This is a genomic window from Compostibacillus humi (assembly GCF_014637175.1).
Classification (GTDB): Bacteria; Bacillota; Bacilli; order Bacillales; family Amphibacillaceae; genus Oceanobacillus; species Oceanobacillus humi.
Map to the genome: position 1 here is coordinate 1 of NZ_BMEV01000001.1, position 115,343 is coordinate 115,343.

Below are 115,343 nucleotides of genomic sequence, written 5' to 3' on the forward strand. Positions count from 1 at the left end.
CACTGAGACAAGAATATTTTGATAAATACTTTGTAATTCCCTAAATAAACCTTGTTCTATTTCTTTTAATGTCGGTAAATTATTGGTATCATTAATCATGAGGACTCCTCCTTTTTAGTTTTCTACACAAAAACTATTATATCAAAGGGGAGAGTCCTCCTTCTTTTTTTCATTAAATCGTTAGAAAATTGTAATTATAGACCCGTAAACATTTTACTCATACAGAATATTGTTTATGTCAAACTTTTCTCGGCAACCTTCTCACACCAGTATTTCCGGCATTCTATTTTTGTATGTTTTTTTGGCTTTTATATCTCGTACTTTATCCAAATAATCAAACGCGCGTTGATTGCCGCTCCGGTAATATACTCCGTTTTCCGCGGGCGAATGGTGAGTCTCCCATGCTGCGCACTCCAGGGTCTCACCGATGCCCCCCGCCGGGTATAGTATCATCTTTCACGCCAATGGAAGGACGTGTTGTGTGTCGGAGATTGGAAGACATTCGTATCAACATGATTCTATGGATGAATCTCACTCCACCAAAAGCGAATTAGATTTCCCTTTCATCTTTTCTTTCAACGGTCCAACCTTCAACCGTTTCTGGTTCACAATCATACGAATCAAATTTAGTGCACTTGTATGAAAAATCAAAATCTTTCCCCACGTCTCTGTGGAAAAAGTAGAAAGTGCTATAATGAATTTAAGAACTGAGGGGGAGACGGAACATGAAAGATAAGCCAGAGGTATTAGTGATCACACATCGTCATACGTCATTACAAACGATTTTGGAACAGTTGGAAGATGTCGGGTTTGTGGAGCATTGTAATGTTGGAGGTGTTTTGGTTGATGACATGTCCGATAAAAAAGATTATCGTCCGAATTTGATTTTGACGACGAGTCAAGTTGTTTATAACATGGCTAAAGATTTTATCTCAGATGATATCCCATATATCATTGCAAAACGTTCGATAAACTTTGCGAGAATTAAGCCATTACTTTCACTTCCAAAAGGTTCACGGATTTATGTTGTAAATGACATGAAAGATTCTGCCGAAGAGGCAATTGAAACGTTGCTGGAAGTTGGAATTGTTCATGATTACATTCCGTACTACGGGCAAGAAGATTTAGATCCGACCGTTTCAATTGCGATTACTCCCGGTGAAATTGATATGGTGCCTCATTTGATTAAAACAAAGATAGATATCGGCAATCGACTACTCGATATGTCGACGTTATATGAAATATATGAATTCTTCGGAATCTCAACATTTGAATCGAATAATCAACTTTCAGCGAAATATATCCAATCGATCATATCTTTGATGAAAGAATTGAATGTGGAGATTATCCAGTCCCAAGGTTTACAGAAAAGTATTGAAGGCATCGTAGACCAAATCGAGGAAGGAATCATTGTATATGACCAATGCAATCAAATCATTTCTATTAATATGCAAGCACTAAAACTGTTGAATCGTTCCTATATCGATTTGATAAGTAAGGATATTAGCCGACTTCCTAAAAATTTCTACCAAGCATTCATGAAAGTGGAAATGGAAAAAGAAAATTTCATAGATATTGAAGATGAATCGTTTTATATTCGCAAAAGGCGAATATTTGTAGGTGCGAAGGTGTTCGCAACGATCATATTGTTTGACAAAATGAATCGCATTAAAAGCATCGAAACGGAATATCGGAAAAAAGGTAGAAAAAAAGGATTCGTGTCAAAACATACGTTTTCAGACATCAAGACAAATTCACCGGAAATGTTGTCATTGATCGAAAAAGCCAAAAAACTTGCTGTGAGCGATTCGACCATTTTCATTTATGGGGAAACGGGGACAGGTAAAGAAGTGATGGCCCAGGCGATTCATAACGCTTCCGATCGAAGCGATGGTCCATTTGTAGCGGTAAATTTGGCAGCTATTCCAGAATCTTTAGTGGAAAGTGAATTGTTTGGTTATGAAAAAGGAGCATTTACGGGAGCTAGTCAAACGGGGAATATGGGACTGTTCGAACGTGGTCATAACGGGACCGTATTTTTAGATGAAATCGGTGATGCGTCTCCGATTATACAAAATCGTTTATTACGTGTCCTTCAAGAAAGAGAAGTGCAACGTGTCGGTGGTGGACAACCGATACCTGTGGAAGTGCGGATTATTGCCGCAACAAATAAGGATTTACAGGAACTGGTCAAAGAAAAAAAGTTCCGTGAAGATTTATACTACCGTTTAAATGTCCTCCCAATCACTCTGATACCCCTTCGGAAACGAAAAGAAGACATTTTACTATTGTCAGAGTTGTTTGCTAAAGAATTTGAAGAGAAGTTACAGCGGAACAGTCTTCGATTCTCACAAGAAGCGATAGAAGCCATGCTGAACTATGACTGGCCAGGGAATGTACGAGAATTAAGAAATACGATTGAATACTTGGCGCACGTTTGTGAGGGAGAAGTGACCAAGGAGGCATTGCCTGCTACGATATTGGAGCATCAAGATTCATCCGCCATATCATTAAAACAAGAGGAAATAATTTATAATACATTGGATGCGAAGGGTTTTATCCATGATTGTCATCAAATTTTAACGGTTTTACAGAAAATTGGCCATAGAGGAATAGGTCGGATGGGTTTATTGAAGTTGTTGAAAAAAAACAACCAAACACTTTCAGAACAAAAATTGCGTTATCGTCTTGAGATTCTTGCTGATATGGACCTGATTGATGTGGGGAGAGGCAGAAGAGGTACGACAATAAACGAAAAAGGAATGAACTTTTTACGTTATCTGGAAAATAAATCCGTTATTACTTAAAAAAGCGGTTGCCCGAAATTCCCTTTTTTCATGTAGGGGATGTTCCATGGGCAACCTCGATGATTATAGTTATAGATTCGCCAATCGTGATAGGGCTTCAGCATAAATGATGGCGGCTTTTCTCAGGCCATCCAGCTCAGCATATTCGTCTACTTGATGAGCGGTATTTTCTTTGCCGGGAAACACGGCTCCATAGGCAACCCCGTTCGATAGGAATCTGGCATAGGTCGCTCCACCTGTTGAAAGAAGGGTTGCATCATTTTCTGTGACTTCATGATAAGCCTCTTGTAATGCTTTTATTCCTTCGTGATCCGCTTCCACATAGTGTGGTTCCCTCGTGCGAATATCGGTGATGTTCCAACCTTTTTGACTAGCCAGCGACTCCAATTGTTCAATGATTCGTTTATAAGGTGTTTCTACAGGGCAGCGGATGTTGAGTGAGATTTTCCCACCATGCTTTTCCGTATATTGGAAAATCCCTGCATTGACGGTGAGTTTGCCAGTGATCGAGTCTGCAAAGTCAATCCCGAGATTTTCTCCATAAAAATCATTTTTTAAATAAGAATGTATGAACGTCAAATATGGGTGGAATTGTAATTCATCTATGGAAAGTAGGGAACTTGCAAGAGAAAATGCTGCATTCTCACCATTGAAAGGTTCCATCCCATGAGCGGACACCCCCTGTGTCTGAATAGAGAAAGTTCTCTCATCTAATTGGCTGGCAGACATTTTTGCATTCGATTGTTCCATCTGTTTGATTTTTTTTATTTGATCAGCTGAAAATGTTCCTTTAATAATAGCGGTCGCAGAATCAGGAACCATATTCCCTCTTTCACCTGAAGTAAATGACACTAAACGTACATCGCCACTTGAATATGGTTTACAATTCAATTGAAGGTTAATCTGACCTTTTTCCGCGTGAATTATCGGAAATTCTGCATCCGGTGCAAATCCAAATAATGCCTCCGGTTCATTTTCCACATAAGTCTTCATACAGCTCATTCCGCTTTCTTCGTTTGTTCCAATTATCAAGCGAATACGATGCTTCATCGAGATACCAGCTGTTTTCAACATTTTCAAAGCATACCAAGCAGCCATAGTAGGACCTTTATCATCGATGGCACCACGAGCATATATCCGATTATCTTTAATTTGAGGATCAAAAGGGTCATTTGTCCATTCGCCGGACGCCGGCACAACATCTACATGACATAATACTGCAATGTAGTCTTCCGCATCTTCCGGCCCGAATTCCATGTAACCATAATAACCGTTATGTTGGTAGGTTGATAGTCCTTCCATTTCTCCTAGTCGAAGCATAAACTCGAGTGCCCGTTGCACTTCTTTTCCGAACGGTTGATTGATGTCACTTGAATCAGCGTCCATGACACTTGGAATGGATAGTAAGAATGATAAATCTTTGCAAAATTCTTCCTCATTGAAGAGGTCTTCCCATTTATTCATGTATATTTTCCTCCTTTTACTATTCCGTTATCTAAAAGTTAACAAACGATAGATCCCTTTCAATAATCATTTAGCAAAAAGCATGCCAAGCCAAACGTTGGAATCGTCAACCTTCCACGAAAAATAGGTTGCTTTCTAGGTTGTTTGTTTTTGCCTTTAAACCTCACAAAATGACCTGTTTATTTGGTTATTCAAATATTCATAGTGTTTTAAAATTGGCATGAATTTTGCTTTATAATTGTTGAATATGAAAAAGGGGGAATTTTTACATGAAAAGGAATTTTTGGAAGAAGTGGGGTATACTATTCGTTTTAGTTTTACTCCTATCAGCTTGCGGCTTTTCTAAAAGCTCAGAATCGAGTTCTTCTCAGAGTGAATCGGATAGAAGTGGAAAGAAAGTACTCAATTTAAGTCTGGAAAATGATATTCCGGATTTGAACCAAGTAACAACGACGGATGGAATTTCTTTTGACATTTTAAATAACGTGATGGAAGGTCTTTATCGCTTGGATGCCGATAATAATCCACAGCCAGCAATGGCAGAAAGTGTCGATATTTCCGATGATAAATTGACGTACACTTTTCATTTAAGGGACGGTATCAAGTGGAGTAACGGAGAAGAAGTGACAGCTCATGACTTCGTATTCTCTTGGTTACGTGCTCTACATCCTGACACTGCCGGCTCTTATTCGTTCATCATTTCGGATTACATTAAAGGTGCGGAAGCATATGCGAATGGAGAGGCGACAGAGGAGGAAGTCGGTATAAAAGCATTGAACGATAAAACATTGATTGTGGAATTAAACGATCCTACACCATTTTTCCTTGGTCTTACTGCATTTGCCACTTACTTCCCGTTGAATGAAGACTTTATCAATGAAGTGGGTGATCAATTTGCTCTTGATCACGAATCCATCTTATACAACGGTCCATTTGTTCTTACGGAGTACGACCAGGCGGTGGGCGTGAAGATGGAGAAAAATGAACATTATTGGGACATTGAAAACGTGGAAGTGGATGAAATCAGTATGAGAGTCATTAAAGAAAAAAGCACTGAACTGAACCTCTATGAATCTGGCGAACTGGATCGCATTACGTTGTCTTCTAATGATGTGGATGAATTTAGAGATAGTGAAGAATATGGTACAGTAACTGAATTCACGTCATGGTACTTACAATTCAACCTTGGAAAGGAACCATTTGACAATTTTAATATCCGTAAAGCGTTCCAACTTGCTTATGATCCGAAATTATTGGCTACAAACGTGTTGAATAATGGTTCTGAACCGGCTTATTCTTTGCTTCCTCCTGGCATGCATGGTGTTGATGGCCAACCATTCCGTGATCTTGCAGGGGAGGTCATTGAACCGGATTTTGAAAAAGCGAAAGAATACTTAGAAAAAGGTTTGGAAGAAATCGGTGGGGAATTGCCGCCAATCGAACTGCTGACAGCGGATGATACGGTTGCTAAAGATACTGCGACATTTGTCCAATCTCAACTCAAAGAAAATCTTGGGGTTGATGTTTCCATTGTCACCAAACCATACAGTGGCCGTTTGGATTCCATGCGTGAAGATGATTATCAATTTGTAATCTCCAAATGGGGTGCTGATTATAACGATGCGATGACATACCTTGCTCTATGGGTTGGAGAACCGGCTATACCATTTAGAGGGAATTACCATAATCCGGAATACATGAATCTCGTATACAAAGCACAAGAAGAAAAAGACGAGCATAAACGGATTGAGATGCTCATGGAGGCAGAACGGATTTTGCTCGAGGAGGATGCCGTATTAGGTCCACTTTACTATGAAGGGTCTGCATATTTGCAAAAGAGTTATATCAAGAATCTCGTTTTACATCCGTATGGTGCACGTCTCGATCTTAAATATGTGACATTTGACGAATGATGATGGATAAGACTCTGAAATAAATAAGATTGTCCCTGGTTTAGCACACTTTACTGGGGGCAATTCAACATATTTTCTGATCAATCTACAGCCAAACAGATCGAATTTGAAGGAGGTGGGGGAACATGAAAAAATTCATTCTGGTCAGGGTGGTCAATATTTTGATTACTCTTCTTATAATTGCCACACTAACCTTCTTTCTTATGAAAACATTACCAGGCTCTCCATTTGACGAGGAAAAGTTAGCGGATTTGACAGAAGAAGCACGGATGGAATTCCTGGCAAGATACGGCCTCGATGAGCCTGTCCATGTTCAATATTTTAAATATATGGCGAATCTTGCTAAAGGCGATTTAGGATTGTCGTACTACTATAAGGAGCAACCGGTAAGTTCCATCATTTTGGAACGGATTGGCCCTTCCGCATTGATTGGTTTTCAAGCCGTCGTACTGGGATTGTCGATTGGAATCATCTTAGGAATGATTGCGGCATTCCGACATAACACGGTATGGGATTACTTTACCATGATTATTGCGGTGCTAGGAGTATCCATTCCGAACTTTGTCTTGGCGGCGTTCCTTCAGTTTTATGTCGGATTGAAAATGGGAATTTTACCAGTGGCGTATTGGGAAAGTTATGATCATTCCATTTTGCCAACTATTGCCTTGACGGTTGGGGTCATTGCGCAGATTGCTAGATTCATGAGAAATGAAATGCTTGAAGTATTGCAACAGGATTATATCATGACTGCCCAAGCAAAGGGGTTAGGAGATTGGGTTGTGATGATTCGACATGCAATCAGAAATGCACTGATACCTATTGTAACGATCTTAGGCCCAATTGTTGTCAGCTTGATGACGGGCTCCCTAGTCATTGAGAGTATCTTCAGCATCCCAGGTATTGGCAGTTTGTTTGTAGATTCGATTAAAATGAACGACTATACAACCATCATGGGGCTGACGTTATTCTATAGTGCCTTTTTTATACTCGCTATACTTATCGTTGACATCTTGTATGGAATTATCGATCCACGGATTCGAGTTCATGGAAAGGGGTGATTACCTATGAAAGAACAAACCAAACAACTAGAGGAGCAGCATGAGATTTTTCCTGATGAGATGTTTGAAATAGTCGGAAGGAAAGAAGACGAGAGTGAAAAGATCAACAAACCTGTATTGTCCAACTGGCAGGATGGTTGGTTGCGTTTGAAACAAAATAAGGCGGCCATCGTCAGTCTGTTTGTCATTTTTATCATTGTCTTTCTATCATTTGTCGGTCCATATTTTAATGAATACAGCTATGATCAGACTGATTATGACAATGTCTATTCGGAGCCAAGCAAAGAACATTGGCTTGGAACGGATAAGTTCGGACGCGATCAATGGACAAGGTTATGGGAAGGTACAAGGATATCCTTATATATCGCCGTTCTTGCTGCTGTTTTGGATATTATGATAGGTATCACCTATGGAGCCATTTCTGCTTGGAAGGGTGGTAGGGTCGATAATATCATGCAGCGGATTATAGAAGTTTTGGTGGGAATCCCAAATCTAATCATTATCATCCTGCTCATCATGTGGATGTCCCCAGGTATCATGACGATTATGCTTGCAATGGTCATTACTGGTTGGGTGAACATGGCGCGATTAGTACGTGGTCAAGTTTTCAAGTTGAAGACACAAGAATATGTTTTGGCATCCAGAGCTTTAGGGGCAAGTACTTCTCGCATTATTTTAGGGCATATGCTACCAAATACATTTGGCATCATTATCATTAACCTGATGTTTACGATACCAAGTGCCATTTTTACGGAAGCATTTTTGAGTTTTATCGGTTTGGGACTTCAGGAACCACTCGCTTCACTCGGAGTGCTCATTAATGATGGATACCATGCGATGCGTAATCAATTCTACTTGCTCGCTTATCCTGCCATCGTCATTGTGGCACTTATGGTGAGTTTCAATTTGCTCGCAGACGGCTTACGAGATGCATTTGATCCGAGGATGAGAAAGTGATAGGGATAGAAGGGATTGAGAATTCATGAATTTTACTACGAAACCAATTCAAGTATATCGAGGAGATTATGTAGAAAGTACCCACGATGTACATATTGCAGTTGTATCACCCGAAGGTAAGTTGATTGCCTATTATGGGGATACAAACCGGTTGACATTTGCAAGAAGTTCAATGAAACCATTGCAAGCTGTGCCAGTTGTGGAATCAGGCGCGATGGAAGAATATCAATTGACCGATCGTGAATTGTCTCTATTTTGTGCAAGTCATAGCGGTGAGCCGATTCATCGCAAAACGGTCGCCAAAGTGTTGGAAAAATTAAGTTTAAATGAAAACCATTTACAATGCGGCACACATATCCCGAGAGATTTGGACAGTTATCATAAGTTGATTAAAGCTGGAAAATCATTGACTCCATTGTTCAGTAATTGTTCGGGGAAGCATAGTGGCATGCTTGCTGGTTGTGTCAAACAAGGCTTTGAACTAAACACGTACCGGGAATTGACCCATCCCTACCAGCAACAAATCATTGATGTCATTGCTGATGTGAGCAACTTCCCTCGAGAAGAAATCACGACTTCTACGGATGGTTGCGGCGTACCGGTGCATCGTATCCCGCTATATAATTTGGCACTAGCGTTTAGTAGAATTGCTGCACCGAATGAGTGGATAAAAGGCTCGGAAAAACGCAAAGCTGCTCTAAAGCGGATAGGTGGTGCGATGTCCACTTATCCAATCATGGTAGCAGGCACCAAGCGCTTCGACACGGATTTAATGGAAGCATTTAATGGTCGGATTGTAGCAAAAGGTGGAGCTGAAGGTGTCCATTGTTTTGCGGACAAAGAGACAGGAATCGGTGTTGCTATCAAGGTCGATGATGGTAATGCAAGAGCAACTTCTGTCGCATCTATGGAGGTATTGAAGCAGTTACAGATTGGGACGCCAGCAATTTGGAAGCAACTGGATGAGTATAGCGAGGCACCAATATTAAATGCTCGCGAAGAAAAAGTTGGAGTCATTAAAGCTTCATTTGAACTAAATTACTTAACACAAAGAGGGATCGGAAATGGCACCGTTATTATCAATTAAGAATCTGCATGTTTCTTTTCACACATATGCAGGAAAAGTACATGCTGTCAGAGGTATAGACTTGACGGTTGAAAGAGGCGAAACGCTTGCTATCGTTGGGGAATCAGGTTCTGGCAAATCGGTCACTTCCAAAGCAATCTTCGGATTATTGCCGAAGCATAATGCTTCCATCGAGCACGGTGAAATCTGGTTTGATGGTCAAGATCTTTTAACATTAAATAAAAAAGAAATGCAACGTATCCGAGGTTCAGAAATTGGTGTTGTTTTTCAGGATCCAATGACTGCATTAAACCCAACAATGAAAGTAGGAAAACAAGTTGTAGAAGGTGCGATGAAACATCGGAAATTGTCAAAAAAGGAAGCATATGATTTAGCGATTGAATTATTCGAGTTGGTTGGAATACCTAATCCAGAGGTACGTATTCATCAGTATCCACACGAGTTTTCCGGTGGAATGCGCCAGCGTGTTGTCATTGCCATGGCATTAGCTTGTAAACCAAAACTGCTCATTGCGGATGAACCGACAACAGCACTAGATGTCACCATCCAAGCTCAGATTTTGGATTTATTGCGGGAAATTCAACAAAAAACCGGGACAGCAATCATCTTTATTACACACGACTTAGGAGTTGTTGCGAATATTGCCGATTCAGTTGCCGTCATGTATGCTGGAAAAATTGTAGAGAAAGGAAAAGTGGAGGAAATTTTTCATGAACCCATTCATCCATATACTTGGGGGTTAATACAGTCAGTTCCGAATATGGAAACGAAGGGCAAATTATATGCGATTCCAGGCAGCCCCCCGGATTTACTAAAACCTCCAAAAGGGGATGCATTTGCACCTAGAAATGAATACGCGTTGGCTATTGATTATGAAAAACAACCACCTACTTATCAAGTCAGCGACACTCATTTCGCCGCTACATGGTTGTTGCATCCACAGGCTCCTAAAATCAACTATCAGAAAAAGATAGCGGAACAATTGCATGACGAAGAAGACAATAAAGTTAAAGACAATGACGTTTTGTTGAAGGTCAATAATTTAAAAAAGTATTTTAATCTTCCGTCAAAACAAGTATTGAAGGCAGTGGATGGAGTTAATATCGAAATTAAAAAAGGAGAAACTTTCGGACTAGTCGGTGAATCAGGTTGTGGAAAGTCCACGACAGGTCGAACGATTATCGGGCTTTATGAACCGACTGAAGGGGATATCATATATGATAATCAGCCAGTTAATGAAAGGAATCGAGGAGCTTTCCACCAAAAAATTCAAATGATCTTTCAAGATCCTTACGCTTCGCTCAATCCAAGAAAAAAGGTGGAAGACATTATAGCTGAAGGTTTAGACATTCATGGTTTAGTACAAAACAAGCAGGAGCGGCAGGAGAGAGTACAGCAATTACTGGAAGCCGTCGGTCTACAACCTGATCATGCACAGCGATTTCCGCATGAATTTTCTGGTGGACAGCGTCAACGGATCGGGATTGCCCGTGCGCTTGCAGTTGAACCAGAATTAATTATTGCGGATGAACCGATTTCTGCTTTGGATGTTTCGATTCAAGCACAAGTCGTCAACTTGCTTAAAGATTTGCAGAAAGAAAGAGAATTAACATATCTTTTCATAGCGCATGATTTATCGATGGTTAAATACATTAGCAATCGGATTGGTGTCATGTACTTGGGAGTCATTGTTGAAATGGCAGAAGCAGATGAATTGTACAAAAATCCGCTCCATCCATATACACAAGCACTGTTGTCCTCTGTACCTCTACCAGATCCACATGTAGAAAAAACAAGAGAGAGGATTATTTTAGAGGGAGGTTTACCAAGTCCAGTAGACCCACCACGTGGATGCCGCTTCAGAACTAGATGTCCTCTTGCAACAGAAAAGTGTTTAGAAGCTCCACAATGGCGAGAAGCGGAGAAGGGTCACTGGGTAGCATGTCATTATGCATGAAACTAAAAAGGTTCCAGTTATCTATTTTTGATAATTGGAACCTTTTGTTTTGTCATTTAAATCGAATATGGTTAGTAAATGACCTTTTTATTTTAGAATGTATCCAAATACTAGGATCTTTGATGACATAATCAAAGTGTACACCAGTATCCGTTTACCGACAAAATATTTGTTACTTCTGAAAGCAATACGCGTGCTCAATTTACCGCTCTCTTAATACTCTTTTTGCTCTCCTATATACCGGCTCGTCGATCATTTGTCCGTCCAGCTGGATTGCTGCCTTTCCTTCTCTTTTTGCCTGTTCAAAGGCGCTCACTACCGCCTCTGCCCAGGCCATTTCCTCTTCCGCCGGAGACAGCGCCTGCTGTACTGGATCGATTTGTTTCGGATGGATGCACAGCTTGGCAAACATGCCTAGCTGCTTCGCTATGTTTGTTTCCCGGCGCAGTCCTTCCAGATCATGAATATTTACAAAGACGGTGTCGATAGGGCTTGGAAGTCCGTAAGCTTTCGAAGCAACGACGAGGGCGGAACGGGGATAGATGAGCTCCGTTTCCTCCTCGGTTACGTCGATGCCCAATTCAAGGCAGTAATCCATGGCCCCGAAAGCGAGGCGGTAAACTTGTTGTGAGGAGGCGACGATGGCAGGAGCTTTCAGCACTCCTTTCGCCGATTCAATCAATGGGATAATTCGCTGGGATGCCTGCAGTTCCATTGCAACGGTCTGAATTTCTTCTGCTCCTTCTGCTTTCGGCACCATGATTCCGAGTTCCGGATATTCACGAACGAACTGGACGTCTTCCTCCCACCAGACAGTCGAAAGCCTGTTCATGCGAACGTAAATCGGCTTCTTGCTGGAAGGGTTGTTTTCCAGGAAAAGACGGATCTGTTCCCGGGCCGCATCTTTTCGCTTCTCTTCCACTGCATCTTCCAGGTCAATGATTACCGCATCTGCCGGGCTTTCCATTGCTTTTTGAAAGCGCTCCGGACGGTCGCCCGGCACAAATAAGTACGTCTTCTCTCCGTGCAACATACTCTGCTCCTTTCATTTCCTTATGCCTGGATGACTCCTCGTTCCTCTAGCTTTCTGATTTCTTCTTCTTTTAAGCCGAGCTCATGCAAAATGTCCGCCGTATCTTCCCCGAGCTTCGGCGGAGATTTTTTAATTTCCAGCGGCGTATCTGACATCTGTACCGGGAGCCGTGGCAGTTTTAACTCTTTAATGTTGTCATGGGGCACCGATACGAGCATCTCCGTACTTTCCAGCTGCGGGTCGTCAAGGACTTGGGAAATCCGCTGGATCACCGAACTTGGGATGCCTCCTGCCTCCAGCTTTTCTATCCAGTTTTTTGCCGTATCTTTCCGAAACTCATCCTCCAGCAGTTCATTCAGTACTTTCCGGTTTTTTACCCGGTCCGGGTTCGTTCGGAAACGGGGGTCCCGGGTCCATTCTTCTTTGCCGACGACGTTACAAAGCTTTTGGAACAGAGAATCGTTGGAAATGCCGATCATAATCGGGTCATCTTTTGTCGCAAAATCGCCGTAAGGAGCAAAGGCCGCATGATTCGAGCCCATCTTTTTCGGCTCTTCTCCCGTAGCCATATAGGAAAGCAAATGATATCCGGTCCAGAACACTCCCGTTTCATATAAAGACGTTTCCACCTTTTGCCCTTTGCCCGTCTCTTTTCGATGGTACAGCGCAGAAACGACGCCGAGGGCTCCCCACATAGCGCTACCCTGGTCTAATATCGACACTGCCGCCCGGGCAACTCCGCCTTCTTCCGTTCCGTTTATCCCCATAATTCCCGTATCCGCCTGCAAAATCGCATCATAGCCGGGCTTATGCCGTTTTTCTCCTGACTGTCCATAGGCAGACAAAGAACAATAAATTAGGGATTCATTGATTTCTTTCAGTTTCTCATAGCCAAAGCCTAAACTGTCCGCTTTGCCGTAGCGGAAATTTTCGACAAAAACATCCGCATTTTCGACGAGTCGGTAAACGATGTTTTTGCCTTCCTCTTCTTTTAAATTGATGACGATGGAGCGCTTATTCCGGTTAATATGCAAATAATAGACTCCGTCTCCTTCCCATAAGGGCCCCATCCTGCGGGCATCGTCCCCGATATTCGGCCGTTCAATTTTAATCACTTCCGCTCCCAGATCAGCGAGAATCATCGTTAAACTGGGACCGGAAATATTCGTCGTTATGTCAACGACCTTGACTCCTTCCAAAGGTCCGCTCATCATTGCCGCTCCTTCCTTTATTAGGATATTGGATACATCCCGTCCAAAGGGGATGAAGCTTCAGCATCCCCTGGGCGTCTAGTTTTCCGTCCGGATGACTTTCAGCAAATTATCCCGGGTGCGCAAAATATGCTTTTCAATCGTTTTCCGCAATTTTTCCGGATTCGTTTCCTTTATATATTTCACCATTAGTTCGTGCTCTTCCTGGGCCTCCTGAAGCTGATTCGATAACAGGCTTGGCGTGTATGGCGGGATCCCTTTCCATAATGTATCTATCATGCTATGGATGCGCCGCCACGGACATCCTCTTCGCAATGCCTGGTGAAATTGGGCATTCAGCTTCGTATATTGCTCCACATCCTGTTCGTTATTTCCTAAGGCAGACATTTTTTCCAGCAAACATTCCAGCTCTTCGATGTCTTCCTCCTCTAAATACGGCAAGGAACGGACGGCCGCTTCCCCTTCGAGCAAAGCCCGCAGCTGATAAATTTCTTCAATATCTTCAGGAGAAATCGGCGTGACGATAGCTCCCCGCCGCGGCTCAATGCGCACCAAGCCTTCCACTTCCAATTGGCGCAGCGCTTCCCGGATCGGCATCCGGCTGACGCCGAGTTTTGCCGCCCATTCTTCTTGAACGAGCCGGTCGCCCATTTTAAATTCTCCTTTTAAAATAACCTCTCTCAGCTTGCTCGTAACTTTATACTGTAGTGTTGCCCGATCTTGTTCCGATAACAAATATTTTCCCATCCTTCCACCTCCTAAATTGAAATTTTCCTTCCCACGGCTTAGCGACAGGGCCCATTTCCCCGCGCACAGGGGGACAAGAGAGCCTACTGCTGAAACGCGCGGACTCCTTCCTCGTAAAAGTCGCCGCCATATACATCATGGATGACGATGGCAGGGAAATTTTCCACTTCCAGTTTATGAATCGCTTCCGTCCCTAAGTCATGGAAGGCAATGACCTCCACCGACCGGATTGCTTTGGAAATCAAGGCCGCTGCTCCTCCGACCGCTGCAAAATAAACGGCTTCGTGCTCGACAATTGCCTTTTTTACTTCTTCGCTCCGGTAGCCTTTGCCGATCATGCCTTTTAACCCCATTTCAAGAAGGGTTGGGGTATATTTGTCCATCCGGCTGCTCGTTGTCGGACCGGCAGAGCCAATGACTTGCCCAGGTTTTGCCGGCGTCGGACCGACGTAATAAATTACCTGATTTTCGATCGGAAAGGGCAGCGGTTTCCCTTCTTGAATCAGCTCGTACAGGCGCTGATGGGCGGCATCCCGGGCCGTATAGACGGTGCCCGAAAGCAATACCCGGTCCCCTGCGCGCAAATCCTGAATTGCTTGCTTATCCAAAGGCAGCTTTAGTTTTTTTGCCATGGCAAAACCTCACATTCTCCTTTTCTATAACACAACTTCTTTATGACGGTTGGCGTGACAGTTTAAGTTGACGGCTACCGGCAGGGCAGCGATATGGCACGCTTCCACCTCGATTTTTACGTCCAGCGCCGTCGTTGTGCCCCCCATCCCTTGAGGGCCGATGCCGAGTTTATTAATTTCTTCCATTAATTCTATTTCCAGGCTAGCGATATCCGGGTCGGCATGGCGCTTCCCGACCGGGCGGAAAAGGGACTTTTTCGCCAAGTAGGCGCATCGTTCAAAATTGCCGCCGATGCCGACACCGACGACTAACGGCGGGCAGGCATTCGGACCCGCTGCCCGGACGACATCCAAAATATAAGCCTTAATGCCGTCAACGCCGTCCGACGGTTTCAGCATTTTCAAGCCGCTCATATTTTCCGCCCCGCCGCCCTTTGCTGTCATTTTCAGCTTCAGTCGGTCCCCTTCCGTAAATTCCAGATGAACAATCGCCGGGGTGTTGTCGCCGGTATTTTTCCGGCCAATCGGATCCCGGACGACAGAGCTGCGCAAATAGCCGTCCTGATACCCTTTCCGCACCCCTTCATTGATCGCATCCGTCAAACTGCCGCCGGCAATGTGGCAATCCTGCCCGATTTCCACGATAAATACAGCCGTTCCCGTGTCCTGGCACATCGGCATATATTCCCTTGCGGCAATTTCCGCGTTTTCAATCAGCTGGGAAATGATCTCTTTCCCCGTTTCCGATTTCTCTGTCTTTAAAGCTTGATGAAAGGCATTCATCATGTCTTCCCCAAGCTCAAAGTTCGCCTCTTGACACATGGTGGCAACTTTCTCCACAATTTCCTCATACCGGATTACTCGCATGTTGCGTTCCCTTCCTTTGTCCGCCGGAATCTGACATATGTGTCAGTCCCGCTTTAAGTAAAACGTTCCGAAAGCTTTCGCGACGAGCGCGCCTTTGTCATTTTCGATTTCACATTCGGTCACTGCCGTCCGCTTTCCAAGATGAAGCACTTTCGGATAAGCATACAGATACTCGCCTTTTCCGGCTTGAATAAAATTCATTTTCAGTTCCTGGGTGAACACTTTTGCTTCATTGCCTAACAGCCCAATAAGATAATGGCCGAGGGCGATATCCGCCAGGCTGAAAACCGCTCCTCCCTGGGCGACGCCAAACGTATTCTCCGTATGCTTTCCAAGCTTCATCGTAAAAACGTCGCCTTCTTTGCTGATTTGCAAATACCTGCCAAAATAATGGGGATACGGTTTTTCTTCTTTCGTAAACAGTGCATCGAGGAACAATTCCGCATGTTCCAGCTCTTCTTCCGTCAAATGTTTCAGTTTTTCCATTAACGAATCGTATTTCTTCGTCATTTGTCCTTCCATACGCTTCCCCTATTCTGCCATCGGTTCTAATGCAGCAAATGGTGCCATCAGCTGACGAACATCATCGATGTGTTCCAATTCCAGCACCTTTTCTGAAAAATCTTTCGGATGGATCCCTTCTGTTTGACCGGCCATCCGCATAAATTTGCGGACTAAATCCGCTTCGCTTACCGGGTTTTCCGGATCTCCCTTCGGAAAATCCGTTTCTTTTACGATTTCTTCGCCGGACCGCAGTTTCACGACGAGCCGTGCTCCCCATTTTTCCGGATAGGCCCGGTCGATTTCCGGAACACTTGCGACGTGAACCTTTTTCATCACAGCGCGAATCGTTTCATCCCAAAGGGCTTCTTCCGTAAACTGGTCCAGCCCCCCTTCCCCCGTAACAAGGGCCAATGCAGTACAATACTGAAGGCTGAATTTTGCTGCATAGACCGTGTCCGGTTCTTCGTTATCGGTAATATTGATTGCCACTTGATACGTGTTGACGGTGATGCTTTCAACCTCATCCGGCTGAATGTCCCGCTCCTTCTTCAGTTCGATGGCCAAATCCATCGCATGGTGGGTATGGCGGCAGGAAGCGTGGACTTTAAAGGAATTTTCCATAATTTTATGCTGTTTCCCGAGTCCGTCGGTAATTTTCGACACATCATAGTCCTCGCTCATGGCGTTGAAAAAACCCCGCCGTCCTTCTAAAATTTTCTTCGCCCCGGTAAATCCTTTCGCTGCCAACAGCGCACTGATGACTCCGTTCATCGCCGCTTTCCCCGGATGGAGCTGTTTTGACATCGCTCCGTCTTCGATAAACTCCCAGAGGCCGGCTGCTTGGGTTCCCGCACTTCCCAAAGCTTCCACCATCTGTTCTTCATTTAGCCCCAGCAATTTGGCGGCTGCGGCGGCTGCGCCAAATGTTCCGCACGTGGCGGTGTTGTGCCAGTAATAATAATGGGAAGGACTTACCGCTTCGCCGATGCGGTAGCACACTTCGTAACCGGCAACTACGGCTTCAATCAATTCTTTTCCGCTCCGCCCTTTCCATTCGCCAACAGCGAGCGCCGCCGGAATGACAACGGTTGCCGCATGGATGATAGAGGCTTTATGAATATCATCCAGCTCAGAAATATGGCTCGCCGCTCCATTCACAAAAGCCGCATTCATCACCGAAGTGGAGCCGCCGGTCACAACGGCTGCCTGCGGATTTCCGCCCATATCCCGTACCATTGCGTCCATCATTTGTACCGGTTTTGTCGGTGCACCGGAAATGGCGGAGCCGAAATAATCCAAAATGCAAAGTTTCGTAAACGCAATTACTACTTCCGGCAAATCTTCATAGCGGACTGAAACAATGTAGCGGGCTAATGCTTTGCTTAAACCTTCCATCCTCATCCCCCTTTGAAAATATGGATCGCTTGCGGGAACCTAGTTTTTTTTAAAAGGACCTTGGCAGCCCTAAGACGTGCTGGGCGATATAGGAAGTGACAAGATTGTTTGTCACCGGAGCCGTAATGTACAGGCGGGCTTCCCGGAATTTCCGTTCGATGTGGTATTCCTTCGCAAATCCGTAGCCGCCAAAGGTGTTCATCGCCGCATTGGCTGCTTTCCACGTCGCCTCTGTCGCCAGATATTTCGCCATATTCGCCTCTGCGCCGCATGGCAGGCCGTTATCGAACATCATCGCCGCTTTATCCCGCATGAGCCTTGCCGCTTCGATTTCCATGTAGGACTGGGCAATCGGGAACTGTACTCCCTGGTTTTGTCCGATCGGCCGGTTAAAAACGACCCGCTCGTTGGCGTATTGCACCGATTTATCGACAAAATACAGTCCGTCGCCGATGCTTTCCGAGGCGATCAATACCCGCTCCGCATTCATGCCGCTCAATACGTACCGGAACCCTTTTCCTTCTTCTCCGATTAAATTTTCTTCCGGGATTTCCACGTTTTCCAGAAATATTTCCGTCGTCGCATGATTGATCATCGTATCAATCGGCACAATCGAAAGCTTATCTTTCTGGTCTTGCATATCTAAAATAAACAGGCTGATTCCGTCGGTTTTCTTTTTCACCTGTTCCTTCGGCGTCGTTCTTGCGAGAAGCAACATCAGATCCGAATGTTCCGCCCGGGAGATAAAAATTTTCTGGCCGTTCACGATATAGCGGTCGCCCTTTTTCACCGCTGTCGTCTGAATGCTCGTCGTGTCGCTCCCTGCCGTCGGCTCCGTAATCCCGAAGGACTGGAGACGCAATTCGCCGCTCGCTATTTTCGGCAAGTACCGCTGCTTTTGCTCCTCGCTGCCGTGGCGAAGCAGGGCGCCCATCGTATACATTTGCGCATGTCCTGCTCCCGCATTGCCCCCGGAACGGTTAATTTCTTCCAAAATAACGGATGCTTCCATCATGCCCAGGCCGGCGCCGCCATACTCCTCTGGGATAAGCACACTAAGCCAGCCTTCTTCCGTCAATGCCCGGATAAATTCTTCCGGGTATTCGTTTTTTTCATCGGTTTCTTTCCAATACGATTCCGGAAATTTTTCGCATAGCGCCCTCACGCTTTCCCGGATCATTTCCAGCTCTTCCGGGGTGCTTTTCGCCTTTAGCTCTGCCTGTGTCATTTTCTTTTCCTCCTTTTATTTTCCTTGCCAGTTTGGCTCCCGTTTTTCGTTAAATGCCCGGATTCCTTCCAGCCGGTCTTCCGAATTGGCGCACGTGTAATAATGGCTAAGTTCGATTGTGAGTGCGGTGTGAATATCCGTCTGCAAGCCCTGATTGACCGCCTGCTTAATTGCCTTTAAGGAAAGGGGCGCATTTTTGGCAATGTCTCTTGCGATTTCCAGCGCCGTATCCAATAGCTCCTCTTTATCACAGATGGCATTGACAAGCCCTAACTGTAGAGCCCGTTCCGCACTAATATGGCTGCCGCGGTATAGCATTTCTTTCGCCAAGCCGACCGGGATGGTCCGCGGCAATAGCTGGGTTCCGCCGATTCCCGGGATCAGCCCTACTTTTGCTTCCGGGAGTCCCAGTTTGGCATGGTTTGCCGCAATGCGCATATCACAACCTAATGCCAGTTCTAGCCCGCCGCCAAGGGCATAGCCGTTCAGCGCTGCAATGACAGGATACGGAAATTCCCGCAGCAGCTCGGATGCCCGTTCAAAAATGTCATGCTGTTTTTTCCATTCGTCCTTCGACATGCCGTTCCGCTCTTTTAAGTCGGCCCCGACGCAAAAACCGCGGTCGCCGCTTCCGGTAACAATGAGAACGCGAATTTCCTTATTATAAGCAAGTTCTGTAAGGCTTTGGATTAACTCTTTTCCCATTTGGGTGTTCATCGCATTCAAGCTTTCCGGCCGGTTCAGCTCCAAAATAAAAATTCCTTTGTTTGCTTCATTTTGCTGTATCCGAATCGTCTCGTATTCTCCCATGTTCCACCCTCCTACGATGGCACCGGATATTTCCGGTCGTATTTTCCTGCTTTCAGCACACTGCTGGACAGTTCATGGCCGATGATGTCCTTTAGTCTTTTTGATGTTTCCAGCAATTTGTCCAAATCAATTCCTGTTTCGATCCCCATACTATGAAACATATGTACCACATCTTCCGTGCTCACATTGCCCGTTGCCCCCGGTGCAAAAGGACAGCCTCCCAGTCCGCCGAGGGAAGCATCAAAACTCGTGACGCCTGCCTGCAGTCCGGCGAGAATATTGGCAAGGCCCATTCCCCGGGTATCATGGAAGTGCAGATTCCACTTTACGTGCGGAAACTTTTCCTGTAGCTTATTGACGAGGTCGTACACTTGTTTCGGGTTCGCTACTCCCGTCGTATCGGCGAGCGTAATGACATGGGGCTCTAACGGGGCAATACTGGCAATGATGGAAAAAATCCGCTCCTCCGGCACCCGGCCTTCAAAAGGACAGCCAAAACTGGTGGCGATGGAAATATCGAGCTTCATTCCCCGGGCATCACATATTGCTTTGATTTTTTTTACGTTTTCCAGCGATTCTTCGGTCGTTTGTCGAATATTTTGTAAATTATGGGTGTTGCTTGCCGAAAACACGACATTGACCCGGGGCACTCCGGCTTCACTTGCGTTTTCTGCCCCTTTCACGTTCGGAACGAGGGCAACGAAATCCGCAGGACTGTCCTTCAGCCGGGAAAACAATTCGCCGCTGTTTGCCATTTGCGGCACCAGCTTCGGATGGACGAAGGAGCCAAATTCGAGCGACGTCACGCCAGCAAGCATCAGCCCTTCTGCCAATTCCAGTTTTTCCTCCACTGTGAGCAGCTTCTCCTCAAGCTGCAAGCCGTCTCTTAAAAGCACGTCATTCACTTGCACATATGCCGGCAGCTGCACTTTTCCCCCACCTCCTGTTACAGTCTAATCGAAATATTTAGATAATTCTTTCATAAACAGTATATTGTATCCAATATTCAAAGTCAATAAGAAATTAACCCTGCTTCCCTGTTAGGAAGCATCGTGGCTGGCGCCATGACGGAGGCGGGACCTCTGTTTTCCGGCACTCCAACTGCGAACCCTAAAATATCCTTTACCTATTACATCGGCCAAAAGCCGAGCCAGCGCCACCACGTAAAGGCGACAGCGGCAACAATAACAATGCTTGCCACTGTTGCCCAAAATCCCGGGATGTAAAAATCCCGCTGGGCTACCAGTCCCGTTCCGTGGACGATAACATTCGGCATCGTTTCTACAATCAGAATAAAGCCGAACAGCGTCGAGACGGACGACGCAAATACGATGACCATCGGATCCATTCCCGAAAGATTCGCAAGACCAATCAAAACCGGAAGCAGCGTCACGACTGCGGTTGAAACATTTGTCACCCCTAAATGGTACAGATGGGAGACAATGACGACAACTAGGATGGCAAGCCACGGATTGCCAAACGCTTTCAGGACCGCATCCGTTTTCAGCATGCTTGCCAGCAGGTCAATCGCTCCCGTTTCGATAAGCACCATGCCGAGGGAAAGGGTAGCACCAATCAGAAGCACCATATCAAAGTTGACGTTAATAACCTTTTTCCAGGAGACAAAGCCAATCTTCGGCATGGCAAACAGCACGACCGCCAGGAGCGCAGGTACCGTCGGATGAAACCCGTGCAGCGACTGGGTCATCCACAAAAGCACGGTTCCCGTCAAAATGACGATACATTTAATTTCCTTGCCCGTAAGCGGTCCAATCGCGCTTTTCTTTTTCTTCATCTCTTCCTGCAATGAGGCAAAGGAGTAGTCTTCCGGCGGGTACGTTTTCCAGACAATGAACGGGATAGCTGCCATTAGCAGCAGCCAAATCGGAAAGGCGTACAGAAACCAATCGAAATAGGATAAGGTTCTGCCCAAGTAAAGCTGCAAAATTTCGATGGTGAGAATATTGCCGATGGCAGCCGTTAAAATCGCCGTGCCGCTAATATTGCCGGCAAAGGCCGTGCCGATGAGCATTAATTTGCTGAAATTGCTCCCCTTTTTTGCCCCGACTGCCGTGATGACCGATAAAACGACAGGAATGACGAGCTGGGTCCGGACCGCCGTGGCCGGAATGAAAAACGCCTGCACTTGCATCAGCAGAAAAAGTCCGATAAAAATTCCCTTCGGCGACCGGCCCCACTTTGCCAGCAAAGAATACGTAAGCCGGTCCATCAGCGGGGTTTCATTCACCGCTTTGGCGATCATCATTCCGGCGACAATTAAAAAAACCGCCGGCGAGGCAAAACCGCTTAAGGCGACATCGATGGAGACGGCTTTCATTAAAAGCAAAAGCACCAAAGTTAAGATGGAAGTCATGCCGAGAGGAATTGGTTCCAGCGCCCATAACAATAATCCGAAGAGCAGCACCGCAATGGCCGTCCTCGCTTCCCATTCCACCTCCGCCGGCAACAGCAATAATACCGCGAAGAAGCCGGCAGCCGCTAAGGTGAAAGCGAGAACCCGCCGGGAAAAGGAAAATGCTCTTCGCTTTGTTAATTTTTTCGTTTCCTGTTCCATTTTTCATCCTACTTTTTCTTAATTTTGCTTACAGTTGCATTTGTTCTCTTCATTGCCAAAGGAAACTTTTCGACTCCAATGAACACATCGTGAATATAACACGAAGCCCCAGGGCCGTACAGACCCGGAGCCTCCGCATGAAAAATCCTATCCAACTGCTTCCTCCGTTTTTCCAGCCGGGGTGCCTCCTCGATGGAAAAACTTTTGAATTACAATAACGGCAGCTACAACAGCCAGGCCGATGAAATCCGTGACAACTCCGGAAATCATGAAGAGGAGGGCCGCAGCCAATAACAATATGCGGCTATACCACTTGGCTGATTTGCCGAAAAACCAGCCTTGAACTGCTGCCGCCAGCAAGTAAACTCCAAGCAGCGCGGTAATGACGGCAAGCGCAATCGTTACGGTATTCCCTGCTTCAAGCAATAATTCCGGACTGTAGAAAAACATAAACGGCACGATAAAGGCGGCCAGTCCAAGCTGAAATGCTTTAAAGCCGGTTTTCATCGGATCGGTGCCGGAAATTCCGGCTGCTGCAAAGGCAGCGAGTGCCACTGGCGGTGTAATTGCAGAAATGACTGCAAAATAGAAGACGAATAAATGGGCGGTTAGCGGATCAAGCCCCATGTTGATTAACCCAGGTGCGACGGCCGATGCTGCAACCGCATAGGCGGCAGTTGTCGGCATTCCCATTCCGAGAATAATCGCAATCGCCATGGCAAAAATCAGCGCAAGCAGCATGTTGTTATCGGCAATGGACAGCAGCAAGGAGCTGAACCGCTGGCCGACACCGGTCAGGGCGATGACCCCGACGATAATTCCGGCACAGGCGACAATGGCAATAAGCTGCAAAGCATTTTTCATCCCTAATTCTAACGCCAATAATATTTTCTTTAATCCCATTCGGGTATCTTTGCTGAAAAGGCTGATGACAAAGCTGGAAATAATACCGACCGTTCCAGCAAAAATAACTGAACGTCCTTGAACGAGCATGATAATTAACAATAATACCGGAATAAACAAATACACATGTCTTCCGATTTCATTGATAGAAGGCAGCTGTTTTCTTGACAGGCCGACAAGCCCGGATTTTACCGCCTGAAAATCGACCATAAAATAGACGGACGTGAAATATAGAATTGCCGGAATGGCTGCGGCAATAATAATTTCCGAATATTTTATACCGGTAATTTCCGCCATAAGGAAGGCGCCGGCCCCCATAATCGGCGGAAGCAATTGTCCTCCGGATGAGGCTGTAGCTTCCGTAGCCGCTGCGAAACGGGCAGGATATCCGGTCTTTTTCATGAGCGGAATCGTAAGGGACCCTGTCGCTACAACGTTTCCGGCAGAAGTTCCGTTGATCATTCCCATTAGCGCCGAAGAGAATACGGCCACTTTCGCCGGTCCTCCCCGTAAGCCACCGGCAACGGCAAAGGCAACTTTCATAAAGTACTGGCCGACCCCGGACATTTGCAGAAACGCCCCAAAGATGATAAAGAGAATAATATACTTCGAAGATACATCGGTCGTAACGCCAAAAACGCCATCAAGGCCATACACGTAGGTGACGAACCGCTCTAACGAATAGCCATTATGGTTAAGGATTCCCGGCAAGTAAGGACCTAAAAATACGTATGCAATAAAGACGAAGGCAAGAATCGGCAACGTCCAGCCGCTCGTACGTCTCGTAAACTCAATGACAAGCAGCAATCCGGCTAACGCAACGTAAAAGTCCATATCCGTCGGCACAACGCCAAACCGGAAAACGATCTGGTCTAAGTTGGCGTAAATATAGTAGCCGATATAAATGGAAATAATGATTAAAATCCAGTCAATCAGCGGAATTTTATTCGATTTTGACCGCCAGCCCGGATAAAGCATCAATCCTAACACCGTACCGAAAACTAAGTGGGTGCTGCGAAAGACCCAAGGGTCGATGGGATTTAAGTTGAGAATGTATAAATGAAAGAGGGCGCCGATGATGGCAATGGTCATAAATACGTAACGAACCCAGCCGGTGAGGTTGCGTGTGCCGGAAGCAGATTCCAGCGCATCTTCATCAATGGTCGTATCAATTTTTCCGTCTTTTAAAAAGGCTGTTTGACTTTTCGGCTGTTCTTCCTTAATGTTCGTTTTTTCTTCCGGCTGTTTTTTTTCTTCAGACAACGTTTCTCCTCCTCACTCTCCAATTTTCCGTGTGAAAAATGGGAATAGATTCCCGGACGGGGCTGTCCGGGAATCTATCCACTTGCCTCTCCATCTGGAAATTAGTTATTCCATTCTGGCGGATAAACAGCCTCCGGAAGTTCGATGCCGATTTCTTCATAGTAGCGGATGGCCCCAGGATGCATCGGGTAACTTTCGTTAATTAAAATCGCTTCCGGATCCCTTGCTTCTTCAGCGGAAGCGTGGGTCGTAATCATTTGTTCAATGTTTTCGTGATATGCTTTGACAAAGTCATAGACAAAATCTTCGTTGGCATTTTTGTGGACGACCCCGTAGTTATATTGGGCAATCGTCTCAATGTCGGAATCTAGGGATTCATACGTGTCTTTCGGAATGACAAAGTCGACAAAGTACGGCAATGCCTCTTTCACCTTTTCCCGTTCTTCCCCGTCAATTCCGTAAATATTAATGTCCATTTGCGCTTCAATTTCTGTTACTGCTGCAATCGGAATACCGGCGGAGAATCCGATATGATCGAGCTGACCGTCCATCATTTGTGATGCCATGTCACTGGCGCCGGCCTGTACTTGGTCACCTGTCTCAATGCCGAGGGCTTCATAAATGAGCGGGTTATACGTTCCCGGCGTTCCTCCGGCAGGACCGACCCCGACCCGCTCGCCTTCATGCTCCAAAATGCTTGTCACACCGGATTTCGCCGTAGACCACCAGTGGAATGGCGTATGGTACATCGGGAAAATGACGCGAATATCTTCGTACTTGTTTCCTCCTGTCCAATCCCCTTCTCCATGAATTCCTTCATATAGCGGACCTTCCGTTACCATCCCGATCTGAATGTCATCGGCATCCAGCAATTGGATGTTATGCACCGGACCGCCGGTAACTTCCACGTTGGATGTAATGCCCAAATGTTCTTCCAACAAATTGGCCAGTCCGCCGCCCCAGATGTAATATGTTCCCCCCTGGGATGCGGTACCGATCGTTACCGTGCTCGGATAGTCGGCACTTTCCCCTTCCTCCGCTGTTTCTTCTGTCTCTTCACTGTCACCCCCTGTATCGCTGCTTTCCGAATCTCCGGAATCATCACTGCCCCCGCTGCAGGCGGCAAAGAACAGCACCAAAAGTGCCATTGCCAGAAACAGCAACGCTTTTTTCAACTTGACCATCTCTTCTCCTCCCTTTTATTCTTATCTTTTATTTTTTGGAAGATAGTCTATATAAATAGCTCCATACCTTTCGCTAAAAGATTCATATAAAGGTAATAGAGCTTCTTCCCACTGTTTTCTCTCTGCGTCGGACAGCTCGTGAATATCAATGCATTGGCAGGCGGATAAATAGTCATATTTTTCCCTGTTCACTTCTTCGGCCAGGGACCGCTGCCATTCGGTCACTTCTTCCAGCGCATCCAAAATGACGATTTGGACTTCGTCGGGCAATTTTTTCCAAAACTGATCGTTCATCAGCACGACATAGCCGAGATAGCCATGATTGCTTACCGTTATGTAATCCTGAACGTGGTGCACTTTCCGGTTTACAATATTGGAAAACGTATTTTCCTGGGCGTTTAACGTCTGCCTTTCCAGCACCGAGAACACTTGGTCAAAAGTTTCTACTTTTGCTTCAGCGCCCAACAGTTGAAATTGTTCCTTCAACACGTCGCTCTCCATAATCCGGAACTGCAAATCACGAAAATCTTCCGGATTTCGAAGAGGCCGTTCATTGTTCGTCATTTGTTTAAATCCGTTATCCCAAAAAGCGAGGGGACTGATGCCCTGTTCCCGCAGTTTCTTTTTCAGCACTTCGCCAGCCGGTCCATCGATATATTCCTTTACCTCTTCCATCGTTCGAAAGGCGAAGGGCAAATCCATCACTTGCCATTCCGGGACGAGGGAAGTTATTTTTGACGTCGCCGGAGCAATCATCTCGACTTCCCCAGCAAGAAGGGCGTCCAGTTCCTCTCCGTCTTTATATAAGAAACTATTCGGAAACACTTGCACTTCCACAAAGCCGTCCGTGCGTTCCTCCACCAGTTTGGCGAAACGCCTGCTCGCTAACCCTTTCGGCGTCTCTTCTCCCACAACATGGGAAAAGCGGATGACGATTCGTTCCTCTTCACTGAGCTGTTCATGATCCACCGGATAATCCCGTGCAGAACAGGCGGCTAACAGGACGATGGAGATTAAAATAACTAGCACAAATTTTATTTGCAGACTTGCTTTATCAGTAATGTGCCCACCTCCATCGGAATATTTATCAATATTCCCATTAGTTTGATGATTCCCATTATAAAGCGCTTACATAAAGGAGACAAGAAAAAGACCATAATGTTCTTTTTGGTCTTTTTGGTCTCTGTGGGAACGAAAAACATATATTAGTTAAACGAAGTAATAATTGCTCGGTCTGCCGACACGGCCGTATTCGACCTGCATTTGAATCTGATTTGTTTTCACGAGATAGTCTAAATAACGGCGAACGGTCACCCGGGCCATTCCCAGCTTGGATGCCAGCTGTTCCGCCGTTTTCGGTTTTTCTTCGTCATGGAGCGCCATCAGCACTTGCTTCAGCGTGACCTCGCTTAATCCTTTCGGCAGCGTTTCTTCCTGTTCCTTTTTCTCATTCCATTCGTCGATATCCGCCTGACTGACCGCATCGAGATGATTCAGCTTTTTCCACATTGTGTAGTACGTATCCAGCGCCTGCTTAAACCGTTCATAGCGGAACGGCTTCACTAAATAATCGACCGCTCCGAACCGGAAAATTTGCTGTACCGTCTTTACGTCTCTGGCTGCCGTAATCATAATGACATCGGCGGGGATATCTCTTTTTCGGATTTCCCGCAGCACGTCAATGCCCGACATATCCGGCAAATAAATATCAAGCAAAACGAGATCCGGTTTTGTTTCCGTGATTAGCTCCAGCGCGTCTTTTCCGGTGCCGGCACTGCCAATGCACGTATAAAAGGAGCTCTTTTTCAAAAACGCCTTGTTTACTTCCAGCACCATCGGATCGTCTTCCACAATCACAGCGCGAATCATGAAAAGCCCTCCTTTTCTAATGAGGCAATTTCAATGATGACCGTTGTACCTCTTCCTTTTTCCGATTGAACAGAAATCCGCCCGTTATTCGCATCGACAATCTCTTTTACGAGTACGAGGCCAATTCCCCTTCCTTCCTTTCCTTTCGAACTGTAGCCATGTTCAAAAATCCGGCTTTGTTCTTCCTCGGTCATGCCATGCCCTGTGTCTTCCACAGAAATATACAAGTAATCCGACTTTCCTTGCAAGAGGCAGGTCACTTTTTTCGTCCCGCTCTCCGTACATGCTTCGATGGCATTGTTCAGCAAATTCCCGAGAATCGTAATCATGTCGCCGGCACTAATGCCGTCCATCAGCTCCGTTAAGTAGCTGTTCGAATCAATACAGAGCTCCACCCCTGCTTCTTTGGCAAGGGAACGCTTTCCGAGGAGAAGGCCGGAAATGCCGTAATTTTGAATGCGGTCCCGCATAAACTGGACGGTGTTTTCTTCATAGGACGTTTCGTCGATAATCAGCTCCAGCGCTTTCTCCGTATTTCCGAGCTGAATTAAGCCGGCGATGGAATGGAGCTTGTTCATATATTCATGGTTTTGGGCCCGAAGTGCGGAAACGAGGCTTTTCACCCCGGTTAATTCCTCTCCCAGCTGCTCCGCTTCCGACCGGTTTTTCAGCGTCAAAAGGGAACCGAGATAATGATCTTTTACAAAAAGCGGATGGATGGAAATCAGATACATCGTTCCCCGAATATTAATCGGCTTGTTCGTTAATTTCCCTTTGCGGAAAAGGTCCTTTGTCATCCACGGCTGCGGAAAAATGGTATCGATGGAAAGCTCGCCGGCAAAAGAAATTTCCGTATATTTTTCCGCCTGCCGGTTCATATAGGTGACTTTTCCTTGATCGTCCGTGGCAATGATTCCGATATCCAAGGTCTCCATCATTGTGGACCGTTCTTCAAATAAGCGGGCAATTTCATACGGTTCCAGCTGATACGTCTGTTTTTTCACGTTGTTTGCCAGCAGCCATGCTCCCGCTAAGCCGATGATAAGACCCCAGTATAGGGAGATGAGGAGATCCTTTTGGTACACTTGGATTAAAGATTGAAACGTCGGGGATAAAATGCCGACGACGGCCACGCCAACCTGTTCTACCCCTTCTTCATTCATAATCGGAACGAAGGCGCGGATGGCATAGCCGAGCTCCCCTTCCGCCTTGGACGTATATTCCAGTTCGGAAAAAGCAGCCAATTCATCCCCGCCTTCAAAAACTTGGCCGATTCGCGACTCCGACGGATGGGAATAACGAATCCGGTTCATGTCCAAAATGACGATATAATCTACATTGGTGGAAACCCGGATTCGCTCCGCGATCGGCTGAATCACCTCTTCCCCATTCGGCCGGCCCACCGCATTGCGAATATCGTCCATCTGAGCTATCGTTCTCGCAATGGCAATCGCCCTTTCGCCGATTTCCTCTTCAAAGGAAGCGGACACACTGACAAGCATCGTCAAGCCGCTGACGAGTACAGAAATACAAACTAATATGGAGGAAAGGAGCAGGATTTTTGTCCGCAGTTTAATCTGTTTTTTCATTAAAAGCACCACTTATGTTTTTATATCTAATTTCACCTTCGGCAGCGCCAATTCCTCTTCCAAAGCGTAGGCAAATTGATATAGCTTCGCTTCGGCAAATTTTTCTCCGATGAGCTGGGCGCCGATTGGCATCCCGTCTTTCGAAAAACCACACGGAACGCTAATGCTCGGATGGCCGGTTAAATCGGTAGGGCCCGTCAATTTTGTAATTGTCCAGCGGATATGCCGGCTTTCATCCATGCTTCCGTCCGTGAACCGCCCATTTACTTCCGGCGGCAAAATCGGCAAAGTCGGCGCCAGCAATACATCGACCTGTTCCAATATCCGGTCAAATTCCGCGGTACCCTGCTTTTTCATTCGCAGCGCATTGGCAAAATCGGCACCGCTTGTCCCAATGGCAGTAAGCAGCCGCTCTTTTACTTCATCATCCCAATCGTCTGGATAGTCAGCAAGATGTTTTTCATGGACGGCATATGCCTCACACCGCAAAATCACTTTTTGGGCATCGGAAATTCGCTGAATGCTCGGAATATCCACCTCTTTTACCGCCGCGCCCAGTTTTTCAAAAACGGCCGCAGTCTCGTTCAGCGCCTGTTCGATTTCCGGATTGAGATCGTCATAGAAAAATCTTCGCGGTATGCCGATCGCCATACCGTGCAAATCTTTGCCGATCCATCTCGTAAAATCCTCTTTGTCAGCCGGAACCGCATCCGGATCCTTTTCATCATAGCCGGCAATATAATTGAGCATGATTGCATTATCCAATACGGTTCTCGTAATCGGGCCGACATGGTCCAGCGACCACGAAAGCGGAAATACTCCCCGTTTGCTTACCCGTCCGTACGTCGGTTTCATTCCGACAACCCCGCAGAAGGAAGAGGGAATGCGCACTGATCCGCCGGTGTCCGTTCCCAGGGAGCCGAAACAGAGTCCCGCTGCAGTTCCCGCCGCAGATCCGCTGCTCGACCCGCCTGTCATTTTTTCCGTATCGTACGGATTTCTCGCCGGGCCGACATGGGACCGGTCGCCGGTTGGACCGTAGGCAAACTGGTGGGTATGCTGTTTTCCGATAATAATCGCTCCCGCTTCTTTCAGACGCCTTACTACTTCCGCATCTTCCCCGGGAACGTGATTTTCATAAATCGGGGAGCCGTAGGTCGTTTTCACTCCAGCCGTATCGATGAGATCTTTTAAGCCAATCGGTATTCCGTGCAGCGGTCCGCGATAGCGGCCCTTTTCGATTTCCTCTTCCATTTGCCGTGCTTGGGCTAACGCCCCCTCTTTATCTACCGTTATGTAAGAATGGAGTTTCGAATCCACTTGTTCAATCCGTTCCAGCTGGGCGGAAACCAATTCCGCCGGTGACAGTGCTCCTGTTTGTATTTCTTTCGCAACGTCAGCAATCGTCCCGCCTAAATATTTATCTGCCAGTTTCATATGTATTCCCCCAATTCTGTTTAAAGTGTTCTGTCCTTCTCGTAAACTAGTAAAATAGCGTGCCGAAACACGCTATTTTACTTTTCATCCTCTTCGTCTGGTTTATACCATTTCCATAAAAGAATACTGCAAAGGATAAGCGAACCAACCGTAGCATATAGCCAAATCGACAGCATTGGATTAATCCACATTTGCGATTTCCTCCTCCGTTACCTTTTCCCCTTCATCGGGACGCTTAAAGATGGAAGCTAATATCCACATCGACGCGATGCCGACACATGTCGCCCAGCCGCCGGCAGCTTGCGGACTTTGTTCAATGCCGGTGAACACAATAATTAAGTAGAAGACAAGACCGATAATCATCGATAACTCCGCAGCGCGGGGAGAAGCTTTTTTCTTGGCAAATACCGCATATAAAATCGGTCCTAGCGTCCCTGCCGATACGCCGGAAATGCCGATCCACATGAAATCGCCGATAAATTCTGGAGGGTTAAGCACAATGATGACTGCAGCAGCTCCAACAACGAGAACGGCAAGACGGCTAAGCATCATTGCTGTCCGGTTCATTTTTTCTTCGTCCGCTTTCATGATCCCTCTTCGTACGAGCACTTTCCGGTAAATGTCATTGGCAAACACGGTGGACATAACAACGAAAAGGCCGTCTGTCGTCGATAAAGCAGCCGCCAGAATAACCACCCCGATGAGGGCAGCAACAAATGCCGGCAATCCCCATGCTACATACTCAAGCAAAGCCTGGTCCGGAACATCAAGGTCAGGAAGGGCAACCCGTGCATATAACCCGCCAAATAATACGAGCAGACAAGTTGCAGCGGCAAAAATATACGTAAATAGCATTTTTCTTAAGTCGCCCGGGTTTTTCAAAGAGAGTACTTTATTAAACAGCTGCGGCTGGGACGAGAAAGCAAACTGTACAATAAACAGACCTAAAACAGCAGATACTCCATAATAGTTCGAAATCGGATTAAAGATTTCGACTAGGCTGGCATCTTGGGAAGCTAAGTTTTCGGTAATATTCGTAAATGCCGTGTTGATATTCCCGTTTCCAAAGAAAATAATTCCGGAGATGAAGACGAAAATTCCCGCTGCCACCATTAAAATTGCCTGGGCCGCATCGGTATAGACATCCGCATAGGACCCGCCAAAGAATACGTATGCGATTACAATGACCGCAATAATAATGAGCCCAGCTGTATAGCTTAAACCGAGCATATTTTGGAAAATTTGTGCCCCGGCTGAGAACTGGGAAGCAATGTAAAACACGTTAAAGAGCATAATCAGCCCCGTTCCGACACGGAGAAAATCGCTGTTATAATAGTCCCCGAGCCAGTCCGGCAGGGAAAGGGATTTTTGGGATGTGTTTATTTTGCGGATTCTTTTTCCAACTGCAATAATTCCGAGCGGTGCCGCCACAATTAAAGATAAAAACAGCCATAAATTACTGTATCCCCATGCATAGGAATATCCAGGATACCCCATAAAGGTTGCTGCACTAAAAAAGGTCGCCGCAAAGGAAAGTCCTAGTACGTAAGGACCTAGGTTTGCCCCGCTGATGGCAAAGTCTTCGATCGTTTTCGTTTTTCTTGCTGCAAATACACTGAGGATAATCATGATAATTAAAAAGATTGCGAATTCTATCCATAGATACGTGCTTATCATAGTAATCCCCCTTATCATTCGTTGATACGACAAGCCTGAATCTATGCTTTGATTCCCCCCTTGAATAGATTCAGAAGTTCATGTTATATGATTATTCTATATATTTAGAATTAGTATATTGGATACAGTATGCATTGTCAATATAATTATAATTTTTAGATAAGTCTGGTTATAGATAAGACATTTTGGAATTTTGTTATGTGATGAATAGTTTAATTTTTATTGACGGAAACTACGCGGCATTAAGCTGGAAATAGAAGAGCAAGGGGTCTAGGAAGTGAAAAATTCGACATGGAAATTGGTTTTTCAGGAATAAATATAAGAAAAGTACTGAAGCAAAAATCTAAACAAGAACTTCTTCCAACAAGGTTGCTTGTATCCCGTCCTTCATCATTTCATAATTGTTTACAGTCTGCAAAATAATAAAAACAAAAATCCAGAACCTATCTTTACAAACTTGTTCTGGAATTCGACTATATTTGCTTCTTCCATATTTACAATTTTTTTCTTCCCACTTAACAGCTAATCCAAAGGTTAAAACAAATCCTTAAAATAAGATTTCTTATCAAACAGTACAGTAATATGAGTCTACTTTTCTATAACTATCTCCTCAATCGCAACTCCGAATTGATTTCCTAATTCTTTTAACTCTTCATATATTGCCCGCGGCAATGTTAATCCTGCCAACATATGCTTTTCCGCATTTAGTTGCTCGATATCTCCTGGCATATACACTTGATCAAATCCTTCAGCAGGTTTACTTGTCAATGTCTGTTCTATACGACTTTCCATTCGTTGTTTAAATGTCTCCATATCCATAAAGCTTTCTACATGGATGGCAATAAACAGGTGGCCTAGTCGCTGCGGCTCTTTATCATCATACATTCTAGGGATATCCCTGCCAAATAGGGCACCAGTTAAGACACCGGATAATATATCAATCATCATTGCCAGCCCAGATCCCTTTGGCCCTAATGGAAGCAGAAATCCTTCTAATGCTTCTACTGCATTGGTAGTGTTTTTCCCGTCTTTCGTAATTGCCCAACCAAGGGGAATTTCTTCACCCTTTTTTGCAGCAAGGTTTATTTTCCCCCGTGCAGCATTGCTCGTTGCCATATCCAGAACGACAGGGTACTTGTTTGTCGGAACTGCAATAGAAAGAGGATTGGTCCCTAAAGTCGGCTCGCTGGAGCCCCAGGCTACCATAATTGGCGTCGTATTGCACATGGCAATGCCGATACAATCCTCTTCTGCAGCCATTTTCGTAAAATAAGATGCTGTACCAAAATGATTGGAGTTCATTACACCAACTGCAGAAATGCCATACCGTTTTGCTTTCTTGATGGCCTCAAACATCGCAATTTTACCTGCATATTGTCCCCAGCCATTATTGGCATCGAATAATGCTATCGTTTCATTTTCCCTGATTCGTTCCATGATTGTACGTCTATTGATAATTCCATCATCGAGCCTTTTCAAATAGTCCGCAAGCCGTGTTACACCGTGGGAATCCACTCCGATAACATTTGCATCGACGAGACTGTCTGCAATAACTTCCGCTTCCGCTTCAGGGATAGAATTTTTCTTTAATACTTCTGTGCAAAAGTTTTTCAATCCGTCTACTGATACCCGCATTTCCCGTCCCCCTAACATGACGGATGTTAAAGGATTTTACCTCGGTGAACTTGCAGCTTCCGTATAACCTAATTCCGCCCAAATTTTTTCAACCGTTTTCCTCAAATTATTTAATATGAATTGTTCTCGCTTTTCCGTATAATACACATCAGGAATACTTACCCCCAGTGCAGCAATCATTTTTCCTTCATAATCGTAAATTGGATAGGACATTCCTACCGTTGCTTTAAAATGTTCGGAATAACTGACGGAGTAACCTTTTTCCCTTATTTTCTTTACTTCTTCGATGATTCTCTCTTTATCCGTCAAAGTATTCGGCGTAAACCTTTTTAGCTCAACCTTGTTTAAATACTCTTCCAATTCTTCATCATTCAAGCTCGATAACAATAATTTCGGAGCAGATCCGGCATACAATGGAGACCTGGCACCAACTTTTACTACGAGTCTAACTGGCTTGGAACTGTCGACAGTCTCTACATATACTGCCTCTTCCCCTTCCATAATGCTTAGATGGACGAGCTCATCTATTTCTTCATTTAATTTTTTCATATGGGGCAAGGCTATTTTCGTATATTCCAGCTGTTCACTAACATATTTCCCGTACTTTAAAAATTTTAGCGACATGCGGTAAGTTACATCATGACTCGATTTTCTGTCCTTAATCAATAATCCTGCTTCTTCCAGACCGCTAGCCAGACGAAATACCGTTGTCTTTGGCATCCCCGCCATTTCCGTTAATTCATTTATCGTCATTACCGGCTTTTCTAAAAAACAATCCAATACATGTATCGCTTTGACTAAACTTTTACTCATGGACCATCCCCCTTTTACGCAATTGCATTTTGTCCTTCGTTTATTGCAAAATCTTTGTTTCAAAATAAATATTACAGCATTAAACATCGTATTCAAGCTTTACATTTGGTTTAACAGGAGGACATAGAGCTTGACTGCATAAGACTACTTGACGATGTGCCGAGTCATTCCTTTTTACTAATCCAAATATTCGATGATCGTGGAAATTCCCTGACCGCCGCCAATACAAAGAGTAACGAGACCGTATTTCTCTCCTCTGCGTTTCATTTCGTGAAGGAGTTTAGTCATTAAAATAGCACCTGTGGCACCGATTGGGTGACCAAGGGCAATGGCTCCCCCATTCACATTGACCTTCTCCAAGTCCATTCCGCTTTCACGTATAACAGCTAGAGCTTGGGCAGCGAAGGCTTCATTTAGCTCGATTAATCCGATATCATCCAGCTTCAATCCTGCCTGTTTCAATGCTTTTTTCGTCGAATCCACTGGACCAATCCCCATGATTTCCGGTGATACCCCACTTACTGCTTGAGCAATAATTTTTGCTTGCGGCTTTAACCCGTAATATTCCGCCTTTTCTTTGCTCATCATAAGCACAGCTGCCGCCCCATCATTTCTGCCGCTGGCATTTCCTGCTGTTACTGTGCCCCCTTCTTTAAAAACTGCCGGAAGGGTTGCCAGTTTTTCCGGTGAAGTAAGTCTTGGGTGTTCATCAGTATCAAAGGTATACGTTTTTTTCCGTTCTTTTACTTCATATGGAACGATTTCTTCTTTAAACTTCCCTTCTTTAATGGCGCGATCTGCCAGCACTTGGCTGCGATGGGCAAACTCATCTTGCTCTTGACGGGAAATATGATACTTTTCCGCCAGGTTTTCTGCTGTAAGCCCCATCGTTAATTCGCCATAAACTTCCCGTGGCTGGGAACCAGGCTGACTCTCGGTATTTGGGTCAAGCAGCATTCCGCTTCCTGCCCGATAACCAAATCTCACATTTCTTAAGTAGTACGGAGCTGTACTCATGCTTTCTGTACCCCCTGCAACGATGACATCAGACAAGCCTATTTTGATTTGCATGTCTGCATTATTGATTGCCTGCAAACCAGAGCCGCACTGACGATGGACGGTATATCCGGTTACGGTCACCGGCAAACCTGCTCTAAGAGCTGCCAGTCTTGCCACATTGGACTGATCCTGACTTTGTTTTGCCTGACCCATAATGACTTCATCAACTTCTACCTCTTTACCATATCGGTTCAGTACTTCCCGAATGACTTTTTCACCCAAAAAGTCGGAAGTGACATTTTTTAACGAACCGCCCAATTTACCGACTGCCGTTCTTACAGAACCGATAATGTAGGATTCTTTCATTAATAAACACTCCTAGCCTTTAATTCTCGTTTAAGTTCAGAGGCAATAATATTTTTCTGAATTTCCGAAGTACCTTCATAAATTTTAGTAATGCGTGCATCTCGGTAGTAGCGTTCAATCGGATAATCTTTCATATAACCGATACCGCCATGAATTTGTACGGCAAGATCTGCTACTTTATTGTAAACTTCTGATCCGAATAATTTTGCAATGGCCGCATCTTTTACAACTCGCTTCTTCTGGTCTGTCATCCATGCTACTTTATAGGTCAATGCTTCAAGGGCAGCAATATCTTTTGCAATTTCAGCCAGCATGTGCTGAACTGCTTGTATTTCCAAAATCGGCTGACCGAATTGCTCCCGCTCAGCCGCATATTCCAGGCAATGTTCTAATAGCCGCTTACAGGAGCCGAGGTTTCTTGCTGCAAGTCCTGCACGGCCGTTGGCAAGAATTTTCAGGGCATTTACATATCCCATTCCCTCTTCTCCTAGCACATTCGCCGCTGGCACTTCCATATCTTCAAAAAATAGCTCCGCAGAATGGGAACCACGAAGTCCCATTTTTTCCTCCACATTACCGAGGATAAATCCCGGAAAATCCTTCTCTACAATGAAAGACGTAATCCCTTTGGCTCCCTTCGATGGATCGGTTACTGCCATGACGGTAAATACATGGGCATCTACGGCATTAGTAATATAATGCTTGGAGCCATTAATGATATATTTATCTCCCTTTTTTATAGCGGTAGTTTTCAAGTTTGCGGCATTGGATCCAGCACCAGGCTCAGTAAGAGCAAAGGCGCCAATCCATTCACCGGCAGCCATTTTTGGCAAATATTTTTCCTTTTGTTCTTCTGTTCCCAACTCGACGATGCCGACCGTTCCAATTCCGGTATGGGCACCAATTAACGTCGTGAAACCGTTATGAGTCTTTCCTAATTCTTCGTAAATCGCACATTTCCCTACCATATTTAGCCCGAGCCCGCCATATTCTTCCGGAATGGAAAGACTGAAGAGCCCCATTTCTTTAGATTTTTCTACAATATGTTCCGGAATTTCATTTTTTTCCTCGATTTCCATTGCTGCCGGTTCTACTTCTTGCCGTACAAATTTCCTTACATTTTCCTTTAAAAATTCAATATCTTCGGGTAACTGGAAGTCCATATTTACACCCACTTCATCTGTTTTTAAATTGAGCTTGTCGCTTTTCCAAGAATGCTAATGTACCTTCATATTTATCCTCTGTACTGAAGGCAACCGCCTGAGAAAGCTTCTCCATCCACATGGCTGTATCTTCATCCACGTCATATCCCTTATGCACCGCCTGTTTTGCAAGCATGACGGCGACCGGTGCTTTTTTCATGACCCCCTTAATTACTTCCTCCAATTTCTCTTCCAATTCTTCCTCTTCCACATAATAGGATACGAGACCAATCCGTTCTGCTTCTTTCCCGTCAACAATTTTTCCTGTTAAAATCATGTCCAGTGCCCGGCCTTTCCCAATGATGCGGGAAAGCCGCTGGGTTCCGCCCGCCCCTGGGATAATTCCGAGGTTCAGCTCTGGCAAACCGAATTTTGCGCCATTCGTTGCAATGCGGATGTCACAGGACATGGCCAATTCGCACCCACCGCCGAGGGCATATCCTGTGACAACAGCAATGGTCACTTTCGAACAATTTTCGATTTTTTTAAACAGACCTTGCATCCCGGGTACCAATGCTTCTAACGGTTTTCTTTCGTTCAGCTGCCGTATATCGGCACCGGCTGCAAAAGCTTTTTCACCTGCCCCCTGAATGACGATCACTCGGATGTCATCATTTGCTTCTGCTGCAAAAATTGCTTGTTCGATTTCCTTAAGCATATTGGCATCGAGGGCGTTTCGCACTTCCGGACGGTCGAGCGTCAGCCAGAAAACGGCATTTTCGATTTTAACTTTTATGTTTTCATAAGTGTTTGGCATGTTCTCCCTCCTAATTGTACTCATAAAAGCCCCGGCCTGACTTTCTGCCTAACCGGCCTGCTTTTACATATTTCACTAAAAGCGGACAAGGACGGTATTTCTCCCCTAATGTTGCATGGAGATATTCCATATTTCTTAAACGGGTATCCAACCCGACAAGATCTGCCAACTCTAGTGGCCCCATCGGATGATTAAGTCCGAGTTTCATCGCTTTATCGATGTCTTTCGCCGATGCGACTCCTTCCATCAGGAGATACATCGCTTCATTGCCAATAAGACAATTCATTCGGGATGTTACAAATCCGGGAAATTCATTTACCTCTACCGTTGTTTTGTTAATTCTTGCTGCAGTTTCATGGACAAAGTTCACCGTTGTATCTGACGTTTCTAAGCCTCGAATCACTTCAATAAGTTTCATTTTATGGACCGGATTGAAGAAATGCATCGCAATGACTTTATCAGGCCTTGACGTTTGTGCTCCGATTTCCGTCGGACTCATAGTTGATGTATTTGTTGCCAGAACCGTTTCCGGCGGACAAATTTCATCCAATTGCTTGAAGACATCAATCTTCACATCCATTCTTTCGATGACAGCCTCTACAACCAGCTCTGCTCCTTCTGCCGCCTTTTTTAAATCTGGTTCAAATACAAGATTCTTTTTTGCAGATTCATAGGCATTGGATTCTAGATACCCTTTTTCCAGACTGCTGTCTAATAATGCATCGATGTCCTCTTTTGCCTTTCGCAAATTTTCCAAACTGATATCCTGAACATGTACTTCATATCCGCTGATGGCAAAGGCATATGCAATCCCTTTTCCCATAACTCCTGAACCGACTACCGTCACTTTCCCCATGTTATCCTCCTTGGTATTCTAAGATTCTGGCAATAAATCTTTGCGAAGATACCGCTGGTTCAAATAGATTCCCGATAAAATTGCAATTCCAATCAAATCTGTCCAAATTCCTGGAACAATCATTAATAGAGAACCAAATGTTAATATTAACCGCTCATACCAGAAACTATGTCTGAGCAGCCATCCTTCTGCAGCACTCGCAATTCCCATAATGCCAATAATGGCAGTTATCGTGGCCAGGATAACTTCTAACGGATTGCCCATTAATAGCAGCGCTTCTCCGTATACAAAGATAAACGGAACAATGAACGCGGCAATTCCAAGTCTTACTGCTGTTAAACCTGTTTTCATCGGTTCAGAACCGGCAATCCCTGCTGCTGCGAAAGCCGCAAGAGCAACAGGCGGGGTAATGGCAGACATCGCAGCAAAATAAAATACAAACATATGAGCTGCTAAAGGCGATACCCCAAGTTCAATCAATGCCGGAATTGTCAATGGCACTTGAACGATGTAGGCAGCAACGGTTGGCAATCCCATCCCAAGGATAATACTCGTAATCATTGTGAAAATTAATGCGATAATGAGGATTCCGCCAGACATACTTATAATGAGACTGCTGAATTGCAATCCAATTCCAGTGAAACCAATAACCCCAATAATCAATCCTGCCGCAGCACATGCTACTGCAGTTTCCAAGGAAGCTCTTGCACCGAGATCAAGTGCTTTCACCACGGTCTTGAAGTCAAGGCTTGCCACACGGTTAATTAAAGCAACGAAAATGGTAGCCCCGATGGCGAAAAGACCGGCCCGCATTGGAGATGCTCCGGAAACGAGCATGACAATTATGACAATGAGCGGCACAAAGAAAATATACCCCTTTTTAAAAACATCCGATACCCGTGGCAGCTCTTCCTTATTTATTCCTCGTAAACCAATTCGTTTTGCCCGAAAATCTACTTGCATAAATAAACTGATATAGAAAAGCAATGCTGGAATTGCTGCCGCATAAGCAAGTTCTACATATGGTATCCCTAAATACGTAGCGATAATGAATGCTGCCGCTCCCATAATCGGAGGTGTAATTTGTCCCCCGGATGAAGCAACAGATTCTACTGCTCCAGCAAAGTGGCTCTTATAGCCTGTCTTTTTCATCAGCGGAATAGTAAAGGCACCGGTTGTAACCGTGTTGGCAACGGCACTTCCGGAAATCATTCCCATGATTCCGCTCGCGACAACGGCTGTTTTCGCAGGACCTCCACGATATTTCCCCATACCCGCAACGGACAAGTCGATGAAAAATTGACCCGCACCGGAAACTTCCAAAAATTTCCCGAACAGAATAAACAAGAAGATAAATGTCGCTGAAACTCCTAAAGGTGTACTAAATACGCCTGAAGTTGTATAGAATAGATGGTCAATAATCCACATCAAATCAAACCCACGGTGACCGAGGGCACCAGGCAAATATTGTCCCCATAACCCATAGAGGAGGAAAAGAATGATAATCACTAAAAGCGCCGTACCTACTACTCTTCTCGTTGCTTCCACAAGTACTAAAGCTGCAATGACTCCGATGGCAATTTGTAAAGCTGACAAGTCTTCGATGTAGGTCATACGTGATGAGATATCTTGTGCATTTAAAACAAAATAGGCATAGGTACCAGCGGATAACGCAATCAGAATCCAATCATACCAAGGTATAGAATCCGATTTAGCGGCCCGGCTTGCTGGCTTATATATGGCAAATACTAAAATCAGCGCAAAACCTAAGTGTGCAGAACGCTGTAAGATTGATTCAAATACTCCAAACATGGCGGTGTAAAGGTGAAAAAAGGACATAAAAATCGCAATAACAGAAATGATGAGGCCGACCGCGCCTTTCAAGACGCGCAGTCGATTCGCCCTATTCCCGTCCTCATCATATTCCGGATGATTGATAGGCTGCATATTTACACTTTCACTCACCTGATTTGATTGCATGTTTTTCACTCCTCTCGGAATTAAGAATTATTCCATCACACCAATCTCCTTATAATATCGCTCTGCTCCAGGATGCATTTCACCAGTATTATTCTCAACCGAATACTCGGCATCAAAATCATTCAATGTAGAAGAAATCGTACTCCATGCATCATTGTTTTCTACAACCATCTTTGTGAATTCATATACGGCATCTTCCGGCATCGTATCATTATTAACGAGCAGCACTGTATACGGTGCCACGGTACGGACATCCTCATCCTGATTAGGGTATGTTCCCGCCTCGATCGTGTAAGGAACGTAACCAGGATTTTGTTCATACATTTGGTCAATGACGTCTTCATCTAAAGAAATAAGTCGAATTCCTACAGTCGTATCCATTTCTTGCCATGTTGCTGCTGGCGCAGCCAAGTTCCCTATCCATGCATCAATATGTTTGTCCCGTAGCAAGTTCGCTGCTTCTTCCGTTCCTGTATACTCGATTCCATCTAAATCATCGTAAGACATGCCAAGAATATCTAGTATTCTTAAAAAGGCTAGTTCTCCGCTGTAGCCGCGAATTCCCGGGCTAACTTTTTTTCCTTTCAAATCTTCTACAGATTGAATATCTGAATCAGCTCTAACGATAATTTGAACTGGGTTCGGATACATCGTCGCTACAGTACTAAAGTTATTAATCGGTTCTTCGAATTCACCTGTTCCGTTATTTGCTTCTGAGATTGCTTCTCCATTCGTAAATGCAATATCAAAAGTTCCGTCACCTAAACCTAAAAGATTTGCTGTCGAACCTCCTTCAACAATCGCCACAGATGAATCGGGAAAAATTTCCTTCATTTTGTCACTCATGGCACCGGCAATGGTATACCATACACCACCGACGGTCGCCGCCCCAAAGGTAATCTCAGACGGCACTTCTGTAGGCTCTCCGCCGCCACTGCCATTACTACTGCCTTCTTCGGTGCTTGCATCATTTGATGATTCCTGGCTGCACGCTGTAAGCGCTACCATCACGGAAATAATTACGAATATTATAAATTTTTTCATTATGAAACCTCCTTTTTTAATTAAACCAATGCACCCTGATATGTAAATGGTGCTCCTGTTATTTCCTTTAATTGTTCCAGACTTAAATCAGAAAGTTGTTCAACAAGTTCTGTTCCCTGATCGGAAAACTTAAATACAGCATGTTCCGTCACCAATATATTTGCTCTGCCGTTTCCGCTTGTCGGGAAAGTCAGCTTCTCCACCAGCTTTGGTGTCCCGTCCTTCGCCTGATGCATAGATGCGATAATGATTTTCTTCGCCCCAGCAACTAGATCCATTGCACCTCCTACGCCTAAAATATTTTTGCCCGGAATTGCCCAATTAGCAATTTCCCCGTATTGGTCAACTTGAAGTGCTCCCATGACAGCAACATCAATATGACCACCCCGTATCATCACAAAGGAATCGGAACTGTCAAAAAGCGATGCACCCGGTTCCATCGAAATCGGATGTTTGCTTGCACTGATTAAATCCATGTTGATATCTTTTTCATCCGGCGTTGGTCCCATGCCGAGCAATCCGTTTTCTGACTGTAAATGAACTTTCTTATCTCCAAGGTAATCCGGAATTAACGTGGGAATACCAACACCAAGATTTACAATATCGCCATCAGACAATTCCTCGGCAACACGCTTGGCTATTTTTATCCTAGCTTCCTGGGACAACATACTTCCCTCCAATCTTTTTATAATCACTTAACACTAAGTAATCGACATAAACGTGAGGTGTAGTAATTTCGTATGGTGATAATTCACCTACTTCCACAATTTCATCGACTTCGGCAATAACAATTTTACTTGCGGTAGCCATCACCGGGTTAAAGTTACGTCCGGTATGGTCGTAAATCAAATTCCCTAGCGTATCAGCTTTCCAAGCTTTAATTAAAGAAACATCGCCTTTAATCGCTCTCTCAAATACGTGCGTTTCTCCGTCAAATTCGCGTTCTTCTTTTCCTTCTGCTAATTTCGTACCAGCAGCAGTTTTCGTGTAAAAACCCGCAATCCCAGCCCCGCCGCAACGAATACGTTCTGCCAAAGTACCTTGTGGTACCAGTTCAATTTCCAAGTTGCCTTTCGACCATTCATAAACAGCATCACGGTTCGATGTAAAATAGGAACCGATTGCTTTCTTCAAGCATCCTTTATGAAGGAGAATGCCAAGTCCTTTATCTTTCTCACCAAGATTATTACTTACTACAGTTAAATTTTTTTTGCCCAGCGTAGCTAATACATCAATTAAAGTAAACGGAGTGCCTGATAATCCAAAACCGCCGACGAGCAACGTGTCGCCATCGTTAATCAGCTTCGACAGATCATTTTTATTAATCAGTTTGTCTGTCAATCTCCTCCCCCCATTCAATCTCAAGTGCTTCGAATGTTGCATTACATTTTTAAATAGAAAAACGCCAACTTGCACTTTGACTTAAACATTATTCCATTTTAAGGAATAATCATTCAACTTATTGTTAGTTTTCATTATATTTAACACACTATTGAATGTCAATAATTTTTAGATAATTACATTTATTCGTTATAGTCTAAAAACATTTTCTATTAAACTTTCGCATACAATAACTTTCAAATCATCTAGATCATGTAATGTGGAGTGAAATTTCTTTAACGGCAGTCATAAAAATACCCTAAATGTCCCATCGGAACATTTAGGGTCTGCTAATTTCTATACATTTTTATCCTTCAATTCCACACGCTTCTGCCACCAATTCTACTATATGCACGACTTCGATTTGGTCCGACAATCCTTCTCTCTCGACGCCGAGCTTCATCTGCAAATGGCAGCCCGGGTTCGTCGTAACGATTATTTCAGGCTTTCGTGCTGCCGCTTGTACATGGTGCATCTTTTCGTCCAAAATTTCCATGGAAGCTTCATAGTTTACGAGATTATAGATTCCTGCTGAGCCGCAGCACATATTTTTCATCGGCAGCTCCACATACGTAATTCCCGGAACCGATTGGAGAAGGGTAAGCGGCTCGTTTATGCACCGCTGGACATTTGTCATATGGCAGGAAGGCTGGTAAGTGACAGTTTTATTCACTTCCCGCGTAAACGGCAATTCCAGTTCAGACAAGAGTACACTAATATCGACGTTTTTATCGGCAAAGGCTTGTGCCCGTTCTTTCCAATCCGGGTCATCCTCCAACAGCCTGCCGTATTCCACGAGCATCGCCCCGCAGCCGCCTATGCTGTTGACGATAAAATCAAAATCATATTTTTCAAAGGCGGCGATGTTTTCCTTCGCCAGTTTTTTGGCAATGTCTTTAGCCCCGGCATGGCTTTGCAGCGCCCCGCAGCAAGTCTGTTCAGGAATGACGGCAACATCACAACCGGCCGCCTGCAACAGCTTGATGCTTTTCGTATTGATCGAGTGAAACATGGCATCCATGACGCATCCGACAAAAAATCCGACCCGATAAACCGGCTTTTGTGCCGGGTAAAAATGTTCCCATTTGTTTCGCTTTCTTTGCGGCAAAATTTTTTCGAAGGACCGGAGCCGCTCCGGCAAAATCTTTACTGCCCCCGTCTTTTGCGCCGCTTTTTGCAATCCGGATTTTTGATACAGGGAAAGTCCCGCTCCTGCCGTTTTCAGCGCCGTCTTATTCGATAGGCTCCCAAACACAAATTCCTGAAACAGCTTTGCCCGCTTCGATTTTTCTTCGTACAATACTTCTTTTGCCGACTCCAAAATTTTTCCGTATTGGACGCCGGACGGACAGACGACTTCACATGCCCGGCAGCCGAGACAGAGATTGATCGGCCCTTCCAGCTCGTCATAAGTAATCTTTCCTTCAGCTGCCATTTTCACCAAATTAATTCTTCCCCGGGGGGACTGGGTTTCTTTTTTCATCGTGACGTACGTCGGGCAGGCGGGCAAACAGTAGCCGCACTGGACACAGTCAAAGGTTTCCGCATAGGCAAAGGACAGAGCACTTCGTTCGGTTAATTGCTGGACCAAGAGAACACGCCTCCTTTCCGGACAAGAAGCTGCACCATCATTCTTTTAGTCATCGGTGAGCACCAGCCTTTGTCCCGGTTCCGGGAAAATTTTGCCCGGGTTTAAAATATTTTTCGGATCCCAGCTTTGCTTAATCCGCTTCATCATCTCCACGCCTGCTGCTCCGAGCTCCATCTCCATAAAGGGAGCTTTCAATGTGCCGATGCCGTGTTCGCCGGACAGAGTTCCTCCCAGTTCCACGGCTGCTTCAAAGATTTCTCCTACCGCCTGCTCCACCCGCCGCATTTCTTCCTTATCCCGTTTATCGGCAATAATATTCGGATGGAGATTTCCGTCGCCGGCGTGTCCAAAAACGACGAGGTCGATATCGTATTTTTTCCGGATTTCTTTCAGCCGCTGGAACATATGGGGAATTTTGCTCCGGGGGACGGTGGCATCTTCGGAAATTTTCGTCGGCTTATGGCGCACAATGGCCGGAGAAACGAGTTTGCGGGCCCGCCACAATTGGGCCGCCTCTTCCTCGGTTTTTGCCCGTATTACTTCCGTTGCTCCCGTTTCCCGGCATACGTCCTCCACTTTTAATATTTCATCGTGAATCGCCTGGGGATGGCCGTCCAATTCAATTAAGATCAGAGCCTCCACGTCCGTCGGCAAGCCTTGCGGTTCATAGGCTTCCACTGCTTCAATGCATGCCTTATCCATCATCTCCAATTTTGCCGGAATAATCCCGGCACGGAGAATATTGGAAATCGCCTGGCCCGCAGCGACGAGATCGGCGAATAATGCCATTAACGTAGCCGTCGCTTCCGGTTTCGGATGCAGTTTTAAAATCGCCTCGGTAATAATGCCAAGGGTTCCTTCCGAGCCAACGATGAGCTTCGTTAAATCATAGCCGGTCACGTTTTTTACCGTTCTTCCCCCGGTGCGGATTACTTCTCCTTCCGGGGTTACTACCTCGAGCCCTAGGACATAATCCTTCGTCACCCCGTATTTCAGTCCCCTTGGCCCGCCGGAATTTTCCGCCAAGTTTCCGGCGATCGTCGATACGTTGGAACTGCTCGGGTCCGGCGGATATATCAAACCTTCCTTTAGGGCAGCATTGTTAATGTCCGCAGTAAGCACTCCCGGGGCAACAATTGCCATCATATCTTCCGGGTAAATTTCCAGTTTGTCGTTCCATTGGGAAAAATCGAGCACAATTCCGCCTTTGACAGGAAGGGGACCGCCGCTTAAACTCGTACCCTGGCCCCTTGGATAGACAGGGATTTCGTATTGATTGGCAAGCTTCATGATGTTGGACACTTCCTCTGTTGCCTTTGGCTGCACGACTGCTTCCGGCAAATACGTGCCAAAGGAAGCATCATAGGAATAGCTGTATAAATCGGCCCGGTCAGTAAATATGCGGGTTTCATCCGGAATAATCTGCATTAACGCTTCCAGCCACAGTTCCGTACTGTTCATTGCTCTTTGCCTCCTTTTTTCAGCAGACGCACCTTTATTCCTTGATGGTGCTCCCACATCGCTTTTCTCGCCTCTTCCGGCTGATGATGAATAATCGCCTCGTAAATTTTTTCATGTTCCTTGACGACCTGCTCGTTGAGCTGGTCATGCTGAATGGAGAAGTTGCGAATCTCCGTAACACTGTCCATCATTTTGTCCGATACAAGATTCATCACTTCCAGCATTAACGGGTTGTTCGCCGCCTCAACGATCGTGTAATGAAACTGGAAATCCTCTTCGGTAGCCACCTCCGCCTTTTTTTCCTTTTCTACCAGTTTTTCGTAAATGGCGGTTAATTTCATTTTCTGTTCTTCCGTAATGCGGATGGCAGCATAAAAGGCCGCATCTCCTTCGATGGCCTGGCGCAGCTCAATTAAGTCGTCCAGCTTCTCCTCTTTTTCATCGAGAATCATGGAAAACTTCAGCAGCAAGCTTCTTTCCGATTCTTCCCTTACAAACATGCCTACGCCGGGACGGACATCGATCACCCCGGTCGATTCGAGAACCGTCATCGCTTCTTTGATTGAAGTCCGGGATACGCCGAGGGTTTCCGCAAGCGTCCTCTCCGACGGCAGCTTCTCTCCCGGCAAGATTTCTCCCTGTTCGATTGCTTGTTTAATTTGCTGAATGACCGCTTGGTAAACCCGCTCCCGCTTTTCAATCGGTTTCAGTCTCATGCCTGATCCTCCAATGTTTTATTTTGGAATTGTTCGACTAATTTGAATATAGTATAGCACTGGCCTGCTGGACAGTCCAGTAGTTTTATATATTAATCTGCAAAAAGCGTTTGGGACTAAATCCAAGGGCGAAGAATCGAAATAGCCTTATGACACGAGGTGTGCACTCTTAACGAATCATGAACTAAGGAAAGGAACGATCCGATGCTTGCCAAGCCCTGTTTGCATAGTATAAAACAGCAAGGAAAAAAAAGGGGATACAGTGAGCATACACAAATACGACAATAATGCGGGAGATATTATCCAATTGATTGGACAGCGGTTTAATGTATCAGGATACTTATTGGGCAAATCATTTCATTTAAACAAGGTAAGCTGGATAAAATCCAGGAAGAGATGGAGAAACAGCAGCAGGAACAGATTGATGATTTGCAGCAAATATTGAAGTTACAGGAACAAATACAAAAAGATGCGAAATAAGGTGTTGGCACCGCCCGGCGAATAATGGGAAGTTCGATTTTTTTCATAAAGCCAAAAAAGGAGCATTGCTGCTCCTTTTATATGCCGTATTTGACGGCGACGTTTTTCACTTGGGTGTAGTTATATAGGGCGATAAAGCCTTTCTCCCGGCCGAATCCGCTCTTCTTGTAGCCGCCGAATGGCATTTGAATGCCTCCGCCGGCACCGTAATTATTGACAAACACCTGTCCGGCATCGATGCGGCTAGCAAGGTAATGGGCTTTATCAATATTTTTCGTCCAAACGCCGGCAACTAGCCCATATTCTGTGCTATTCGCAAGCTCCAGCGCTTCATCTGTCGTTTCAAACGTAAACACGGTCATGACCGGGCCAAAAATCTCTTCCTGGGCCAGCCGGCTTTCCGGATTCACGTTATCAATAATCGTCGGCTCAATGTAAAAGCCGCCTTCGCTTCCTTCGATAGTTACCTGTTTTCCGCCAGCAACAATCTCCGCTTCCTCTTTTGCCAGTTCAATAAACTCCATCACCCGGCGGAATTGCTTTTCGTTTAATATCGGACCGATATCTTTGTCTTCGAGACCTGGGCCGATAGTAAGCTGTGCGAATCTTTCCTTCAGCTTCGCTAGGAATCCCTCTTTAAAGGATGCCTCCACCAGCAGACGGGATCCGGCGGAGCAAGTTTGACCCGCATTTTGGATAATGGCTCGGACAACCCCTTCCAGCGTCTGCTCGATATCACAATCGGCAAAGACGATATTCGGCGATTTTCCGCCTAATTCCAAGGTGACCGGCACCACATTGGCGGCGGCTGCCTGGGCCACGGCAATTCCCGTTTGGACAGAGCCGGTAAAGGTGACGTGATTCACCCCGGGATGGGAAGAAAGGGCTGCTCCCGCTTCGTATCCATAGCCGGTAACATGGTTAAACACGCCCTTTGGCAAGCCAAGCTCATCGAAATACTCCGTCAGCTTCATCGCCGTCATCGGCGTATCTTCCGCACTTTTCACCACAACCGTATTTCCCGTCGCAATAGCCGCTGCCACACTGCGGGAAATAATTTGAATCGGATAATTCCACGGGACGATATGGGCGGTCACTCCAATCGGTTCCCGGACGACAAAGTCGAGAAGGCCGTCTTCAATCGGAATCGTATCTCCCATTAATTTATCTGCGGCACCGCCATAAAACCGGAAATAGCGGATAGCCGCATCAACGTCTGCATAGCCTTGTTTTAACGGTTTTCCGACGTCAAGAGATTCCAGTTTGGCCAGTTCATCCCGATTGGCCTCCAATTTATCCGCAATTGCTTGCAGCAAGTCTCCCCGTTCATGGGGTTTTACTTTGCGCCACGCTTCACTGCGGAACGCTTTTTGAGCCGCCTGTACCGCCTCATCCACATCTTCCTTTGTACCCCGAGGAATTGTTGCTATCACTTCCCCGTTGGACGGATTTTTTACGTCAATCCGCTGACCGGACAAACTATCCTTCCATTCCCCGCCGATATACATTTGCAAATTTTTCATTACTTCCTCCCCTTCCTTGTTGTTTGATGGCTGCTGGACATTTCAGCTACAGCGCTGCTTTAAAGGTACACTGCGCAGGTAAAAAATTTTCCTACCCAGTGCGAAAAACGAACATTATATATTTCTTCCTCCGTCTACATGCAATACTGCTCCGGTAATCATTTCCGCCTCATCCGAAAGCAGAAATTTTACCGAACGGGCAATGTCCTCCGGCTGAATGAGTCTTCCAAGGGGAACGCTGCTCTCAAAAACTTCTTTTCTTGTCGATTGGACGTCGCCCCCGGCCTTCGTAAATTTGGCCAGCATGCTCGTATCCGCCGGTCCGGGATGGAGAACGTTGGCGTTAATGTGATGCTCAGCCAACTCCAATGCAAGGGCTTTCGTAAAGGATTCTACCGCGCCTTTCGATGCAACGTAAGACTGGAGCCCCGGCCTTGGTCTGGTGGCAGCGACGGAACCGATGTTGACGATTTTCCCTCGTTTTTGCTTTTTCATATATTTCGCTGCTTCCCGGCAGGTGAGAAATACCATTTTCATGTTAACGTTCATAATTAGATCGTACTGCTCAAGGGAAACTTCATCGATCGGGGCCGCACTTTGGGCAATGCCGGCAATGTTTGCCAGCCCGTCGATCGATCCGAACTTCTGATGGGCCTTTTGGAAAACTTCCGTTACAGTATGTTCATCTACTAGATTTCCCGCAAAACTTAGGAAGTTTTTAAAGCTTTGGTACGTTTCAAGGGAATCAGTGTTTAAATCACATGCGACAACATTTGCTCCTGCTTTCAGCAACATATCAACTGTTGCCCTTCCCATCCCTCCGGCTGCCCCGGTTACGACGATTGTCTTATTTTCTAATGACATAGTGTTCATCTTCCCCTTTCTTTATGGTAGACACAGGTTGTGGATTTTGAATTCGGCGATTCAAGCTTTCTTATCAGCGAAAACTCAATGTTTTCAGCGTAAATTGGGATTTTTCTAACGATTTGTTGCAGGGATTCGGCGGTTCTCTCAAATTCAGCGATTCTCGTCATTTATTCGGTGCTATTCCCAAAATATTCGGCGATACTTCCGATTATTCTAACGCTCTGGATCGGAATTCAGCGATTCTCTTATATTCAGCGCTTCTTTCGATTTTTTCAGCGATAACTCAAATATTTCAGCGATAATCCTGATTATTTGAACGGACCGTTGGAAAAATTCAGCGGTCCTAGGCGGGCAAATCTCTAACATACGAGCCTAGCATGTTTTAACGGAAAAACGCTTACCCTAGTTTTCGAATAATGGCATCGCCCATTTCCTCGGTCGTTGCATTGCCTCCCATATCCGGAGTTTGCACTTGTTTTTCCTCTAATACTGCTTCGATGGCAGCGAGGATTTCCTCATATAAGTCGCGGCGGCCAAAATGCTCCAGCATTAATGCGGCAGACCAAATTTGCGCAATCGGGTTGGCGATATTTTTTCCGGCAATATCCGGCGCTGAACCGTGGACCGCTTCAAACATGGAAGGATATTCTCTCGTCGGGTTAATGTTTCCGGACGGAGCAAAGCCAAGCCCGCCGACAATGGCAGAGCCTAAATCGGATAAAATATCCCCAAATAAATTGGACGCCAGGACTACTTGGAAATCTTCAGGCCGCTGGACAAAATAGGCGGCAATCGCATCGATATAATACCGTTCGTAATCAATGTCCGAGTATTTTGCTGCCACCTCTTCGACGATGCGGTCCCAAAAGGTCATCGTATGAATAATCGCATTGGATTTTGTAGCATTCGTCACCTTCGTATAATTGTTTTCCCGGGCGTACTGATAGGCAAATTCGGCAATTTGGGTGACTCCTTTTCTAGTCATGATCGTATTTTGAACTGCCATTTCCCGGTCCTCGCCGGCAAACATCGATCCGCCAATGTTGGAGTATTCTCCTTCCCCGTTTTCCCGGATGATGACAAAGTCAATCGGCTTGTCATTTTTTAATGGACTTTCGATTCCTTTTAACCGTTTTACCGGACGGAAGTTGACAAATTGCTGGAACTGTTTCCGAATCGGCATGATAAGCTGCCAAATCGAAATTTGATCCGGAACCCGGGCATCTCCAATCGCTCCAAAGAGGATGCTGTCAAAAGATTGAAGCTGCTCCAGCCCGTCTTCCGGCATCATTTGCTGGTGCTGCAAATAATATTCGCTGTTCCACGGAAATTCCGTAAATGTAAAGGAAATGGAAGAATCGAGGCGTTCCAATGCTTTGAGCACTTTCACCGCTTCTTTCGTCACTTCCGGACCGATCCCGTCCCCGGGCAATACTGCAATATTATATGTAGACATACGTTTTGCTCCTTTCTGTTGATAGCGCCCGGCACCCGCTGAAGGCGCCCGGCATCGGTGACACATTTGACATTTTTCGACAAATATAAAGCCGCCGGCCGTACCGGCGCAATTATAGCACAGTGCTGTCCGTGTTTATCTCACAAAGAAAAGAGTAATCTCTGGGACAAAGGACAATATAATGACGTCCACGATCATGATAATGATAAACGGCACGATGGCACGGATGAGTTTTTCAAATTTCGTGCCGGCAATGTTTGCCGCGACAAACAGGTTCACTCCGACCGGCGGAGTAATAAAGCCAATCGCCAAGTTGACGATCATGATAATGCCAAAATGGATTAGATCAATCCCTAATGCTTCCGCAATCGGCACTAAAATCGGCGTTAATATAATAATGGCTGCCGACGTTTCCAAAAACGTACCGATAATTAATAGCAGCAAGTTGATAATCAAAAGGGCGATGATCCAGTTGTCCGTAATGCCGAGCATAAACTCCGCCATTTCCCGCGGCACTCGTTCCCTCGTCAAGTAATACCCGAATGCCGAAGCGCCGGCAATAATAAATAGAATAACAGCGCTCGTAATGACGGAAGAAGTAAAAATACCGGATAATTCCTTCCATTTAATTTCCCGATAAATAAAAAGACCGACAATTAAACCATATACAACCGCGACCACCGCTGCTTCCGTCGGCGTGAAAACCCCGCCGTATATTCCCCCTAAAATAATGACCGGCATCAGCAAAGCTAAAATGGCATCGGCAAACGCTTTGCCAAAGTCTTTAGCGGTAAATCGTTCACCGCCCCCATACCCTTTTTTAATGGAAATAATATAGACGAGGATCATTAACGAGACGGCGACAAAAATTCCCGGAACAATCCCGGCGATAAACAGATCCCCGATCGATACCCCGGCAATGACGCCGTACAAAATCAGCGGCACACTCGGCGGAATCATAATACCGATGGTACCCCCGGCAGCCTGTACAGCCGTCGAGAAATCTCTTTCATATCCCCGTTTGATCATTTCCGGAATTAACAATGCCCCCACCGCAGCTGTCGTTGCCGCAGCCGAACCGGAAATCGCGGCGAAAAAGGAACAGGCAACAATGGACACAATCGCCAGACCGCCTTTCACCCTGCCAAACATGACATTGGCAAAATGAATCAGTCTGCGGGAAATGCCCCCGGATTCCATCAGCTTTCCTGCAAGAATAAAAAAGGGAATCGCAAGGAGCGGAAAGGAGTCAACGGAGTTAAACATCCGCTGCATGACAGCAATTAACGATACATTCCCTTCCAGGAAAAAAATGGCGGATGCGCTCATACCGAGGGCAACGGCAACGGGAACACCAATAAGGAAAAATAATGCCAATACGCCAAATAAAACAATCGTCATTTTTCGTCCCCCTTCCGGATGTCGCGAATCAGATTCGGAATGAGATTAACCGCTAAAAAGAATCCGCCAATCGGGATCGCCAGATAAATAACCCCCATCGGAATTCGAAGCACTGGTGAAAGCTGCGACATCGAGCTTTGGACAAGCTGCAGCCCGTAAAAAATTAATATGTAAAAAAACACTAAATTAATAATGGCTGCTAAACTGATGATTATTTTCCTTCCAACGGGCGGGAAAAGATTGATAAAAAACTCTACCATAATATGGGCCTTTTTGCTCATCGCGTAGGCCGCCCCTAAAAAGGTGAGCCAAATGAGACAATAACGGGAAAGTTCCTCAGTCCAAGCGAGGGGATTTTTAATGACGAAGCGAAAAACAACTTGCATAAACGTGGAAACAACTAAAACAACCATAATGAGATTTAACAAATGTTTCATCGCTGTATTAATGATTTGTAGTACTCGCTGCAACATTCTCGCCTCACCTTCTAATGGGATAAAGGGGACCCCCATGGAATCCGCCGGGATCCCACACCGCAGCGGCCCCAACAGCTCCTTGAAAGAGGGTCTACAAATGGTTTGAAGCTGAGGGGGTCCCCATAACCCAACTTATTTTTGTGCATCTAAAATGCGCTGCAATAAATCTTGATGCTCTACCATGTCATAGACAGAGCTGACAATTTCCTGGAATGGGGCAGGATCCACTTCTTCGATAATTTCCACGCCGTTATCTTTCAATGTCTGAATCGATTCTTGTTCCATTTCAACAATCATATCCCGCTCCATTGCCCCGATTTTCTGGCCTTCCTCTACGACAATATCCCGTAAATCTTCCGGCAGTCTCTCATACGTATCCTTGCTCATCATATAAATGGCAACGGAGTAGACATGACCGGTCAGCGTCATATATTTTTGGTTGGAATCGTATAGCTTGTACTGGTCAGCAACAATTGCCGGGTTCTCCTGAGCATCTACTACCCCTTGCTGCAAAGCTGTTAACGCTTCCGTCCAAGCCATCGGTGTCGGCTGGGTTCCGAGAGCCTCAAAGGCTGCTAAGTGAATTTCGTTTTCCTGCACCCGGATTTTCAACCCTTCTAAATCTTCTGGCTTTTCAATCGGCCGAATGGCGTTCGTTACATGGCGATAGCCGTTTTCCGCCCAGGACAGGCCGATAATTCCTTGCTCTTCCATGGCAGCGAAGAGCTCGTCACCGATTTCCCCTTCTAAAATTTCAACCGCGGATTCCCGGTCGTTAAACAGAAACGGAACGTCAAGCACGGCCAGTTCCGGTACAAAGTTGGTGACCGGCGCTGTGGATGATACAACTAAGTCAACGGTTCCGAGCGTCATTCCTTCCGTCAGTTCCCGTTCCGCACCGATTTCACTGAATGGAAACACTTCAATTTTCACCCGTCCGTCGGTCCGTTCCTCCACCTTTTCCGCCATTTCCAAAAAGCCTAGATGGTAAGGATGGTCATCCGGCAGTGAATGCCCCGCCTGCAATACGTAAACTTCGCCGTCATCTCCGCCGGAGGAACCGCTGTCACTATCCTCTTCCGTATCTCCGCCAGATCCGCCGCTACTGCACGCGGCAAGAACGAGCATTCCAATAATCATCAAAAATAAAGTCCAATTCTTTTTCATTCGTATCCCCCTTAAAATCATTGGTATTTGTGAAAGGCGCGACCTTTGTCCCATTTTTTGCCGATAATCACTCTCCTTTATAGCGGAATAAGTTGATTTGCCCTTCACACTCTGCTTATGTAAAGCGACAAAGTAAAACTGGTTTATCCATTATAGTATCGGATTGGCTATTATTTGTAAATATAAAATTGAGCGAAAAATGTAATTTTTTGACTATTCCCTGAACTATCGACAAAATTCGACAAAAATTTGCGACGGCTATCATCCATAGTACTTTTGGCATCAGTTTTGTATCAGTAGCACTTTATAATTATTTGTAAAAAATTTCCAACTTTTAGAAGGATTTTTCAAATTTTTCTAGAAGTATATATATAACGTAAGCGGAAGGGAGGTGAAAAAGAGATTGCGTTCGCTCTGTTTGTTGGTTGCAGTGGCTATGATGATATTCCTCGTCCCTCAAGTCACTTTTGCAACAGAGATAGACACAGAGCCAGAAGATGCACGAACGCAAGCAGATGAAGAAAAATTAGAAGAAACGTTCACACCCGATGTAGAAATTCAAGCTAGCGGCGGGAAAAAAAGCATCTTTTTCCGCGGAACGATTGTAGGATGGTTTATTGATGGAGCAATTAAGTACGTGACAGGGAAAGCACCGAGCGAGTTCGTTACTTGGGGATTAAAAACGATTGAACGGAAAATCGTCAGCTATTTAAGCACTCCGCTCTATGTCAGCGCCTATGTCTATCCTGGAGGCTATGTAGAAGGAAGAACATGCACCGTGTATCCTTGTCCAATCGCATTCGGTGCCGATCCAATCGTACAAGCAACAAATGAAGAAGGAGAAGAAGAATAACATGGATACGGTAAAAAAATGAAAGGATATATGTTCATGGGCATGAGCATATATCCTTTTTTATTTTTCTCTTTGCGCTCTCCTCGCAACGGTTCGAATAAAAAAATAAAACACGGCTGCCGTCACGGCTAGCACAAAGAAGCTCTTCAAAGGCGTTAATTCGCCTAAAAGAGTGGACAATAAATGATCTGCCGTTAATGGAATCTCTAAATAGCGAAAAATGGTTGATACGATAATTCCAGCAACGAGACCGAGAAAAGCAATGAAGTAATATTTAATGCTCCGCCCCCTCCTTTCCGCCGTCATCCTATTGTATGCATTCTCGTCTATTCCCGTCTGTATTTTTTGAATATTTTTATCACTCCATACCATATTAATCATTTTTGCTCCTAAAGTAAAGTTTTAGACAAAACTAGTGCATTTTTTCCAAAAAGGGGCGGAATCTTTCATTATCCCTCATTTCCGCTCAAAAAATTCAGTGCTGCCTGCCGGTAGATTTCCGTCGTCTCCCCCAATTCCTTCACGTCTACATATTCATTCACTTGGTGGGGTATTTCCCGGTCACCGGCGCCAATCGTCACAATGGGAACCCCATGAACATGCAAAAAGGTGCCGTCTGTCGCTCCGACTACCCCGTTATAAACCGGCTCTTTTTCCAATACTTGCTCCACCGCCTGATGGACCGCCTGAACAATCGGTTCATTCCGGTCCGTTTCTGTGGCCGGCCGATTTTCCAGCACTTCCAGTTCCGCGTGAAAATCCGGATCCTCCGCTTTTAGCCGCCGGAAAATCCCTTCGATTTTTTCCAATAGAACGTCATGATCCTGGGACGGCACGGTGCGGATATCAAGGGTCGTCATACATTTTTCCGGGATGACATTGATTTGCGCATCACCAGTAACAGGGGCTTGCAAAATCGTCGGCGTAATGCTCGGGAAGCGCAAAAATTCGTGTTCCCCGTGCATCTCCTGTTCTTGCTTTTCCAGCTGTTCCAGGGCGGTAATAATTTTTGCCATTCGCCAGTTCGGATTCACCCCGCTCCAGGAAATAGCACCGTGGGCCATTTTTCCGTGAACGGTAATTTTCAATCGCATCGCTCCCCGCTGGGCAATGCAAATTTGGTTTTCCTGGGGCTCGCAAATAATCGCGCCATCCACTCCGTCCGCCCAGCCCTGTTCAATAAAATGTTTAATCCCGATCATCATGCCTTCTTCGTCCACCGGAATACAGAGGATGATTTTACCCCGGAAGTCATCCCCGTCTTCGAGGATGGACTGGACTGCCGTAATCATACAGGCAAGATTTCCTTTCGTATCGTTCGTTCCCCGGCCGTACATTTTCCCGCCGATAATTTCTGCACCGAACGGGTCATAGTTCCAGCTCGCCGCATCTCCTTCCGTCACAACATCGGTATGCCCTTCAAACAGCAGCGTTTTGCCCGGCTTTCCCGAATCGACAATGCCAATGACATTCGGCCGTCCCGGCACTACTTCTTCCACGTGGACTTCAATGCCGATGTTTCGCAAATAGTCGGCAACGAAATGGGCTACCTTTTCTTCATTCCCATCGGGCTCTCCCGGCCGGTAAACACTCGGAATGCGCACCAGCTCTTGGGTAAGTTTTACCGCCCGTTCAAAATTCCGCTCGTATCGGCTTTTCTGTTTCACTTCCATCGACAAATCCCCTCCAATAAAAGTTATTTCAACAAAAAGAGGCACTCAACTTTTCTTGATGAGTACCTCTCAGCAGCTGCAGCACGTTACTTATTGATATTGTTCGCCGGAAATTCATAAGGTTCCTGCTTAAACAGGAGACTAAATAGGACAAAAACAGCAAGGGACAAGAAAACAGGCACGGTTACCGTATGCACACCAAATAAATTTCCGTATGCCTCATTGTAAAGATGAATGGCAATGTAGGAGCCGATTCCGGTAATCATGGAAGCGATGGCACCGTGTTTATTGGCAAATTTCCAGTACAAGCCGAGGACGAGAGGCCAAATAAAGGCCGACTCCAAACCGCCAAAGGCAAACAGATTGAGAAAAATAAGCAGTTCCGGCGGGCTAATCGATAGAACGAAGGCAATTATGCCGATAATGCCCGTGACGCCAAAGCTCACCTTTTTCACCGTGTCATTGCTTGCGTTTGGTTTAATATAGTTCATATAAACGTCTTTCACAACGGTGGAACTGACAAGAATCAACAGCGAATCCACCGTCGACATAATAGCAGCGAGCGGAGCAGCCAAAATAATGCCCGCAAGCCACGGCGGCAGCACTTCTAAAGCGACGGACGGAATGACCTGATCCGCCACTTCAATCCCCGGCATGACCGGGCGGGCAAATACCCCGATCAAATGCATGCCGAGCATGATGAAACCGACGACGATTGTGCCGATAATAATTGCCCGATGCATCGCTTGCGAATCTTTGTAGGACATGGCCCGCACTGCGATTTGCGGAAGACCGATGACCCCGACGCCGACGAGAATCCAGAAGGAAGACACATAGGCTGCGTTCAGCTGTCCGTCCTGGCCAAAGGGGGTTATCAAATTCGGATTGATGGCAACAAGCTCTGACATAATATTCGTGATGCCGCCCCCGGCCATGATGACAGCAATTAATAATATCAATGTCCCGAAAAACATAATGACACCTTGCAGCGTATCGGTAATTACTACCGCCCGGAAGCCGCCGGCCGTTACATACACAAGAACGGATAGGGTAAAAATAAACAGAGCCCCGATATAGCTGAGACCGGTAAGGGACTGAATCAAGTAAGCTCCCCCGACCCATTGGGCCGCCATAGCGGAAAACAGGAAAACAAGAATGCTGAAAGCAGAAATCAGAACAACCGCTTTGCTTTTGTACCGTTCTTTCAAAAAGTCAACGAGGGTTACTGCATTGTATCTTCTCGCTACGATGGCAAATTTTTTCCCGAGAATAAGCAGCACGAAATAGCCGGTGGCCACTTGGGTCATGGCAAGAAGCACCCAGCCGAAGCCGATTGTGTAGGCTGCACCCGGACCGCCGAGAAAGCTGGAAGCACTCCCATAGGTGGCCACCATCGTCATCGCCAAAACGAGCCCGCCAAACTCCCGGCTTCCTAAAAAGTAATCGCTTAAAAACCCGTCTGCCTCTGCCATTTTCCGGTTCGCCCACAATCCGACGAAGAAAATAACGACGAGGAAGATTAATAGCGGCAATACGACAGCCCAGTTCATTGCGAACCCTCCTCTTTCTCCTCATCGTCAAGGGGAACTTCCTTCAGCATAAACTTTACGACAAAAACGACTAATACGACCATCAGGACAAATCCCCCGATACAGCTGTAAAAAAACCAGGCCGGAAACCCGAGGATGTATGTATATTGTTCTGGAGGCTTGGATCCGAGCCCGTAGGCAAAGCCGTACCACCATAGAATATTGATGACCGCCAGTCCGCAGCCGATCAGCGCTTCCCGGTGGGCAATGCGAAACCGGGGATCCGTTTGTTTATTATTGTTACGCATCGACAGACTCCTTTCTCAAAAATTGCAGCTTGTTTTTCGAATCCTTGGAACATGGTTTTTAACCTTCATCCAGGTTATTTACCCTCTGATTATAGCGGATAAAGGAATGCTTGTCTTTTCATGGTTATGTTCCTCCTTATTTCATTATGATGGGAGAATATTGCTGGGCACAATGGAGGAGGGGAGGTGGAACTTGAACGGTTTTTGCATAGGGAAATTTAGCTATAGGAATTGCGAACTTTACCGCAAAGACAATGAGAGATGAAAAGCAATGGTTTAGCGAACATGACTAATCCCGATTTTCTTTCTCCATCTTTATGCCAATGATTAAAAATACAATCGCTGCAATTGCCGCAATGATACCCAATATAAATAGAGATCGAGTACGAAATATCCAATAGCAGTTCCTATTAAACTAATTTCTCCTGATGTAATGTACATACTAGAAAATAATATTGCAGCTGAAATAAAAAGTCCTGCGGAAACGATAGCTTATTTCATCTCTATCCCCCATCGTATATTTATTATATTATAACTATAATATAATTTTGCAATATTTAGAACAATAGAAAATAAAAGTAATACCAGCTTCTATTAAGTAAGAATTTCTGCTTTTCCCCAATTTTACGTGTTACTCTCGAACTTTCAGGAAAATAAAAAAGGCAGCTTTAGCGCTGCCTTTTGTGTTAATCAATGTATTTATCTTTTAAGCTGTCTGAACCTATGCCGCCAATAATCATTAAAGCTAATGGCAAGAAATTCGATGCCATTTTCGGCAATCCGTCTGGTATGACGATATTTGTACCGAACAAATAATTTGATCCGAAAATCAGCAGTTTTGCAGCTAGTAAAAATGCGCCTAATAAAAACACGCCGTCAAAGAATGCTTTCCATTTCGGATATGCCAATTTCTTGCTGTCCCGAATTACTTTTTCCTTCAATTCTTCGTTACTCCTCAACATTTCATCGATGGTAATCCCGAATAAATCACTTAATTCTATAATAATTTCGATACTTGGATAGTTTTTTCCGGTTTCCCATTTTGAAACGGGCTGACGGCTTACGTGAATTTTGTCCGCAAGTTCCGCTTGGGACCACCCTCTTTTTTCACGTTCCGATTTTAGCCGTTCACTAAAGTTCATGAATCTGTCATCACCTTTCTGCAATTTCATTATCGGAGGAGTTTATGTCGAAAGTAAAGATAGTTATTGTTGCATCAGGGGGCAACCTCCCGTTGCCGCTGCATAAACGAAGGTATTCCAGCAAATTTGCAAGCATAAAAATAAAAATACAGCTCTCAAAAAAACGGAGCTGTATTTAGTTTATCTTATCTTTATCACTTTAGCGCTTTCCTCAAACGCCTGCTGAATAAAACAGGCTGCAGCTTAAATGCTGCAGCCTTGTCGCCGCTGTCTTTCCTATTTCCACTCGAGTAGTTTGTTCTTCAGCTCATTTTCCATTTCGATCAGTTCCCGCTCTGCTTCCTGGCGTTTCTGGCGGCCTTCCGTTTGGATGCGCAGCGTTTCTTCGATGGTAGTGACGAGGTTTTCCTGGGTTTGCTTCAACGTTTCCACGTCAATCAGTCCCCGTTCATTTTCTTTCGCCGTCTCAATCGTATTCGTCTTCAGCATTTCCGCATTTTTCAGCAGCAGCTCATTCGTCGTCTGGGTCACTTGTTTTTGCGCTTCCACGGCTTTCCGCTGGCGCATCAGCGTTAAGGCAATGGCAATCTGGTTTTTCCAGAGGGGAATTGCCGTTAAGATAGACGACTGAATTTTTTCCACGAGCGCCTGGTTCGTATTTTGAATCAGGCGGATTTGCGGCGCCGTCTGGAGCGTAATTTGCCGGCTCAGCTTCAAGTCATGAACCCGCTTTTCCAGACGCTGGCTAAACTGAATCATGTCGTTTACTTCCTGGAAAACCATCTGATTTTGCGTCTGTTCTGCCTTTTGCTTTAACTGGGGAATGATTTCCGTCTCCAGCTCGGCCAGTTTTACTTCCCCGGCAGCAATATAGACATTTAACGCATCGTAAAAATCTTTATTTTTCACAAACAGTTCCTGAAGCAGACGGTTGTCGTGGACAAGGGCGTCCTTGCTCCGCTCCAGCTTGACGCTGATCCGGTCGATCTGTGCGCCGGTTTTCTGGTATTTCGTCAAAATTTCGTTGACGGAACGGGACAGTTTCCCAAAGATCCGGGCAAAAAATCCTTGTTTTTCCGGAGCCAGTTCTTCCGGATTTACTTCCTCCAGTTTTTTCATTAAATCTTTCAGGACGGAGCCGATTTCACCCACGTCTTTATTTTCCACTTGTTTCAGCATCGAATGGGAAAAATCGTGGAGCTTCTTTTGCGCTTCCGTTCCGAAAGCAATGATGGACTGCTGGTCATTCGGATCAATTTGTTTCGCCAGCTGTATGGCTTTTTCCTTATCTTCTTCCGTCAGCTGATCGATGACTTTTTCCGTTTTCGCCGTTTCCTCCGTTTTCGATAAGTCATCGCTTGAGCCAAAGGGATTGGCAAGCAAATCGTCTTTAAAATTCGTCGGCTGTTGTTCCATTACGTCGTCCTCCCGTTATTATTTTTCGTCAATCGCTTATTCGATTGGATCGATCGTTTCGCCACGTCCAGTTCAAATTGCAATGTGTCAATATCGTCGTCCAGCATGTCGTACAAATCTTTTTTCGTCGTTTCCCCCAATTTGTAAATCGTAATTCTCGTGTCACGGAGGGATTCGGAAATGTCCTTCGTTTTTACTGGCTGGGAAGAGAGAAAAGCATATTTTTCTGCGATTTCCACGAGGGAATCTAAATGTTTATAATAAAAGTTTTCCGCTTTATAAAACCGTTTTGGGTCTTTTTTCGTATTGGCGTAAATTTTTTTTACTGTACGCAAGATCTCGATATTTAATTTCGCCTGGTCGATGGAGCGAACGCGCCATAACGCCTTTTGCAGGCGGCTGATTTTCTGTCTCGCTTCTTTAAGGCTTTTCTCGATGTATTTATATTCCCTTCTCGTCAGGCCGTATTGGCGCAGATTTTGATGATGCTGAATTTGTTTTACGCCGATATATGCTGCTCCTCCGCCGATGAGCGCGAACGTACTGGACATCAGAAACGTTTGTCCAAGGGCAAAAAAAGCAATCCCCCACGTCGAGGCAGAGGCAGTAAATGCGGTTGCAGATCGGATAAAAAATTGTATAATGGACTTCACACCCATCAACTCCCTGTTTTCCCATGTATACGTGAATCTATCAGTAATACGTGATAGATGAGAATTTCGTTTCATTTATCTCTATTTTAAGCGATTTTTAGCCGTTAACAACTAAAAAAGTCTATTTTTCTTAATTTTACTGTTTTCTGGGACAGTCTTGCCAAGTATCTGTCGGTTTTTGTACGAATACATTGGCGGGAGCTGCCTGTGCCAGGAATATGTAACTTTAGGAGGGGTGATTCATGAAGGAAATCGGCATTGATGCGGGCGGGACGTTAATAAAAATTGCCTATGAAGAACAGGGCAAATTGCACGTCAAATCCTATCCGCAAAACAAGCTGAAAGAAGTCGTACAATGGATCCAAATCGTTTCTCCCACCGCCACGTTAAAATTAACCGGCGGGAAAAGGGAAAGCATCGCAAACCTCGTCCAAAACCGGCACGAATTGGTGGATGAATTTCAAGCTATCGTCAACGGAACCAGCTACCTTCTTGAAGAAGAAAAAATAAAAATCGGCAATGAATACATATTAGTAAGCATCGGCACCGGCACTTCGGTTTTTCATGTCCATACAGACGGGTTTGACCGGCTGCTCGGGAGCGGCATCGGCGGAGGAACCTTTCTCGGACTAGGCAAACTTCTCTCCGGGAAAACTCGTTTTGAAGAGTTAACTGACCTTGCCAGCCGCGGGGACCGGGAAAAAAGTGATTTGCTGGTCAAAGATATTTATGCCACAGGTGACGCACCGCTCCTCGGTAATCTGACGGCAGCAAATTTTGGAAAAGCCGGTTTCCAAAAAGCTCATCCTGAAGACCATATGTCCGCGTTAAATCAGCTCATTGGCGAAGTGATTATTTCGCTTGCCAGCCTGGCCGCCAGAAGCAAACGAGTAAAACCGATTGTCTTCGTCGGCAGCACCTTGAACGGAAATGCGCCGCTGAAAAGCGTATTAAGCAGTTTTCAGGACTGGATGGACTACACGCCGGTCTTTTTAGAAAAGGGAGCCTATGCCGGAGCCATTGGCACGATCATGTAAAGAGCCGCCGGGTACATTTCGCCGGCGGCTTCCTACCATAATGCTTGCAGCGTTTCTTCGGTGAGGACTTCCGCTGTTTTTCCTTTGGCAAAGATGCTTCCGTCTTTCAATAATAGCGTATGGCTAAAGGCATCGGTAATTTCCTCGATATGGTGGGTGACGTAAATAAGCGTCGGTCCCCCGTCCTTCTTTGCCAGCTTCCCAACGGACGCCAGCAATTTATCCCTGGCGATAAAATCTAAGCCGTTCGTCGGCTCATCCAAAATAAGAAGTTCCGGCGAACCCATAAGTCCCCGGCCGATGAGCAGCCGCTGCTTTTCCCCTTGGGAACAAGTGGCGTATTTCCTGCCCCACAGATAACCGCAATCGAGCTCCTCCATAATTTCTCGTGCCCGGTCATAATCTTTATCCGTCATGTCATCGTAAACGCCAATGGTCGAATATTTTCCGCTGAGGACAATCTTTTCCGCCAATTCCTGTTCCCGGATGCGCTCCTGCAGCGACGAACTTACCCAGCCAATCGATTTCCGCAGTTCCCGCAAATCGGTTTTGCCAAATTGACGCCCGAGCACCCGCACCGTACCCGTTGTCGGCCAAATATATCCGTTGATGATATTTAATAACGTCGTCTTTCCCGATCCGTTTAAACCGAGCAAAGCCCAATGCTCCCCCCGGGAAATTTCCCAATGGATATCGGATAAAATTTGCTTCCCTTCCCTGACCCATGAAACATCTTTTAATTCGATTACTTTTTCTCCCATTCTTACCGCTTCCTTTGCATAAAATATTCTTCACTCCAGCACCGCCAATTGCGGCAAAATTTTCTTATCTACCTATTCGCCAAGAACAGACAAAATCCTCTTTTCTTAAGCTTTATGCCGGGAAACGGCTTTGTGAGCCACGTTTTTCTTAATCCTTTCCTCCATATGCCATCCCCGCCTAGAAGCTCTGCCCGCATCCTGCAGCCATGTTTCCGCTGATCCCTAATTCCCATGGAAATACCCAAACTTTTTCCTCGAATCATACATATTTTATTACTGGAGACAGAAAAAGAAAGGAGGTTTTCCATGGCACCGCGAAAAGATAATTTTCTGAAAAAGTTTGACGTGGATTTTACACCTCTGCGGGAGTTCATGTGGGAAATGGACCGTTTTTTCCATGATTCCTTCAAACAGATGCATACTAATTTCCAGCTGCGTCCCTTTTGGGTAGACGTGCGGGAAACCGGCGATGATTTTATCATCGAAGCGGAACTGCCCGGATATAGCCGGGAGCAAATTGAAATTGAGATTTTCGGCAATCAGCTCCATATTCGGGCCGAAGATAAGCAGTTTTTGGAAGGAAAAGACGAAAAGCACGGGGTTTACAGCAAAGAACAATCCTATCGGCGAAAGGAAAGAACCATTTCCCTTCCCATTGAAATTCCGGAAAAAGAAACGACCGCCTCGATGAAAAACGGCATTTTAACGATTAGAGTACCGAAAAATAATTCCAAGCGGAAGTTTCTTGATATCGGCGAGTAGACAGCCGTTCTTAAATGTTTCTTACTTACCCCAATTCTCATCCGTGGGATTTTGCCTGTTTTCCTTTTTCCTATAACAAACAGCCGGACGAATTATCCGGCTGTTTTCTATTCTCGCTAGCTGAGAACGAAATGTTATTCCTTTGTATCCATCATTGCTGCGGCTTCCTTCTCGGCCAATGCTTTTTTCCCGGCTTCCAATACTTCGATAATCCGGTCGACATCGTACACACTGCCTTTCCACGTACCGCCGCTGACCGACTGCAAAGCTGCCCATAAACGGGTGTCATCCGGAAGTCCTGGATTTGGTTTTACATCAGGATGCACCGAACGTTCAGCAAGCACTTTTGCCCCTTCTTCCGGCGTCAGTCGTTGGTCCTCTGTGCCGATAAAATTCATTGAGCCGACTAAATTATTTCGGTCGACGATAATTTCAATAACATCCCCGTTCCGTAATTTTCCGATCGGACCGCCGGCCAGCGCCTCAGGACCGACGTGGCCGATACATGCACCGGTGGAAACGCCGGAAAAGCGGGCATCGGTAATTAAAGAAACGTATTTGCCGTAGGACAGATGTTTTAACGCGGAAGTTAATTGGTACGTCTCCTCCATTCCTGTACCGAGCGGTCCGCCTCCCATGACGACCATAATGTCTCCCGCTTCAATTTCTCCTTGCTTAATGGCACGGATGGCAGCCTGTTCAGACGTGAATACTTTCGCTTTTCCGGTATGGCGGTATACGCCGTCTTCATCGACGACATCCGGGCTGATCGATGTCGATTTAATGACCGACCCTTCTGGAGCAATATTCCCCGTCGGGAACGTAACCGTTGAAGTGAGTCCTCTTTCTTTGGCCCGCTCCGGACTCATAATGACCTCATCCGGATCCACCTTATCCGCTTCCATCAATCGCTCTTTCAATTTCATGCGGCGCTCCGATTTTTCCCACCAATCGAGATTCTCGCCAAGGGTCTGCCCTGTAACGGTAAGCACATCTTCATGCAGCACTCCCAATTTGCGGAGATGAAGCATTACTTCCGGAACTCCGCCGGCTAGAAATACCCGAACCGTCGGATGGTCCACCGGCCCATTCGGCAGTACACTGACGAGGCGCGGCACTTTCTTATTGACACGCACCCAATCTTCCACCGTCGGCATCTTCAGGCCGGCAGCGTGGGCTATGGCAGGAATATGGAGCAAGAGATTCGTCGATCCTCCAAAGGCGGCATGAACGACCATGGCGTTCTCGATGGCTTTATCGGTTAAAATATCCGACATTTTCATGCCCTTCTTTTCCATTTCCATGACAGCCCTGGCCGATTGGCGTGCCATTTCCAGCCAGATCGGCTGACCGGAAGGGGCGAGGGCAGAATGGGTAACGGCAATCCCCATCGCTTCCGCAACGACTTGGGATGTTGCGGCAGTTCCTAAAAATTGGCAGCCTCCCCCAGGCGTTGCGCAAGCACGGCAGCCGAGTTCCGCGGCCTCCTGCAGCGTCAATTCATTGTTTGCAAATCGCGCTCCGATCGTTTGTACTTTCCCGGCATCTTCTCCGTTTGTCGGCGGAAGGGTGACACCTCCCGGTACGATAATTCCAGGCAAATCCGGCGTGCCTGCAAGCGCTAACATCATGGCGGGAAGACCTTTATCACAGGTTGCAACACCGATTACGGCCTGACGGGTTGGCAGCGAGCGGATCAAGCGCCGGTAGACAATCGCTGCATCATTGCGGTACGGAAAAGAATCGTACATCCCGCTCGTTCCTTGAGAGCGGCCGTCACACGGGTCACTGACATAGCCGGCAAAAGGAACGCCGTCATGTTCCCGGACGACTTCTGCCGCCTCCCGCATTAGAAGTCCTACTTCCCAATGTCCCGTATGGTAGCCTAACGCAATTGGGGTACCATCATGGTCGCGAATTCCGCCCTGGGTGCTTAAAATTAACACTTGGGGCCCCAGCAAATCCTTTGGCTTCCAGCCCATCCCGACATTTTGGGACAGCCCGAATAAATTTCCGCTTGGGGAATTCATCAGCATTTCCTTCGTTAAAGGAAGTGCCCCTCCATTTCCTCTTGCATTCGTCTGTACTTTATATAATGATGGGTCATCGACTGCAAAAATCGTTTCTAATGACATATTAGCCCCTCCAACTTCAGATTGTTGTAAAATTACACGTGCATCCGCAGCGAAACGGATAAAAAAAGAGGGCAAATGCCCTCCCTTCACGCGGAATGAAAAGGATAACAGGGTTTCTTTATTTAAACGATTGCATTATCCCTTTACGAACACCGTTTTAATCGAAGTAAAGAATTCTTTTGCAGCTTCACCTTGTTCACGGGAATGGGAGCTGGATTGTTTCATGCCGCCAAACGGTGCTTGCAATTCTACTCCGGCGCTCTCAGCATTAATTCGGACGAGTCCTGATTCAATTTCGTCGATAAAGGTTAACATTTTTTGGATATTCGTCGTAAAGATCGAGGCACTTAAGCCAAACTTCACATTGTTAGCAATTTGCAATGCCTCTTCCACCGAATCGACTTTAATTAAAGCAAGGACCGGACCAAAGATTTCCTCTTGGGCAATGGTCATATCATTAGAAACGTTTTCGAAAATCGTAGGTTCTACGAAATAGCCATTGTCGTACTTCTCGCCAGTGAGACGATTGCCGCCATACAGCAATTTCGCCCCTTCCTCTTTTCCTTTTTCAATATAGTAGAGAACCGTATCAAGCTGTTTTTTGCTGGAACTTGGTCCCATCCATATTCCATCTTCCAGTCCGTTTCCGACCGTAATCTCTTTCACTTTTGCCAGCAGTTTTTCTTTAAAGGAATCATAGACATCGCGATGGACTAACACGCGGCTCGTTGCTGTACATTTTTGCCCGGTAGAACGCAATCCGCCGCTAATCGTTGCCTCCACCGCCAAATCAAGGTCCGCATCTTCCGCAACGATGACTGGGTTTTTGCCTCCCATTTCAAGCTGGTATTTCGCTCCTCTTGCCAAAGCACCTTGGCCGACCGCTTTTCCGACCGTATCCGATCCGGTGAAGGTAACGCCATTAATATCCGGATGATCGACAATTCCTTGGCCGATGACCGAGCCGGAACCGGTAACAAAGTTTACGACTCCTTTCGGAATTCCTGCTTCCGCCAGACATTCAACGACTTTTGCTGCCGTCACTGCTGCTTCTTGAGCCGGTTTAAATACGACGGTGTTTCCATAAATCAGGGCAGGAGCAATTTTCCAAATCGGAATAGCAACCGGGAAGTTCCACGGTGTAATCACACCTACTACGCCTAGCGGAGCGCGGGTTGTAAACATTAACGCACCTGCATCGGTGGACGGAATAACGTCTCCTGTTTTCCGCATCCCTTCACCGGCATAATAGCGCAAAATAGCAACTCCCCGGGCTGTTTCTCCTTTCGCTTCCGGCAACGTTTTCCCCATTTCGCGGGTAAGGGATTCGGCGATTTCGTCCAGGCGGGATTCTAAAATATCTGCGGCCTTGTATAAATAATTTCCTCTTTCTGCTCCGGAGAGCTTCCACCAAGCTTTTTGGGCCGCTTTCGCTGCAGCTACCGCTTCGTTTAAATCCTCTGCAGTTGATTTTTGGATGTAGCCGACGACATCGTTCACATTGGCCGGATTAATGCTTGCTTCCGTCTCCGCCGATGGGGAAGCTTTCCATTCTCCTCCGATGTAATTAAGATATGTTTTTGTTTGTACTTCAGTTGTCATTGAACATTACCTCCTATACAAATCTAGTTTGTAATATGCGATTTTTGATGGGTTACCGTATTGCTCAACGTACCAATGCCTTCCACTTCAATATCAACCCGGTCGCCGTCGTGAAGCGTAAAATCATTCGGCGGAACGATACATGTGCCGGTTAACAGCACTGTCCCCGGGAAGATAATATTATCCTTCCGTAAATATTCCACCAGTTCTTCATACCGGCGTTTCAGCTGATTTGTATTTGCGCTGCCTTCAAATACGAGTTCCTCATTCCGGTAAATCCGGCATGTCATGTTGAAATTGTACGGATCCTCCACTGCCTCCGCGAGCAAAATCGCCGGTCCGACCGAACAGGAACGGGACCAGATTTTTGCCTGTGGCAAGTAGAGCGGGTTTTCCCCTTCAATATCCCGGCAGCTCATGTCATTTCCAATCGTGTAGCCTAAAATGTTCCCGTCTCCATCTAATACTAAGCCCAATTCGGGTTCGGGAACTTGCCAATTGGAATCGCTCCGCAAATGGAGAATTTGATTCGGCCCGATGGTGCGTTCTCTTGTAGATTTAAAGAAGATTTCCGGTCTCTCTGCATCGTATACTTTGTCGTAAAATGTCGTTGCATCCATTTTTCCATCGGTAGCTTCATAGTTTCGGGCTTCTTTGCTTTTAAAGTACGTGACCCCGGATGCCCACACTTCCGGTGCATCTACCGGAATTACGACATCCAGTTCAGACAGGGATTCTTTTACAGGAAGCAAATGGGGCACAAATTCTTCAATTAATTCCTTTGTCGTCATTTTTCGTTCTTTCGCCTTGTCTGCTACGTCAACAATGCTTTCATACGGCAGGACATACACTTTTTCCTCTTCGGTTACAGCTCCAAGGACAATCTTTTTCGATTCCTTATCTTTAAAACGTATAATTTTCATAGATAACCTCCGTTCTTATTTGTAATAGATTTATAGAAAGCAGGGAGTTCAGACAAACGGCGTTCACCTCCCTTGTTCCCCAACTCCCCAGCCTTGTTCATACAGCTTAATCCTCTCCAAAACAGCATCACTTTTTTTGGGAATTATTTGAGCCGCGATTTCAGGCGGTCTTCTGCTTTCGTTAAGGCATGCTTCAGCACTTCTTCCCTCAGTTTCTTAAAGGTTTCCAAGCCGGACGCTTGTTCTTTGCTCCACTCTTTCGCAAAGTCACCAGAAGTAATCCGGTTATATTTTTCTTTCATAAACGAACGGATGTATGAGGAGTCGACATCCTGGAAAGAAGTCATTTGCCCATATTGGCTTGTGTTCGAATGGAACGGCAATTGCCGGAACACGCCGACATCCGCAAACTTTTCAAACATGACGACCGGTTCTTTCGACATATACAATTCCATTAACGCCGCTTCTTCCGGATGGCCCATTTCCACCTGAAATTGATAGATTTCCGTTAAAACTTTCATAATTAATGGCCACGTAATTTGTTCCGCAAACAGATCTAAATAGGTTTCATCATCAAAGCTGACTTCTATGGCCCCTTTCTTCGTAGACCCAATCGCTTTTGCCAGCGCTTTCGCAATTTCCTTTGCCTCCCCGGACACATCTTGATGAACCGAGAGAAAGGACGGGAAACCTTCTCCGATTTCATACAGTTCCCTGACGCCTTTCCCGATCATCCTTGGTGCGACCATGATGACATCAATATTTTCCGGCAAGTCAATGTATCCGTAAGTGACGTTATATCCGGAGGAGAAATTAACGACGTTTCCTTTTTCCAGATTTGGAGCAATCTTCTCCTTAAAGATGGCGGGTGCGATTTCGTCCGGCAGCAGCAAGAAGATAATATCGGCCCGTTTGCTTGCTTCTTCAATCGGATAAGCTTCAAAGCCGTCTTGCCGTGCCTTTTCCCAGGATGTATCGCGCACGCTTCCGACGATAATATGTTTCAAGCCGGAGTCCCGCATATTGAGCGCCTGGGATCTCCCCTGGTTGCCATATCCGATAATGGCGACTGTTTTATCTTTCACAACATCAAGGTTTGCATCCTGATCGTAATAAATCGTTGCCATTCTACTACCTCCAAATCTATGTAACTATCTTTCAATAAATTCTTTCTCGCCCATCGTTTCCAAAACTTGTTCATAGGTCGGCAAACCTTCATTATCCCCGTATACGCTGACGACGATGGAGCCGATGGCATTCCCAAAGGTTAACGTTCTTTCCAGCGGCCAGTCATGCAGCAAGCCATACATGATTCCGGCATTATAGCCATCGCCTGCGCCGACAGTGTCCACTACTTTTTTCGCCGGAATCGCAGGCGCTTCTGCGATTATTCCGTGCTGGCATCCGACGGAGCCCTTTTCCCCCTGCTTCACGGCGATAAAGGAAATATCATATTTTTCCAATGCGGCGAAAATTTTTGCCGGTTCCTTTTCACCGATGATGATTTCCATTTCTGCATCCCCGGCGAGGAGAATATCGACTTTCGGCAACAATTGCTGCAATACTTCCCTAGCTTCTTCTTCTGACCACATTCTTAGACGTATGTTTGGATCGAGGGACACTTTTACGTTATATTTACGGGCAATGTCGATCGCTTTTTCCATCACGGCAATATTTCTCCTGTCAATTGCCGGGTAAATTCCGGTCAGATGCAAAATTTTTGCTTGTTTAATGTAGTTTTCATCGATATGTTCCGGTTCTAACGTTAATACTGGAGATTTATGACGGTAGTAAATCGTTTTAGTTGTACCGTCCGGAAGCACTTCTTTAAAGTTTAATGAGGTGGGGTATTCGTCTACGAGCTCAACTTGGGAAACATCTACCCCCTCCCCGCGGGCGAAATTGAGTATATACCGGCCAAAATCATCATTTCCCAGTCTGCTGATCCAGCCTGATTTCAAGCCGAGCCGGGCACAGCCAATTGCGACATTTAATTCTGCTCCTCCGACCTTTTTCCCAAAGGTACTGGCAAACTGTAATGGTTCCTTGTTGCACGGGCTGAAAGTAATCATCGATTCGCCGATCGTTACCACGTCATACATTTTTTTACCCCCTCTACTACTGTTTTGCCGTCCAGGGTTTTGCAAAAAGGAAGCATTCACTGTTATACGATGGATTCATCTTTGGATGCGACAATTTCTTCTGCTGTCTGTTCTTTGCCTATGATTATCCGGTCTGCCATCTGAACGAATAATCCCGTTTCGACTACCCCAGTCATCTGCTTTAATTGTTCATGTAATTGTTGCGGATTTTGTATTGAATTAAATTGACAATCTAAAATATAGTTGCCATTGTCGGAGATAAACCTTTCCCCGTTTCTTTCCCGAATTTTCGGTTCACATCCTAATTCGGCAATTGTCCTTGCCGTCAGTTCCCAGCCAAAGGGCAATACCTCCACCGGCAGCGGGAATTTCCCTAAAGTGCTGACAAGCTTCGATTCATCGACAATGACGATAAATTCTGTCGCATGGGCATCGACAATCTTTTCCCTTACTAACGATCCGCCGCCGCCCTTGATCAGATTAAACTGGCGGTCGACTTCATCGGCTCCGTCAATAGCGATGTCAATTCGGCTGACGGAGGAAGAATCCGTCAATGGAATGCCAAGCTGTTTTGCCAGTCTTTCCGTTTTTTTGGAAGACGGGATGCCGGTAATTTGCAAGCCTTGCTGTACTTTTTCACCGAGCTTTTCCAGCATCCAGTTCACCGTCGAACCAGAGCCTAAGCCGACCACCATCCCGTCCTTAATCCATTTCACCGCTTCTTCTGCTGCTAATTTTTTTTGCTGATCCTGCTTCATCCAACCAACTCCTTACCATTCTGCTATGGAGCCGTCTTTATGACGCCAGACCGGATTTTTCCAGTTATGGCCGACTTCTGCCCGCTGCTTCACGTATTCTTCGTCAATCTCAATGCCTAATCCCGGTTTTTCCGGCAATTTGACATATCCGTCTTCAAATTTAAAAACATCTTTATCGATTACGTAGTCGAGCAAATCGTTTTCTTTGTTATAGTGGATTCCCATACTTTGCTCCTGGATAAATGCATTATGGGAAATGGCATCGACTTGCAGGCTGGACGCAAGGGCAATCGGACCTAACGGACAATGCGGTGCAAGGGCCACATCAAAGGCTTCCGCCATGGAAGCGATTTTCATCGTTTCCGTAATGCCGCCAGCATGGGACAGGTCAGGCTGGATAATATCGACAACGCCGTCCGTTAAAATTCGTTTAAAATCCCAGCGGGAGTACATCCGTTCTCCGGTGGAAATCGGGATGACCGAATGCTGGGCAAGTTCCTTCAGCGCCTCATTGTTTTCCGGAAGTACCGGTTCTTCCACGAACATCGGCCGATACGGCTCCAGCTCTTTCATTAAAATTTTTGCCATCGGCTTATGCACCCGGCCGTGAAAGTCAATTCCGATTCCCATATGCGGACCGGCTTCTTCACGGATGGCATTCACCCTGGCCAGCACTTCATCCACTTTTTCGTAGGAATCAATATATTGCAATTCCTCCGTAGCATTCATCTTAATTGCAGTAAAGCCGTTCTCTTTCGCTTCTTTCGCCGCACGGCCCACATCGGACGGCCGATCGCCGCCAATCCACGTATAAACCCGAACAGAATCTCTAACTTTTCCGCCCAGCAATTCATAAACCGGTGCATCGTAATATTTCCCCTTAATATCCCAGAGGGCCTGATCGATCCCGGCGATGGCGCTCATCAATACCGGGCCGCCGCGGTAAAAGCCGGCACGGTATAATAAGTTCCACGTATCCTGAATTTTTAGCGGGTCTGAACCGATAAGGTAGGTCTTTAATTCCTCTACGGCTGCTTTCACCGTACTTGCTCTTCCTTCTACAACCGGTTCTCCCCATCCGACAATTCCTTCATCCGTTTCAACTTTCAGAAAACACCATCTTGGCGGGACGAGGAAACACGTCATATTCGTTATTTTCAATTTCATCACCTTCTCTATTTGCTCTATTTTTATCGGATTAAGAGCAATGACAACTGAGGAACATACGTAATAATAAGCAACGTAATCGTCATCACGATGATAAATGGTATGACTGCTCTTACTAATCCGCCGAAACTTACCCCGGAAATTCCTTGGGCAACAAACAGGTTCACGCCAACTGGCGGTGTAATAAATCCTACAGCCAAACCAACGACCATGATAATTCCGAAGTGAATTGGGTCGTATCCAAGACCGGTTACAATTGGAAGCAAGATTGGCGTTAAAATAATAATGGCTGCCAGCGTATCCATAAAACATCCGACGATGAGCAATAGAACGATAATAAGCAGCATAACAATAATCGGGCTCTCGGAAACCGATAACATCCATTCGGCAATCTGGTTTGGAATTTGTTCTACCGTTAATAATCTTCCAAAGGCAGTTGCAGTCCCGACGATAATCAGCACCGTCGCTGTCGTCAAAGAAGAATCAATAATAATTCGCGGGATGTCTTTCCATTTTAGTTCGCGATAAATGAAGATACCGGCTACCAGGCCGACTACTACAGCGACCGCTGCCGCTTCGGTCGGGGTAAAAATCCCGCCATAAATTCCGCCAAGGATAATAAGCGGAATAGCTAAAGCCCACTTTGCATCCCAAATTGCTTTAAACAATTTCGCGAAGGAGAACTTTTCTCCGCTGCCCTTATACCCTTTTTTCCGGGCATAATAGTAAACGTATGCACTTAAGGCAAGCCCAATGACGATTCCCGGAATAATACCTCCGATAAACAAGTCTCCAATCGAAGAAGCGGAAGACGTTCCATAAATAACCATCGGTATGCTCGGCGGAATGATGACCCCCAGCGAACCTGCAGCAGCAACAACAGCAGCGGAAAAAGTACGATCATAGCCGAGCTTTACCATTGCCGGAATCATAATTCCCCCGATAGCGGCAACCGTTGCCGGAGCAGATCCGGAAATGGCTGCAAAGAACATACACGTTACAACCGTTGCAATGGCAAATCCTCCAGTAATATTACCTACCATTCGGTTTGCTACATTAAATAACCGTTCGGAAATTCCGCCTTTCCCCATAATTTCACCAGCAAGAATGAAAAACGGAACAGCCATAATCGGGAAGGAGTCGACAGAGGTAACCAGACCTTGGGCAAGGAACTCAATCGGCAAAGAGCCTGTATAAATAATCGTCACTAAAGTTGCAATCCCTAGTGCAATTCCGACTGGTACACTTAACAGCAAAAACAATGCAAAACTCCCGAATAAAACTGCGGTTGTCATGGATGAAACCTCCTTTAATCACGTGGTTAACTTATTTCCTCCTCTTGTTCCAGAGCAAAGTCTTGTTCTGTTTTTACATCAAAATCCCGTTTGCCCAATAAAGTTAAGATCTGAAGAATGATTTGTTGAATTAGTCGGATGGAAGTAATGGCAAAACCAACCGGAGTGGCTAAATATACTATTCCCATTGGAATATGCAGTGCTGGTGACGTTTGACCCCATCCTAGAAGCTGCCGGGAAATATCGTATCCGTATATCACAATAAAGATGGAGAATGCCAAAAATATTAGATTGGCAATTAAACTTAAATAAATCTTCTGTCTATCTTTTAAGAAATGAAGCAATGCATCTACTTTAATATGTCTTTGCATTTTTACCCCGTAGCTGATGCCTATGTATACGAGCCAAATAAAACAATATCTTGCCAACTCTTCCGACCAGGAAAGGGAAGAATTCATGACATGGCGCATAAATACTTGCAAGGCGGTTATGACGGTCATAACCGAGCCAAGAACGAGGAGCAGGGACTCTTCTAAATATTTATCAATCCAGCGAATCACTTTCATACTCCTTCTCACTTCCTTTCAAATGTCATATTTTTGGAGAGGAGGGCAGTCAAAGCGTACCCTCCTCCCCTCCTTCTTATTGTGCTGCTTCAATCGCGTCGTAGATTTCTTGCACAATCTCTTTTCCGATTGTTTCGGCAAACTCGTCTACAGCAGGCTGTACAGCTTCACGCATTTCTTCTTTCGCTTCGTCGCTTACTTCGTTAAAGTTAACCCCTTCGTCAATTAAAGCTTGTTTGTATTCTTCATTTGCTTTACGGTTTTCTTCCCGTTCAAATTTTCCTGCTTCAATTGCTGCATTTTTAACAATTTCTTGATACTCAGCTGGCAAGCTGTCATAGAACGGTTTGCTGATCATAAACACGAATGGTGTATAAACATGGTTTGTAGCAGAAATATACTCTTGTACTTCATGGAAGCCTTCCAGGTAAATGGTTGCAATCGGGTTTTCCTGCCCATCTACCGTTCCTTGCTGCAAGGCGGTAAACAGCTCTGTAAAGGCCATCGGTGTCGGGTTAGCTCCCATCGCACGGAATGCTGCTAAGTGCAGATCGTTTTCCATCGTACGAATCTTCAAGCCTTCAAAATCTGCTAATGATTCGATTGGACGCACACTGTTGGACATATCACGGTATCCGTTTTCCCAGTATGCCAATCCGACAAGGTTTTGCTCTTCCAGCATATCTAATAGTTTTTGTCCTACTTCTCCGTCAAGAACGGCGTCTGCTACTTCCACGCTTGGCATTAAGAATGGAATATCAAATACAGCAAATTCTGGCACGAAGTTTGCGATTGGCGCAGTCGATGGAATCGTTACTTCCTGAGATCCGAGCTGCAATGCTTCCATCATCGAACGGTCGTCTCCAAGCTGTCCGCTATGATACGTTTCGACGACGATGGCACCGTCTGTTTCTGCTTCGACGATTTCCTTAAACTTCAGCAATCCGGCATACTGCGGATGCTCCGAGTTCAATCCGATTCCTGCCCGGATGACAAACTCAGCATCTCCGGAAGATTCACTGCTTGCATCTTCTCCAGAGCTGCTTTCGCTAGTTTCGTTGCTGTCGCTGCTTTCGGAAGCATCATCATTTCCTCCTCCGCCACATGCAGCCAGTACGAGAACTAGCATCAGGCTAAAAAGTAATAAAGATAGCTTTTTCATTGTGTTTCCCCCTTAGAGAATTTTTTTATATGAAAGGGGATATGTATCCCCTTACATATCAATGATGAATAGTAATTTTTTCATCCTTACAAAACATTACGAAGGACGAACAACATATTTTGGTTCTTTTCCTAGCAAAACATCGGCGACATTTTGCGCTGTTTTCGTTTTCAGTTCAATTTCCGATTCCGAGGAATGCCAGGCAGCATGCGGATTTAAAATGACATGCTCCATTTCCAATAGCGGATTTCCTTCCTCAATCGGCTCTATTTCCAAAACATCTAAACCAGCACCGGCAATTTCATGATTTTGCAGCGCCTCAATCAGTGCTTTTTCATCAATTACCGGGCCGCGGGATGTGTTCACGATAAATGCTTCTTTTTTCATTAATGCAAATTGTTCTTTTCCGACCATTCCGCGAGTAGCATCGTTTAACGGGGTATGAACAGAAATAACATCACTCCGCTTGAACAGATCATCAAAATCAACGAGTTCTACATCCAAGTTTTTTGCTGCTTCTTCCGGAATGAACGGATCATAGGCAATGACTTTAAACCCAAATACTTTCGCTTTTTGTGCCACTTTTTGGGCGATGTTTCCAAAGCTTAACAGACCGAGTACCCGTCCTTTCAAGCGGAACATCGGAGTGGCTACTTTGTAGTCCCAAATCCCTTGCTTCACTTTATTGTTCAAAAAGGTTACTTTTCTTGCTAACGATAAAATCAGCGCAAGGGCATGATCCGACACTTCATCTAAACAGTAATCGGTTACATTGCAGACAGTAATGTTTTTCGTTGCCGCGCTTGGCAGGTCGATCGTATTAATACCGACACCATAGCGGGCGATTACTTTACAATTCTCCAATTGTTCGATAACTTTTTTTCCTAAAGGAGCGTATTGATTAATAATGGCATCTACGTCCTTTGCTACTTCGATAACTTCTTCCTCTGTCCGGCATTGGGCATGAATAAATTCCACATCCGGAACTTGTTCGCGGATTAAATTTTCTTCGATTTCGACAGATGTATATTCATAATCGGAAAACAATACTTTGAAGCCCATTGTCTTTCATCTCCCTTTGTCTATATGCTCTTCGCTTCGTTGTTCTTACAGCGAAACTTTATCCTTGTTCTTCTTTATCTCGGCAAACGTATCTGCGTATAATCTGGCTTTTGCCGTCAACGCTTCCAGCGACTCCTTTGTTACTTCCATATTCCCCCGGACTAGTGATCCGCCAATTCCAACTGCAGCTGCACCTGCCTTGAAGAAAGTTTCCATGTTATTTACATCAATTCCCCCTGTCGGCATAATGGGGATTTGCGGAAGCGGTCCCTTGACGGCTTTGATATAGTCCGGCCCGAGGCTTCCAGCCGGGAAAAGCTTAATCAAGTCTGCTCCTGCTTCATATGCCGAAAGCATTTCCGTCGGCGTCATCGCCGCCGGAATGCTCATTAAGCCGTATCGCTTCGTCAGCCGGATCGTATCCGTGTTTAACGTCGGGGAGATAATAAACTTTGCGCCGCTGTCAATCACGGATTTCGCCGTTTCCGGATCAAGCACGGTTCCGGCTCCAATCAGCATCTCTTCGCCAAATTCATCGACCGTCTCTCGCAAGGCGGCCGTAATTCCCGGCGTATCTGCCGTAATTTCTGCAATTCGGATGCCGCCTTTCCAGAGGGCTTCGATAATGGGAAGAATATTTTCCTGTTTCTGCCCTCTTATAATGGCGACAATTCCATGTTCTTTTATGTAATGAAAATCGTTCACCTTTCCACCTCCATCTACCTGCGAATATCTTCGGCGGCGGAAGTATACAGTCCGAGTTCTTCCCGGTCCGGCAATCCTTCCACGTCTCCGTCGACTTGGACGACGATGGAACCGACGAGATTCCCTCGCGCCACACTTTCCCTCACCGAAAGACCGTCCAGCAAACCGGAGAGAAATCCTGCACAAAATCCGTCCCCGGCACCGACCGGATCTTTCACTTCACTCACCTGAACCGTCGGTACAAGCTCCTGCTTGTCCTTCGTCACATACCAGGCGCCGCGGGAACCGACTTTAATGACCGCCATCGATGCTCCTCTTTTTAACACTTCGCTGCCGATTTCTTCCGGCTCTTTTGTGCCGAAGAGAAATTCCCCTTCTTCCACACTCGGAAGGACAATGTCACTATAGGAAACAAGCTCGAGCAGCACCTTTCTCGCCTTTTCCTCTGACCAGAGGTTCCGGCGGACGTTCGGGTCGAACACGACGGTCAGTCCATGTTTTTTTGCCAGTTTCGCTGCATATACAATCATCTCGTAACAGGATTCACTTAATGCCGGCGTAATCCCGCTTATATAAAGAATCTTTGCTTGTTTCAGATAATTTTCGTTAATATCTTCCTTCGACATCCGGCTGGCGGCGGAGCCATTCCGGTAATACTGGATGCGAAACTGCTGCATCGTTCGTATTTCTTTGAAAAACAATCCCGTTGGAGCTTCTCGGTCATATTGGACTTGGCTCACGTCCACCCCTTCGCCTTTGACAAAGGAAACCATCGCTTTTCCGAATTCATCATTTCCTACCCGGCTGATCCAGCCTGCTTTATGTCCGAGCTTAGCCAGCCCGATAGCTACATTTGTTTCTGCACCGGCAAATTTTCGGTTGAAATTGGTTGCATACCGCATTTGCCCCTGTGATTGAGGAGTAAACAGAACCATTGTTTCTCCTATCGTGACAACATCCATGCGCTTCTCCTCTCTCCTTCTATGCAATTCCGCCAATGAAGCAGCTGTCTTTTACGCAAGAATCGATGCGTCTTTTGCCAATAATCCTGCCTGCTGCAGGATTTCGGCAACATCCTTTTTCTTTTCCTCAGACAATTTCCGTCCCGGCGCAAGGACATGGGTGGAAACGTCTAATCCCGTCATGCGCATTGCCTCTTTAATGACATTGGAAAAGGGCGAATCCAGCTTGTAAAGGAGCGGGATATAGGCAAGTTTCCGCAATAGCTCAATCCCTTTTGCATAATCTCCTTCCTGAAAGGCCTTGTATATGCCGATGGTCAGTTCCGGTGCAAAGTTTGCGCTTGCGGACATTCCTCCATCCCCTCCTAAGGAAAGGGTGTTCCACAGATGATCATCATATCCGCAGAAGACGGAGAATTCAGGAATTTCAGCCTTCACTTTCAAGATCAGTTCCCGGATATGTCCGACGGTGTCCACCGTATCTTTAATTCCAACGACATTTGGATAAGCCTTTGCCAGTTTCAGCACAAATTCCGGTGTTAAGTTTTGTCCGGTTAAGTCCGGAAAATTATAAAGAACGATTGGCAGCTTCGTCGATTGTGCCACTTCGGCGTAATGGGCAAAGAGGTTGTCCTCTGTCAGCTGCCAATAATACGGATTGATGACGACCAATCCGTCTGCGCCGATTGATTCGCTAAGACGGCTTAATTCTACCGTTTCCGCCGTGACCGAGCTTCCTGTTCCAATTAAAACCGGAACCCGCTTTCTCGTATATTCCACGGCAAATTCGGCTACTTCTTTCCGCTGCGGTACGGACATTTGACTAAATTCCCCGTTGCTTCCGAGGAAAAATAGTCCATCGACGCCTGCGTCAATGAGAAAGTCAATGACTTTTCCTGTTCCTTCCCGGTCCAATTCGCCTTTTTCATTAAAGATGACGGAAACCGGCGGGATGATTCCATGAAATATTGGTTTTCCCATCTGTATCTCTCCTTTTTCTTGATGTTAGAAACTCATATTCTATTGATGAACATGGATGTTTCCAAACAAAGTCAACATGGTTTGCTAGTTTGCTAGCTTTTCGTCGATGATGCCCTTCGAATCAGCCTTGGCTCAAACCGCCGGATGTCCGCATCCATGACATAACGATTATTTATTTTTTGAATCAGCGCAGCAGCTGCTTCCCGTCCGATGTCAAAAGCCGGCTGAGCTATCGTTGTTAATGGCGGATCGAATAAATCGGCAAACGAAATATCGTCAATTCCGATGATGGCCAAATCCCCCGGAACTTCCAGCTTATTTTCCTTCACAAAGGTTAAAAGCTGCATAAAAGATAAGTCATTGATGGCGATAATTGCTTGAGGAGGCTGCTTTAAGGCCATTAATTCCTTTAGCCGGGTTTGCATTTCTTTTAAAGGGGCGGAGGCGATATAATCTTCTGTTGCCTTAAGCCCTTTATCCTCCAGCGCCTTTTTATATCCTTGTATCCGTTCAAACCTTGGGGTAATGCTGATCGGTTCCATCGTTAACATGGCAATTCGCTCATAGCCGTTATCCGTCAGCTCGTCCACACACATTTTTGCCGCTTTTTCGTTATGGAGCATCATCGTGCTGATATCCAGCCCGTCAATATACCGGTCGACAAAAACAAGGGGATAATTTCTTTCCTTCAGCTTCCGGTACAAATCAATATTGCTTTTTGTCGGAATGGCGATAATGCCATCGACTTGTTTCGCAAGGAGCATCTCAATATACCATTTTTCTTTTGAAGGATTGTCATCCGCATTGCAAATAATTACCTGGTACCCTTCCCGATTGCATACATCTTCAATGGCACGTATCACTTTAGTCGAAAAACTGTACAAGATGTTTGCAAGAATGACGCCAATCGTTTTCGTTTTTTTCTTTTTTAAACTTCTAGCAATCGTATTCGGGCGATATCCCAATTCCTCCACGGCCTGTTTAATTCGTTCTCTCGTATCTGCTCCCATATACTCGTAGCGGCCGTTTAAATATTGAGAAACGGTACTTTTGGACACCCCTGCTCTCTTTGCAACATCGATGATTGTGACTGTTTTCATCCTATCCCCCCAAGCAACCCCGTTAAAAAAACTAAAACGATTTAGAAAGAGAAGGAAATTCATCCTGCTTTTTTTAAATTTTCCGCCTATCTGATTATTTCTTTTAGGTATGTATGGAAAACGTTAATCCCTTCGCACTAGCATTCACATGGTTCAAACGATATAAATATAAAATTTGAAATATTTTAGTAAACCGATTTACTAAAACAATGAAAGTTTTCTAAATCGTTTTACTAAATTTTAAATATAGTATAATCAGTTTGTAAGCGTTTTACAAGGGTTTTTTTTAAAAAAATTTCATCTTTTTACCAGAAGGGTCGAATTTCCGCGAAAAATCAGTCTTTTTGACGATAAAAAAATTTGCCAAGATTTTCATATCCTGGCAAATTTTGATTAATTTTTTTATTTTCCATTCTATTTTTCGGTCTATCGGCCTAGCCAGCCTCCATCCACCGCCAGTAAATGGCCATGCACAAAATTGGAAGCATCCGATGCCAAATAAATGACCGTTCCTTTAAAGTCTTCCGGTGTGCCCCAGCGGCCGGCAGGGATTCTTTCCAAGATTTGCCGATTTCTCGTTTCATCTTGAATTAATGCTTCGTTCATATCTGTAGCAATATATCCCGGCACAATTGCATTCACATTGACATTATGAACTGCCCATTCGTTGGAAAGAGCTTTTGTTAATTGGGCAACCCCGCCTTTTGCCGAAGCATAGGCAGGAATCGTAATCCCTCCTTGAAAGGAATTCAATGAGGCGATGTTAATAATTTTTCCGCTTTTTCTCGGCACCATATGTTGGCCCGCAGCCTGGCACAAAATCCAAACTGCCTTTAAATTGACCGTTAACACATCATCCCAATCTTCTTCGAGAAATTCCACGGCCGGATTTCGCCGCTGAATTCCGCCGTTATTTACTAAAATGTCCAGTTTCCCGAACCGATTGATTACTTCCGGAACCGCTTTTTTGACCTGGTCTAAATGGAGCAAGTCGCACGGAATAATTTCACACTTTCTCCCTAACGCTTCAATTTCTTCTTTTACGTGGAACTGGGATGGATCCCGCTGCAGCAATGCGATATCCGCTCCCGCTTCAGCCAGGGCAATGGCCAAAGCCTTTCCAATTCCTCTGGTGGCTCCTGTAACTGCTGCTACTTTGCCTTCTAAAGAAAATAGTTCTAAGCCCACCTTCTCCCTCCTCATCCTATTACAAAAAATTTTTTATTGTTTAAATTCTATCATGTTCATCCGTCCGGCCCTTGTCAAGCAATCGATGAAATTACGTTGCCAACGTAATGCAGTTTCGCCCTTTTCGCTTGCTTTCGTAAAGGGCGTCGTCCACCTGCTTGAGCAGGACGTCCAGCTTGCCGTTGCAGGAACGGATCGAGGCAATGCCGGCGGAGAAGGTGACATGGAACGTTTCGCCACCGACGGTAAACGGGTGACGCTGAAAGGCGAGGCGAATCCGGTCCACTAAATGTTTGGCATCTTCTAGCGTCGTATGGGGCATGAGCAGCAAAAACTCCTCTCCTCCATAACGGAAAAAATAATCCGATTCCCTTTTTTCCCGGCGAATAATTTTCGATAACGTCCTGAGCACCCGGTCCCCTTCCAGGTGGCCGTATTTGTCGTTCACTTTTTTGAAAAAATCCACGTCGATCATGGCGACGGTAAAAATACGCTGATACCGGTGGAAAGACGCAATAAAGCTCTTCAAAATTTTTTCCATCGCCTTCCGGTTTAGCGCCCCCGTCAGTTCATCGACGGTGCTCGACTCTTCAATATATTTTTTCGACTTCAGCCGATTTTTTAAATACGGGAGAAATAAGTCAAAATAGAGCGGTTTAGAAATAAAGTCGGTTGCCCCGATCTCATAGGACAAAATCCGATTTTCCAGCGTATCCTGATTGCTGACCACGGCAATCGGGGTGAACGCTTGTTGTGCAACAGTTACAATCTTTTGCAAAAGTTCCAGCCCGTTCGAATCGGACAAAGAAATGGCAAGAGTGACAAAGGAAGGTTTCAGATTATAAAACTTCTCGATACCCTCCTTCGCCGTCACTGCAACGGCGACGACGTACCCGTTCTTTTCCAGATTTTCTTTTAAACCCGATATAAATTCCCGATCATCATCAATCAGCAAAATGGTTTCCTTTTCGCCGCAGCCATCCATTGGGAAAACCCCCTTTTATCTAACACTCCTTATCTATATTATAACAGTTAGGGTTGGTACTTTTTTCCTAACATTCATGACTTTTTCGTGAATAATATGCTGATGTTTCGTTGGGAGTGACAGGCACCGGCGGCACCTTTATAATATGGAGAGGTAGAAAAGATAGGGGGAAGTAATGTGTGGAAGTGTCCGAATTGTGATTTTGAACAAGCGTCCGGCAATTATTGCGAAAGATGCGGCACGATGCTGCCTAATCCTGTAGCCGCCATTGCAAAAACGGATGTACAAGAGCAAGATGAAAACCCGCAGCAGGACAACGCGCCGGAAGCGAGTGAAACAAAAGAATCATCCCGTTCCAGGAGCGGCGAGAAAATAAAAAGGGAATTGAACAATTACTGGACTTATTTTGTCACCTTGCTGAAAAATCCGTCCCTTGCCTTCTTGACGAACGAGAAATATTTTACATATGGATTAGTAAATATCGGCTTATTTGCCTTGTTTTACGCTTTGGCTGTTTATCTTTTGGCCAATTCTATTTTCCGGTCCATCGGCGGATTTTTTATGATGGAGACGTCGATGCCGTTTTCCTATATGTTAAGCATGCTGTTTGTGATGCTTGTGCTTGTCGCCATCGCTTTCTTTAGTGCCTTTGTCATGACGAAAGCAGCGAAAAGCAAGATACCTTTGCAGAAGATGGTTGCCCAATTCGGGGCGCTGTTTTCGCCCTTCGTTGCGTTAAACGGGATTGCTTTCGTTGGCGCAGTCATCCGGTCCGCTTTTCTTACCGTCTTGCCTCTTCTGTTCTCGGTGAGCCTTGCCTTACTCTACGTACCGGTTCTGTTTGTTTACGAAAAGGCAGCGGAGGCGGACAAAAAGGGACAAAAAGTTTATTATAGTCTGTTAACGGTTGTACTCATTTTTGCGATTGCGTTCTTGCTCGGAGATGCCCTCCTTTCCCGGGTCATCCAGCAGCTTGACGACATGTTCTATTATTTGTTTTAGCGCTAAGCTTAGTGCCTGACATTGACGGCACTTAAGATACGAGAAAGGAGCTGATCCTTTGAGCAAAAAGATTTTAAACAATGATTGGGGACCTCTGTTGGAGGAGGAATTTTCGAAACCGTATTATTTGCAGTTAAGAGAGTTTCTGAAAAAGGAGTATGCGACAAAGCAAATTTATCCCGATATGTACGATATTTTCAACGCGCTCCATTACACGCCGTTCCATAAAGTGAAGGTCGTCATTTTAGGGCAAGACCCTTACCACGGACCAAATCAGGCCCATGGGCTCAGTTTTTCTGTAAAGCCGGGAGTCCCTGCACCACCGTCATTGAAAAATATTTTCAAAGAATTGCATGACGATCTCGGCTGTACCATTCCGAATCACGGACACCTTGTCCATTGGGCAAAACAGGGGGTGCTTCTCCTAAACACGGTGCTCACCGTCCGACAGGGCCAGCCCCAGTCCCATCGGGGAAAAGGCTGGGAAAACTTCACTAATCGCGTAATTGAGCTGTTAAACGAAAAGGACAGCCCGGTCGTATACATATTGTGGGGAGCATCCGCCCAGGCAAAACAGGCACTCATCGACACGTCGAAACATTTTATTTTAAAAGCGCCCCATCCGAGTCCGCTGTCGGCCCATCGCGGCTTTTTCGGAAGCAAACCCTTTTCCAAAACGAATCGTATTTTGGAGCAGCAAGGACAAGACCAGATCGATTGGCAAATTCCCGATTTATAAAAACAGCACTTTGCTCGCCGGCAGAGTGCGTTTTTTTCAGTCCGGAAAAATGTTAGCGTCCCCAAACATCCATCCGTCCTTTCAAGCCTATCTTTCTGGAAAAACTGCCATAATTTACTTCTTACTTGTACCATCCAATCCGCTGTAGAATAGACTTGTTCATTTTAAATTCAACTGATCCTTAAGGAGGAACTAATTATTAAAAAACAAGTTATTTCAATGACAATTGCAGCTTGAATCTTTGCCGGAGGTTTCGGCTACGCAGCAGAAGCAAGTGCAAAGGCCCATACCGTACAATCAGGAGAAAGTCTATGGTCTATTTCGCAAAAATATAATGTGCCGGTAGCGAGTTTACTAGATTGGAATAATCTGGATTCTACGACGATTTTTCGCGGCCAAACCCTGATTGTAAACAAGCCAGTCTACTATACTGTCAAAAAAGACGACAGCCTCACGCAGATTGCGAAAAACTACGGAACGACAGTACAAACCATTAAAGATTTGAACAAACTCACCTCGAACACGATTTACGTCGGTCAAAGGTTAACACTGCCAAATGCCGCACGCGAAACAGGAAACAGCACCACTTACACCGTAAAACGCGGCGACACCCTCTCTAAAATTGCCAAGGAGCACGGAACGACGGTAAAAGCTATTAAAGACGCAAACGGACTCACTTCGGATACCATCCATGTCGGACAAACGCTTAAGCTTTCCGGCTCTGCCAGCACGGCACAAACGTATACCGTCAAGCCGGGGGATACCCTATATTCCATCGCGGTGAAACACGGAACGACCGTTCAGGCGATTAAAAAAGCGAATGGACTCACATCCAATAGCATCCGCGTCGGACAAACGCTTAAGCTTTCCGGCTCTGCCAGCACGGCACAAACGTATACCGTCAAGCCGGGAGATACCCTATATTCCATCGCGGTGAAGCACGGAACGACCGTTCAGGCGATTAAAAAGGCGAACGGACTCACATCCAATAGCATCCGCGTCGGACAAACACTGAAACTTTCCGGCAAACCCTCTGCTGTTCAGCCTTCTGCCAACATTGTCGAGGCGCTGATTGCGGAAGGGAAAAAATATATCGGCGTTCCTTACGTTTGGGGCGGAACAAGTCCTGCCGGCTTTGACTGCAGCGGATTTTTGCATTACGTCTTCCTGCAAAACGGGATTTCGATTCCCCGGACAGTAGAAACGATCTGGAATGCAGGCAAACCGGTTGCAAGCCTGTTGATAGGGGATCTCGTTTTCTTTGAAACGTATAAAAAAGGACCGTCCCATGCGGGAATTTATCTCGGCAATGGCCAGTTTCTTCATGCCAGCACTTCCGCTGGCGTCACCATCAGCAATATGGACAATCCTTACTGGTCCCCGCGCTATCTCGGAGCAAAGCAGCTTCATTAAACTATGGGAAACACCCGGCACCGTTTTCTAACTGAATGAAACAAAAAAAGGTATCTTGCATCGATGCAAGGTACCTTTTTTATGCTCGATGGAACGCACGCCAAGCTCGACGTTGTTGGGGATGATTCGATGGCCAAAAAGGGTGCTGTTGCTTATTCATTGGACCGTGCCGGAAAAAGAAGTTCCTGAACCCGACAGATTACGCCCCTTTTTTCACCACTCGTACGGCGTTTCTTGATAAACGTAATAATTGAGCCAGTTGGAGAAAAGCAGATGGCTATGGGAACGCCACGTATGCAGCGGACGTTTCGTCGCATCGTCATTCGGAAAATAATTTTCCGGCATGTCAATGTCGAGCCCTTTTTTCAAATCCCGCTCGTATTCGTCTTTCAGCGTCGTCGCATCGTATTCCAAATGCCCGGTAATCATAATGTTTTTCGAATCCTTGGAAATGATGATGAACGGGTCTCCCAGCTCAGAAACAGACAAGAGCCTGAGGTCCGGATGGTTTTCAATGTCCTCCTTCGCCGTTCCGGTATGGCGCGAATGCGGGGCATTGAAAATTTCGTCAAAGCCGCGCAATAATTTTTCTTTATGGTCGGCAACGTCATGCTGATAAATGCCGAAGCATTTTTTCGGAAGCGGGTATTTCCCGATGCCGTAGTGGTAGTACAATGCGGCCTGGGCACCCCAGCATATATGTAACGTGCTCGTTACATGGGTTTTTGTCCATTCCATAATTTCCTTTAATTCTTCCCAGTAATTGACTTCTTCAAATTCCAAATGTTCCACCGGCGCCCCGGTAATGATCATTCCGTCATAACGGCGGGATTTAATTTTGTCAAAGGTAGTATAAAACGTATCCAAATGATATTTGCTGACATGGGTAGAACGATGGGTTGCCGTCCGCAAAAAGGTGATGTTTACTTGCAATGGCGTATTTCCTAACAGGCGCAACAGCTGCAGTTCGGTTTTTTCTTTTTCGGGCATGAGATTAAGAATAAGTATATTTAAAGGGCGAATATCCTGGGTCCGCGCCCGCTCTTCATCCATCACAAAAATTTTCTCTTCTTTTAAAATGTCTGCTGCCGGCAAATTCTTCGGAATATTAATAGGCAATCTGCCCTCACTCCCCTTTTCAACCTTTTCAAAGATAATAACAATAATTATAAAATTTATAAAACATTCTGGCAAGAGGCATAGGTACGACCATCTATTTCTCCAATCTTGCAGTAAACACCACTTATGCCAAGCTTTCTCAAAACATGTCGAAAAACGCCGAAAAAATGCATAGGACTTATGTCTCTTTCTTGTTGCACCATGTTGAATTTTGTAATTTTTACCAGTATGATAGATTTAAAGATTAATAGTACTTTGAGAGGGTGAACGAGGTACACCTTTGCGAAGGAACGGAACGTGCGTAATCATTCATTCCTATATTTGTTCGTAAAGCAATCATATTTTCATAGGAGGGTGGACATTGTCGAATAAGAAAGTAATGCTATCTGTTACAGCAGGGGCTGCGGTAGCAACCTTTCTGGCAGGAGCAGGTGAAGCAGAGGCATCATCGTATAAAGTAAAACCGGGAGATACGTTATGGAAAATCGCCCGGGAACATAATGTTTCCGTCGCCAATTTAAAAACTTGGAATAATTTAACTTCTGACATTATTTTTCCAAACCAAGTATTGAAAACGAGCACTTCGAATACCTCCAGCAATTCCAAACAAAAACAAAACAACAATCAGAGCAATACTTCTTCCAATTCCAGCAATAAAGCAAAAACGTATACGGTAAAAGCGGGGGATACCTTAAGCGGAATTGCCGCTAAACATAACATTTCGCTGCAAAACTTGATGAAATGGAACAATTTAAATACGACGTTAATTTATCCGGGCAATGTGCTCGTCGTCAGTCAGCCAAAAACGGCAACGAACAATAAATCGAATAAAAACTCCAGCTCAACTGGAAACAATAAACCGCAAACCGGATCTTCTTCAGTGTATGTCGTGAAATCCGGCGACACGTTGTCACGGATTGCTTCCCAATACGGGGTAACGGTCAGCAATTTGAAAAAATGGAATAATTTAACATCCGACCTGATTTTTATCGGCCAAAAACTAACGATTAATCCGAACGGGAACACCGGAAATGCACCAAGCACTCCGGCAAAGGAGAAAAGCCCAAGTGCAAAGGTGGACAAGCTTGTCAGCGTGGCCAAAAACTTAGTCGGTACCGGGTACAAATGGGGAGGGGCGGACCCGAGCGGTTTTGACTGCAGCGGCTTTATCTATTATGTATTTAATCAGAGCGGCCAATCCGTAAAACGCCTTTCCAGTGCCGGATATTACGACCGTTCCTACTATGTCAACAAACCGCAAGTAGGAGACTTGGTGTTCTTTGCCAATACGTATAAATCTGGCATTTCCCATTTAGGCATTTACATCGGAAACAACCAATTTGTTCATGCAAGTTCGAACGGAGTAGAGATTACAAGCTTGAACAACTCTTACTGGAAGAGCAAATTTGACGGTTTCAAACGGTTTTATTAAAAATCAAGCCGGGACGTGCGAAAACGCTCGTCCCGGCTTTGTTATTGGCATTCGGCAAAATTCAGTTGGCTTCTTGCTCCAGTCTTTTCTGCCCCTCGTACCTATGCTTTTTCTTTATGGTAATTGACGATGATAATTCCGATGGCAACGAGGGCAATCGCCGCCAAAATAAAGACATTGAGCACTTCGCCGGGAATAAATAAAGCCGACAGCAAAGCGCCTGAAACGGGCACGATAAATTTATACATGCTCAATTCCCCGGCGTTGTTATATTTCAGGATGGAATACCATAGGGCGAAGGCAGCTGCGGAAAGAAACGCAGAATAGATGAACAGTCCCCAGCCGAGAGGGGTAAACACCATCGCTCCCGGCTCCAGCTGCGGAACGCCAATCAATAGCATCACCGCCGCTCCGAGGGTAAGCTGCCAGCCGGTAATCGCAAAAGGATGAATTCCTGTCGCCAGTTCCTTTGCCATAATCGTCGCAACAGCGCTCGTTAAGCCGGACAGAATCATAAACCCTTCCCCGTCCAGCTGGAACACAAGCTTCAGTTCTTGCCCCCAGTTGGCAACGATAATGCCGGTAAAACCGAAGAGAAGACCGAGCACTTTTTTCCGGTTCATCCGGTCGTTCCGGTAATAAAAATGGGCGAGCAAGACGGTGAAAAAGGTTCCGCAGGAGGATAAAATCGCTCCTTGCATCCCGGTCACTTTGGCCAGACCATTATAAAAGAAAAAGTATTGGAGCGCCGTTTGAATGACGCCTAAAAGAAGCAGGACAAGAAATTGTCTGCGGGTAAGAAAAAGATGTTTCCGATTTGTTAAGAGCAGCCCTGCCAGCACGATGAGTCCGGCAAGCAAGAACCGCATTCCCGCAAAGACGACTTTTGCCATCGTATCCTCCGGAGCCATTTGCAATTCTTCGTAGCTCACCTTCAGTACGGGAAAAGCGCTTCCCCACAAAATCGAACAAAAAACCGCAATGATGATCACAGACCATTTATGTTGAAAAAGCTTATTCAATCGATGTTCACTCCTAGATCATTCCGCCAAATTCAGGCAGTGCCTGGCGCGGCACCTGCCAGCACTTCTGACATTTTTCTGCAAGCAGCGGCACCAATGGCACCTGACAATCTATTCTAACATAGATGGGAATTCCTCACATCCCTTTCTGCTCTTTCTATCAACCCCCACCTAAAAGTAATATTTTTCGATTTTATAAATACAATATACCAATACGAAATCTAGCAATGTGGCATCAGACGTGATGGAGAATTATGGAAGGGGGAGGAACATGACCGATTTTGAAATTACCGAACAAACGATTGCACGTTTTCACGAACTGACGGAAAAGAAAAAGGAAGTGGAAGAGGAATTAAATTATTTGAAACGGCAATTTCATCAATACTTTGACGATCAAGTCGGGGTGAATCGAAAAGGGGAAATCACGGAAGGGGCGTACAAACTCCAGCGGCAAATAAGGAAATCGGTGAAATTTGACGAAAAAACAACGGTGGAAAAACTGGAAGCGCTTCAATTAAACGATTTAATCAAAGTAATCAAAAAGCCGGATGATGAAAAAATTAGAGCAGCGATGGAATTAGGATTAGTGCCAAAAGAACAGATAGAAGATTGCCAAATTACGAGTTTTACAAAAGCACTCGTCGTAAAAAAGGTAACGTAACACCATAATAAAAAGCTTTTCCCAAAGAGGAAAAGCTTTTTTTAATGGAACGTAGCGAGCACGTTAAAAGTTTGTCCGACACCGCTTTTTGAAACACTATTGGTGGTCAGACCCAAAAACTATCTTGGATGGATAGCGGCCGCCGTAGTAAATGCGCTGAACAGCGGGAACGGTCTCTATGTCCGCTGCCGGATCGTTTCCTGTGTTCGAATTTGGAAAAATAAAATTCTCTGCGCTGGACGTAATCGTCAGGCGAATCCGGTGTCCCGGCTGAAACGTATTGGCAAATTTTGACGTGCGAATTTCGTATTTTTCAACTTTCCCAGGTTCCAGCAATACTTCCTTGTCAAACCCTTCCCTAAATCTTGCCCGCAGCACCCCGTCCGCCAATTTCATCGAGTTCCCCTCCGGATCCACGTCGGTAATGCGCACTACCCAGTCCGTATCCCGGGCAGAGCTGGAGGCATAAAAGGATACTATCATATCCCCGGCGATCGTCACCGGCTCGGCAAAAGGAGCTGACGTAAAGACAAGCACGTCTTCCCTCTGTTCCACTTCCTTATAATTTGCCGGAACGCCCATTTCATTTTCCGACACGTCAATCAGGTGGGGAGCCGGGTTTTCCGGATCATAACCATATTCCTTATAGCCTTCTTCCTCTGCAGGCCGCTCCATTAATGCCGAGCCGCTGCCAAGATACCACGTAAACCGTCCTGCATCCTCCGGCGGCCAGTGCGTTGCCTGATGCCACCGATTTTCACCGAGCACATAATATTCTGCCGCCGGGCCCATATCGTGGTTGATCTTTTTTAATTTTTTGTCGAACCATTTCTGAATCAAAACGTCCAAATCGTACCGTAAGGCGTGATTACCCAAACTGACGCCTTGCAAATCCCGGGCTGTGTTCGCCTGGTGCATCCACGGCCCAAGGATGATTTTTCGGTCCTCGGCAGCAAATTCGGCAACCATTTCCAGCGCTTCCGTCGTCCCCATGCCGTTATCGTCGAACCAGCCGGAAATAATCATCGCCGGCACCTTCATCTTTTCCTTATATCGAGACCAGTCGGTTTTTTCCCAAAAATCGTCGTAACGGGAATGGCGCATCCATTCGTTCCAAAACGGAATTTCCTTCCCCAGCGCTTTTTTCGGAATATCCTTAATTGGACGATGGCGCAGCACCTCGTCCCAATCATCCCGTTCCATGTTGTCCGGACGGAATTGTTTTTCTGCCATGGCAAACGTCCAGGCGAGCATTCCCGAGACAAACGCACCGCCTTTGCGCGGAATATCGATAAACGGACTGCCGGCAGTTACGATGCTGACCAATGCTTTCAGATGGGGATTCCCGCTTGCTGCCGCGGCCCATTGCACATACCCGCTGTACGAGGCGCCAATCATGCCGATATTCCCGTCACACCAATGTTGTGCTGCAATCCAATTGAGGGTATCGTCTCCATCTTCCCGTTCGTAAAATTTCGGAAGCCACTCTCCCTCGGAATCGTGTCGGCCCCGGGTATCTTGAATAACAAGCCCGTAGCCCCGCTGAATAAACGTGGCGTATTGCCAGACGTAAGACAGGCGCCCATAGGGGGTGCGGACGAAAATGACCGGCACAGGATTTGTCCTTTTTTGCGGAAGCCAAACGTCGGTCGCAAGCTTAACCCCATCCCGCATCGCGACCATAAAGGTGCCGAGATGCTCTGCCGCATAGCGGGGCGGGGAAATTTTTTCGTCGTCCCATAGCGCAACAGGCGTCCACTTTTCCATCCCTTCCTCCACAAGAACGGAGCAGTTTTCCCGGGATGGGCTAACAAAAGCAACGGGTTTCCCTTGGACAGCTACTACATCAATGGGATATTTTTTCTCCCGTTCCACCCATAGGGCTGCTTGATGTTGCGGTGTGTCTTTGCCTGTCATCGTGGTTCGGGACGGCAGCCCGCAAAACAACATAGAATGATCAGCTTTTTCGTAAACTGCACCCCAAGACGTTTTGACAGCATTCTGCTTGCTTTTAATCATCTTTCTGTATTCGCTGTAGCGCTCCCAAATAAGGAGCGGATGAATATGATATTTTTCTTCAAATTCCTTCGCCTTTTTTTCCGTTAAAACTTGCGCGGCAGCCTCCTGAATCCGATTTTCCCGAACTGTTCCCCACTCGTACGTTATCCAGCTCCGTTTCTGAAAATAGACGCCATCTTCCCGAAAAAAGATCGTCGCATCATGTATCCCCGACCGGTACAACAAAAACTTCACCATAAACACTCCCTTTTTCTAAAATGCCGCCCATGCAAGGCGCTCTCCGAAAAATGCAGAAAGTGCCACGGGCGCAAGCACCCGTGGCTCCTAACTAACCAATCAATCCAAGCATGTTGAGGAAGACGATGATGATCGTAACCGGAACGATATAGCGCATCAGGAAAAACCAGGCATTAAATAGCCCCGCCGACCAGTTGCCGGCTAACATAAATTCTTCTTTCATGAACTTCCGGTTCATCTTAAAGCCGATAAACAAGGCGATCAGCAAATTGCCGAGGGGAAGCAAAATATTACTTACGAGATAATCGGTAACATCAAAAATATTTTTTCCAAACAATATCACTTCACTTAACAGTCCGGACGACAGCCCTGCCGGTATTCCAGCGATAAATACGACTATCCCGGAGAGCCAGGCAATTTTTTTCCGCGAATGTTTTCCCTTCGCCGTAATGGAAGCAACGATAATTTCAAACAGCGAAATGGACGAAGTAAGGGTTGCGAAGAAAAACAATATTAAGAAAATTGCCAGGAAAAATTCCCCGAATGCGATGTTGCTGAACACTGCCGGAAGGACGATAAACAAGAGTCCAGGTCCTTCAGCCGGCTCAAAGCCAAAGGCGAAAACGACCGGAAAAATAACAAGTCCCGCAAATATGGATACAATCAAGTTCATAATGACGACCGAACTTGCGGAAGACGGCAAGCTGACATTTTTATCCAAATAGGAGCTGTACGTGACCATACAGGAAAAACCGACGGCCAGGGCAAAAAACGACTGTCCGAGGGCATAAAGCACCCCTTCTGCCGTAATGGCGGAAAAATCCGGTTTCAGGAAGAAGATAACCCCTTCCATCGCTCCTTCCAATGTCAATGCCCGTACGACGAGAATGATAAAAAAGACGAAGAGGGTCGGCATCATATATTTCGATGCCCGTTCAATCCCGTTTCTTACCCCAAGAGCAATAATAACAATATTAATGATGATAAACAAGAGTGTGCTTAGCGGGGTAATCCACGCTGAACTTATAATGTAGCCGAACGTCGCGCCGTAATCCGCTCCGTTTTGAATGACAAGGCCAAAAAGCGACATCACTGTATAGACGAGCAGCCAGCCGCCGACAACACTATAAAAGGAAAGCAAAAGAAAACATCCGACAACTCCGAGCCGGCCAATAATCCGCCAATTGGACCCGGGCGCCAAAGTGTCATAGGCAGAAACAGCTTCCTTCCCTGTTCCGCGTCCGATAATAAATTCGGAAATCAGCATCGGCATCCCGACCAACAGCGTCAAAATAATAAAGATGAGCAAGAATGCACCGCCGCCATTCATTCCCGTCACGTAAGGAAATTTCCATATCGCCCCTAAGCCGATGGCAGCTCCGGCAGAGGCCAAAATAAACCCAAGCTTTGATGACCATTTATTCTCCATGAATGATCCCCCTTGTTTTGACAAGGGTGGCCACGTTTGTTCTAGGGATTGTTGTATTTTTCCTCTAGCGAAACTGATCCCTTGCTGCTTGTCCTGCTGCTGCAATGACCACTCCTTTTCTTTCTCTTTATCAATTTATAGACTTAAAGTCTTTCGATGGAAACCGGGGCGGCATGATTGTTTTGCATCCTGCCGCCGGTCTTCTTGGCGGGCGGGACACGTGCACCATCCTAACCGTGGCCAATTTTTTGCCCTCACCCGCCCTTTTCCAAAAGCAAGCCCCGCCTGCGCTTATTCTACCGGCTTTAATCGTGCCGTAAAGTGACGCAATACTTTCGGCTCGTACGTAAAGGTGAGTCCTTTCAACGTATGCGCCCGTTCGCGAATGGCAATAAGCCCGTCCGCAATGAAGTCCATATGATTATACGTGTATACCCGCCGCGGAATGGTCAGGCGCAATAGCTCCAATGGGCTTTCCAGCTGTTCGCCCGTTTCCGGATCCCGGCCAAGAAGGAGGGAACCGATTTCCACACCGCGAACTCCTGCTTCCAAATACAGTTCATTTGCCAGCACTTGGGCAGGGAACTGATCACCCGGAATATGCGGAAGCAATTTTTTCGCATCGACAAACACGGCATGTCCTCCGGTCGGATATTGAATCGGAATGCCGCCTTCCATTAACCGTTTTCCTAAATATTCCACCTGGTCAATGCGGTAGGCAAGATAATCTTCGTTAATTCCTTCCCGGAGCCCGATGGCGAGCGCTTCCATATCCCGGCCGCTCATCCCGCCATAGGTCGGAAAACCTTCATACGGAACGACCATGGAACGGGCTTGTTCAAATAATTTTTCGTCTTCCCGGAAACCGAGCAATCCGCCGATGTTCACGATGCCGTCTTTTTTCGCGCTCATCGTAAAGACATCGGTGTAGGAGAACATTTCCCGCACGATTTCTTTAATCGATTTGTTTTCATAGCCGGCTTCCCGCTTTTTAATGAAATAGGCGTTTTCCGCAAAACGGGCCGCATCCATGACGGTTAAAATGCCATGTTTTTTCGCAATCTCCGAAACGCTGCGGATGTTTTCCATGGATACCGGTTGGCCGCCTGCACTGTTGTTCGTAATCGTAATGATGATCATCGCAATGTTTTCCGCGCCTTTTTCTGCAATCGCATTTTCCAGTTTTTCCAAATCAAAATTCCCTTTAAAATCGTAAGGAGTCGTCGTGTCGTATGCTTTTTCCGTTACGAGGTCGACCGCTTTTCCGCCGGTTAAATCGACATGGGCCCTTGTTGTGTCAAAATGCCAGTTGCTCAGCACATACTGCCCTTGTTTTACGACAATCGGGAACAGCACCTGCTCTGCCCCGCGGCCCTGGTGGGTCGGAATGATATACGGATAGCCGATAACATCTTCCACCGCTTCCTGCAAATGGAAAAAGTTGCGGCTTCCGGCATACGCTTCATCCCCAAGCATAATGCCGGACCATTGGGTATCGCTCATCGCCCCGGTACCGCTGTCCGTTAATAAGTCGATGTACACATCGTCCGACTTCAGGGAAAATAAATTGTATCCCGCTTCAACAAGCGCCTTTTCCCGTTCCTCCCTCGGAATCAGCCGGATCGGCTCCACCATTTTAATTTTGAAAGGTTCTGCCATTCGTTTCATATTCTGTCCTCTCCTTTTATATGTTGATAAATTTGCCGCAAAATAATGGCAATAGATAACGCTTTCATCTTTCGGAAAATAGAAAGGCGAAAATCGCGCCCTTTCCTATTTCCGTACTTCATCAATGTCGTTATAAATCGTATACTTCGACATGTTCATTCGCTCTGCCAGCATTTCCACGGTTCCCTTCACGAGAAAGACACCGGTCTGATCCAGCTGGCGGATAAGGTCCAGCCGTTCTGCCTTGGTCAGCTTCGTCAAATCTTTCCCGTTTCGTGCGATAATTTTTTGCACTGTATTGTCGACAAAATCTTCGACACTCTGGGCAAAATATTCATCTTTCGCTTCTTTTTCCAGCTCCAATACACTGCGGCTCGTCGTCAGTTGCTCTGTAATCCGTTTTAGCGCAAAGAAATCTTGGACACAGTAATTGATACAGAGACAGCCGATCAGCTCTTTTCCATCACGGATAAAAATCGTCGAACAGCGATAAGGTTTTCCTTTGTAATACGTGATGTAACCAATCCTGTCTTCTGCCTCATCCCCTTCTTTTTTTAAGATTTCCAGCACAAAACTTGTTAGAGGTGCATAAAGCTGTCTTTCGGTGACATTTCCCATCATGGCGACAATCGATTCGTTATGATTGGAAAAATCATGAATCACCGTTTCGCACTGATTGCCGAGCAACCCTGTTACCGCTTTCATAATTGGAAAATAGCGTTTAAATCGTTCGTCAATATTTTCGTCATAGGCAATATACATCGTTTCGTCACCTTCTAAAAAGTTTTGTCTTTACAAAAAATTGTTTGCTTTCAAATAAATTGTATATCATCTGAATTAATTTGGCAACAGGAAATATTAAAAAAATTTAAAAGATATGCGGATGCCAATGATTCCAAGCCTTCCCCCGGAGTTTGCCGGAATTGTCACAAATTGTGAATTTTGTCGAAAAATGTCACCTTTACATCGGTATCTGTATCCTTTAAAATGGTATATCGACAAATTCTTGCTGAAAGATTGTCAGACTATTCTATTGATTTGGGAGGATTTATCATCTTATGCGTTCACAACATAGCCCGGATGACATCGTAAAATCCATACCGCAAACCGGATTTTTCGGTCATCCGAAAGGTTTATCAACATTGTTTTTCACCGAATTTTGGGAACGGTTTTCCTACTACGGCATGCGTGCCATTTTGCTTTATTACATGTATTACGAAGTCACCCAAGGGGGACTCGGCATTAATCAGACGACGGCGAACTCAATTATGGCGATCTACGGTTCCCTCGTCTACATGTCCGGGATTATTGGCGGCTGGATTGCCGACCGCATTCTCGGCACCGCCCGCACTGTGTTTTACGGCGGCATTTTAATTATGATTGGTCATATCATCCTTGCCCTGCCAATGGGCATCACCGCCTTGTTCACTTCCATGGCGTTTATCGTCCTGGGAACGGGACTGCTAAAGCCGAATGTGGGGAGTCTCGTCGGGGATTTATATAGCAAAAAAGACCCGAGAAGAGACTCGGGATTTAGTATTTACTATATGGGAATCAATATGGGAGCATTCATCGCGCCGTATATCGTCGGTACGGTCGGGGAGACATACAGCTTCCATTTAGGATTTGGCATCGCGGCGTTAGGGATGTTTATCGGTCTTGTCGTTTATGTCATTACAAGGAGAAAATATTTGGGGCTTGCTGGTGTCAACGTGCCGAACCCATTGACGAAAAAGGAAAAAAGCACGTATGCGTCCGTCACCGCGGCCGCAGCGCTAATTATTGCGGTAATTGGCTGGCTCGGCTTTTCCGGCGGCTGGCTCACTGTCGAACGGGTCATCTTTTTCATTAGTATCCTTGGAATCATTATTCCGACCGTCTACTTTATCATGATGTTCAAGAGCAAAAAAACAACGGCGGAAGAACGTTCCCGCCTGCTTGCGTACATTCCGCTCTTTATTGCAGCGATGATGTTCTGGGCCATTCAGGAGCAAGGTTCCACGATTCTCGCGACGTATGCCAATGAACGGACCCAGCTCAATTTCTTAGGTTTGGAATTAAAAGCTTCCTGGTTCCAGTCATTGAACCCGCTGTTCATTATCATCTTTGCGCCTGTTTTTGCCTGGCTTTGGACGAAACTCGGCGACCGGCAGCCTTCCGTTTCGCAAAAATTTTCCTTCGGGCTCATTTTTGCCGGGCTGTCCTTTATCGTCATGATTTTCCCGGCTTATTTCAACGGCACGGAAAGCTTAGTCAGCCCGCTTTGGCTCGTCCTTAGCTTCTTCCTTGTCGTGATGGGTGAGCTGTTATTGTCACCGGTCGGATTATCGGCAACGACGAAACTGGCGCCCGTTGCCTTTGCGGCGCAAATGATGAGCTTATGGAACTTGTCCAATGCGTCCGCCCAGGCGATCAACGCCCAAGTCGTTCGCTTCTACTCGCCGGAAACCGAAGTTGTCTACTTTGGTGTCATTGGTGCCGTTGCCATTCTTCTCGGCATTATTCTATTGATGCTTTCCCCGAAACTGAAAAAATTTATGATGGGAATCAAATAAAAATCACCGCCTGGAATTGGAGGGGGCGCATCATCAGCCCCGCACCGTTCAGGCGGTTTTCTTATTTTGATGGGTAACGGCAGCCCGCATGGGGGATTTTTTGCGATATCAGCTCTGTTGGCGCCTCTCTCGGTTGATTCTCCCGTCTTTCATGCACAAATCGGCCGTGATAGCGCTTCTCTCGGTCGATTCTACCGTCTTTCATGCACAAATCAGCCGTGACAGCACTTCTCTCGGTCGATTCTTCCGTTTTTTTAGCGCAAATCAGCCGTGACAGCGACTCTCTCGGTTGATTCTACCGTCTTTCTAGCGCAAATCAGCCGTGATAGCGCTTCTCTCGGTCGATTCTTCCGTATTTTTTGTGCAAATCAGCCGTGATAGCGCTTCTCTCGGTCGATTCTTCCGTATTTTTAGCAAAAATCAGCCGTGACAGCGCTTCTCTCGGTCGATTCTACCGTCTTTCTCGCGCAAATCAGCCGTGACAGCGACTCTCTCGGTCGATTCTACAGTATTTTTAGCAAAAATCAGCCGTGATAGCGCTTCTCTCGGTCGATTCTACCGTCTTTCTCGCGCAAATCAGCCGTGACAGCGACTCTCTCGGTTGATTCTACCGTCTTTCATGCACAAATCGGCCGTGACAGCACTTCTCTCGGTCGATTCTACCGTCTTTCATGCACAAATCGGCCGTGACAGCGTCTCTCTCGGTCGATTCTACCGTATTTTTTGTGCAAATCGGCCGTGACAAGCTGCTCTTAACAGTACCAGCGGGGCCCGCACTCCTCAAACGTCACATCTTGCCGAATCCAAGTCGTTGTCCGCTTATTTCTTCTTTTCAAAACGATAAAAGGTAGCTGTTGTTTTGCATAAAAGTTTTCCTTCTTCATTTTTTACTTCGCATTCCATATAGGAAACTTGATGTCCTTCCTTCACGTATCGGGCAGTGGCAATCATTTTTCCGGATGAAACGGCGCGGAAATAAGATGTTTTCAGTTCCAGCGTAACGTAAGGAGCATCTTTAAAGCGAAAATTCAAATGTCCCATCGCTGTATCGGAAATAAATGTGTATACGCCGCCATGGACAACACCGGTTGGATTAAGCATTATATCCGTAATCGGGCAGGATATCGTACACGTTCTTTCTGTTTCGTCATAGGAAAAATCAAACTGAAACAGCTTAAATAGAAAAATATTTTCCGGTTTTAAGGAAAAAGTTGAATATGCTTCCTCCACATGGTTCAAAAATTGTTTTTTCTCCATAGCTACCACCTTTGCCTCTTTTATAATGGTAGATTAACATAAATTTTCAAAATTGTAGAACAAACATACTCAAAATGGGGGAAATCTTTCCGCTGGCGGATGCATGTTTTCCCGTTATCCGACTACACTATGGAAAAAGGAGGGGAATAGGTTGGCAAAAGGGAAAAAGAAGAAAAACAAAAATAAAGAAGAATTAAATGAAATGAAAGGCGGGAAAGAACGGCACCGCCGAAACAGATCCTAACTGACAGATATGCTCATTTTCTAACGCACACATACGAAAAAAATGGAGATAAAGACTTTTGTTCTTTATCTCCTGCCTTTTATGTGAACAAATATACATTGGTAACTTTACAATTTTAAAAAAAACTAACTGTTGAAACAGGAATAGTATGAAGTCATAAACAAATCAAGATAATCTTTGAAACTTACTTCAGATAATTGTTTGTCACTATCCCATTCATAATAATTAATATTAGACAAAAAGTCATAAAAACCCGGGATTTTCAACAGATCGATAGTTAATTCAAGTTTCTTGGCAGAACCTTTTAATTTCTGTTTTTTATATTCTTCATCAGATAATCCAAGACGAATTTCTTCGTTTTTTAAAATCAAACGAATTATTCCTAACAATAAATCAACCAATTCCACGCCAATCATCTTCTGCTTTTCAACCATTTGACATTTATCTACCCAGTATTGTTGCGCTCTATATAAGGACTGGGTATTTAAATTTTCTAAAAGTCGTTTTTCTAATTCATATTTTACGTACTTTTCCTCTTTTTCAATAAATATTTCTGATTTTATGTATATATCTTTACCATAATGCCTTAGAAGCCCATAAAAGATTCTTTCTGGTATTTTGGTATAAACCATTAGAGTTGCATAATAAATAATTTTTTTATTCCTTCGCTTCTTCTTTGATTTAGAACCTTCATGTTCTGAAAGCTTATACCTTTCATGCAGCGTAGAAGTGTTATAATTAATCACATTCATTCGTGTATATTGCGATAATGTTGTAAAAACTTCAATTACTGAGTAAATATTATTCCTCATTTGAATGTCTCCGGTATACTCAGTCCAATGGAGTTTCAGTTCTTTATTTATAAGCTTTTCATTTAATTCCATTAATTTTGGGGAATTATAAATGGTATCAGGAATTAATAAACCTGCCATTGTACACGGACGATCTTTATCTTGCCCGCTTTCGTCGAAAAAAATCTTCATATATTCTGTGCGTAAAGGGGGAACAAAACGCATAAAAATTGCCTCCTTGCAGTTGACAGAGCCAAAAGAAAATTATATATTTATATTACATTACAACCCCGTATCGAGATACGGTTAATGTAATGCAGGATTGCAGAGTACCCATATCTAGATATGGTGAAAACAGTCCGGTACATAAAAATATAAGAAGTTGCAAGGTAGATACTACTAGTGTATTAGTTGTATCTTTTTTTTTGGACTTTTTACCCACTTAACTAAATTATACTAAAGGTTTGTTCTAATGTTAATTTTTTTATAATTTAGATTTAACATGAAGAGCCCCTTATGTAACGCCCATGCAATGATACAGCCTGAATTTAAAATCGTACAGAAAAGATATGCCCAATTAATAGAATTGAATTGCCTTCTTGCTAAGTTTCCAACTTACTAAACTGGACAGGAAGGCAATCCCTTTAGGTAAGAATTTTAATCGTATATGTAATAAAGGCAGGAAATTTCCTTCCTGCCACCCTTCTTTATTCCCGGTCCAGTTTTAAAAGCGTCCGGTAAAGCACTTCAGCGCCTTTTTCAATATCTTCCGCCAATGATAACTCCCTCGGATTATGGCTAATGCCGTCAATGGAACGGACGAAAATCATCCCGATGGGAATCCGGTCTTTGAACTGCATTCCATCATGGCCCGCACCGCTTGGCAGTGACACCGTTTCTGATCCGATTTCCGCAATGCTTTCCTGAATCAGCGTCTGAATCCGTTCGTCACACCCGACCGGCGGCACCCGCTGCAATTCGGAAATCTCCAGGCGCATATCCCGCTCCTCCGCGGTCCGCTCGGCAAAAGCAACAATTGCCCGTTCCACCTCATCCCGCCGCTTTTCATCCGTACTGCGGATATCGATCGTCCATTCCACCTCTCCCGGAATGACGTTCACCCCGTTTGGCGAAACGGCGATTTTTCCGACAGTAGCAACGGCCGGCGGGTGCATCCTGGCGATTTTTTCCACTTCTTGAATTATCATGCTTGCTGCAACGAGGGCATCTTTCCGCTGGCCCATCGGAGTTGCACCAGCATGTTCCGCCTCCCCGACAACCTTCATCTTCAGCCATACCGGCCCGGCAATGCCCGTCACGTTCCCGACGCCGACGTTATTCCGCTCCAACACTTTGCCCTGCTCAATATGGACTTCGAGATACGCCTTCACCTTGTCCATCTTTGCCGTTTGCAACTTGGCTGCATCTAGAGGAAACCCCGCCTCCTCCATCGCCTGCAATATCGACACACCCCTTTCATCAGTCCGCTCCAAATCTTCCATCGCGAGAGTTCCTGCCACTGCACGGCTGCCGATCATGCCAAATCCGAAACGGCTCCCTTCCTCATCTTTAAAAGAAATCACTTTCACCGGGTGGCGGAGGGACACCCCCTCCTCGTTCAAAGCTTGCAGCACTTCAATGGCAGAGAGCACCCCGACCGGCCCGTCAAACTTCCCGCCATTCGGGACCGTGTCGATGTGGGAACCTAACAATATGACCGGCAGCCCCTCTTCCCCTTCCCGGCTGCCAATAAGGTTTCCCACCGCATCGTATTCCACCGTTAATCCTGCTTCCTCCATGTAACGCGCTACTAGCGCGTTCGCTTCTGCTTCCTCCTTTGTAAAAGAAAAGCGGGTTACCCCGCCGTCTTCTGTTTTCCCGATCTTGGATAACTCTTCCAAACGGGACATGAGCCGCTCTATATTGATCATTCTCAATCCCCCAAACTAAAAGTTAATCCTCTTTCTCCTTGTCTAATTGAAAGCGGAAATGACAAATGCCGTCCTCTAAAATATACTCGTCATGTACGACGTTAAAATTCGGGTTGTACCCTTGGGCAATAGCCGGGTCAATCATTTGACAATACAAAATTCCGTACTCGTGCATTCCGTCCTCTGCCCATTGCTGGCCGAAGGGGCATACGGTAAAATGCTGCTCGATTTCCCCCGGCTTGAATTCGGTCGTATATTTAAAAAGCTCGCTTCTTCCCATATCGTAATGCGCCATATAATTTTCAATCGTATTTTTCTTGCCGTTCGTCCGGGCCCGCTGGGCAATTCCCCGCCCCCGCTCCTCCCCGAAGGTGCGCACTCCTTCCCGGATGACTTCTTTCCCTTTTTCCCCGTACCGGTCTACCACTTGCTTGCTCACTTGGGCAAAAAGCTTTGCCATCAAAGCATAAATCGTTTCGTTCTCGTATTTTTTCTCCACACCATGGTCCATCGGGATGTAATCAAACAGCCGATGATTTTCTCCGTCGATTGTAGCTTGTTTCGCAATGTCTTCTGCATCCTGATATCCGAACACCTCGACCCCTTTCTGGACCAAGCGCTTCCCTTCCGCACCAAACTCCTTCACGACCGCCCTTTCCACATGGGTAAACAGCTTTGCCGTAATCGCATACATGGAGAGTGCGGGAATGTGAACCTTTGCTTCGCTCAACGCCTTTCCTCCTTTTCCAAAATCCTTCTTGTTATTATCATACATTAAAATAGATAGAATATTGAATATATTTATATTAGGCTCCCCCAAAATCTAACGGAATCTGTGCCGCCAACGAAATGAATAAACTTGCCGGAAAAAAGCTGCTCCTAAACTTTTGATTAGGAACAGCCTTCTATTTAACCGCTTACATTTATGTCTTCAGATGAAATGGATTTTTTTCTCTGATTTATTCTAACGGAAAATTCCAAGATTCAGCGCTTTGCCTGAATTCTAACGCACCCGCTTCATAATTCAGCGGAATCCCGTGGGAATTCCGCTTTTCATGGAAATTTTCTAACGGAAAATTCCGGAATTCAGCGCAGCGCACGGATTCTAACACTTTTATTTATCATTCTAACGATTTGCGAAAAGATTCAGCGTTTCTGCCATTTTTTCTAACGGAAAAAAATAAATTTCAGCGCTTTGCCTGAATTCTAACGCACCCGCTTCATAATTCAGCGGAATCCCGTGGGAATTCCGCTTTTCATGGAAATATTCTAACGGAAAATTCCGGAATTCAGCGCAGCGCCTTTTTTCTAACGCTTATATCTATCATTCTAACGATTTGCGAAAAGATTCAGCGTTTCTGCCATTTTTTCTAACGGAAAAAAATAAATTTCAGCGCTTTGCCTGGATTCTAACGCACCACTTCATAATTCAGCGGAATCCCGTGGGAATTCCGCTTTTCGTGGAAATATTCTAACGGAAAATTCCGGAATTCAGCGCAGCGCACGTATTCTAATGCTTATATATATCCTCTATCCGCCGGCAGCTCCAATCCACAAAAGATGCCCGCACCTGAAATCTTCTGTCGTCAATTCTATCATTATATCACTCTTCTAAAACGCGAGACCTAGTTCATCCAGCCGAATTTCCGCTTCGACAATCCCTGCCGCATACGGTCCGACTTCATAAGGCTGGAAGAAAATAATCAGCGTTTGTTCCGTCAGCGCAAAGGTGGAAAAGTTTTCCCATCTTGCTTCCGTCGCTTCCGGGATGACGTCGTAAAATAAACCTTCCTGATTCATCAGCTGGTCATGGACAAGGGCCGCCAGTTTCTCCAGCTTTGCCGTATCCCCTTGAAGCACGTCCTCCAGCCTCCATAAAGCACCGCTCTGTTTGTCATAGGTGAAGGTTTCGACAAAAGCATTCCCGTGGACGCCGCCTTCATACGTGCTGTGGAGAAACTGCATCGACACGTACCGGTCCGTCTCCGCAATCTCCTCAATTTTGACAGTAAACCAATACGATTGTCCGTATTCCTTAGCGGTGGATTCCATTTCTTTCGCAGCAGCCCAATATTCTTGAAACTGCTCCTCCATTTTTGCCGCGATATCCTGATCAATGTTTTCGATGCCGAGCTTCGGATAGGCGACGGAAGCTTCCACCCATTCGTTCCGCTCTTCCTTGATGATGATGTCATACCCGCTGATATTTGCGCTGCGTTCTGTCGGCGCTGTTCCGGCGCCGGATTCATTTGCCGCCGTTTCCTCCGCTCCTTCAGATTCCTCTGTTTCCGCTGCAGCTTCATCACGATATTGAGCAGCCAATTCCTCGTTCAAACTGGAATCGGAAACATTCCGTGCCATGACGAATCCGTCCATGGCGTACACGATAAAGGTTTCTTCGCCATTTTCCACTTCATCAATCAATTCCAGTTCACCGGGCATATCGTAATTTTCTGCGAGCAGCTGATAATAGTCCTCCAAGTCGGCGAAGGTCAGCTCCAGCGGTTCTTCCTCCGCAGAAATAAATTCATCGTCACTTAATTTCCAGCTTTCTTCCTCCTTTATAAACTGAACGATACGTTTTCCCGGAGTAACGTATTCCGCCTCGTCCGCCAGCAGGAGGTAACTCGCTTTCAAAGAATCTTCCGTCTGCTCGACGACTTCAAAGCGAACCCCGATATCTTTGGAAGACATCCCCGACCCGTCCAAAAAATTAAAATAAGCATATAAATACGTCTTCACATAATCGTCCAAGGATGGTTCCGCAATGTAGTCTGCCAGGGCCGCTCTCGTAATCTCCATTCCTTCTTCATAGATTTCGGCATCTTTCGGTTCCAGCCAGTCGACCTGCATCCATTCCTGGGAGTAATCTTCCTGAAGCTTCTCCATCTCCAATTCAATATTGCGGAAACCTTCGATGACGATTTTCTTTGCTTCCTCATCGGTCAGTTCCGGAGCTTGTTCTGTTTCTTTCGGCTCCGCATCATTTGCTTCACGCGCAGGCTCCTCTTTTCCGCCGCAGGCTGTCAGCAATGCAGCTGCGATTATGAAAAGAAACAGTGTAATACTTTTTCGCATATAACCACCCATTCTACTCGTTTTGCAGTCTAAAAAATGACATTACTGTCATTCAACCAAAGCAGGCTAGATTTGTAAAGTAATAGATTCCTATATTGTTCCAAATACATCGGGAAACAGCACTAAATAACCCCATGGCGGGTAAACAACCATGGGGCTCCATCTTTATATAGAGAGGGTCACACAATTTTTTTGGCAAAAACTTAACGCAGTTCTCCTGCCGCTTTTACGCGGATTCTCGTCGCATTTCCCGGCAAATATGCCAGCGGAACGTCTTCAATATCGACGATGACAAGACTGTCTTTATTTGCTCCTGCGGTCACCGCTTCTTCCTTCGCTTCTTCCTTCGCCGCTTCCAATGCATTTTCCCGGCCGACTTCATCGAGCAGATAAATTTTTTCAATTTGGCCGCTCACTTGGGAGATAGCCGAACCGATGGCATTGGCAACTCCGGAATGTTCCGGACGGATAACTTCGGAAGCCCCCTCTAATTCCGTCGGCAGGAGAATGCTTCCGCCGCCGACGAGAATGACTGGAATCGGATCGGCGCTCGTTTTCATCTTATCGATCGCTTCTTCTACCATCTCTACCATTTTGGCATAGACCCGTTCCAATAGCGCCCGGTCCAAATGAGCCACTTTGGCTGGATCGCCGAGCTCTGCTTTCCCGAGAGCAACGGCAACGTCTGTTGCTGTAAGGGTATCTCCGCCAAAGATCAGCGCTTTTTCCGGCAGACGGTAGCCGACACTGTCCGGCCCAATGGTGAAATCCCCATTATCTTTGATGCGGATAATCGTCCCCCCGCCGAGACCGATGGAAACTAAGTCCGGCATGCGGAAGTTCGTGCGGGCTCCGCCGATTTCCACCTCTAAGGAAGATTCCCGCGGGAAGGAATTTACTAAAATCCCCACATCCGATGTTGTTCCGCCTACGTCAACGACGATCGCATCGGTTAAATCGGCTAAGTAGGAGGCGCCGCGCAGGGAGTTTGTCGGGCCGCAAGCGACGGTAAAAATCGGATATTTCACGGCGTAATCAACGGACATTAACGTTCCGTCATTTTGCCCGAAAAAGACGCTTGCGTTAATTCCTTCATTTTTCAGCGCCTGAATAAATCCGTCGGCAGCGGTTTTTGCCACATTCACAACGGAGGCATTCAGGATGGTCGCGTTTTCTCTTTCCAGCAGGCCGACCGAACCGATTTCTGAAGATAAGGAAATTGCGACGTCCGGGCCTAATACTTCGGCGAAAATATCCCTGGCCCGTTCTTCATGAACCCGCGAAACCGGAGAAAATACGGACGTAATCGCAATCGAATCGACTTTGCCTTTTACTTCATTGGCAATCTCATATAGATGGGCTTCATCTAACGCTGCGATTTCCCGGCCGTCAAATTCGTGTCCGCCGCGCACGAGATAGACGTATTTGCCTAGCGCTTCCTTCAAATCTTCCGGAACGCCGGTCAATGGCTTCACCGCTAACGTAGCCGGCGCACCAATCCGGACAACGGCTACATTGTTCAGCCCTTTTCGCTCCACAATCGCATTGGTGCAATGGGTTGTCCCGAGCATGGCATAGCGGATGTTTTCCCGGTCGACATTGGCCTCGGTGATTACTTTATGCATCGCATTATAAATGCCCGTTGTAACATCCGTCGTTGTCGATGCTTTCGTTTCTGAAACGACTTCATTGTTTTCATCTAATAAAACTGCGTCTGTATGGGTTCCGCCTACATCAATTCCGATACGATAAGTTCCCATTATTTCGCCGCTCCTTTCACCAGTTCTTCCACCGGAACATAATCCACATCATAGCCAAAATATCTCGGCCCGACGGTTTCAATTCCTTTCTCCGTCCGCCATTTTGGATGACACGGGATGCCGATGACGACACATCTTGCCCCATAACGGATTCCTTCCGTCGTAATCGGCAGCCCTGTCTCTGCGTCAAGGACAGCAATCAAGTCCGGCGTGACACAAAGCAGCTGTTTTTCCGTCTGGGCAATGAGATGTTCGTTTTGGAACCGGAGCTTTAATGTTTCATCCTTATATTTGTCCATGCCTTCAAAGGTGGCAACGCCTCTCGCAAAGCCTGTTTCCGTTTTCCGGTCAATATCCGTCACTTTTCCCCGGAATAATTCAAAGCCGCCCACCGTCTTCAGCACTTCTTCAATGGCATTGGCATTATTCTCCTTCGCTAGGCGAATCGTTTTACCGATTTCTTCTTCCAGCTGTAAAATGTTCGGAATGCCGCTTGCTTTAATGTCTTTACCGCGCATCGAATACATAGCATTCATGACGGAACCGCCCATTTGTATCGTTGCCGCCCGGGCAATTCGTTCCGTCCATACGTTGTCGATCGTCGACAGCAATGCAGTATTTCCTTTTTCGTCGGCAATGACAGCCGGTGTGGCGGAAATGCCGTCCAGGTAGAAGGTAACCATTTGCAGTTCCGGGAATGCACGCCCCATACCGTCCGCATCAACGACCGGCAGCCCTAATCTAGCAGCGAGGACGAAAGGCAGCATCGAGTTTAATCCGCCGGCCTCAATCGGAAACGTGGCATAAATTTTTTCTCCTAAATATTCTTCCAGCTGCTTAAAGGCGACAATCGCCTCTTCCCCGCTCGGCACTTTTTCCAGCATAACCGTCGGCGCCCCCATCATCGAAGACGGAACGAGCAGGGCATCGTCGGGAACTTCCTCCGGGTCTAACACAGTGACCGGTCCAAATTCTTCGATCGCCTGCAGCGCCATTAATTTTCCGATATACGGGTCTCCTCCCCCGCCGGTTCCAAGCAAGGCTGCTCCTACAGCTATATCTTCAATCTCTTGTTTCCCTATTTTTCTCATATTCGTGAATAACCTCCTGCATGCAAAATGTTGTCGTTTTGGCATTACTTCCAGCAGCAATGCAAAGATGCAGCTCCATGTTCCATTTCAGAAAACGGTGCAAACTTCCCGCGGCCATGGAGCTGAAGTCCCTTTTTTTTATGCTGCATTCCCTGCTGCTTTCGCCTTTAGAGCTTTGACGACTAATGCGCCGATATAGTACACGACACCGCTGATGATCAAGGAATTCAGCGAAGGAATGCCGATGGTGATGACGTAACCAGAGGCAAATCCGGCCGCCCAGGAAATCAGCGTAATCGGATGCATTTTCCCGATATTTTCCGGCAAGGTACCCTTTTCCCTTGTTTCGTCCAATTCCTTCCGGTATGTTTTCAGGATGAAGTATTCGACCACGATAATACCGGCAATCGGCGGAACAAGTACGCCAAGGAATGTCAGAAAGGCAACGAAGTGATCCAAAATTCCCATTACCGACAATACCGTTCCAATGACGCCGATGACCAACGTAACCATGCCGCGATTTAGTTTGATGTTAAACATCGAATCAAAAATATTTGTGAAACCTAACGAAGAGGAATAAAGGTTCAAGTTATTAATTTTAACCGTCGATAAAATAACGACCAAGGCGCCAAACCAGCCGGAAGTTTGCACCATAATGCTGACAACGTCATTCGTTCTCGCAGCAAGGGCGAGGAGTACCGCAATCATATTAATTCCCAGCTCACCGACTAGCACCCCGATCGTCGCCATCCAAAATACGTCTTTGCCGCTTTTCGCAAACCGGCTAAAGTCCGGAGTAATGACCGCGCCAATAATAAATCCGCCAGCAACCATCGTTGCCGCTGCGCCCATGGACAGCGGCTCGCCAGCCGGGGCAGCAGAAATCAATTGGCCAATGGAATGTTCGCTCAATACGTCGAAAATGCCGTAGCCGACCGCCAATAGAAAGAGCGGGACGGTAATCGTCGCGGTAATGCTTAATAATTTAAAGCCAAAAATAACAAGCACGGTGACACTCAAACCTGTAATAACCGCCGCAGCGGCAAGCGGAAGTTTTCCTCCGGTGGACTGGACAATTCCTTCCGCAAATACTGAGTTTTGGACGCCAAACCAGCCGACACAGGAAATGGCGATGACCCCGCCGATAATGCTTGACCCGTATCGGCCAAAGCCGGTATACCGGGACAATAGACTCGTCGAAAGTCCTTCTCTCGCACCGGCATAACCTAACAGAAAACTGATAACCTGTAAAATGACACTGCCGAGCATCGTTGCCCAAAAGGCTTCCCAGAAGGTCATTCCGTATCCGAGGGCCGCCCCCAGTATAAACTGGGAAATCGTTGCCAGCGCCCCGACCCGTATAATTGTTATGCTCCAAAGGGATTGCCTTGCCGACATCGGCACCCTTGTCAGCGAATAGTCATCCCCAATATTTACTTTCTTTTGCATAAGTTTTCCCCCAATTTCGTGATTCGGAACTTAAACATGAGGGATTTCAAAATAGAAAGACCCGCATGTTGAATGACGATATTTTCCTGAAATTTATTAAAAATCCCATTATCGGCTTTTTTCCGAAATATATTGATAAAAATTTTCTTTTGTGGTGATTATGCATACTTTTCGTCCAGCTCATCAAACAACGCCCGGATGATTTGAATGGCAAGGGTTACTTGCTCCTCAAAAGCTTCATCCTTATACAGCTTGATCCCCCAAAAAACGCCATTGCCGATCAGCACAAACTGTTTAATGATCCGGTCAATTTCAGCAGCCGTAATGTTCGGATAGCTTTTTCGCAACAGGGATTCCAGCGACTCGGACAGCCACTGATTGTAGCGCTGCATATGCTGAAAGAGATAGCTGGAAATTTCTTTCATCGGCGCGGTGACGAGGGAAATATACGCATCCGTTCCCTCCATATCCCCTTTGTGGTGAGCTACGATTCCGTGAATCATCGCAACGAAAATCTCTTCAACAGGCCTGTCCTGATTTTCTTTAACGATGCTCTCCATCTTCCGGAAATGGTTATCCAGAAGCTGTTTAAATGCAGCCATAAACAATTCTTCCTTATTTTTGTAGAAAAAATAAATGGACGCCGGCTTAATGCCAACTTCATCAGCGATTTTCCGCATTGTGGCGCCGTGATATCCGTGAATCGCATATAGCTTTATAGCTGCGTCGATTAATTTTGTATGCAATATATCACCACCTAACGATTGTTAGGTACGATTATATATGCAGCTAATTTGATTTGTCAATAAATTATTTGACAATTTTCGTTTCATAAAATTTTTTCTTTATTCTAAGAAAGCGCAACCAATGCTGGTACATAAACATTGGTTCCGCTTACGAATTTTTTTAATATTTTTTGATTTATTCCGCAAAAAAAGCAGAAGGATAATCCCTTCTGCGTTCACTATTTCACCGTATGCGGCGCGTATTTTATCCAAAACGCGTATGAAACCACCAAACAATAACGATCATACTGACGATTCCCCAAACCGCAGTGCACCCTATCCACCAAATGATGGATTTAGCTTTTTTTGCTGCACTTTCCTCGACTTCCGTATTTGCTGCGATCAAAGCGAGCTTGCGTTCCATCCCTTTTTTCATGAAAGCGAGGACAACCAATCCGATGATGACGACACATATGAATATCCAGAGCAATAAGTCCACCCATTTACCTCCTTTTTGCAAAATTAATCCTCAGTCCAGGCCCCTTTGCCAATGATGGATGAAAAGGGAGCGATATGTTTGCCGACTTCCAAAATTAAAGCATTCCGTTACTTAGTAAAAAATTTTTAAATAGGATTACCCTGCCAATGCAAGGCGGATGATAGTGTAGACCAAAATATAAATGACATATAGCGGCAATAACTTTTCGGTATAACGAGCGGGAATCTTTTTTATCATCAAGTATTTCATGACTGCTTTCACAAGATACACGATCAAGAAAACTATGATTAGACCAAATATCGTTTTAAGCCACACATTATTTATAATGTTTTCTAATATGGGAATTACTCCTATACCGATCGTTATCCCAACAAAAGTGCAAAATTGTTCAATAGACTTTTCCTTATTTAATGATTGTGCCATTGATTATCTCCTTCCTTCGTGGAGATATTTTATTGTTGGATTTTTTTACATTTTATCATAATGTACTGTTAATTTTTATTATTTTAAATATTCTACCAAAAGAAATACCTCCCGAAGAAAAAAAGAGGACGGACCAAAAAGATACATCCCCACGTTTATGCCTGGGACAAGCCGCCAATCCGGCGTTTTAATTCCCTGCTTTCTTCGTTCAGTCCCGTATATTGTACGGTAATGTTGTTTTGGGCAAATTTTGCTTCGATGTCATCGAGCGCTTGTTGATGACGACTGTTTTATCGGCATTTCACAGGATTTCAGCGGCCCCAGGCTGCTTTTCAGCTTTCCTCGAAATTTTTCGGCGCTTCTTCTTTTTTTTCGAGCACATAAAATTTTTTATCTGTGTTTCACAGGATTTCGGCGGTCCCTGCTCCCTTTTCAGCTTTCCTCGAAATTTATCGGCGCTTCTTCTTTTTTTTTCGTGCACAAAAGATTTTTTATCGGCGTTTCACAGGATTTCGGCGGTCCCAGGCTGCTTTTCAGCTTTCCTCGAAATTTTTCGGCGCTTCTCCTCTTTTTTCGACCACATAAAATTTTTTATCGGCGTTTCACAGGATTTCGGCGGTCCCAGGCTGCTTTTCAGCTTTCCTCGAAATTTATCGGCGCTTCTCCTTTTTTTTCGAGCACATAAAATTTTTTATCAGCGTTTCACAGGATTTCGGCGGTCCCTGCTCACTTTTCGGCTTTCCTCGAAATTTATCAGCGCTTCTCCTCTTCTTTCGAGCACAAACGATTTTTTATCGGCGTTTCACAGGATTTCGGCGGTCCCAGACTGCTTTTCAGCTTTCCTTGAAATTTATCGGCGCTTCTCCTCTTTTTTCGACCACATAAAATTTTTTATCGGCGTTTCACAGGATTTCGGCGGTCCTTCATGGCAAATAGAAAAACTTGCCCATTTCCGATCAGAAACAGGCAAGTATATGTTCCTATTTTACATATGCACGAAGCCGCCAAATAAAGAAACGAACACGAGGCTGATGATTCCGACAGAGACTGCTGCGGTTAATCCGATATAAAACGGCTTCAAGCCTAACCCTTTAAACATTTTGAAGTTCGTGGACAAGCCGACTCCGGCCATGGCCATGCCAAGCAGATAGGTCGTGCCAAAGGAACTAAGCCCTGCATACACTTGCTCCCAAGCCGCTGGCGCTAAGAAGCCAAAGGCGCTTCCTGCACTTTCCATCGTCGCATCGCCAATCGTCCGCACTACCGAAAGAAGCAAAAAGCCGATGACGAATAAAGGGATAAACGTATACCATTTTGGCAGTTTTGTTTTCTCGTCAGCTCCTTCATGACCTTTCCGATAAAACAAATAGGATACAATCGGAATAATGGCGATAATAAACAGATTTCTCGTTAATTTCGTCACGGTTGCCACCTCTACAACCGCTTCACTTTGGAACATTTGGTCGTAAATTAATGCTGCACCGGCCACCTGGGCGGTATCATGGATGGCCGTACCTAAAAACAGCCCCGCTTTCATCGGTTCATCGGCAAATAACAGATTGGCGAGAAAAGGATACGCGAGCATTCCCGTTAAACCAAAAATCGTAATATTGGCGACCGCATAGGAAATCTCGTTTTCCTTCGCCTTGATGACGGGAGACGTTGCCATAATTGCCGTTACGCCGCAAATGGACGTTCCGCTCGCAATCAGCGTTCCGAGTCGCTCTGATTGTCCCATTTTTTTCGTTAAATATAATGTGATCATCAGCGCTGCAGCAATACAGGCGACAATCAGAGGAATGCCATAGGCGCCAAGTTTTAACGCTTCCATCAAACTGAGCCTTAACCCAAGAAGAATTATCCCAGCCCGCAAAATAAATTTCATCGAAAACGTAATCCCTTTTTTAAACCGCTCGTGCAGCGGGAAAACATTTCGGATTACCATCCCGAGGAGAATGGCGACGAAAATACCGGAGACGGGCGTTTTACTCCCTGCCGTTAATATTCCGGCCTGCTGCATCAAAAAGCCAATAAAATCCGCTGCGTAAATGCCTGCCAGCATCACCGCGAAAGAAAGCAATAAGCCGGGGAGTATTTCCAGTATGTAGGAAGCTTTATTTCTCATTTTTCCCATTGGATGTACATCTCACTTTCCATTCACTCAACTGTATATGTAATAAAAAAAGCCCGCAAGAAAAAGGGCTATGGACTTATCATAACGTATTACTGAGTTTATGAAAACGGGGTTTTCCCTGAATTTCACCTCGATTGCTGCAGGCAAATTTGTGACGGATGCCACGTCAGCACCCTGACAGCAAAAGTAAACCGCGATTTCCAAAAATGCCCGGTCGTCCTGCCTGACACTGGAACCTCGGTACATGTTAATCGATCCAAATTCGGATCGTGTTTTCCTTTAATTCATTTAGCGTATCGATGGCAACCTTTGCCAAAAATGCGGCGCCCATCGGGAGCACTTCTTCGTTAATATTAAACCGGGGATCGTGCAATCCCTTTTGCTCTTCGCTATTTTCCATTTGGGCGCCAAGAAATATGTAAGCTCCGGGGATTTTTTCTAAAAACCTGCTGAAGTCTTCCGATGCCATCGCGGGCTCAATCATCGGCGTCGCATCTTTTCCAAACAGATTCTGTGCAGAACGGCGGGCAAGCCGGGCCCATCTTGGAGTGTTCACCGTCGCCGGATATCCTTCCTGATAATCGATTTCCACTTCATTATTGTACATTTCTGCCACGTTCGTCGTAATCTCGTAAAACCGTTCTTTTATCCGCTTCCTGGTATCCTCGCCGAACGTGCGGATGGATCCTTCCAACGTGACCGTGTTGCCGATGACGTTATGGGCGGTTCCGCCATGAATCGAACCAATCGTAAGGACGGACGGATGCCGGGGATCCAGCGAGCGGCTGACAATCGTTTGCAAGCTGACAATTAAAAAGCCGGCGGTTACGACCGGATCCGTCGTTAAATGGGGGAGGCTCGCATGACCGCCTACTCCTTTCAGGATCACCTTGAAATTATCGCTCGCACCGAGCATTTCTCTGTCCCGGATTCCGATTTGTCCCGCAGGAAGATACGGCCACACGTGCTGTGCGTAAATCACATCCGGCATAAAATCTTCAAAGACGCCTGCTTCCATCATCGGTATCGCCCCGCCAACAGGGGATTTTTCTTCTGCCGGCTGAAAAACGAGCAGTACGGTACCGTAAATTTCGTCCTGCAAGTTCTTTAAAATTTTTGCCGCACCGAGCAGCATCGCCATATGGGCATCATGGCCGCATGCATGCATGACACCTTCATGCACGGAAACGTAGGAATGGTCGTTTTCTTCCTGGATGGGAAGCGCATCCATATCCGCCCGCAGTGCAACCGTTCTCCCCTCATGCTTTCCTTTAATAATTCCTAAAATCCCTGTTCCTGCAATCTCGCTCCGGTAAGGAATGCCGTACTCCCGTAATTTTTTTTGAATAAAGTCTGCCGTCTCATGTTCCTGATAGCTTAATTCCGGGTGCCGATGCAAATACCGGCGCATTTCAATCATCTCATCCCGCATGCTTCTAGCAAGCTGCCGGATTCTTTCTGTATGAATGATGATCCCCCCTTTTTTCCTGCTATTAGTAAT

General features: G+C 45.7%; 97 protein-coding genes and 2 pseudogenes. 17 read left to right on the top strand and 82 right to left on the bottom strand.

All coding sequences use genetic code 11. The annotated features are described in order from the left end of the window. Positions 1-725 precede the first annotated feature (725 nt). Positions 726-2,807 carry a sigma-54 interaction domain-containing protein gene (locus IEV18_RS00005; protein WP_188390306.1) on the top strand — a complete coding sequence of 694 codons (2,082 nt, stop codon included), beginning with the start codon at positions 726-728 and terminating at the stop codon, positions 2,805-2,807. 69 nt (positions 2,808-2,876) lie between these two features. Here IEV18_RS00005 and pepV read toward each other — a convergent pair whose 3' ends face one another. Next, positions 2,877-4,271, bottom strand: coding sequence for a dipeptidase PepV (gene pepV, locus IEV18_RS00010; RefSeq protein ID WP_188390307.1), 1,395 nt, complete (start codon positions 4,269-4,271; stop codon positions 2,877-2,879). Positions 4,272-4,540: 269 nt separating this feature from the next. Here pepV and IEV18_RS00015 point away from each other — a divergent pair, with 269 nt between their 5' ends. The 5 genes from IEV18_RS00015 (at position 4,541) to IEV18_RS17500 (ending at position 11,243) form a co-directional block, all read left to right on the top strand. Then, complete coding sequence (locus tag IEV18_RS00015; RefSeq protein ID WP_188390308.1) at positions 4,541-6,184, top strand: peptide ABC transporter substrate-binding protein; 1,644 nt, start codon at positions 4,541-4,543, stop codon at positions 6,182-6,184. 125 nt (positions 6,185-6,309) lie between these two features. Further along, a complete protein-coding gene (locus IEV18_RS00020; protein WP_188390309.1) occupies positions 6,310-7,242 on the top strand; it encodes an ABC transporter permease in 933 nt (310 codons plus the stop codon). A 6-nt stretch (positions 7,243-7,248) separates the two neighbouring features. Then, complete coding sequence (locus IEV18_RS00025; RefSeq protein WP_188390310.1) at positions 7,249-8,199, top strand: ABC transporter permease; 951 nt, start codon at positions 7,249-7,251, stop codon at positions 8,197-8,199. Between the two features lie 25 nt (positions 8,200-8,224). Beyond that, on the top strand, positions 8,225-9,286 hold the full coding sequence (locus IEV18_RS00030; protein ID WP_188390311.1) for an asparaginase: 1,062 nt from the start codon (positions 8,225-8,227) through the stop codon (positions 9,284-9,286). Then, the gene (locus IEV18_RS17500) at positions 9,264-11,243 is read left to right on the top strand and encodes an ABC transporter ATP-binding protein (protein ID WP_188390312.1); all 1,980 of its coding nucleotides are present in this window, start codon (positions 9,264-9,266) and stop codon (positions 11,241-11,243) included. Before IEV18_RS00030 ends, IEV18_RS17500 begins: the two co-directional genes overlap by 23 nt. Before the next feature lie 202 nt (positions 11,244-11,445). Here the strand turns inward: IEV18_RS17500 and IEV18_RS00040 are convergent, their stop codons facing one another. From IEV18_RS00040 to IEV18_RS00220, 37 genes are all read right to left on the bottom strand, one after another. After that, on the bottom strand, positions 11,446-12,273 hold the full coding sequence (locus IEV18_RS00040; protein WP_188390313.1) for an HpcH/HpaI aldolase/citrate lyase family protein: 828 nt from the start codon (positions 12,271-12,273) through the stop codon (positions 11,446-11,448). Between the two features lie 23 nt (positions 12,274-12,296). Then, a complete protein-coding gene (locus IEV18_RS00045) occupies positions 12,297-13,487 on the bottom strand; it encodes a CaiB/BaiF CoA transferase family protein (protein ID WP_188390314.1) in 1,191 nt (396 codons plus the stop codon). Between the two features lie 78 nt (positions 13,488-13,565). Continuing rightward, entirely contained in the window at positions 13,566-14,234 is a 669-nt protein-coding gene (locus tag IEV18_RS00050; protein WP_188390315.1) for a GntR family transcriptional regulator, read from the bottom strand. Between the two features lie 83 nt (positions 14,235-14,317). Further along, on the bottom strand, positions 14,318-14,866 hold the full coding sequence (locus IEV18_RS00055; protein ID WP_188390316.1) for a Fe-S-containing hydro-lyase: 549 nt from the start codon (positions 14,864-14,866) through the stop codon (positions 14,318-14,320). A 24-nt stretch (positions 14,867-14,890) separates the two neighbouring features. After that, a complete protein-coding gene (locus tag IEV18_RS00060) occupies positions 14,891-15,733 on the bottom strand; it encodes a fumarate hydratase (protein WP_188390317.1) in 843 nt (280 codons plus the stop codon). Positions 15,734-15,775: 42 nt separating this feature from the next. Beyond that, complete coding sequence (locus IEV18_RS00065; RefSeq protein WP_188390318.1) at positions 15,776-16,255, bottom strand: PaaI family thioesterase; 480 nt, start codon at positions 16,253-16,255, stop codon at positions 15,776-15,778. Between the two features lie 9 nt (positions 16,256-16,264). Beyond that, entirely contained in the window at positions 16,265-17,632 is a 1,368-nt protein-coding gene (locus IEV18_RS00070) for an MmgE/PrpD family protein (RefSeq protein ID WP_188390319.1), read from the bottom strand. Positions 17,633-17,681: 49 nt separating this feature from the next. After that, entirely contained in the window at positions 17,682-18,860 is a 1,179-nt protein-coding gene (locus tag IEV18_RS00075; RefSeq protein ID WP_229733491.1) for an acyl-CoA dehydrogenase family protein, read from the bottom strand. A gap of 15 nt (positions 18,861-18,875) precedes the next feature. Further along, a complete protein-coding gene (locus tag IEV18_RS00080; RefSeq protein ID WP_188390320.1) occupies positions 18,876-19,670 on the bottom strand; it encodes an enoyl-CoA hydratase-related protein in 795 nt (264 codons plus the stop codon). 11 nt (positions 19,671-19,681) lie between these two features. After that, positions 19,682-20,599 carry a hydroxymethylglutaryl-CoA lyase gene (locus IEV18_RS00085; RefSeq protein WP_188390321.1) on the bottom strand — a complete coding sequence of 306 codons (918 nt, stop codon included), beginning with the start codon at positions 20,597-20,599 and terminating at the stop codon, positions 19,682-19,684. 200 nt (positions 20,600-20,799) lie between these two features. After that, positions 20,800-22,245, bottom strand: a complete 1,446-nt coding sequence (locus tag IEV18_RS00090) for an SLC13 family permease (RefSeq protein WP_188390322.1) — start codon at positions 22,243-22,245, stop codon at positions 20,800-20,802. Positions 22,246-22,392: 147 nt separating this feature from the next. Then, positions 22,393-24,411 (bottom strand): TRAP transporter permease, encoded by a 2,019-nt coding sequence (locus tag IEV18_RS00095; protein ID WP_229733492.1) that lies wholly within the window; start codon positions 24,409-24,411, stop codon positions 22,393-22,395. A 101-nt stretch (positions 24,412-24,512) separates the two neighbouring features. Next, entirely contained in the window at positions 24,513-25,595 is a 1,083-nt protein-coding gene (locus IEV18_RS00100; protein WP_188390323.1) for a TAXI family TRAP transporter solute-binding subunit, read from the bottom strand. Positions 25,596-25,616: 21 nt separating this feature from the next. Then, positions 25,617-26,624: a DctP family TRAP transporter solute-binding subunit gene (locus IEV18_RS00105; RefSeq protein WP_229733493.1), complete on the bottom strand. Its 1,008-nt coding sequence runs from the start codon at positions 26,622-26,624 to the stop codon at positions 25,617-25,619. Positions 26,625-26,804: 180 nt separating this feature from the next. After that, positions 26,805-27,464, bottom strand: a complete 660-nt coding sequence (locus IEV18_RS00110) for a response regulator (RefSeq protein ID WP_188390324.1) — start codon at positions 27,462-27,464, stop codon at positions 26,805-26,807. Next, positions 27,461-29,053 (bottom strand): ATP-binding protein, encoded by a 1,593-nt coding sequence (locus tag IEV18_RS00115; RefSeq protein ID WP_188390325.1) that lies wholly within the window; start codon positions 29,051-29,053, stop codon positions 27,461-27,463. Before IEV18_RS00115 ends, IEV18_RS00110 begins: the two co-directional genes overlap by 4 nt. A 12-nt stretch (positions 29,054-29,065) precedes the next feature. Beyond that, on the bottom strand, positions 29,066-30,490 hold the full coding sequence (locus IEV18_RS00120) for an amidase (RefSeq protein WP_188390326.1): 1,425 nt from the start codon (positions 30,488-30,490) through the stop codon (positions 29,066-29,068). A 180-nt stretch (positions 30,491-30,670) separates the two neighbouring features. Then, positions 30,671-32,167, bottom strand: a complete 1,497-nt coding sequence (locus tag IEV18_RS00125) for a sodium:solute symporter family protein (protein ID WP_188390327.1) — start codon at positions 32,165-32,167, stop codon at positions 30,671-30,673. Positions 32,168-32,755: 588 nt separating this feature from the next. Continuing rightward, positions 32,756-33,802, bottom strand: a complete 1,047-nt coding sequence (locus tag IEV18_RS00130) for an Ldh family oxidoreductase (protein ID WP_229733494.1) — start codon at positions 33,800-33,802, stop codon at positions 32,756-32,758. A 36-nt stretch (positions 33,803-33,838) separates the two neighbouring features. Further along, positions 33,839-34,615, bottom strand: a complete 777-nt coding sequence (locus IEV18_RS00135; RefSeq protein ID WP_188390329.1) for an IclR family transcriptional regulator — start codon at positions 34,613-34,615, stop codon at positions 33,839-33,841. A gap of 177 nt (positions 34,616-34,792) precedes the next feature. Then, positions 34,793-35,980: a thiolase family protein gene (locus IEV18_RS00140; RefSeq protein ID WP_188390330.1), complete on the bottom strand. Its 1,188-nt coding sequence runs from the start codon at positions 35,978-35,980 to the stop codon at positions 34,793-34,795. Then, complete coding sequence (locus IEV18_RS00145) at positions 35,980-37,143, bottom strand: acyl-CoA dehydrogenase family protein (RefSeq protein ID WP_188390331.1); 1,164 nt, start codon at positions 37,141-37,143, stop codon at positions 35,980-35,982. The genes IEV18_RS00140 and IEV18_RS00145 overlap by 1 nt, the downstream gene beginning before the upstream one ends. 13 nt (positions 37,144-37,156) lie before the next feature. Next, positions 37,157-37,939, bottom strand: a complete 783-nt coding sequence (locus tag IEV18_RS00150) for an enoyl-CoA hydratase/isomerase family protein (RefSeq protein ID WP_188390332.1) — start codon at positions 37,937-37,939, stop codon at positions 37,157-37,159. 10 nt (positions 37,940-37,949) lie between these two features. Further along, entirely contained in the window at positions 37,950-38,795 is an 846-nt protein-coding gene (locus IEV18_RS00155) for a 3-hydroxyacyl-CoA dehydrogenase (protein ID WP_188390333.1), read from the bottom strand. 18 nt (positions 38,796-38,813) lie between these two features. Further along, entirely contained in the window at positions 38,814-40,775 is a 1,962-nt protein-coding gene (locus IEV18_RS00160; RefSeq protein WP_188390334.1) for a TRAP transporter permease, read from the bottom strand. A gap of 27 nt (positions 40,776-40,802) precedes the next feature. Further along, the gene (locus tag IEV18_RS00165; protein WP_188390335.1) at positions 40,803-41,819 is read right to left on the bottom strand and encodes a TAXI family TRAP transporter solute-binding subunit; all 1,017 of its coding nucleotides are present in this window, start codon (positions 41,817-41,819) and stop codon (positions 40,803-40,805) included. Between the two features lie 20 nt (positions 41,820-41,839). Beyond that, complete coding sequence (locus tag IEV18_RS00170) at positions 41,840-42,487, bottom strand: 3-oxoacid CoA-transferase subunit B (RefSeq protein WP_188390336.1); 648 nt, start codon at positions 42,485-42,487, stop codon at positions 41,840-41,842. Beyond that, positions 42,468-43,202 (bottom strand): CoA transferase subunit A, encoded by a 735-nt coding sequence (locus IEV18_RS00175; protein WP_188390337.1) that lies wholly within the window; start codon positions 43,200-43,202, stop codon positions 42,468-42,470. Before IEV18_RS00175 ends, IEV18_RS00170 begins: the two co-directional genes overlap by 20 nt. Positions 43,203-43,506: 304 nt before the next feature. Next, entirely contained in the window at positions 43,507-44,790 is a 1,284-nt protein-coding gene (locus IEV18_RS00180) for a (Fe-S)-binding protein (protein ID WP_229733496.1), read from the bottom strand. A gap of 45 nt (positions 44,791-44,835) precedes the next feature. After that, entirely contained in the window at positions 44,836-46,251 is a 1,416-nt protein-coding gene (locus IEV18_RS00185) for an FAD-binding oxidoreductase (RefSeq protein ID WP_188390338.1), read from the bottom strand. Further along, positions 46,248-46,967: a FadR/GntR family transcriptional regulator gene (locus IEV18_RS00190; protein ID WP_188390339.1), complete on the bottom strand. Its 720-nt coding sequence runs from the start codon at positions 46,965-46,967 to the stop codon at positions 46,248-46,250. Before IEV18_RS00190 ends, IEV18_RS00185 begins: the two co-directional genes overlap by 4 nt. A gap of 557 nt (positions 46,968-47,524) precedes the next feature. Then, positions 47,525-48,970, bottom strand: a complete 1,446-nt coding sequence (locus IEV18_RS00195) for an aldehyde dehydrogenase family protein (protein WP_188390340.1) — start codon at positions 48,968-48,970, stop codon at positions 47,525-47,527. A gap of 114 nt (positions 48,971-49,084) precedes the next feature. After that, entirely contained in the window at positions 49,085-49,834 is a 750-nt protein-coding gene (locus IEV18_RS00200; RefSeq protein WP_188390341.1) for an SDR family NAD(P)-dependent oxidoreductase, read from the bottom strand. Positions 49,835-50,234: 400 nt separating this feature from the next. Beyond that, positions 50,235-51,293: a tartrate dehydrogenase gene (locus IEV18_RS00205; RefSeq protein WP_188390342.1), complete on the bottom strand. Its 1,059-nt coding sequence runs from the start codon at positions 51,291-51,293 to the stop codon at positions 50,235-50,237. 135 nt (positions 51,294-51,428) lie between these two features. Then, positions 51,429-52,694, bottom strand: coding sequence for a TRAP transporter large permease (locus IEV18_RS00210; RefSeq protein WP_188390343.1), 1,266 nt, complete (start codon positions 52,692-52,694; stop codon positions 51,429-51,431). Next, positions 52,691-53,167: a TRAP transporter small permease gene (locus IEV18_RS00215; protein WP_229733497.1), complete on the bottom strand. Its 477-nt coding sequence runs from the start codon at positions 53,165-53,167 to the stop codon at positions 52,691-52,693. Before IEV18_RS00215 ends, IEV18_RS00210 begins: the two co-directional genes overlap by 4 nt. 135 nt (positions 53,168-53,302) lie before the next feature. Beyond that, positions 53,303-54,337, bottom strand: coding sequence for a TRAP transporter substrate-binding protein (locus IEV18_RS00220; RefSeq protein ID WP_188390344.1), 1,035 nt, complete (start codon positions 54,335-54,337; stop codon positions 53,303-53,305). 391 nt (positions 54,338-54,728) lie between these two features. On the opposite strand from IEV18_RS00220, the gene IEV18_RS00225 reads away from it, so the two are divergent. Continuing rightward, positions 54,729-55,190 carry a hypothetical protein gene (locus IEV18_RS00225; protein ID WP_188390345.1) on the top strand — a complete coding sequence of 154 codons (462 nt, stop codon included), beginning with the start codon at positions 54,729-54,731 and terminating at the stop codon, positions 55,188-55,190. Positions 55,191-55,250: 60 nt separating this feature from the next. Here the strand turns inward: IEV18_RS00225 and IEV18_RS00230 are convergent, their stop codons facing one another. The 7 genes from IEV18_RS00230 to IEV18_RS00260 all read right to left on the bottom strand — a co-directional run bounded on the left by IEV18_RS00230 (position 55,251) and on the right by IEV18_RS00260 (position 61,911). Beyond that, a complete protein-coding gene (locus IEV18_RS00230; RefSeq protein WP_188390346.1) occupies positions 55,251-55,571 on the bottom strand; it encodes a hypothetical protein in 321 nt (106 codons plus the stop codon). A 68-nt stretch (positions 55,572-55,639) separates the two neighbouring features. Then, positions 55,640-56,863, bottom strand: a complete 1,224-nt coding sequence (locus IEV18_RS00235) for a M20 family metallopeptidase (protein ID WP_188390347.1) — start codon at positions 56,861-56,863, stop codon at positions 55,640-55,642. A gap of 86 nt (positions 56,864-56,949) precedes the next feature. After that, entirely contained in the window at positions 56,950-58,413 is a 1,464-nt protein-coding gene (gene panF / locus IEV18_RS00240; protein ID WP_188390348.1) for a sodium/pantothenate symporter, read from the bottom strand. Continuing rightward, on the bottom strand, positions 58,410-58,700 hold the full coding sequence (locus tag IEV18_RS00245; RefSeq protein WP_188390349.1) for a YhdT family protein: 291 nt from the start codon (positions 58,698-58,700) through the stop codon (positions 58,410-58,412). Before IEV18_RS00245 ends, panF begins: the two co-directional genes overlap by 4 nt. A 686-nt stretch (positions 58,701-59,386) precedes the next feature. Then, positions 59,387-59,842: a helix-turn-helix domain-containing protein gene (locus IEV18_RS00250; RefSeq protein ID WP_188390350.1), complete on the bottom strand. Its 456-nt coding sequence runs from the start codon at positions 59,840-59,842 to the stop codon at positions 59,387-59,389. 276 nt (positions 59,843-60,118) lie between these two features. Then, positions 60,119-61,258, bottom strand: a complete 1,140-nt coding sequence (locus tag IEV18_RS00255) for a toxic anion resistance protein (RefSeq protein WP_188390351.1) — start codon at positions 61,256-61,258, stop codon at positions 60,119-60,121. Beyond that, positions 61,258-61,911 carry a 5-bromo-4-chloroindolyl phosphate hydrolysis family protein gene (locus IEV18_RS00260; RefSeq protein ID WP_188390352.1) on the bottom strand — a complete coding sequence of 218 codons (654 nt, stop codon included), beginning with the start codon at positions 61,909-61,911 and terminating at the stop codon, positions 61,258-61,260. The genes IEV18_RS00255 and IEV18_RS00260 overlap by 1 nt, the downstream gene beginning before the upstream one ends. A 242-nt stretch (positions 61,912-62,153) precedes the next feature. On the opposite strand from IEV18_RS00260, the gene coaW reads away from it, so the two are divergent. Further along, the gene (coaW, locus tag IEV18_RS00265) at positions 62,154-62,948 is read left to right on the top strand and encodes a type II pantothenate kinase (RefSeq protein ID WP_188390353.1); all 795 of its coding nucleotides are present in this window, start codon (positions 62,154-62,156) and stop codon (positions 62,946-62,948) included. Between the two features lie 32 nt (positions 62,949-62,980). On the opposite strand, the gene IEV18_RS00270 is transcribed toward coaW, so the two are convergent. Continuing rightward, a complete protein-coding gene (locus IEV18_RS00270) occupies positions 62,981-63,709 on the bottom strand; it encodes an ABC transporter ATP-binding protein (protein WP_188390354.1) in 729 nt (242 codons plus the stop codon). A gap of 306 nt (positions 63,710-64,015) precedes the next feature. Here IEV18_RS00270 and IEV18_RS00275 point away from each other — a divergent pair, with 306 nt between their 5' ends. Next, positions 64,016-64,471: an Hsp20/alpha crystallin family protein gene (locus tag IEV18_RS00275; protein WP_188390355.1), complete on the top strand. Its 456-nt coding sequence runs from the start codon at positions 64,016-64,018 to the stop codon at positions 64,469-64,471. A gap of 134 nt (positions 64,472-64,605) precedes the next feature. Here the strand turns inward: IEV18_RS00275 and IEV18_RS00280 are convergent, their stop codons facing one another. The 17 genes from IEV18_RS00280 to IEV18_RS00360 form a co-directional block, all read right to left on the bottom strand. After that, positions 64,606-66,606, bottom strand: a complete 2,001-nt coding sequence (locus IEV18_RS00280; protein ID WP_188390356.1) for a YjhG/YagF family D-xylonate dehydratase — start codon at positions 66,604-66,606, stop codon at positions 64,606-64,608. A 135-nt stretch (positions 66,607-66,741) separates the two neighbouring features. Next, positions 66,742-68,208: an alpha-ketoglutaric semialdehyde dehydrogenase GucD gene (gene gucD, locus IEV18_RS00285; RefSeq protein WP_188390357.1), complete on the bottom strand. Its 1,467-nt coding sequence runs from the start codon at positions 68,206-68,208 to the stop codon at positions 66,742-66,744. Between the two features lie 23 nt (positions 68,209-68,231). Beyond that, complete coding sequence (locus tag IEV18_RS00290) at positions 68,232-69,131, bottom strand: fumarylacetoacetate hydrolase family protein (RefSeq protein WP_188390358.1); 900 nt, start codon at positions 69,129-69,131, stop codon at positions 68,232-68,234. Between the two features lie 143 nt (positions 69,132-69,274). Continuing rightward, a complete protein-coding gene (ilvC, locus tag IEV18_RS00295) occupies positions 69,275-70,258 on the bottom strand; it encodes a ketol-acid reductoisomerase (RefSeq protein ID WP_188390359.1) in 984 nt (327 codons plus the stop codon). Positions 70,259-70,282: 24 nt separating this feature from the next. After that, the gene (locus IEV18_RS00300; protein ID WP_188390360.1) at positions 70,283-71,233 is read right to left on the bottom strand and encodes a sugar kinase; all 951 of its coding nucleotides are present in this window, start codon (positions 71,231-71,233) and stop codon (positions 70,283-70,285) included. A 62-nt stretch (positions 71,234-71,295) separates the two neighbouring features. Beyond that, a complete protein-coding gene (rpiA, locus tag IEV18_RS00305) occupies positions 71,296-71,991 on the bottom strand; it encodes a ribose-5-phosphate isomerase RpiA (protein WP_188390361.1) in 696 nt (231 codons plus the stop codon). Positions 71,992-72,003: 12 nt separating this feature from the next. Further along, on the bottom strand, positions 72,004-73,152 hold the full coding sequence (gene dgoD / locus IEV18_RS00310; RefSeq protein ID WP_188390362.1) for a galactonate dehydratase: 1,149 nt from the start codon (positions 73,150-73,152) through the stop codon (positions 72,004-72,006). A gap of 29 nt (positions 73,153-73,181) precedes the next feature. Next, a complete protein-coding gene (locus tag IEV18_RS00315; RefSeq protein ID WP_188390363.1) occupies positions 73,182-74,453 on the bottom strand; it encodes a TRAP transporter large permease in 1,272 nt (423 codons plus the stop codon). A gap of 26 nt (positions 74,454-74,479) precedes the next feature. Then, a complete protein-coding gene (locus IEV18_RS00320) occupies positions 74,480-75,019 on the bottom strand; it encodes a TRAP transporter small permease (RefSeq protein WP_188390364.1) in 540 nt (179 codons plus the stop codon). 76 nt (positions 75,020-75,095) lie between these two features. Next, a complete protein-coding gene (locus tag IEV18_RS00325) occupies positions 75,096-76,181 on the bottom strand; it encodes a TRAP transporter substrate-binding protein (RefSeq protein ID WP_188390365.1) in 1,086 nt (361 codons plus the stop codon). Positions 76,182-76,277: 96 nt separating this feature from the next. Beyond that, complete coding sequence (locus IEV18_RS00330) at positions 76,278-77,243, bottom strand: C-terminal binding protein (protein ID WP_188390366.1); 966 nt, start codon at positions 77,241-77,243, stop codon at positions 76,278-76,280. A gap of 45 nt (positions 77,244-77,288) precedes the next feature. Beyond that, on the bottom strand, positions 77,289-77,948 hold the full coding sequence (locus tag IEV18_RS00335; protein ID WP_188390367.1) for a bifunctional 4-hydroxy-2-oxoglutarate aldolase/2-dehydro-3-deoxy-phosphogluconate aldolase: 660 nt from the start codon (positions 77,946-77,948) through the stop codon (positions 77,289-77,291). A gap of 14 nt (positions 77,949-77,962) precedes the next feature. Next, the gene (locus tag IEV18_RS00340) at positions 77,963-78,910 is read right to left on the bottom strand and encodes a sugar kinase (protein WP_188390368.1); all 948 of its coding nucleotides are present in this window, start codon (positions 78,908-78,910) and stop codon (positions 77,963-77,965) included. Between the two features lie 51 nt (positions 78,911-78,961). Next, entirely contained in the window at positions 78,962-79,891 is a 930-nt protein-coding gene (locus tag IEV18_RS00345) for a dihydrodipicolinate synthase family protein (RefSeq protein ID WP_188390369.1), read from the bottom strand. A gap of 92 nt (positions 79,892-79,983) precedes the next feature. Beyond that, a complete protein-coding gene (locus IEV18_RS00350) occupies positions 79,984-80,991 on the bottom strand; it encodes a LacI family DNA-binding transcriptional regulator (RefSeq protein WP_188390370.1) in 1,008 nt (335 codons plus the stop codon). 426 nt (positions 80,992-81,417) lie between these two features. Then, entirely contained in the window at positions 81,418-82,179 is a 762-nt protein-coding gene (locus tag IEV18_RS00355) for an SDR family oxidoreductase (protein ID WP_308421521.1), read from the bottom strand. Positions 82,180-82,270: 91 nt separating this feature from the next. Continuing rightward, entirely contained in the window at positions 82,271-83,164 is an 894-nt protein-coding gene (locus IEV18_RS00360) for a GGDEF domain-containing response regulator (protein WP_188390372.1), read from the bottom strand. A gap of 177 nt (positions 83,165-83,341) precedes the next feature. Here IEV18_RS00360 and IEV18_RS00365 point away from each other — a divergent pair, with 177 nt between their 5' ends. From IEV18_RS00365 to IEV18_RS17415, 5 genes and pseudogenes are all read left to right on the top strand, one after another. Continuing rightward, entirely contained in the window at positions 83,342-84,166 is an 825-nt protein-coding gene (locus IEV18_RS00365; protein ID WP_188390373.1) for a zinc ribbon domain-containing protein, read from the top strand. A 58-nt stretch (positions 84,167-84,224) separates the two neighbouring features. Beyond that, positions 84,225-84,905, top strand: a complete 681-nt coding sequence (locus tag IEV18_RS00370) for a uracil-DNA glycosylase (protein ID WP_188390374.1) — start codon at positions 84,225-84,227, stop codon at positions 84,903-84,905. Between the two features lie 336 nt (positions 84,906-85,241). Beyond that, positions 85,242-85,586: pseudogene (locus tag IEV18_RS17650) on the top strand (LysM peptidoglycan-binding domain-containing protein); the annotation flags it as partial. A 408-nt stretch (positions 85,587-85,994) separates the two neighbouring features. Next, positions 85,995-86,318 (top strand): annotated as a pseudogene (locus IEV18_RS17655) (C40 family peptidase); the annotation flags it as partial. 63 nt (positions 86,319-86,381) lie between these two features. Beyond that, positions 86,382-86,507 (top strand): hypothetical protein, encoded by a 126-nt coding sequence (locus IEV18_RS17415; protein ID WP_268235406.1) that lies wholly within the window; start codon positions 86,382-86,384, stop codon positions 86,505-86,507. Between the two features lie 24 nt (positions 86,508-86,531). Here the strand turns inward: IEV18_RS17415 and metA are convergent, their stop codons facing one another. Further along, positions 86,532-87,437 (bottom strand): homoserine O-acetyltransferase MetA, encoded by a 906-nt coding sequence (gene metA, locus IEV18_RS00380; RefSeq protein ID WP_188390376.1) that lies wholly within the window; start codon positions 87,435-87,437, stop codon positions 86,532-86,534. Positions 87,438-87,798: 361 nt separating this feature from the next. On the opposite strand from metA, the gene IEV18_RS00385 reads away from it, so the two are divergent. After that, on the top strand, positions 87,799-88,869 hold the full coding sequence (locus IEV18_RS00385) for a C40 family peptidase (protein ID WP_188390377.1): 1,071 nt from the start codon (positions 87,799-87,801) through the stop codon (positions 88,867-88,869). Positions 88,870-88,970: 101 nt separating this feature from the next. Here IEV18_RS00385 and IEV18_RS00390 read toward each other — a convergent pair whose 3' ends face one another. Further along, positions 88,971-89,891: a DMT family transporter gene (locus IEV18_RS00390; RefSeq protein WP_188390378.1), complete on the bottom strand. Its 921-nt coding sequence runs from the start codon at positions 89,889-89,891 to the stop codon at positions 88,971-88,973. A 271-nt stretch (positions 89,892-90,162) separates the two neighbouring features. Between IEV18_RS00390 and IEV18_RS00395 the strand changes: the two genes are divergently transcribed. Then, complete coding sequence (locus IEV18_RS00395) at positions 90,163-90,552, top strand: hypothetical protein (RefSeq protein WP_188390379.1); 390 nt, start codon at positions 90,163-90,165, stop codon at positions 90,550-90,552. 96 nt (positions 90,553-90,648) lie between these two features. On the opposite strand, the gene IEV18_RS00400 is transcribed toward IEV18_RS00395, so the two are convergent. The 4 genes from IEV18_RS00400 to IEV18_RS00415 form a co-directional block, all read right to left on the bottom strand. Continuing rightward, positions 90,649-92,805 carry a CocE/NonD family hydrolase gene (locus IEV18_RS00400; protein ID WP_229733498.1) on the bottom strand — a complete coding sequence of 719 codons (2,157 nt, stop codon included), beginning with the start codon at positions 92,803-92,805 and terminating at the stop codon, positions 90,649-90,651. A 94-nt stretch (positions 92,806-92,899) separates the two neighbouring features. Beyond that, positions 92,900-94,237, bottom strand: coding sequence for a sodium-dependent transporter (locus tag IEV18_RS00405; RefSeq protein WP_188390381.1), 1,338 nt, complete (start codon positions 94,235-94,237; stop codon positions 92,900-92,902). Between the two features lie 291 nt (positions 94,238-94,528). Beyond that, complete coding sequence (locus IEV18_RS00410; RefSeq protein ID WP_188390382.1) at positions 94,529-95,905, bottom strand: tryptophanase; 1,377 nt, start codon at positions 95,903-95,905, stop codon at positions 94,529-94,531. A 105-nt stretch (positions 95,906-96,010) separates the two neighbouring features. Continuing rightward, the gene (locus IEV18_RS00415; RefSeq protein ID WP_188390383.1) at positions 96,011-96,667 is read right to left on the bottom strand and encodes a helix-turn-helix transcriptional regulator; all 657 of its coding nucleotides are present in this window, start codon (positions 96,665-96,667) and stop codon (positions 96,011-96,013) included. Between the two features lie 296 nt (positions 96,668-96,963). Between IEV18_RS00415 and IEV18_RS00420 the strand changes: the two genes are divergently transcribed. Beyond that, entirely contained in the window at positions 96,964-98,460 is a 1,497-nt protein-coding gene (locus IEV18_RS00420; protein ID WP_188390384.1) for a peptide MFS transporter, read from the top strand. Between the two features lie 819 nt (positions 98,461-99,279). On the opposite strand, the gene IEV18_RS00425 is transcribed toward IEV18_RS00420, so the two are convergent. The 13 genes from IEV18_RS00425 to IEV18_RS00485 all read right to left on the bottom strand — a co-directional run bounded on the left by IEV18_RS00425 (position 99,280) and on the right by IEV18_RS00485 (position 115,253). After that, positions 99,280-99,717: a PaaI family thioesterase gene (locus IEV18_RS00425; protein ID WP_188390385.1), complete on the bottom strand. Its 438-nt coding sequence runs from the start codon at positions 99,715-99,717 to the stop codon at positions 99,280-99,282. Between the two features lie 369 nt (positions 99,718-100,086). Further along, the gene (locus IEV18_RS00430) at positions 100,087-100,977 is read right to left on the bottom strand and encodes a DUF3800 domain-containing protein (RefSeq protein WP_188390386.1); all 891 of its coding nucleotides are present in this window, start codon (positions 100,975-100,977) and stop codon (positions 100,087-100,089) included. A gap of 482 nt (positions 100,978-101,459) precedes the next feature. Further along, positions 101,460-102,683 (bottom strand): Zn-dependent hydrolase, encoded by a 1,224-nt coding sequence (locus IEV18_RS00435; RefSeq protein ID WP_188390387.1) that lies wholly within the window; start codon positions 102,681-102,683, stop codon positions 101,460-101,462. A gap of 22 nt (positions 102,684-102,705) precedes the next feature. After that, the gene (locus IEV18_RS00440) at positions 102,706-103,413 is read right to left on the bottom strand and encodes an L-2-amino-thiazoline-4-carboxylic acid hydrolase (protein WP_229733499.1); all 708 of its coding nucleotides are present in this window, start codon (positions 103,411-103,413) and stop codon (positions 102,706-102,708) included. A gap of 881 nt (positions 103,414-104,294) precedes the next feature. After that, a complete protein-coding gene (locus IEV18_RS00445; protein ID WP_188390388.1) occupies positions 104,295-105,761 on the bottom strand; it encodes a DUF3298 and DUF4163 domain-containing protein in 1,467 nt (488 codons plus the stop codon). Between the two features lie 203 nt (positions 105,762-105,964). Then, positions 105,965-107,521: an ROK family protein gene (locus tag IEV18_RS00450; RefSeq protein WP_188390389.1), complete on the bottom strand. Its 1,557-nt coding sequence runs from the start codon at positions 107,519-107,521 to the stop codon at positions 105,965-105,967. Next, positions 107,521-108,612: an S-methyl thiohydantoin desulfurase family protein gene (locus tag IEV18_RS00455; protein ID WP_188390390.1), complete on the bottom strand. Its 1,092-nt coding sequence runs from the start codon at positions 108,610-108,612 to the stop codon at positions 107,521-107,523. The genes IEV18_RS00450 and IEV18_RS00455 overlap by 1 nt, the downstream gene beginning before the upstream one ends. Before the next feature lie 138 nt (positions 108,613-108,750). Beyond that, entirely contained in the window at positions 108,751-110,061 is a 1,311-nt protein-coding gene (locus tag IEV18_RS00460; RefSeq protein ID WP_188390391.1) for a purine-cytosine permease family protein, read from the bottom strand. Positions 110,062-110,219: 158 nt separating this feature from the next. Then, positions 110,220-110,807, bottom strand: coding sequence for a TetR/AcrR family transcriptional regulator (locus IEV18_RS00465; RefSeq protein WP_188390392.1), 588 nt, complete (start codon positions 110,805-110,807; stop codon positions 110,220-110,222). Between the two features lie 244 nt (positions 110,808-111,051). After that, on the bottom strand, positions 111,052-111,285 hold the full coding sequence (locus tag IEV18_RS00470; protein ID WP_188390393.1) for a hypothetical protein: 234 nt from the start codon (positions 111,283-111,285) through the stop codon (positions 111,052-111,054). Between the two features lie 135 nt (positions 111,286-111,420). Beyond that, positions 111,421-111,708, bottom strand: coding sequence for a hypothetical protein (locus IEV18_RS00475; protein WP_188390394.1), 288 nt, complete (start codon positions 111,706-111,708; stop codon positions 111,421-111,423). A 985-nt stretch (positions 111,709-112,693) separates the two neighbouring features. Further along, positions 112,694-113,842 (bottom strand): YeiH family protein, encoded by a 1,149-nt coding sequence (locus IEV18_RS00480; protein WP_188390395.1) that lies wholly within the window; start codon positions 113,840-113,842, stop codon positions 112,694-112,696. A 247-nt stretch (positions 113,843-114,089) separates the two neighbouring features. Then, the gene (locus IEV18_RS00485; RefSeq protein ID WP_229733500.1) at positions 114,090-115,253 is read right to left on the bottom strand and encodes a M20 metallopeptidase family protein; all 1,164 of its coding nucleotides are present in this window, start codon (positions 115,251-115,253) and stop codon (positions 114,090-114,092) included. Positions 115,254-115,343 lie beyond the last annotated feature (90 nt).

Coding starts and splice junctions, on each gene's coding strand:
- IEV18_RS00445 (WP_188390388.1), bottom strand. CDS start 105,761: ATGCGAAAAAGTATTACACTGTTTCTTTTCATAATCGCAGCTGCATTG.
- IEV18_RS00315 (WP_188390363.1), bottom strand. CDS start 74,453: ATGACAACCGCAGTTTTATTCGGGAGTTTTGCATTGTTTTTGCTGTTA.
- IEV18_RS00080 (WP_188390320.1), bottom strand. CDS start 19,670: ATGGGAGAATACGAGACGATTCGGATACAGCAAAATGAAGCAAACAAA.
- IEV18_RS00145 (WP_188390331.1), bottom strand. CDS start 37,143: ATGGACTTCCAGTTACCCGAAGATATTGAATTTTTAAAGGAAAATGTA.
- IEV18_RS00160 (WP_188390334.1), bottom strand. CDS start 40,775: ATGCAATCAAATCAGGTGAGTGAAAGTGTAAATATGCAGCCTATCAAT.
- IEV18_RS00155 (WP_188390333.1), bottom strand. CDS start 38,795: ATGGGGAAAGTGACGGTAGTCGGTTCAGGAGTTATGGGAAAAGGGATT.
- IEV18_RS00245 (WP_188390349.1), bottom strand. CDS start 58,700: ATGCGTAACAATAATAAACAAACGGATCCCCGGTTTCGCATTGCCCAC.
- IEV18_RS00110 (WP_188390324.1), bottom strand. CDS start 27,464: ATGATTCGCGCTGTGATTGTGGAAGACGATCCGATGGTGCTGGAAGTA.
- IEV18_RS00270 (WP_188390354.1), bottom strand. CDS start 63,709: ATGGGAGAAAAAGTAATCGAATTAAAAGATGTTTCATGGGTCAGGGAA.
- IEV18_RS00025 (WP_188390310.1), top strand. CDS start 7,249: ATGAAAGAACAAACCAAACAACTAGAGGAGCAGCATGAGATTTTTCCT.
- IEV18_RS00460 (WP_188390391.1), bottom strand. CDS start 110,061: ATGCAAAAGAAAGTAAATATTGGGGATGACTATTCGCTGACAAGGGTG.
- IEV18_RS00120 (WP_188390326.1), bottom strand. CDS start 30,490: ATGAAACTGGCAGATAAATATTTAGGCGGGACGATTGCTGACGTTGCG.
- IEV18_RS00075 (WP_229733491.1), bottom strand. CDS start 18,860: ATGACACAGGCAGAGCTAAAGGCGAAAAGCACCCCGGAAGAGCTGGAA.
- IEV18_RS00250 (WP_188390350.1), bottom strand. CDS start 59,842: ATGAACTTTAGTGAACGGCTAAAATCGGAACGTGAAAAAAGAGGGTGG.
- IEV18_RS00005 (WP_188390306.1), top strand. CDS start 726: ATGAAAGATAAGCCAGAGGTATTAGTGATCACACATCGTCATACGTCA.
- IEV18_RS00165 (WP_188390335.1), bottom strand. CDS start 41,819: ATGAAAAAATTTATAATATTCGTAATTATTTCCGTGATGGTAGCGCTT.
- IEV18_RS00125 (WP_188390327.1), bottom strand. CDS start 32,167: ATGATAAGCACGTATCTATGGATAGAATTCGCAATCTTTTTAATTATC.
- gucD (WP_188390357.1), bottom strand. CDS start 68,208: ATGACAACTGAAGTACAAACAAAAACATATCTTAATTACATCGGAGGA.
- IEV18_RS00340 (WP_188390368.1), bottom strand. CDS start 78,910: ATGGATGTTGTCACGATAGGAGAAACAATGGTTCTGTTTACTCCTCAA.
- IEV18_RS00480 (WP_188390395.1), bottom strand. CDS start 113,842: ATGGGAAAAATGAGAAATAAAGCTTCCTACATACTGGAAATACTCCCC.
- IEV18_RS00290 (WP_188390358.1), bottom strand. CDS start 69,131: ATGAAAATTATACGTTTTAAAGATAAGGAATCGAAAAAGATTGTCCTT.
- IEV18_RS00345 (WP_188390369.1), bottom strand. CDS start 79,891: ATGGGAAAACCAATATTTCATGGAATCATCCCGCCGGTTTCCGTCATC.
- IEV18_RS17500 (WP_188390312.1), top strand. CDS start 9,264: ATGGCACCGTTATTATCAATTAAGAATCTGCATGTTTCTTTTCACACA.
- IEV18_RS00215 (WP_229733497.1), bottom strand. CDS start 53,167: ATGTTGCAGCGAGTACTACAAATCATTAATACAGCGATGAAACATTTG.
- IEV18_RS00200 (WP_188390341.1), bottom strand. CDS start 49,834: ATGTCATTAGAAAATAAGACAATCGTCGTAACCGGGGCAGCCGGAGGG.
- IEV18_RS00090 (WP_188390322.1), bottom strand. CDS start 22,245: ATGGAACAGGAAACGAAAAAATTAACAAAGCGAAGAGCATTTTCCTTT.
- IEV18_RS00055 (WP_188390316.1), bottom strand. CDS start 14,866: ATGGCAAAAAAACTAAAGCTGCCTTTGGATAAGCAAGCAATTCAGGAT.
- IEV18_RS00410 (WP_188390382.1), bottom strand. CDS start 95,905: ATGAAACGAATGGCAGAACCTTTCAAAATTAAAATGGTGGAGCCGATC.
- IEV18_RS00210 (WP_188390343.1), bottom strand. CDS start 52,694: ATGACGATTGTTTTATTTGGCGTATTGGCATTATTTTTCCTTATTGGT.
- IEV18_RS00450 (WP_188390389.1), bottom strand. CDS start 107,521: ATGGGAACTTATCGTATCGGAATTGATGTAGGCGGAACCCATACAGAC.
- IEV18_RS00420 (WP_188390384.1), top strand. CDS start 96,964: ATGCGTTCACAACATAGCCCGGATGACATCGTAAAATCCATACCGCAA.
- IEV18_RS00175 (WP_188390337.1), bottom strand. CDS start 43,202: ATGCAACATTCGAAGCACTTGAGATTGAATGGGGGGAGGAGATTGACA.
- IEV18_RS00205 (WP_188390342.1), bottom strand. CDS start 51,293: ATGTCTACATATAATATTGCAGTATTGCCCGGGGACGGGATCGGTCCG.
- IEV18_RS00415 (WP_188390383.1), bottom strand. CDS start 96,667: ATGTATATTGCCTATGACGAAAATATTGACGAACGATTTAAACGCTAT.
- IEV18_RS00150 (WP_188390332.1), bottom strand. CDS start 37,939: ATGCCAAACACTTATGAAAACATAAAAGTTAAAATCGAAAATGCCGTT.
- coaW (WP_188390353.1), top strand. CDS start 62,154: ATGAAGGAAATCGGCATTGATGCGGGCGGGACGTTAATAAAAATTGCC.
- IEV18_RS00425 (WP_188390385.1), bottom strand. CDS start 99,717: ATGGAGAAAAAACAATTTTTGAACCATGTGGAGGAAGCATATTCAACT.
- IEV18_RS00020 (WP_188390309.1), top strand. CDS start 6,310: ATGAAAAAATTCATTCTGGTCAGGGTGGTCAATATTTTGATTACTCTT.
- IEV18_RS00235 (WP_188390347.1), bottom strand. CDS start 56,863: ATGGAAGTGAAACAGAAAAGCCGATACGAGCGGAATTTTGAACGGGCG.
- IEV18_RS00135 (WP_188390329.1), bottom strand. CDS start 34,615: ATGAGTAAAAGTTTAGTCAAAGCGATACATGTATTGGATTGTTTTTTA.
- IEV18_RS00170 (WP_188390336.1), bottom strand. CDS start 42,487: ATGTTGTCCCAGGAAGCTAGGATAAAAATAGCCAAGCGTGTTGCCGAG.
- IEV18_RS00140 (WP_188390330.1), bottom strand. CDS start 35,980: ATGAAAGAATCCTACATTATCGGTTCTGTAAGAACGGCAGTCGGTAAA.
- IEV18_RS00230 (WP_188390346.1), bottom strand. CDS start 55,571: ATGATTAATATGGTATGGAGTGATAAAAATATTCAAAAAATACAGACG.
- IEV18_RS00030 (WP_188390311.1), top strand. CDS start 8,225: ATGAATTTTACTACGAAACCAATTCAAGTATATCGAGGAGATTATGTA.
- IEV18_RS00070 (WP_188390319.1), bottom strand. CDS start 17,632: ATGGAAGGTTTAAGCAAAGCATTAGCCCGCTACATTGTTTCAGTCCGC.
- IEV18_RS00405 (WP_188390381.1), bottom strand. CDS start 94,237: ATGGAGAATAAATGGTCATCAAAGCTTGGGTTTATTTTGGCCTCTGCC.
- IEV18_RS00130 (WP_229733494.1), bottom strand. CDS start 33,802: ATGCGGGTATCAGTAGACGGATTGAAAAACTTTTGCACAGAAGTATTA.
- IEV18_RS00015 (WP_188390308.1), top strand. CDS start 4,541: ATGAAAAGGAATTTTTGGAAGAAGTGGGGTATACTATTCGTTTTAGTT.
- IEV18_RS00115 (WP_188390325.1), bottom strand. CDS start 29,053: ATGAAAAAACAGATTAAACTGCGGACAAAAATCCTGCTCCTTTCCTCC.
- IEV18_RS00100 (WP_188390323.1), bottom strand. CDS start 25,595: ATGGTCAAGTTGAAAAAAGCGTTGCTGTTTCTGGCAATGGCACTTTTG.
- panF (WP_188390348.1), bottom strand. CDS start 58,413: ATGAACTGGGCTGTCGTATTGCCGCTATTAATCTTCCTCGTCGTTATT.
- rpiA (WP_188390361.1), bottom strand. CDS start 71,991: ATGAAGCAGGATCAGCAAAAAAAATTAGCAGCAGAAGAAGCGGTGAAA.
- IEV18_RS00195 (WP_188390340.1), bottom strand. CDS start 48,970: ATGAAAAATTTGCAAATGTATATCGGCGGGGAATGGAAGGATAGTTTG.
- IEV18_RS00060 (WP_188390317.1), bottom strand. CDS start 15,733: ATGCGAGTAATCCGGTATGAGGAAATTGTGGAGAAAGTTGCCACCATG.
- IEV18_RS00485 (WP_229733500.1), bottom strand. CDS start 115,253: ATGCGCCGGTATTTGCATCGGCACCCGGAATTAAGCTATCAGGAACAT.
- IEV18_RS00185 (WP_188390338.1), bottom strand. CDS start 46,251: ATGAACAGTACGGAACTGTGGCTGGAAGCGTTAATGCAGATTATTCCG.
- IEV18_RS00475 (WP_188390394.1), bottom strand. CDS start 111,708: ATGGCACAATCATTAAATAAGGAAAAGTCTATTGAACAATTTTGCACT.
- IEV18_RS00330 (WP_188390366.1), bottom strand. CDS start 77,243: ATGGGCTTCAAAGTATTGTTTTCCGATTATGAATATACATCTGTCGAA.
- IEV18_RS00045 (WP_188390314.1), bottom strand. CDS start 13,487: ATGAGCGGACCTTTGGAAGGAGTCAAGGTCGTTGACATAACGACGAAT.
- ilvC (WP_188390359.1), bottom strand. CDS start 70,258: ATGGCAACGATTTATTACGATCAGGATGCAAACCTTGATGTTGTGAAA.
- IEV18_RS00435 (WP_188390387.1), bottom strand. CDS start 102,683: ATGATCAATATAGAGCGGCTCATGTCCCGTTTGGAAGAGTTATCCAAG.
- IEV18_RS00065 (WP_188390318.1), bottom strand. CDS start 16,255: ATGGAAGGACAAATGACGAAGAAATACGATTCGTTAATGGAAAAACTG.
- IEV18_RS17415 (WP_268235406.1), top strand. CDS start 86,382: ATGCAAGGTACCTTTTTTATGCTCGATGGAACGCACGCCAAGCTCGAC.
- IEV18_RS00050 (WP_188390315.1), bottom strand. CDS start 14,234: ATGGGAAAATATTTGTTATCGGAACAAGATCGGGCAACACTACAGTAT.
- IEV18_RS00325 (WP_188390365.1), bottom strand. CDS start 76,181: ATGAAAAAGCTATCTTTATTACTTTTTAGCCTGATGCTAGTTCTCGTA.
- IEV18_RS00455 (WP_188390390.1), bottom strand. CDS start 108,612: ATGAGAAAAATAGGGAAACAAGAGATTGAAGATATAGCTGTAGGAGCA.
- IEV18_RS00430 (WP_188390386.1), bottom strand. CDS start 100,977: ATGCGTTTTGTTCCCCCTTTACGCACAGAATATATGAAGATTTTTTTC.
- IEV18_RS00300 (WP_188390360.1), bottom strand. CDS start 71,233: ATGTATGACGTGGTAACGATCGGCGAATCGATGATTACTTTCAGCCCG.
- IEV18_RS00220 (WP_188390344.1), bottom strand. CDS start 54,337: ATGAAAAAGAATTGGACTTTATTTTTGATGATTATTGGAATGCTCGTT.
- IEV18_RS00320 (WP_188390364.1), bottom strand. CDS start 75,019: ATGAAAGTGATTCGCTGGATTGATAAATATTTAGAAGAGTCCCTGCTC.
- IEV18_RS00190 (WP_188390339.1), bottom strand. CDS start 46,967: ATGAGACTGAAACCGATTGAAAAGCGGGAGCGGGTTTACCAAGCGGTC.
- IEV18_RS00360 (WP_188390372.1), bottom strand. CDS start 83,164: ATGGATGGCTGCGGCGAAAAGGAAACCATTTTGCTGATTGATGATGAT.
- IEV18_RS00395 (WP_188390379.1), top strand. CDS start 90,163: ATGACCGATTTTGAAATTACCGAACAAACGATTGCACGTTTTCACGAA.
- IEV18_RS00255 (WP_188390351.1), bottom strand. CDS start 61,258: ATGGAACAACAGCCGACGAATTTTAAAGACGATTTGCTTGCCAATCCC.
- pepV (WP_188390307.1), bottom strand. CDS start 4,271: ATGAATAAATGGGAAGACCTCTTCAATGAGGAAGAATTTTGCAAAGAT.
- IEV18_RS00350 (WP_188390370.1), bottom strand. CDS start 80,991: ATGAAAACAGTCACAATCATCGATGTTGCAAAGAGAGCAGGGGTGTCC.
- IEV18_RS00275 (WP_188390355.1), top strand. CDS start 64,016: ATGGCACCGCGAAAAGATAATTTTCTGAAAAAGTTTGACGTGGATTTT.
- IEV18_RS00280 (WP_188390356.1), bottom strand. CDS start 66,606: ATGTCATTAGAAACGATTTTTGCAGTCGATGACCCATCATTATATAAA.